General features: G+C 72.2%; 95 protein-coding genes and 2 pseudogenes (2 of these 97 cut by a window edge). 41 read left to right on the forward strand and 56 right to left on the reverse strand.

Features of this window, described 5'->3' with window-relative positions; genetic code table 11:
- Together C4J65_RS02930 and C4J65_RS02935 are read left to right on the forward strand one after the other, a co-directional pair.
- A protein-coding gene (locus C4J65_RS02930; protein ID WP_240330366.1) for an ATP-binding protein crosses the window boundary here: on the forward strand, window positions 1–1836 show its 3' portion. It extends 303 nt beyond the left edge of the window; 1836 of the gene's 2139 nt are visible here — the last part of the coding sequence; its start codon lies off the left edge, out of view; it ends in the stop codon at window positions 1834–1836.
- Window positions 1833–2489, forward strand: coding sequence for a response regulator transcription factor (locus C4J65_RS02935; protein ID WP_205350947.1), 657 nt, complete (start codon window positions 1833–1835; stop codon window positions 2487–2489). Before C4J65_RS02930 ends, C4J65_RS02935 begins: the two co-directional genes overlap by 4 nt.
- Before the next feature lie 60 nt (window positions 2490–2549).
- On the opposite strand, the gene C4J65_RS02940 is transcribed toward C4J65_RS02935, so the two are convergent.
- The 8 genes from C4J65_RS02940 to C4J65_RS02975 all read right to left on the reverse strand — a co-directional run bounded on the left by C4J65_RS02940 (window position 2550) and on the right by C4J65_RS02975 (window position 26706).
- Complete coding sequence (locus C4J65_RS02940) at window positions 2550–4214, reverse strand: amino acid adenylation domain-containing protein (RefSeq protein WP_115740953.1); 1665 nt, start codon at window positions 4212–4214, stop codon at window positions 2550–2552.
- Entirely contained in the window at window positions 4211–4804 is a 594-nt protein-coding gene (locus C4J65_RS02945; RefSeq protein WP_115740954.1) for a TIGR00730 family Rossman fold protein, read from the reverse strand. The genes C4J65_RS02940 and C4J65_RS02945 overlap by 4 nt, the downstream gene beginning before the upstream one ends.
- 10 nt (window positions 4805–4814) lie before the next feature.
- Window positions 4815–13529 (reverse strand): non-ribosomal peptide synthetase, encoded by an 8715-nt coding sequence (locus tag C4J65_RS02950; RefSeq protein ID WP_115740955.1) that lies wholly within the window; start codon window positions 13527–13529, stop codon window positions 4815–4817.
- A complete protein-coding gene (locus tag C4J65_RS02955) occupies window positions 13529–24079 on the reverse strand; it encodes a non-ribosomal peptide synthetase (protein WP_162832991.1) in 10551 nt (3516 codons plus the stop codon). The genes C4J65_RS02950 and C4J65_RS02955 overlap by 1 nt, the downstream gene beginning before the upstream one ends.
- Before the next feature lie 69 nt (window positions 24080–24148).
- Complete coding sequence (locus C4J65_RS02960; RefSeq protein ID WP_115746270.1) at window positions 24149–24358, reverse strand: MbtH family NRPS accessory protein; 210 nt, start codon at window positions 24356–24358, stop codon at window positions 24149–24151.
- A gap of 60 nt (window positions 24359–24418) precedes the next feature.
- On the reverse strand, window positions 24419–24760 hold the full coding sequence (locus C4J65_RS02965) for a phosphopantetheine-binding protein (RefSeq protein WP_115740957.1): 342 nt from the start codon (window positions 24758–24760) through the stop codon (window positions 24419–24421).
- Window positions 24761–24868: 108 nt separating this feature from the next.
- Complete coding sequence (locus C4J65_RS02970) at window positions 24869–26161, reverse strand: MFS transporter (protein ID WP_115740958.1); 1293 nt, start codon at window positions 26159–26161, stop codon at window positions 24869–24871.
- Window positions 26104–26706, reverse strand: coding sequence for a winged helix-turn-helix domain-containing protein (locus C4J65_RS02975; RefSeq protein WP_115740959.1), 603 nt, complete (start codon window positions 26704–26706; stop codon window positions 26104–26106). The genes C4J65_RS02970 and C4J65_RS02975 overlap by 58 nt, the downstream gene beginning before the upstream one ends.
- A 177-nt stretch (window positions 26707–26883) precedes the next feature.
- Here C4J65_RS02975 and C4J65_RS36490 point away from each other — a divergent pair.
- The 4 genes and pseudogenes from C4J65_RS36490 to C4J65_RS02995 all read left to right on the forward strand — a co-directional run.
- A pseudogene (locus C4J65_RS36490) lies at window positions 26884–27199 on the forward strand (IS630 family transposase); the annotation flags it as partial.
- 333 nt (window positions 27200–27532) lie between these two features.
- Entirely contained in the window at window positions 27533–29869 is a 2337-nt protein-coding gene (locus C4J65_RS02985) for an FUSC family protein (protein WP_240330617.1), read from the forward strand.
- Window positions 29870–30396: 527 nt separating this feature from the next.
- Window positions 30397–30780: a Rid family detoxifying hydrolase gene (locus C4J65_RS02990; protein WP_115740960.1), complete on the forward strand. Its 384-nt coding sequence runs from the start codon at window positions 30397–30399 to the stop codon at window positions 30778–30780.
- Between the two features lie 216 nt (window positions 30781–30996).
- Entirely contained in the window at window positions 30997–31530 is a 534-nt protein-coding gene (locus C4J65_RS02995; RefSeq protein WP_115740961.1) for a GNAT family N-acetyltransferase, read from the forward strand.
- 426 nt (window positions 31531–31956) lie between these two features.
- Here the strand turns inward: C4J65_RS02995 and C4J65_RS03000 are convergent, their stop codons facing one another.
- The 3 genes from C4J65_RS03000 to C4J65_RS03010 all read right to left on the reverse strand — a co-directional run bounded on the left by C4J65_RS03000 (window position 31957) and on the right by C4J65_RS03010 (window position 34112).
- A complete protein-coding gene (locus tag C4J65_RS03000; protein WP_115740962.1) occupies window positions 31957–32397 on the reverse strand; it encodes a hypothetical protein in 441 nt (146 codons plus the stop codon).
- A 66-nt stretch (window positions 32398–32463) separates the two neighbouring features.
- Window positions 32464–33189, reverse strand: coding sequence for an ABC transporter permease (locus C4J65_RS03005; RefSeq protein ID WP_115740963.1), 726 nt, complete (start codon window positions 33187–33189; stop codon window positions 32464–32466).
- Window positions 33186–34112: an ABC transporter ATP-binding protein gene (locus tag C4J65_RS03010; protein WP_115740964.1), complete on the reverse strand. Its 927-nt coding sequence runs from the start codon at window positions 34110–34112 to the stop codon at window positions 33186–33188. The genes C4J65_RS03005 and C4J65_RS03010 overlap by 4 nt, the downstream gene beginning before the upstream one ends.
- A 108-nt stretch (window positions 34113–34220) precedes the next feature.
- Here C4J65_RS03010 and C4J65_RS03015 point away from each other — a divergent pair, with 108 nt between their 5' ends.
- From C4J65_RS03015 to C4J65_RS03025, 3 genes are all read left to right on the forward strand, one after another.
- Window positions 34221–35375: a histidine kinase gene (locus C4J65_RS03015; RefSeq protein ID WP_115740965.1), complete on the forward strand. Its 1155-nt coding sequence runs from the start codon at window positions 34221–34223 to the stop codon at window positions 35373–35375.
- A 14-nt stretch (window positions 35376–35389) separates the two neighbouring features.
- Window positions 35390–36052, forward strand: a complete 663-nt coding sequence (locus tag C4J65_RS03020; protein WP_115740966.1) for a response regulator transcription factor — start codon at window positions 35390–35392, stop codon at window positions 36050–36052.
- A gap of 99 nt (window positions 36053–36151) precedes the next feature.
- A complete protein-coding gene (locus tag C4J65_RS03025; RefSeq protein ID WP_115740967.1) occupies window positions 36152–37306 on the forward strand; it encodes an ROK family transcriptional regulator in 1155 nt (384 codons plus the stop codon).
- A gap of 38 nt (window positions 37307–37344) precedes the next feature.
- On the opposite strand, the gene C4J65_RS03030 is transcribed toward C4J65_RS03025, so the two are convergent.
- On the reverse strand, window positions 37345–38106 hold the full coding sequence (locus tag C4J65_RS03030) for a GntR family transcriptional regulator (protein ID WP_115740968.1): 762 nt from the start codon (window positions 38104–38106) through the stop codon (window positions 37345–37347).
- A 201-nt stretch (window positions 38107–38307) separates the two neighbouring features.
- Complete coding sequence (locus C4J65_RS03035) at window positions 38308–39195, reverse strand: RNA polymerase sigma-70 factor (RefSeq protein ID WP_115740969.1); 888 nt, start codon at window positions 39193–39195, stop codon at window positions 38308–38310.
- A 153-nt stretch (window positions 39196–39348) separates the two neighbouring features.
- Between C4J65_RS03035 and C4J65_RS03040 the strand changes: the two genes are divergently transcribed.
- Entirely contained in the window at window positions 39349–40227 is an 879-nt protein-coding gene (locus C4J65_RS03040) for an alpha/beta fold hydrolase (RefSeq protein ID WP_162832992.1), read from the forward strand.
- Here C4J65_RS03040 and C4J65_RS03045 read toward each other — a convergent pair.
- The 9 genes from C4J65_RS03045 to C4J65_RS03090 form a co-directional block, all read right to left on the reverse strand.
- Window positions 40179–41048 carry an alpha/beta fold hydrolase gene (locus tag C4J65_RS03045; RefSeq protein ID WP_115740971.1) on the reverse strand — a complete coding sequence of 290 codons (870 nt, stop codon included), beginning with the start codon at window positions 41046–41048 and terminating at the stop codon, window positions 40179–40181. The genes C4J65_RS03040 and C4J65_RS03045 overlap by 49 nt on opposite strands.
- A gap of 223 nt (window positions 41049–41271) precedes the next feature.
- The gene (locus tag C4J65_RS03050; RefSeq protein WP_115740972.1) at window positions 41272–42540 is read right to left on the reverse strand and encodes a beta-ketoacyl-[acyl-carrier-protein] synthase family protein; all 1269 of its coding nucleotides are present in this window, start codon (window positions 42538–42540) and stop codon (window positions 41272–41274) included.
- Window positions 42537–42794: a phosphopantetheine-binding protein gene (locus C4J65_RS03055; protein WP_059297636.1), complete on the reverse strand. Its 258-nt coding sequence runs from the start codon at window positions 42792–42794 to the stop codon at window positions 42537–42539. The genes C4J65_RS03050 and C4J65_RS03055 overlap by 4 nt, the downstream gene beginning before the upstream one ends.
- A gap of 127 nt (window positions 42795–42921) precedes the next feature.
- Window positions 42922–44040: a 2-oxo acid dehydrogenase subunit E2 gene (locus tag C4J65_RS03065; protein ID WP_115740973.1), complete on the reverse strand. Its 1119-nt coding sequence runs from the start codon at window positions 44038–44040 to the stop codon at window positions 42922–42924.
- On the reverse strand, window positions 44037–45050 hold the full coding sequence (locus C4J65_RS03070; RefSeq protein WP_115740974.1) for a transketolase C-terminal domain-containing protein: 1014 nt from the start codon (window positions 45048–45050) through the stop codon (window positions 44037–44039). Before C4J65_RS03070 ends, C4J65_RS03065 begins: the two co-directional genes overlap by 4 nt.
- Window positions 45047–46024, reverse strand: a complete 978-nt coding sequence (locus C4J65_RS03075) for a thiamine pyrophosphate-dependent dehydrogenase E1 component subunit alpha (RefSeq protein ID WP_115740975.1) — start codon at window positions 46022–46024, stop codon at window positions 45047–45049. Before C4J65_RS03075 ends, C4J65_RS03070 begins: the two co-directional genes overlap by 4 nt.
- Window positions 46025–46034: 10 nt before the next feature.
- The gene (locus C4J65_RS03080) at window positions 46035–46997 is read right to left on the reverse strand and encodes a ketoacyl-ACP synthase III (RefSeq protein WP_115740976.1); all 963 of its coding nucleotides are present in this window, start codon (window positions 46995–46997) and stop codon (window positions 46035–46037) included.
- Window positions 46997–47269: an acyl carrier protein gene (locus C4J65_RS03085; RefSeq protein WP_115740977.1), complete on the reverse strand. Its 273-nt coding sequence runs from the start codon at window positions 47267–47269 to the stop codon at window positions 46997–46999. The genes C4J65_RS03080 and C4J65_RS03085 overlap by 1 nt, the downstream gene beginning before the upstream one ends.
- A gap of 99 nt (window positions 47270–47368) precedes the next feature.
- Window positions 47369–48550 (reverse strand): thioester reductase domain-containing protein, encoded by a 1182-nt coding sequence (locus C4J65_RS03090; protein WP_240330367.1) that lies wholly within the window; start codon window positions 48548–48550, stop codon window positions 47369–47371.
- 305 nt (window positions 48551–48855) lie between these two features.
- Here C4J65_RS03090 and C4J65_RS03095 point away from each other — a divergent pair, with 305 nt between their 5' ends.
- From C4J65_RS03095 to C4J65_RS03120, 6 genes are all read left to right on the forward strand, one after another.
- Entirely contained in the window at window positions 48856–49515 is a 660-nt protein-coding gene (locus C4J65_RS03095; protein ID WP_115740979.1) for a hypothetical protein, read from the forward strand.
- A 50-nt stretch (window positions 49516–49565) separates the two neighbouring features.
- Window positions 49566–51323, forward strand: coding sequence for a tryptophan 7-halogenase (locus C4J65_RS03100; protein WP_115740980.1), 1758 nt, complete (start codon window positions 49566–49568; stop codon window positions 51321–51323).
- 79 nt (window positions 51324–51402) lie between these two features.
- Window positions 51403–51999 carry a sigma-70 family RNA polymerase sigma factor gene (locus C4J65_RS03105; RefSeq protein ID WP_115740981.1) on the forward strand — a complete coding sequence of 199 codons (597 nt, stop codon included), beginning with the start codon at window positions 51403–51405 and terminating at the stop codon, window positions 51997–51999.
- A 104-nt stretch (window positions 52000–52103) separates the two neighbouring features.
- The gene (locus C4J65_RS03110; RefSeq protein ID WP_240330368.1) at window positions 52104–52757 is read left to right on the forward strand and encodes a hypothetical protein; all 654 of its coding nucleotides are present in this window, start codon (window positions 52104–52106) and stop codon (window positions 52755–52757) included.
- A 92-nt stretch (window positions 52758–52849) separates the two neighbouring features.
- Window positions 52850–54427: an AarF/UbiB family protein gene (locus C4J65_RS03115; protein WP_115740983.1), complete on the forward strand. Its 1578-nt coding sequence runs from the start codon at window positions 52850–52852 to the stop codon at window positions 54425–54427.
- Window positions 54428–54470: 43 nt separating this feature from the next.
- Entirely contained in the window at window positions 54471–55349 is an 879-nt protein-coding gene (locus tag C4J65_RS03120; RefSeq protein ID WP_115740984.1) for an SAM-dependent methyltransferase, read from the forward strand.
- Between the two features lie 58 nt (window positions 55350–55407).
- Here C4J65_RS03120 and C4J65_RS03125 read toward each other — a convergent pair whose 3' ends face one another.
- The 10 genes and pseudogenes from C4J65_RS03125 to C4J65_RS03165 form a co-directional block, all read right to left on the reverse strand.
- Window positions 55408–56649, reverse strand: a complete 1242-nt coding sequence (locus C4J65_RS03125) for a wax ester/triacylglycerol synthase domain-containing protein (RefSeq protein ID WP_115740985.1) — start codon at window positions 56647–56649, stop codon at window positions 55408–55410.
- Between the two features lie 196 nt (window positions 56650–56845).
- Window positions 56846–57910 (reverse strand): FAD-binding oxidoreductase, encoded by a 1065-nt coding sequence (locus C4J65_RS03130; RefSeq protein ID WP_346265857.1) that lies wholly within the window; start codon window positions 57908–57910, stop codon window positions 56846–56848.
- 95 nt (window positions 57911–58005) lie between these two features.
- Window positions 58006–58167: pseudogene (locus tag C4J65_RS36495) on the reverse strand (FAD-dependent oxidoreductase); the annotation flags it as partial.
- Window positions 58164–58763 (reverse strand): flavin reductase family protein, encoded by a 600-nt coding sequence (locus tag C4J65_RS03135; protein ID WP_205350949.1) that lies wholly within the window; start codon window positions 58761–58763, stop codon window positions 58164–58166. The pseudogene C4J65_RS36495 and the gene C4J65_RS03135, both read right to left, overlap by 4 nt.
- A complete protein-coding gene (locus C4J65_RS03140) occupies window positions 58735–59202 on the reverse strand; it encodes an aromatase/cyclase (RefSeq protein WP_115740986.1) in 468 nt (155 codons plus the stop codon). The genes C4J65_RS03135 and C4J65_RS03140 overlap by 29 nt, the downstream gene beginning before the upstream one ends.
- Before the next feature lie 81 nt (window positions 59203–59283).
- On the reverse strand, window positions 59284–60720 hold the full coding sequence (locus tag C4J65_RS03145) for an aminotransferase class III-fold pyridoxal phosphate-dependent enzyme (protein ID WP_115740987.1): 1437 nt from the start codon (window positions 60718–60720) through the stop codon (window positions 59284–59286).
- Entirely contained in the window at window positions 60717–61838 is a 1122-nt protein-coding gene (locus tag C4J65_RS03150) for an SDR family oxidoreductase (protein ID WP_115740988.1), read from the reverse strand. The genes C4J65_RS03145 and C4J65_RS03150 overlap by 4 nt, the downstream gene beginning before the upstream one ends.
- A gap of 54 nt (window positions 61839–61892) precedes the next feature.
- Window positions 61893–63026 (reverse strand): acyl-CoA dehydrogenase family protein, encoded by a 1134-nt coding sequence (locus tag C4J65_RS03155; RefSeq protein ID WP_115740989.1) that lies wholly within the window; start codon window positions 63024–63026, stop codon window positions 61893–61895.
- Between the two features lie 72 nt (window positions 63027–63098).
- Complete coding sequence (locus C4J65_RS03160) at window positions 63099–64061, reverse strand: DUF2156 domain-containing protein (RefSeq protein ID WP_115740990.1); 963 nt, start codon at window positions 64059–64061, stop codon at window positions 63099–63101.
- Complete coding sequence (locus C4J65_RS03165; protein ID WP_115740991.1) at window positions 64045–64551, reverse strand: hypothetical protein; 507 nt, start codon at window positions 64549–64551, stop codon at window positions 64045–64047. The genes C4J65_RS03160 and C4J65_RS03165 overlap by 17 nt, the downstream gene beginning before the upstream one ends.
- A 161-nt stretch (window positions 64552–64712) precedes the next feature.
- On the opposite strand from C4J65_RS03165, the gene C4J65_RS03170 reads away from it, so the two are divergent.
- The 5 genes from C4J65_RS03170 (at window position 64713) to C4J65_RS03190 (ending at window position 73681) form a co-directional block, all read left to right on the forward strand.
- On the forward strand, window positions 64713–66188 hold the full coding sequence (locus C4J65_RS03170; RefSeq protein WP_115740992.1) for a PLP-dependent aminotransferase family protein: 1476 nt from the start codon (window positions 64713–64715) through the stop codon (window positions 66186–66188).
- Window positions 66189–66334: 146 nt separating this feature from the next.
- Window positions 66335–67924 carry an alkaline phosphatase D family protein gene (locus tag C4J65_RS03175; RefSeq protein ID WP_115740993.1) on the forward strand — a complete coding sequence of 530 codons (1590 nt, stop codon included), beginning with the start codon at window positions 66335–66337 and terminating at the stop codon, window positions 67922–67924.
- Between the two features lie 153 nt (window positions 67925–68077).
- Window positions 68078–69481 carry an SWIM zinc finger family protein gene (locus C4J65_RS03180; protein ID WP_115740994.1) on the forward strand — a complete coding sequence of 468 codons (1404 nt, stop codon included), beginning with the start codon at window positions 68078–68080 and terminating at the stop codon, window positions 69479–69481.
- Window positions 69478–72207, forward strand: a complete 2730-nt coding sequence (locus C4J65_RS03185) for a DUF6493 family protein (RefSeq protein ID WP_162832993.1) — start codon at window positions 69478–69480, stop codon at window positions 72205–72207. Before C4J65_RS03180 ends, C4J65_RS03185 begins: the two co-directional genes overlap by 4 nt.
- A 115-nt stretch (window positions 72208–72322) precedes the next feature.
- On the forward strand, window positions 72323–73681 hold the full coding sequence (locus tag C4J65_RS03190; RefSeq protein WP_115740995.1) for a GNAT family N-acetyltransferase: 1359 nt from the start codon (window positions 72323–72325) through the stop codon (window positions 73679–73681).
- A 108-nt stretch (window positions 73682–73789) separates the two neighbouring features.
- Here C4J65_RS03190 and C4J65_RS03195 read toward each other — a convergent pair whose 3' ends face one another.
- Window positions 73790–75013 carry a PLP-dependent transferase gene (locus C4J65_RS03195; protein WP_115740996.1) on the reverse strand — a complete coding sequence of 408 codons (1224 nt, stop codon included), beginning with the start codon at window positions 75011–75013 and terminating at the stop codon, window positions 73790–73792.
- Window positions 75014–75072: 59 nt separating this feature from the next.
- Here C4J65_RS03195 and C4J65_RS03200 point away from each other — a divergent pair, with 59 nt between their 5' ends.
- Together C4J65_RS03200 and C4J65_RS03205 are read left to right on the forward strand one after the other, a co-directional pair.
- On the forward strand, window positions 75073–75564 hold the full coding sequence (locus C4J65_RS03200) for an Lrp/AsnC family transcriptional regulator (protein ID WP_115740997.1): 492 nt from the start codon (window positions 75073–75075) through the stop codon (window positions 75562–75564).
- Window positions 75565–75642: 78 nt separating this feature from the next.
- Window positions 75643–77331: a DUF885 domain-containing protein gene (locus C4J65_RS03205; RefSeq protein WP_115740998.1), complete on the forward strand. Its 1689-nt coding sequence runs from the start codon at window positions 75643–75645 to the stop codon at window positions 77329–77331.
- 24 nt (window positions 77332–77355) lie between these two features.
- On the opposite strand, the gene C4J65_RS03210 is transcribed toward C4J65_RS03205, so the two are convergent.
- The 3 genes from C4J65_RS03210 to C4J65_RS03220 are packed head-to-tail and all read right to left on the reverse strand — an operon-like array spanning window position 77356 to window position 79289.
- A complete protein-coding gene (locus C4J65_RS03210; protein WP_115740999.1) occupies window positions 77356–78201 on the reverse strand; it encodes an SDR family oxidoreductase in 846 nt (281 codons plus the stop codon).
- A gap of 53 nt (window positions 78202–78254) precedes the next feature.
- On the reverse strand, window positions 78255–78776 hold the full coding sequence (locus tag C4J65_RS03215) for an immunity 21 family protein (protein ID WP_115741000.1): 522 nt from the start codon (window positions 78774–78776) through the stop codon (window positions 78255–78257).
- A 21-nt stretch (window positions 78777–78797) separates the two neighbouring features.
- Complete coding sequence (locus C4J65_RS03220; RefSeq protein WP_115741001.1) at window positions 78798–79289, reverse strand: rhodanese-like domain-containing protein; 492 nt, start codon at window positions 79287–79289, stop codon at window positions 78798–78800.
- A gap of 121 nt (window positions 79290–79410) precedes the next feature.
- Between C4J65_RS03220 and C4J65_RS03225 the strand changes: the two genes are divergently transcribed.
- Entirely contained in the window at window positions 79411–79857 is a 447-nt protein-coding gene (locus C4J65_RS03225; protein WP_115741002.1) for an Lrp/AsnC family transcriptional regulator, read from the forward strand.
- A 22-nt stretch (window positions 79858–79879) separates the two neighbouring features.
- On the opposite strand, the gene C4J65_RS03230 is transcribed toward C4J65_RS03225, so the two are convergent.
- The 3 genes from C4J65_RS03230 to C4J65_RS03240 all read right to left on the reverse strand — a co-directional run bounded on the left by C4J65_RS03230 (window position 79880) and on the right by C4J65_RS03240 (window position 85011).
- A complete protein-coding gene (locus C4J65_RS03230; protein ID WP_115741003.1) occupies window positions 79880–82879 on the reverse strand; it encodes an SMC family ATPase in 3000 nt (999 codons plus the stop codon).
- Complete coding sequence (locus tag C4J65_RS03235) at window positions 82876–84039, reverse strand: exonuclease SbcCD subunit D (RefSeq protein WP_115741004.1); 1164 nt, start codon at window positions 84037–84039, stop codon at window positions 82876–82878. Before C4J65_RS03235 ends, C4J65_RS03230 begins: the two co-directional genes overlap by 4 nt.
- Before the next feature lie 138 nt (window positions 84040–84177).
- Window positions 84178–85011, reverse strand: coding sequence for an enoyl-CoA hydratase/isomerase family protein (locus C4J65_RS03240; protein ID WP_240330370.1), 834 nt, complete (start codon window positions 85009–85011; stop codon window positions 84178–84180).
- A 105-nt stretch (window positions 85012–85116) separates the two neighbouring features.
- Between C4J65_RS03240 and C4J65_RS03245 the strand changes: the two genes are divergently transcribed.
- From C4J65_RS03245 to C4J65_RS03265, 5 genes are all read left to right on the forward strand, one after another.
- On the forward strand, window positions 85117–85665 hold the full coding sequence (locus C4J65_RS03245; protein WP_115741005.1) for a TetR/AcrR family transcriptional regulator: 549 nt from the start codon (window positions 85117–85119) through the stop codon (window positions 85663–85665).
- 142 nt (window positions 85666–85807) lie between these two features.
- Window positions 85808–86644: an alpha/beta hydrolase gene (locus C4J65_RS03250; RefSeq protein WP_115741006.1), complete on the forward strand. Its 837-nt coding sequence runs from the start codon at window positions 85808–85810 to the stop codon at window positions 86642–86644.
- 71 nt (window positions 86645–86715) lie between these two features.
- Window positions 86716–87303, forward strand: a complete 588-nt coding sequence (locus tag C4J65_RS03255) for a TetR/AcrR family transcriptional regulator (RefSeq protein WP_115741007.1) — start codon at window positions 86716–86718, stop codon at window positions 87301–87303.
- A gap of 121 nt (window positions 87304–87424) precedes the next feature.
- Complete coding sequence (locus C4J65_RS03260; RefSeq protein ID WP_115741008.1) at window positions 87425–88132, forward strand: type 1 glutamine amidotransferase domain-containing protein; 708 nt, start codon at window positions 87425–87427, stop codon at window positions 88130–88132.
- An 80-nt stretch (window positions 88133–88212) separates the two neighbouring features.
- Window positions 88213–88869 (forward strand): NAD(P)-binding oxidoreductase, encoded by a 657-nt coding sequence (locus tag C4J65_RS03265; RefSeq protein ID WP_115741009.1) that lies wholly within the window; start codon window positions 88213–88215, stop codon window positions 88867–88869.
- Window positions 88870–88911: 42 nt separating this feature from the next.
- Here C4J65_RS03265 and C4J65_RS03270 read toward each other — a convergent pair whose 3' ends face one another.
- The gene (locus C4J65_RS03270; RefSeq protein WP_115741010.1) at window positions 88912–89538 is read right to left on the reverse strand and encodes a YigZ family protein; all 627 of its coding nucleotides are present in this window, start codon (window positions 89536–89538) and stop codon (window positions 88912–88914) included.
- Between the two features lie 71 nt (window positions 89539–89609).
- Complete coding sequence (locus tag C4J65_RS03275) at window positions 89610–90341, reverse strand: hypothetical protein (protein WP_162832994.1); 732 nt, start codon at window positions 90339–90341, stop codon at window positions 89610–89612.
- A 151-nt stretch (window positions 90342–90492) separates the two neighbouring features.
- On the opposite strand from C4J65_RS03275, the gene C4J65_RS03280 reads away from it, so the two are divergent.
- The gene (locus tag C4J65_RS03280) at window positions 90493–90900 is read left to right on the forward strand and encodes a CoA-binding protein (RefSeq protein ID WP_115741011.1); all 408 of its coding nucleotides are present in this window, start codon (window positions 90493–90495) and stop codon (window positions 90898–90900) included.
- Between the two features lie 12 nt (window positions 90901–90912).
- Here the strand turns inward: C4J65_RS03280 and C4J65_RS03285 are convergent, their stop codons facing one another.
- The 3 genes from C4J65_RS03285 to C4J65_RS03295 form a co-directional block, all read right to left on the reverse strand.
- On the reverse strand, window positions 90913–92190 hold the full coding sequence (locus tag C4J65_RS03285) for a VWA-like domain-containing protein (protein WP_162832995.1): 1278 nt from the start codon (window positions 92188–92190) through the stop codon (window positions 90913–90915).
- Between the two features lie 80 nt (window positions 92191–92270).
- A complete protein-coding gene (locus tag C4J65_RS03290; RefSeq protein WP_115741013.1) occupies window positions 92271–93515 on the reverse strand; it encodes a MoxR family ATPase in 1245 nt (414 codons plus the stop codon).
- Window positions 93516–93617: 102 nt separating this feature from the next.
- Window positions 93618–95024, reverse strand: coding sequence for a hypothetical protein (locus C4J65_RS03295; protein WP_115741014.1), 1407 nt, complete (start codon window positions 95022–95024; stop codon window positions 93618–93620).
- A gap of 161 nt (window positions 95025–95185) precedes the next feature.
- On the opposite strand from C4J65_RS03295, the gene C4J65_RS03300 reads away from it, so the two are divergent.
- A complete protein-coding gene (locus C4J65_RS03300; protein WP_115741015.1) occupies window positions 95186–96409 on the forward strand; it encodes a 4-hydroxybenzoate 3-monooxygenase in 1224 nt (407 codons plus the stop codon).
- A 29-nt stretch (window positions 96410–96438) separates the two neighbouring features.
- On the opposite strand, the gene C4J65_RS03305 is transcribed toward C4J65_RS03300, so the two are convergent.
- Window positions 96439–96798, reverse strand: coding sequence for a metalloregulator ArsR/SmtB family transcription factor (locus C4J65_RS03305; protein ID WP_003977520.1), 360 nt, complete (start codon window positions 96796–96798; stop codon window positions 96439–96441).
- A 105-nt stretch (window positions 96799–96903) separates the two neighbouring features.
- Between C4J65_RS03305 and C4J65_RS03310 the strand changes: the two genes are divergently transcribed.
- Window positions 96904–98031, forward strand: coding sequence for a cation diffusion facilitator family transporter (locus C4J65_RS03310; protein ID WP_115741016.1), 1128 nt, complete (start codon window positions 96904–96906; stop codon window positions 98029–98031).
- A 4-nt stretch (window positions 98032–98035) separates the two neighbouring features.
- Here C4J65_RS03310 and C4J65_RS03315 read toward each other — a convergent pair whose 3' ends face one another.
- Both C4J65_RS03315 and C4J65_RS03320 read right to left on the reverse strand, forming a co-directional pair.
- Window positions 98036–98593, reverse strand: coding sequence for a YbaK/EbsC family protein (locus C4J65_RS03315; RefSeq protein ID WP_115741017.1), 558 nt, complete (start codon window positions 98591–98593; stop codon window positions 98036–98038).
- Between the two features lie 43 nt (window positions 98594–98636).
- On the reverse strand, window positions 98637–99209 hold the full coding sequence (locus tag C4J65_RS03320; protein WP_162832996.1) for an XRE family transcriptional regulator: 573 nt from the start codon (window positions 99207–99209) through the stop codon (window positions 98637–98639).
- Window positions 99210–99338: 129 nt separating this feature from the next.
- On the opposite strand from C4J65_RS03320, the gene C4J65_RS03325 reads away from it, so the two are divergent.
- On the forward strand, window positions 99339–100196 hold the full coding sequence (locus C4J65_RS03325) for a DMT family transporter (RefSeq protein ID WP_115741019.1): 858 nt from the start codon (window positions 99339–99341) through the stop codon (window positions 100194–100196).
- A gap of 42 nt (window positions 100197–100238) precedes the next feature.
- Here the strand turns inward: C4J65_RS03325 and C4J65_RS03330 are convergent, their stop codons facing one another.
- Window positions 100239–101042: an acyltransferase gene (locus C4J65_RS03330; protein WP_115746276.1), complete on the reverse strand. Its 804-nt coding sequence runs from the start codon at window positions 101040–101042 to the stop codon at window positions 100239–100241.
- A gap of 107 nt (window positions 101043–101149) precedes the next feature.
- Between C4J65_RS03330 and C4J65_RS03335 the strand changes: the two genes are divergently transcribed.
- A complete protein-coding gene (locus C4J65_RS03335; protein WP_115741020.1) occupies window positions 101150–101677 on the forward strand; it encodes a gamma carbonic anhydrase family protein in 528 nt (175 codons plus the stop codon).
- A gap of 105 nt (window positions 101678–101782) precedes the next feature.
- On the opposite strand, the gene C4J65_RS03340 is transcribed toward C4J65_RS03335, so the two are convergent.
- On the reverse strand, window positions 101783–102418 hold the full coding sequence (locus tag C4J65_RS03340) for a DedA family protein (protein WP_115741021.1): 636 nt from the start codon (window positions 102416–102418) through the stop codon (window positions 101783–101785).
- An 88-nt stretch (window positions 102419–102506) separates the two neighbouring features.
- The gene (locus C4J65_RS03345; RefSeq protein ID WP_115741022.1) at window positions 102507–102944 is read right to left on the reverse strand and encodes a DUF4442 domain-containing protein; all 438 of its coding nucleotides are present in this window, start codon (window positions 102942–102944) and stop codon (window positions 102507–102509) included.
- Between the two features lie 84 nt (window positions 102945–103028).
- Between C4J65_RS03345 and C4J65_RS03350 the strand changes: the two genes are divergently transcribed.
- Both C4J65_RS03350 and C4J65_RS03355 read left to right on the forward strand, forming a co-directional pair.
- Complete coding sequence (locus C4J65_RS03350) at window positions 103029–103997, forward strand: hypothetical protein (protein WP_115741023.1); 969 nt, start codon at window positions 103029–103031, stop codon at window positions 103995–103997.
- Between the two features lie 77 nt (window positions 103998–104074).
- Entirely contained in the window at window positions 104075–105100 is a 1026-nt protein-coding gene (locus C4J65_RS03355) for a hypothetical protein (protein WP_115741024.1), read from the forward strand.
- Window positions 105101–105130: 30 nt separating this feature from the next.
- Here the strand turns inward: C4J65_RS03355 and C4J65_RS03360 are convergent, their stop codons facing one another.
- The 3 genes from C4J65_RS03360 to C4J65_RS03370 form a co-directional block, all read right to left on the reverse strand.
- Complete coding sequence (locus C4J65_RS03360) at window positions 105131–105976, reverse strand: fused MFS/spermidine synthase (protein WP_115741025.1); 846 nt, start codon at window positions 105974–105976, stop codon at window positions 105131–105133.
- Between the two features lie 73 nt (window positions 105977–106049).
- Complete coding sequence (gene tuf / locus C4J65_RS03365) at window positions 106050–107228, reverse strand: elongation factor Tu (RefSeq protein ID WP_115741026.1); 1179 nt, start codon at window positions 107226–107228, stop codon at window positions 106050–106052.
- A gap of 275 nt (window positions 107229–107503) precedes the next feature.
- Window positions 107504–108226 carry a DNA alkylation repair protein gene (locus C4J65_RS03370; protein ID WP_115746277.1) on the reverse strand — a complete coding sequence of 241 codons (723 nt, stop codon included), beginning with the start codon at window positions 108224–108226 and terminating at the stop codon, window positions 107504–107506.
- A gap of 49 nt (window positions 108227–108275) precedes the next feature.
- Here C4J65_RS03370 and C4J65_RS03375 point away from each other — a divergent pair, with 49 nt between their 5' ends.
- Window positions 108276–109052, forward strand: coding sequence for a TVP38/TMEM64 family protein (locus tag C4J65_RS03375; protein ID WP_115741027.1), 777 nt, complete (start codon window positions 108276–108278; stop codon window positions 109050–109052).
- 40 nt (window positions 109053–109092) lie between these two features.
- Here C4J65_RS03375 and C4J65_RS03380 read toward each other — a convergent pair whose 3' ends face one another.
- Window positions 109093–110262, reverse strand: coding sequence for a thiolase family protein (locus tag C4J65_RS03380; protein ID WP_115741028.1), 1170 nt, complete (start codon window positions 110260–110262; stop codon window positions 109093–109095).
- 135 nt (window positions 110263–110397) lie between these two features.
- On the opposite strand from C4J65_RS03380, the gene C4J65_RS03385 reads away from it, so the two are divergent.
- From C4J65_RS03385 to C4J65_RS03395, 3 genes are all read left to right on the forward strand, one after another.
- Window positions 110398–110871: a helix-turn-helix domain-containing protein gene (locus C4J65_RS03385; RefSeq protein WP_115741029.1), complete on the forward strand. Its 474-nt coding sequence runs from the start codon at window positions 110398–110400 to the stop codon at window positions 110869–110871.
- A gap of 149 nt (window positions 110872–111020) precedes the next feature.
- Entirely contained in the window at window positions 111021–111896 is an 876-nt protein-coding gene (locus tag C4J65_RS03390; RefSeq protein ID WP_115741030.1) for an undecaprenyl-diphosphate phosphatase, read from the forward strand.
- A gap of 63 nt (window positions 111897–111959) precedes the next feature.
- Entirely contained in the window at window positions 111960–112139 is a 180-nt protein-coding gene (locus C4J65_RS03395; protein WP_115746278.1) for a hypothetical protein, read from the forward strand.
- A gap of 73 nt (window positions 112140–112212) precedes the next feature.
- On the opposite strand, the gene C4J65_RS03400 is transcribed toward C4J65_RS03395, so the two are convergent.
- Window positions 112213–112953, reverse strand: coding sequence for an SDR family oxidoreductase (locus C4J65_RS03400; RefSeq protein WP_115741031.1), 741 nt, complete (start codon window positions 112951–112953; stop codon window positions 112213–112215).
- A gap of 149 nt (window positions 112954–113102) precedes the next feature.
- Here C4J65_RS03400 and lnt point away from each other — a divergent pair, with 149 nt between their 5' ends.
- Entirely contained in the window at window positions 113103–114677 is a 1575-nt protein-coding gene (lnt, locus tag C4J65_RS03405) for an apolipoprotein N-acyltransferase (protein WP_115741032.1), read from the forward strand.
- On the opposite strand, the gene C4J65_RS03410 is transcribed toward lnt, so the two are convergent.
- Window positions 114601–115343, reverse strand: partial view of a Gfo/Idh/MocA family oxidoreductase gene (locus tag C4J65_RS03410; RefSeq protein ID WP_115741033.1) — the 3' portion only. It continues 163 nt past the right edge of the window; the window shows 743 of its 906 coding nt (coding positions 164–906); the start codon falls outside the window, past its right edge — the gene reads right to left on this strand; it ends in the stop codon at window positions 114601–114603. The genes lnt and C4J65_RS03410 overlap by 77 nt on opposite strands.

Here is a 115343-nt window from a genome sequence, read left to right on the forward strand (position 1 = left end):
GACCGGGCGGCCGCCGCCAGGGCCGCGCTGCGCCGGGAGGCCGAGGTCGCGGCCGCGCGAAGGGCGACTGAGCGCGAGCACCTGGCCACCCTGCACGATACGGCGTGCGCCACGCTGCTGATGGTCTCCCAGGGCGACGGCCAGGACTGGTCATGGCTGCCGCTGCGCGCCACCCGGGATCTGGAGGCGTTGTCCGCCATGCCCGGATTCGGGACGGAGAGCATTGATCTCTCGGTTCTTCTCGGCTGTGTGCCCGAGGGCGAGGGTCAGGCCGGGGTGCACGTCAAATTGCTCGTCAACGGCCCGCTGGCGATTCCGTCCGGCCCTGGGCTCGCGATATTCAAGGGGGTCCGGGAGGCCGTCGCCAATGTGGCACGCCATGCCGGGGTGCGCGATGCGGAGCTGAGGGCGTGGACGGAGGACGGGGTCATCGTCGTCGAACTGTCCGATGCGGGACGGGGCTTCACTCCGGAGTCCGTGCCCGCACGGCGCAGGGGCATCTCCGCTTCCATCGTCGGCAGGATGAACGCGGTCGGAGGCTCCGTGTCCGTCACCTCGCAGCCCGGCGCCGGGACCCGCGTTCAGTGGCGCTGGCAGGGCCGGCCTCCGGCATCACCGGCGGGGGAAGGAGCGAGGGCCACGGGCGTACCGGGTCCACCCGGCGCACGGGCACGACGTACAGCTGTCGTTCGCTTCATCCGCGGGCAGTTGCTTCATGGGGCCCAATTGGCGGCACTGGTGATCAGTCTGGTGGCTCAGTTCTCCATCTCGCTGCGCCAACTCACGGTTCACCAGGACGTGTATGAACCCGCGTGGGCACAGACAGCGGCCTTCATCTGTCTCGCCGCTGTCGCCGCGACCGGGGGCGCCTGCCTGCTGCGTGGCAGGCGGATTCCGCCAGGGGTACGCGGCTGGAGCGTGGGCGCGGTGCTGACGGTCTCGGCCACCGGCGCGCTCACGCTCCCGCCGGAACGCCTGACAGGTCCGGAGGACTGGGTGTTCGGACTGATCGGCTGGCACGCGTTGCTCCTGCTGGCGGACCTTCGGGTCAGGGTCCTCGCGGCGTTCCTCGGGGCGCATGTCGGGTTCAACGTGCTGACCATGTTCCTCCTGGGGTCGCCGACCGCCGCGGAGTCGACTGCCATGGGTATCGCGACCATATCCATCTGCGGCTTCCAGTTCTCCGTCGGTGTGCTGCTGATGCATCTGCTCGACGATGCGGCGCCGGCAGCGGGGAGCGCGGCCGTGCGGGAGGAGGAACTGCGTACCCGGGAACGTATTCATGACGGCATGCAGCACGATCACAGAGAGCGCTACCGCGCCCTGACAGCCACGACGGTACCGCTGCTGGCGGGCCTCGGCCACGGCGTGCTGAGCCCTCATGATGACGACGTCAGGTTGCGGTGCGGTGTGGAAGCCGCCCGAATGCGCCGGTTGTTCGCGGAGAGCGATGCCGTCTCCGACCCGTTGCTGAACGAGTTGCGGGCCTGTGTCGAGGTGGCCGAGCACCAGGGAGTGACGGTGAGCCTGGCCATAAGGGGCCGGCAAAAGGAGGTGCCTGTGGAAGTGCGCAGGAAATTGATCGACCCGGTGGCAGTGGTCCTCGGCCATACCCGCTCGACCGCACGGGTGACCGTCGTATGGGCTCGCCGGGCGGTACGGGTGAGTGTCGTCGGCCAGGACTGCGCCGGCGGCTGCCGCACGGGCGAACCCGTTCGCGCGCACGGCCGTGCCACGGCCGGGAAGGTGACCTTGGCAGGAGCCGCGCGCGGCGGGAGTGTGTGGGTGGAAGCGATCTGGGAAGCGCCGGCTGCCTCCGGAGCCGACCTGCCATGACCGACAACTCCCCGGTGAGCGTGATCGCCATCGACGACCACCCCGCCATCCTTTCGGGGGTGGAGGCGTGGTGCGCCGCGTCGCGGCGTCCCATCACCGTGGTCGCGACCAGCAACTCGGTCCAGGACGCCTGGACCGCGCCCGGCAGTACGGCCGATGTCGTCATCCTGGATCTGCAACTCAACGAAGGCGGCCCCGTCTTCGGCAGCCTCCGCCGACTCGTCGATGCCGGGCGGCAGGTTGTCGTGTATTCGATGCGTGACGACGAGACGACGGCGGTCAGCTGTCTCGATCTGGGAGCCGCGACGTTCCTGACCAAGAACGAGGGCCGAGATCACCTGGTCGAGGCGACCCTGGCAGCAGCCGACGAGCGACCGTACATGCCGCCTGCGCTCGCCGGAGCGCTGGGGACGAACGCTCGTGCGGACCGCCCCCGGCTCTCCGTGCGCGAGGAGAACGTGCTGATCGAGTGGTTCCAGTCCGAGTCGAAGGAGTTGGTCGCGCAGCGGCTCAACATCTCGGTACGGACGGTCAACTCGTACCTGGACAGGGTGCGGATCAAGTACGCGAACGTCGGCCGCCCGGCGCGGACCAAGGCGAGCCTGGTGGCACGCGCCATCCAGGACGGCCTGGTCGACGTGGAGGACCTCTGAGGACGAGCAGGGGACGACGCCTGACTCACGGAGGTGGCCGAACGACCGTCCCGGCGGCACTCAGCCGACCAGCGCGGGGAGGGCGGCCCGGTCCAGCTTGCCGTTGCGGTTGACCGGAAGCCGCGGCACGAAGACGAACGAAGCAGGAATCATGTGGGCCGGCAGCTTCCGGGCCAACTCGGCGTGGAGCACGGCCGGCTCCGGTCCGGTTCCGGGTTCTGCCACGACGCAGGCCACGAGCTCCTTGTCCCCGGACGTCCGCTCGACGGCGACGACCGCGCAGCCCCGCACTCCCGCGCAAAGACCGAGCGCGACCTCGACCTCGCCCAGTTCGATCCGAAAGCCCCGGATCTTCACCTGGTCGTCGATGCGGCCCAGGTACTCCAACGCACCGTCCTGCCGCTGGCGCGCAAGGTCGCCGGTGCGGTACATCCGTGTGCCCGGGAGACCGTGCGGGTCGGGGAGGAATCGTTCGGCGGTCAGCGCGGGGCAGCCCGCGTATCCCCGTGCCAGCCCGGTGCCGGAGATGAACAGTTCCCCCGGCTCGCCGGTCGCAACCGGGTTCAGCTCCGCGTCGAGTACGTACATCCTGGTGTTCCAGATGGGACGTCCGATGGGCACCACGCTCGGGTTCCGCTCCTCCGCACAGTTCCACCACGTCACGTCGATGGCCGCTTCGGTGGGTCCGTAGAGGTTGAACAGCGGGACGTTCAGCTGCGCCTCGAATCTCTTGTGCAGTGCGGGGCTGAGCGCCTCCCCGCTGCATACGACACGCCGCAGACCCCGGGCATCACGCGAGGTGGGCTCCTCGAGGAAGAGGCCGAGCATGGACGGCACGAAATGCACGGTCGTGATCCGCTCGTCCCGGATCAGCCGCACCAGATAGCGGGGGTCCTTGTGTCCCCCGGGTACGGCGACCACCAGCGTCGCCCCGACCGACAAGGGCCAGAGCAGTTCCCACACGGAGACATCGAACCCGATCGGCGTCTTGTGCAGGACCCGGTCCTCACCGGTCAGGGCGAACACGGACTGCATCCACAACAGCCGGTTGACGAGTCCCGCATGGGAGTTCACCACCGCCTTGGGAACGCCTGTCGAGCCGGAGGTGAAGATCAGCGTCGCCGCCCCGAGCGACGTGAGGGAACCTCCTCGGTCCCCGTCGGTCAGTGCCCCTCCGGGCTGGGCCGCCACCTTCCGCACGGTGTCCGGGTCGTCGAGCAGCACCAACGGCACCGTGTCCCCCCGTGAGAGCCTGCCGGCTGCACGGCTCAGGGTCAGGACCATCGTCGGCCGGGCGCTGGTCAGCATGAGGTCCGTGCGCGGCGGGGGGTTCTCCGGTCCGAGGGGGAAGTAGACCGCGCCCGCTTTGAGAATCGCGAGGACGGACTCCACCAGGAGCACCGACCGAGGCAGCGCCACCGCGACCGCTGTCTCCGGCCCGGCTCCGTGCGCGACCAGGAAGCGGGCGAGACGGTTCGCACGCGTGTTGAGTTCGGCGTAGGTGAGAGTGACGTCCTCGTACACGACAGCCGGTGCTGTCGGCGTCCTGGTCGCCTGCTCCTCGAAGAGCAGCGAAAGACTCAGCTCGGGCAGGGGATGGACCGTGTCGTTCCAAGCGGTCGGCACCCGGCCCTCCCCCGGGGCGTCACCGGGCACACGCTTCTGCGCCGTGCGGTGTCCCGACTCCGCGTGGGCCGCGGCTTTCGGGGTGATACGCCTCGTCATGTCGTCACCTTGTCCTCAACGATGCGCATGGCTTCCTGTGCCGTGTACGCGAGCTCGAACGGGGGAGTGCCGGCCACGACGAAACCCCTCTTGTGGATGTCGCTGATGAGGTCTCGGAACTGCTCCCAGAAGCCGCCGGAGTCGAGCAGCACCAAGGGTTTGCGATGCAGTCCGAGCTGCGCCCGCGCCACGACTTCGAGGATGCCGTCCAGCGTGCCGTATCCACCGGGCAGGGCGATGAAGGCATCGGCACTGGCCATCATCCGCAGCTTGCGGTCGGTGAGGTCCCGCGTCAGCATCAGTGTCTGGACGGGAGCTCCCGCCGCATGCTCACGTTCGTGGAGGAAGACCGGCAGGACTCCCATGATCGGGCCGCCGCGCTGCGCGGCGCCTCGGGCCACGGCACCCATCAGGCCGCTGCCGCCGGCGCCGTACACCAGTACGTGGCCCCTGCCCGCGATCTGGGCACCGAGTTCACCGGCGAGCCGCTGTGTCCCGGCGTCCTGCCCGGGTTCGACGCCACAGAACACACAGATGGCCAGTCGCTTCGAGGCACGCGCCTCACTTGTGTGGGATGCGCTCGCTGACATGGGTCGGCTCTCAGCTCCGCGAATGGGAAAGGGTGGCCCCCAGGGCCGTGGGCGGCCTCTCGGCTCCGAGTACGTCACGGACTCGCCGATGCCCCTCGGGGGCCGCCGCCAGTTCCGTGAGGACTCCTTCCACCGCGGCCATCACGCTCGATGCGGCGGACGGGGAGTGGGTGCGCCGGTCGAACAGGAGCCGGAGCCGGAGGCGATCAGCGTCTTTGAGACAGAAGGTCAGGGGGTAGCCGGTGCTCTCCGTGATCTCATCGACGGAGAGCGTCGTGCCGGATCCGTCGTCCAGCCGGTCCGGGTACCCCTCGACGACGACAATGCTGTCGAACAAGGCTGTCCGTGGCGGTGCACCGCTCCAGGCATTGACGTCCGTGAGCGCGCTGTGACCGTGTTCCCTGATCTCGAGATGGCGTGCTTGCACATCCTTGAGGAGTTCGGCCACGGTACCTTCCGTCCTGATCGCCAGCCGGACGGGCAGTGTGTTGATCATCGGTCCGACGATCGTCTCCACCCCGACGATCTCCGGCGACCGCACCGCGAACGTCGATCCGACCGTGAGGTCCTGCCTGCCCGTCAGATGGCTGAGGGCGACACCCCAGGCGGCCAACGCCAGGGATCCCAGGGTTGCTTCGCAGCGCGAGACGAGGTGGCGCAGCGCCTGCGTGGCCGCGGGGCTCAGTGTGGACTCGACGTAACCCGTGCCGGTGCCGCCGGGGTCGTCCTGAGCCACGGACGGCGTGGCACGGCCGACCGGGCCGTCGAAGACTCCGCGCCAGTAGCGCTCCGCCTCCTCCGGAGGATGGGAGGCCAGCCATTCCACGTGCCTGCGGTACGAGGTGGCCGGGGGCAGGCCGGCCACCCCACCGACGAGGCGCGCCTTGTAGCACTCCATCAGTTCACGCAGTATCAGCGCCACGCTCCAGCCGTCGAGCAAGAGGTGGTGATACGTCATGAACGCAACCAGCTGGTCCGACGAGACGCGGACCAGTGCCAGCCGGATGGGGGCCGTGCTGTCGGCACCGAACGGCTCGCGCCGTTCCCGGGAGGCCAGGGTCCGCAGGTTGAGGCCCATGTCCTCGGCCGCCTGACCGCGCCAGTCGAGGACCCGCGTGGAGATCTCGTTCCCGCTGCGCACGACATGGACGGGCTGGGGCACCCCACGCCACACCACCGCGCCGCGCAGCAAGGGGTGCCTGGCGACGACGTCGCCCCATGCCCCGCGGAAGGCGCCGACGTCGATACGCCCGGTCAGACGCAGTTCCTGCTGGTCCTGGTAGTGCGCACTGGCGGGGTGCAGGAGGGAGTGGTAGAGCATCCCTTGTTGGACGGGAGTCAGTGGGAAAACGTCCTCGATGCCCGGGTGGGCGGCGACGAGCGCGTCCAGCGTCCGCTGGCTCAGGTCGGTCGGCCGGAAATCCGAGGGGGTGAATATGTCCCGGTTCCCGGCACAGTGACGGGTGACCTCTCTGATGCGACGAGTGAACGTCTCGGCCACACCTCGGATCGTCTCGGCGTGGAACCGGTCGCCGGAGAAGATCCACTCGGACTCGAATACGCCGTCCCTGACCACAGCTTCGATCTCGATGTCATGGCTGCGCCGCTGATCGGGACTTCTCTCCGCGCCCAGGATCCCCGGCAGGACGCGCAGTGGGCCCCGGCTCACGTGCGACCGGTCCACCTGTCCCTGGTAGTTGAACAGGACCGGGGGATCGGGAAGTTCGCGAAGTGCCTGGTATCGGGGCCCGGTGGCCAGATGCCGGAGGACTCCGTAGGCGAAGCCGTCACCGGGTACCGAGCGCAGCAGCTGCCGGACCGTCGTGACCGCCGCAGCCGTGTCGGGCCCCGTCTCTCCCGTCAACGCGACGGGCAGCCGCACCGGGTGAACGCTTGTGAACCAGCCGACCGTCTCACCGATGTCGGCACCCGTGACGGGGTGCTCGCGTCCGTGGCGCTCGACGTCGACCGGTACGGCCCCTCCCACCCATTCCTGCAGCGTCATGGCGAGCGCGGTCAGCAGCACTTCGTCCACCCGCATCCGGCCGGAGGCGGGAATCGCGGCGAGCGCCGCGGTGTCCTCGGAGGAAAGGCGTGCTGTCACCGAACCCGTCCGCCGAACGGTGTTCCGGCCGGCCACGGAATCATGGGGAAGCCGCGGGACGTCCGCGAGCATCCCGACCCAGTAGGCCTGGTCGAGGGCGGGGGCGGCCTCGTCCGCATACCGGCCGAGTGAGCGCGTCCAGTGACTGAAGGTCGTCGGCGGCGCCTGGCCGGACCACGGCGCGCCCCTCAGTGCCGCCTCGTAGGCTTCGGCCAGGTCCACGAGGATCGTGCGCCAGGAAAGCGTGTCCACGGCCAGGTGGTGCACGGCGATCAGCAAGCGGGAGGGACGGTCGTCGCCGAGGCAGAAGAGGGCCGCTGCGACGAGCGGCCCCCGGGCCATGTCGAGCGAGGCTTGCAGCCGGTCCGCCTCGTCCTCCAGCGAACCGCGCCGTCCGTCCTGGTCCGTGACGGTCACCACCCGGAGGCGGAAGCGGTCATCACCTGGTGCGACTGTCTGATGCCAGCCGTCCGGCGATCGCGTGAAGCGCAGCCTCAGCGCGTCGTGCCGGTCGATCACGGACCGCAGTGCGGACTCCAGAGCCGTCGGACTCGGGGAGTCCAACTCCACCTGAACGGACTGGTTGTAGTGGTGGGGCTCGGCCAAGTCCTGTTCCAGGAACCATCGCTGGATCGGAGTGAGCCGCAGCGGACCTGTGGCATCGACGGTTTCAGCGCCCGCGACCGCCTCGGGTGGGCCGTCCTTGGTCACGAGTGGAGCCAGGCTCGCGACGGTGGGGTACAGGAAGATGTCCTTCGGCGTGATCCGCAGTCCCGCCCGCCGGGCTTCGGCCGCGATCCGCATCGTGAGGATGGAGTCTCCCCCCAGTGCGAAGAAGTTGTCGTGCGCTCCCAGATCCTCGACGCCGAGGACCCGCCGCCATATGCCGGCGATCTGCTCTTCCAGCGGGCTGACGGGCCCTCGGACCGGCGCTTCCTCACGCATGTCGGCCGCGCTCAGCACCGCGAGCGCCTTGCGGTCGACCTTGCCGTTGGGGTCGAGGGGCATGGTGTCGAGAAGCACGATCACCGACGGAAGCATGTACGGGGGCAGCCGCTCGGTGAGCCAGTCGCGCAGCTCCCGGCGACCGGTGGCTGCGCCGGGGTCGACCACCGCGTGCGCGACCAGCCGCCGACGGCCACTGTCGCCGGGGGGTGCCGAGACCACCGCGTGTCGTACTGCGGGATGCGCTGCCAGGGTGGCCTCGATCTCCCCGGTCTCGATGCGGTAGCCGCGGATCTTGACCTGGTGGTCACGCCGTCCGACGAACTGGAGGTTGCCGTCAGGGTGCCAGTAGCCCAGGTCACCGGTTCGGTACAGCCGCCCGCCCGGCTGGTTCGAGAAGGGGTCGGGGACGAACTGCCGAGCGGTCTGCCCCGGGCGATTCCGGTAGCCGCGAGCGCAGCACACGCCCCCGATGTAGATCTCTCCCGGGACCCCGACCGGAAGCGGGTTCATGCCCTCGTCGAGCACATGGAGCGTCGTGTTCGAGATGGGCTTGCCGATGGGAACGAGATCGCCGGCGGGCGATCCGCCCACCACGTGGACGGAGTTCGCGACGGATGCCTCGGTCGGCCCGTACTCGTTGATCACTCGTGTATCCGGGTCGAGCACGCGCCAGCTCTCGAGAACGCTCGTCGGGAAGCCGTCGGCTCCGACGGCGAGTACCGCGGCCAGGCCGCGGGCCTGTGCCGGGGACACTCGCTGGGACAGAAGTTCGAGATGCCCAGGGGTCAACTTGACGAACCCGAAGGGCGACCGGGCCAGCAGGAGGTCGGCCAGCCGTTCAGGGTCGTCGGTCTCCGGAATCAGGTGGACCGGATGACCGAGTATCAGCGGCACATACAGATTCGGCACGATCATGTCGAAGCCGAACGAGGAGAACACCGGTGCGCCGCCGTCGGAGAGGTCCGCGTAGTGGCGCGAGCACCAGTGGACGTAGTTCACAACGCCCCGGTGGTGGCACATCACGCCCTTGGGCCGGCCGGACGACCCCGATGTGTACATCACGTAGGCGAGGCTTTCGGGCGAGGCCAGCTCGGCCGGGTCACCGGAGGGTGACAGGTCCAGCTCCTCCTCCATGGTGTCCAGCACGCAGAGCTCGGCCAAACCGAGGTCCAGTCCGCCCACGAGGTCGGCGTGGGCGATCACCAACGACAGTCCGGCGTCCTGGACCACATGGGCAAGTCGCTCGGGGGGATTGTCCGGGGCCAGCGGGACGTATGCGCCGCCGGCCTTCATGACCGCGAGCATGGCCACCACCATGTCCGGCGTCCTGGTCGTCAGGACGCCGACCAGGGTCTCCAGCCCGACTCCCCGCGCCCGCAGGCAGTGGGCGAGACGGTTGGCCCGCCGGTTGAGCTGTTCGTACGTCCATGAGGCGTCGCCGAACCGCAGGGCCACGGCGTGCGGGGTGGCTGCCGCCTGACGGGCGAACAGCCCCGGCAAGGTCATGCCCGCGGGGTAGGAGTCCCGCGTCCGGTTCCAGCCGACGACGACTTCGCTCCACTCGTGCGGCGCCAGCAGACAGAGGTCCGCCAGCCGCCGGGAAGGATTGTCCGCGTAAGCCCGCAGGACGGTATGGAGGTGACCAGCGAGCGCCGCGACCGCCGCGTGATCGAAACGGCTGCGCCGATAACGCAGACGAATGGTCGGGTTCTCCCCCGCCTCGAGCATGACGACCAGTGGGTAGCCGGTGGACTCGACGGTCCTCACCGGCTCGATGCGCAGTTCGCCGTCGGACGGGACGGTCCCGGTGGGGCCGGCGAACCCGTCGACGACCACCAGGCTGTCGAACAGTGCGGTGCCACGGGGGACCTCACTGACGGCCTGGACGTCCGCGAGCGCCGCGTAGTCGTGACGCCGCCCCTCGACCATCCGTTCCTGGAGATCGCGCAGCCAGCTGTCGAGTGCCAGATGTGGCGCGGTTCGGCAGCGCACCGGAAGGGTGTTGATACAGAGGCCGACGAGCTCGTCGGCACCGGGCAGGGCCGCCGGACGCACGGCTGCGGTCGACCCGAAGACGACGTCGTCCTCCCCGCTGTAGCGGGACAGCAGGAGTGCCCAGGCACCGTGGAAGACCGAGCCGAGGGTCAGCCCGCTCGCGCGTACCACGAGTTCCAGCCGGCGTGCCAGGTCTCCGCCGAGGGCGAGGGCCACCTCGCCGGTCGCGTCCGAGGCCGTGGAATCAGGGCGGCCCGGCAAGATCGGGGTCGGAGCGGTGAATCCGGCCAGGTGCTCGCGCCAGTACGTGAGCGCCGCCTCGTGGTCCTGGTCCCTCAGCCACTCCACGTACCGCCGGTAGGACAGGGCGGGTGCCGGCAGCGGAGGCCCGCCACCCAGGCGCGCCGCGTAGACCCGCTCCACCTCGTTCACCAGGATGGGCAGGCTCCATCCGTCCAGCAGCAGATGGTGATGGCTGAGGATCATCTCGGCCATCCGGTCCGACCAGCGCACCAGGGTCAGCCGGACGGGCGGCTCGTCCGCGATGTCGAACCCCGTGGCTCGGTCCTCGTCCAAGAACCGGGTCAGCGCCGCTTCCCGGTCGGTGACACCCGGGAGTTCCAGCACCCGGACCGGGAGGACCGCGTTCGGCAGCACTCTTTGGTGCGGAGCCGCCGGCCCCTCCCACTCGACAACGCTGCGCAGCACCGCGTGCCGGCGCGCCACCGACTCCCAGGCCGCGCGCAGCGCGTCGGTGTCGACCGGCCCGTGGACCCGGTAGACCGTCTGCTGAAAGTAGTCGGCCGTACGGTCGGAGTACTGGCTGTGGAACAGCATGCCGGACTGCATCGAGGTCAGCGGGTACGACGAGCCCTGAACACCGGCCTCCGCCGGCTCGTCGGCTGCGCGGAGAGCGACCGACGCTCCGGAAGGCTCCGGGCCCGGCGCCACGAGCTCGGCCAACTGCCTCACGGTCAGCCTCAGCACGTCGGCCACGGGCATGTCCGAGCCCGCCCGCCGGGCCAGTGACGCAACGCGGACCGCGCGCACCGAGTCACCGCCCAGGCTCAGGAACGTGTCGTCGAGCCCGATGTCGTGGTGGCCGAGCACCTCGCCCCACAAGCGCACGACCAGTCGTTGGTCCTCCGTGACCGGCGGGGCCGAGGGCCTGCGCCCCGTCGAGGACAGGGGGAGGGGCAGGCGGGCACGGTCGATCTTGCCGTTGGCGTTGAGCGGAAGCCGTTCCATGACGACGCATTCACCCGGCACCATGTACGCGGGCAGCCGGTCGGCGACGAAGGACCGCAACGCTCGATCGAGGCCTCGCAGCCGTCGCCCTCGAGCCGGATCGTTGACCATCCCGCGCAGCTCGTCCGCGGTCGGCGCGGGCGCCGGGTCGGCACAGGGCACGACCGGAGCGGGTGCCGGCCGGTGAGATGTGCCGGCACCCCGAAAGAGCAGATCCGACTCGTCCGGGCCTCCGTCACCGCGCAGGACTTCCGTCAGGTGGAAACCGAGGCGCTCGGCCAGGGCCGACGCGGATTGCCGGTCCAGGGCTGTGCGTACCCGGTCGCAGTCCCGGGCCGCCCCCAGCAAGCCGCCGAGGGTCTCGCCATGACCCGCACGGGACAGTCGCTCACCCACGGCGACGGCGAAGGCCCGTCGGGCATCGGGGACGCCCCGCAGAGCGACGTCCGCGGGAGCCGAGCGCAGCATCGCTTCGAGGGAGGACATCGTCGTGCCGCGGAAGTCGTGGCAGGTCCACCGACTGGGCGGGGCCTGTGCCGCAGCCACCGCGTCCACCGTCCTGGTGATGACCACACGGTAGCGGAACGGGACCTCCCCACCCGTGTCCGTCCCGGTGTCCGGATGAAGCTCGACCCGGTCCACGCGGTCCGAGGCGCGCTCGAGACCGGCGAAGAAGCGTGGGTCCACCGCGAGCTCGTCGGTGAGGGTGAGTACCTGGTCCGCCTGTCCGGCCAACGACACGCAACTGTCGTACGGAGAGCGCCGGGACACCTCCGCCAGCACGGCCTCGGCCGCCAGCAGGCGCAGGTCACGCAGCCCCTCGATGATCACCTGTCCGCCCGGCGCAGCTCGGTCCAGGGCGGCATCGACGGTGCTCCTGAGGTGGTCGGCGCCGCTCAGCCCGGTGGGGTCCACGTGGACAACCTGCAGAGCGTTCCCCCGGTCACCGTCCGGCCCATGCCGACCCGCCGCGTCGGGTGCCGTACCGGTCTCGTCCGCCGGCGCAGGAACGACGTAGGCCGCGAGGCCCTGATCGCGGCCCTCTGCCCGGCGGGGGACGACGACGGCCTGCCGTACCTGGGGGTGTTCCAGGATCGCGGCTTCGATCTCTCCCGGTTCGACGCGGAATCCGCGCACCTTCAGCTGGTGATCGGCCCGTCCCAGGATCTCCACGGTCCCGTCGTCGCGGCGGCGGCCGAGGTCGCCGGTCGCGTAGAGCCGCTGTCCTGGTACGGGTGAGAAGCGATCGGGCAAGAAGCGTTCGGCGGTGCGGGCCGGTTGCCCGAGGTAGCCGAGGGCGAGGCCCGCGCCGCCGATGTGTATCTCGCCCTGCCCCCCGAACGGCACGGGGAGCATGTCGGCGTCCAGCACATGCACGCTCGTGTTGGCCACGGGGCTCCAGCCGACGGTGCGCCCGCGGTCTCCGAGACGGCCGACGGCCGACCAGATGGTCGTCTCGGTCGGCCCGTAGAGGTCCCAGGCCACTCCCCCGAGGGAGGCCAGCCAGCCGGCGAGGTCGAGGGGAAGCCGGTCCCCGCCGCAGAGCACGGTGAAGCCGTCGGGCGCGCGCCAGTCGGCCTCCCTCAGCAGCTGCCAGGTCGCCGGTGTGGCCTGCAGAACGGTTCCGCCGGCCTCCTGGATCAGGTCGGCGAGCAGCGCGGGATCCATGGCCTGCGCGCGGCTCGCGACGACCACACGTCCGCCCACCACCAGGGGGAGGAAGAGTTCCAGTGCCGCGATGTCGAAGGAGACGGTGGTGACGGCCACCAGGACGTCCGACGCGTCCAGGCCCGGAGCATGCCGCATCGAGCACATGAAGTTCGCGAGTGCGGCGTGCGGGACGGCCACGCCCTTGGGCAGGCCCGTCGACCCGGAGGTGTAGATCACGTAGGCGACCGAGGAGGGGTCGGGCGCGACGAAGGCGGCGAAGTCGGGCTCGCTCGTCTGTTCCGCTTCGCCCGGGGGCGGTACCACCAGTTCGTCGACCGGCAGGCGTGCCGGACGCTCCCCGTCGGTCAGTACCGCCCTCAGGCCCGCGTGCCCGACCGTACGTGCGAGCCGGGCGTGCGGCAGGTCCGGGTCGAGGGGCACGTATCCGGCGCCGGACCGCAGAACGCCGAGCAGCGCCACCACCAGGGCGGTGCCGCGCTCCATGGCGACACCCACCAGATCGCCCGGGCCGATACTCTCGGCGCGTAGTCTTCCGGTGACCTGACCGGCCTCCTCCCACAGCTGAGCGTACGTCAACGCGCAGGCTCCGCAGGAGACGGCGGGTGCTTCGGGGGTGGCCAGGACCTGCCGGCGGATCAGCTCGGGCAGAGAACTCAGGGGCAGGTCCATGGCCGTGTCGTTCAGGGCGACGACGATCTCCTGCTGCCTGGCGGCGTCGTGCTCCGGCCCCTTTTCGGCACCGCGGTGACCGTCAGCCATCAGCCTTCACTTCCGTTCTTCAGGATGCCGGTCAGGACATCCGCCACCTGCCGTACATGGGGAACCTCCAACAGTTCGGCGTGGCGGCCCGATACGGGGTGGACTTTGACCGCACCGGTGGTCAGCGCCTGCCACTCCTCCGGTCGGACCTCGTCCATGAGCCCGCTCCCCTGCTCCTCGCTGCGCAGGAGGTGGATGTCGGCCGCCACGACACCGTCGTACCGGTAGGCGCTCGTGGCCGCGCCGTTGGCGGTGTACACCTGCACCATCCGCCGTACCGATTCGCTGTCCGCCAGGTTGGACATGCGGTTTCCCGAGCGCTCGTGGCGCAGGATCTCTTCGAGGAGCTCCTCTTCCGTACGCCCTTCGAGCCGCTGCTCGAAGAGCTTCAGCTCCGACGCCACTTCCATCAGCTGCTCCCTGAGGCCGCCGCCGGCGCCGCCGCGTCGGGTCCGCGGACGGAACACCGGCGCGTCGATGACGCCGAGCAGGTCCACGGTCTCGCCGGCCGCCTCCAGTTGCCGCGCGGCCTCGAAGGCCACCAGTCCGCCGAAGGACCAGCCCGCGAGCCGATACGGGCCGGTGGGGCGGATCTCCCGGATCGACCGCAGTCCCTCGCGAGCGATCGCCTCCACACTGGTGAGCGGACTCGCGTCGGAGTCGACCCCGATCGACTGCAGGGCGTACACCGCCTGCTCTGTACCCAGCAGCGCGGCCAGCTCCAGGTAGGAGGTCGCAAATCCGCCCTGCGCCGGGAAGAGGAAGAGGGGCGAACCGTCCTCGCCACGCCGCAGCCGAACGAGTGCCCCGTCACGTTGCCGCGTCATGAGGTCCCGCAGCGCGGCGGACATCTGGGCCACCGTCGGGTTCTGGAAGAACGCGACGAGGGGGACCGATACGTCGAAGGCCGCACGCATCTTGTCCACGGCGGCGATGGCACTGATCGAGTCCCCGCCCCATTCGAAGAAGTTGTCGTGGATACCCACCCGTTCCAGACCCAGCACGCTGGTCCAGATGTCCGCGAGGGTGTGTTCCGTGAGCGTCGTGGGAGCCTCGTGCCCGGACGCGGCCGAGGCTGTCCGGCGGGTGTCGGGGGCGGGCAGCAGCCTTCGGTCGACCTTTCCGCCCCGGCTGAGGGGGATGGCTTCCAGGACGGTGTAACTGGCCGGCAGCATGTAGGAGGGCAGGGTCTGCCGCAAGAAGTCCCGCAGCGCCGGCGCGTCCGCCGTCCGGTCCGGTTCGAGAACCACGTAGGCGGCCAGCCGCTTGTCACCGGGCTGATCCTCGCGGGCCGCGACCACGGCCTCGCGCACCGCGGAGTGCTGAAGCAATCTGGCCTCGATCTCGCCGAGTTCGATCCGGTAGCCCCGAATCTTGACCTGGTGGTCGACGCGGCCGAGGAACTCCAGTTCTCCGTCGGCCCGGAACCTGGCCAGGTCGCCGGTACGGTAGAAGCGGGCGCCGGAAGCATCGCTGTACGGGTCCGGCAGGAACCGCTCGGCGGTCAGCGCGGGACGGTTCAGGTAGCCGCGGGCCACTCCCTCACCGCCGATGTACAGCTCGCCGACGACACCGATCGGGACGGGGTTCAGCCGATCGTCGAGTACGTACATACGGGTGTTGGCGATCGGCCTGCCGATCGGGACCAGGCTCGTGTACCCGACGTCCTCGGACACCGTGTGGACGGAGCAGCCGACGACGGTCTCGGTGGGGCCGTACTCATTGATGATCCGCGCCCCCGGCGCGATGCGGCGCCAGGCCGCGGCGGTCTCCGGCCTCATCTCATCGGCGCCGACGACGAACGTACGCACCGAGTCCACCGCTCCGGGCGACAGTTCACCGCGCAGCACATCGAGGTGAGCGGGCGTGATCTTCAGCAGGCTGAAGTCACCGGGGCGCGTGAGCAGTTCCGAGAGGCCGGCGATCGCGTCGTCCGGAGGCAGCAGGGTCACGTCCTTGCCGCTCGTCAGCGGTAGGAAGAAGTTCGGCACCGACAGGTCGAAGGCGATGGATCCCAGCATCGGCGCGCCGGACGCGCCGTCGAGACCGTAGCCTTCGGTCGCCCAGGCCAGGTAGTTGACCAGGCCGCGGTGACTGATCATGACCCCTTTCGGCCTGCCCGTAGAGCCTGACGTGTACATGATGTACACCAGATTCTCGGCGGATCCCAGCACTGGCGGGTCTGCGGCCGGCCGCTGTTCGATCCGGGGCCAGTCCGCGTCGATGCGGACCACCGCGGACTCACTTCCGGCGAACCGCGCGGCCAGCGCGTCCTGAGTGACCACGACCTCTGCGCCCGCGTCGGACAGCGCGAAGACCTGGCGTTCCGCGGGATGGCGGGGGTCCAGCGGCACGTACGCCCCGCCGGATTTCACGATCCCCCACAGTGCGACGAGCATGTCCACGTCGGGCTCCACGCAGACACCGACCACGGTCTCGGAGCCGACGCCCAGATTCCTCAGGTGATGCGCGAGACGGTTCGCGCGCTCGTTCAGCTCCCGGTAGGTGAGCCGCTCCTCGCCGCACACGACCGCGACCGCTTCGGGCGCACGGCGCACCTGGTGCTCGAACAGCTCCTGGAGGCACACATCACGGGGGAAGTCCGCATCGGTGGCATTCCAGTCCCTGACGACCAACTGCCGCTCGGCCGCCGGAACCAGGTCTATCCCGGCCACCGGCCCCGCGGGGTCCTCGGCCAGCCCTTCCAGGACCCGCACCACGTGGGCGAGCATTCTCTCCGCTGTCCCGGTGTCGAACGACTCCTGTGCATGGAACAGCTGGAGGGACAGTTCGCGATCGGCGTCCACCTGGAGGACCAGCGGATATCCCGTGGCGGGGCTGCCGCCGGCCTGGGCGGGGGTGAGCGTCAGCTCTCCTGTGGCGAGGGCGTCGGTGTCGTAGGGGGTTTCCACGACGACGATGCTGTGGAAGAGCGGTGTCCCGGCCGGCGCACCCGCCCACCGCTGGATGTCCACCAACGCACTGTGCTCATGCTCCCGCACCGCCAGCAACCGCTCATGCACACCCGACAAGAACTCCACGACCGACTCCCGGCCGTCCACCCGCACCCGCACCGGCACCGTGTTCATCAACAGCCCCACCATCCGCTCCACACCGGGAACATCGGCGAACCGCCCCAACGACACCGAACCGAACACCACGTCCGACAACCCGCAATACCGATGCAGAACCAAACCCCACGCCGCCTGCACCACCGAACTCATCGTCACCCGCAACCCACGGACCACACCCTCCAGACGCTCCACCACCCCCGCACCCACCACACCACGCACCACACCCGAACCACCCACACCCGAACCCCGCTGCCCCAACACCAACGGAGTCGGCAACGACACCCCACCCAACACACCCCGCCAGAACTCCTCGTCCACCCCCACATCACGCGACCCCAACCACTCCACGAACCCCCGGTACGACACCGCCTCCCGCAACTCCGGTGCGGTGCCGCTCCCCCGGAGTCCGGCGTAGGCGGCGAGCAGATCACCGAGGACGATCGGGACGCTCCATCCGTCGAAGAGCATGTGGTGCACGGTCCACAGGAGTTGATGCGTCCGCTCGCCGGTCCGAATGAGCCTCAGCCGGTGAGCGGGTCCGCCGCCGATGTCGAAACCGTCTGCACAGTCGCCGGTGAGCAGTTCCTCGAGGGCGTGCGCGCGCTCCGCTTCGTCCAGAGGCGACCAGTCCTCCAGCACGACCACGGGCGTCGCGTCATGCCATACCAGTTGCAGGGGTTGCGGCAGGTCCTGCCAGACGACGGTTGTCCGAAGAGCGGTGTGCCGGCCGACCACCTCGCGCCAGGCGAGCTCGAAGGCGGTCCGGTCGAGGTCGCCGTCGAGGCCGTAGAGGAACTGCCGCACGTAGCTGCTCGGGGCAGGGTCGTACAGGCTGTGGAACAGCATGCCCGATTGCAGTGGTGACAGTGGATAGGCATCGGCGAGCAGCACCAGCCCGGTGTGCCGCTGGGCCCGGACGGCGAGTTCCCGGATCCCGTCACGATCAAGACCGGACAGCTGGAACGGTTCATGACGCCGGGCCGCCGGGGCACCGGCCGTGGATGCGGGTTCGGTCACCGCCGCGGCAAGTCCGGCGATGGTCGGGAAGGCGAAGAGCTGCCGCGGCTTCATCACCAACCCAGCGGCCACGGCACGAGTCGCGACCTGAATCGCGAGGGCCGAATCACCGCCCAGTTCGAAGAAGTTGTCGTGGGAGCCGATTTCGTCGAGCCCCAGGACCTCCGCCCAGACACGGACGAGTTTCTCCTCGACGGGTCCGCGGGGGGCGACTCCGTCCGGGCCCGTTCGGGGCTTTGGGGGCTCCGGGGCGGGCAGCGCCCGGCGGTCCAGCTTGCCGTTGACGGTCAACGGCAGCGCGTCGAGCACGACGAAGGAGGCCGGCACCATGTAGGAGGGGAGTCGATCCGCGAGCGCCGCACGCAGCACCCGGGCGTCGGGGACCGCGCCGTCCTCGGACACCACGTACCCGATGAGCCTTCGGTCGCCGGGCCCGTAGTCCCGGATCGCGACAGCCGCGTCCCGAATTCCCGGTGCGGCGGCCAGCACGGTCTGAACCTCGCCGAGCTCGACACGATAGCCGCGGATCTTGATCTGGTCATCGATCCGGCCGATGAAGTCCAGACTGCCGTCAGGGCGCCGGTGGGCCATGTCGCCGCTTCGGTAGAGCCGGGCTCCGGGCGACCCGAAGGGGTCCGGTACGAATCGCTCGGCCGTCAGTGCGGGACGCCCCAGGTATCCCCGCGCGACTCCGCAGCCGCCGACATACATCTCCCCCACCTCCCCCGGAGCCACGCGCCGGCCGTCCTCGTCGAGGAGGTGGATCTGCATGTCTGCCAGCGGACGGCCGATCGGGTTCCCGCCGTCCGCGGCCACGTCGTGCTCGGCGATGCGGTGGTAGGTCGTGTAGACGGCAGTTTCGGTGATGCCGTACATGTTGACCAGGACGGGCCGCTCGAGGCCCAGACGACGCACCCACGGAGTAAGGGAGGCCAGGTCGAGCCGTTCGCCGGCGAACACGACGGCGCGCAGGGCGAGCCGCCCCATCCGCGGATCACCGGCATCCGCCGCCACGACCAGCGGACGGAACGCGGAGGGCGTCTGGCACAGCACCGTGACCTGATACCGGATCAGCAGGTCGAGGAAGTCGTCGGGGGACCGGGCGGTGTCGAAGGGCACCACGACGAGTTGCCCCCCGAAGGCGAGCGCACCCCACATCTCCCATACGGACACGTCGAACGCACAGGAGTGGAACAGGGACCACACGTCATCCGGCCCAAAGCCGTAGTACCTGTGGCCTTCTGCCAGGAGTGGCCGCACCTGGGCATGCGTGACGCACACACCCTTGGGCGAACCGGTGGAACCGGAGGTGTAGATGACGTATGCCGCAGTGCCGGGCCCCACGGAGGTGGCTTCGAGGTCATCGGCGGAGTGGGCGGCGACAGCCTCGATGTCCCGGTCGAGCACCACGAGCCGGCCGTCGTACACGTCGGCAAGCCGGTCCACCGTCTCCGACGCGGAGATGACCAGAGGGCTCGCCGTGTCCTGGAGCATGTAACCCAGTCGGTCGGCAGGGTGTGCCGGGTCCAGGGGGACGTAGGCTCCTCCGGCCTTCAGCACGGCGAGCAGGGCAGGGATCAGGTCGGGGCCCCGTTCGAGGCATACGCCCACTACCGTCTCGGCGCCGACTCCCAGGCTCCTGAGGTGACGGGCGAGGCGGTTGGCCCGCTGGTTGAGCTCCCGGTAGGTGAGCCGCTCCTCGCCGCACACGACCGCAACCGCTTCGGGCGCACGATGAGCCTGGCGTTCGAACAATTCGTGCAGGCAGACGTCCCGCGGGAGCGCGGCGTCGCCGGCCGCCTGCGGAACTCCGTATGTCGCACCCACGTCGGCGACCGCCCGGTCCGGGTCCTCGGCCAGTTCCTCCAGCACGGTGACCAGATGGGTGAGGACCCTCTTCGCGGATACCTCGTCGAACGAGTCGCACTCGTGCACCAGGCGCAGGGAGAGGCCGCGTGCGGCGTCGACTTCGAGGAGCAGGGGGCATCCCATGTCCGGCACTTCGACATCGTCGTCCACCGGGGGGAACGCGTCGCCGGCGGTACCGCTGCGCTGACCGAATTTGTCGAAGGCGACGATGCTGTGGAAGAGCGGTGTCCCGGCCGGCGCACCCGCCCACCGCTGGATGTCCACCAACGCACTGTGCTCATGCTCCCGCACCGCCAGCAACCGCTCATGCACACCCGACAAGAACTCCCCGACCGACTCCCGGCCGTCCACCCGCACCCGCACCGGCACCGTGTTCATCAACAGCCCCACCATCCGCTCCACACCGGGAACATCGGCGAACCGCCCCAACGACACCGAACCGAACACCACGTCCGACAACCCGCAATACCGATGCAGAACCAAACCCCACGCCGCCTGCACCACCGAACTCATCGTCACCCGCACCCCACGGACCACACCCTCCAGACGCTCCACCACCCCCGAACCCACCACACCACGCACCACACCCGAACCACCCACACCCGAACCACCCACACCCGAACCCCGCTGCCCCGACACCAACGGAGTCGGCAACGACACCCCACCCAACACACCCCGCCAGAACTCCTCGTCCACCCCCACATCACGCGACCCCAACCACTCCACGAACCCCCGGTACGACACCGCCTCCCGGAGGAGCGGCTCCCCGCGGCGGCCGTGGGCGATCTCCGTATAGAGAGTGAAGAGTTCATCGAGGACGAGCGAGATGCTCCACCCGTCGACGAGCAGGTGATGGACCGTCCAGACCAGGCGGTGCCGGCCTTCGGGAAGCCTGATGAGGGTGAGTCGGTGCGCGGGCACGGACGCCGACAGCGCACACCGGTCCATCGCCGTCAGCAGGGCGTCTCGCAGCCGAGACGTGACATCACGCGCCTCCGTCAGGTCCACGACGTCCATGGGACGTACGAGTCGGCGATGGATGACGAGAAGTGGCTGCGGCACTCCGTCGATCACACAAGTGGTGCGCAGGGCGTCGTGTCGGCGCACGACCGTCGTCCACGCCTGTCCGAGGGCTGCCAGGTCGAGGTCGTCGGGGGTCTCGAACGTGAACTGCCGCAGATATCCCCGGGACTCCGCATCGTCGAGGGAGTGGAAGAGCATGCCCGTCTGGAGCGGGGACAACGGATGGATGTCCTCCACGTCATCGGCAGTGATCCGCGGATCGGCAGCGGACATGCGCCGCAGGAGATCTCCCGTCTGCCGGAGGTCGAGACCGGACCGGGGGAAGTCTCGCCGGACTGCCTCAGGGGCAGCGGAAACCGGCGCCGCCGGACCGTTGTGCGGATCCGCCCCTGCGGTCACGGCAGCCAGACTCGCCACGGTGCGATGACTGAACAGATCGTGCGTCGACACCTGGTATCCCGCCTCGGTCGCTCGCGCGGCGACCCGCATCGCGAGGAGGGAATCTCCGCCCAGCGCGAAGAAGTCGTCGGCGGCGTCGACACGATCGAGGCCGAGGACGTCGGCCCAGATCTCGGCGAGACCCTTCTCCGTCTCCGTACGGGGTGCGAGGTAACCGCGGTGCTCCCCGGTGGAATCCGGCGCCGGTAGCCTCTTCCGGTCGGGCTTCTGGTTCTGGTTGAGGGGAATCTCGTCGAGGACGGCGAGACTCGACGGCACCATGTACGGGGGAAGCCGGCGCGCGAGCCACCTTCGCAGTTCCGGTTCGTCGATCGTCGCGCCCTTGTCGGGCACGAGGTACGCGGCCAGACGCTTCCCGCCCGTGGGGTGGTCCCAGGAGACCACCACGGCCTGCCGCACGTCGAGGTGTTCGACGAGCGCGGCTTCGACCTCCCCGAGTTCCACCCGGTACCCACGGATCTTCACTTGGCTGTCCGCGCGTCCGATGAACTCGAGCTGCCCGTCGGCGCGCCAGCGGACCTGGTCGCCGGTGCGGTACATGCGGCCTCCCGGCTCATCCCCGAACGGGTCGGGAAGGAACTTCCCCGCCGTCAGACCGGGCTCGTCGAGGTAGCCACGGGCGAGCCGGTCGCCGCCGACGAACAGCTCGCCCACTGCGCCCAGTGGCACGGGCTCCAGCCAGTGGTCGAGCACGTAGCAGGACGTCCCGGCGACCGGGCGGCCGATGGGCACGGACGACGCGCTCAGGTCCCAGGTGGCCGAGTGTGATGCTGTGCTGATGATCGAGTTCTCAGTAGGTCCGTAGACATTGACCAGGTCAGCGCCCGGCAGTTCGGCCAGCATCCCCCGGGCCTGGCGGACGGGGAGCACATCAGCACCGACCAGCACCCTTCGCAGGCCGCGCAGGGCGTCGACATGATGGTCGACGACGACTCCGAAATGGGCGGGCGTCAGGCCGGCGACCGTGACGTCCGGTCGGGAGATTCGCTCCGCCAGATCGGCCAGCGACGTGGCCTCGGGGTCGAGGGTGACAACGCTCCCGCCGGTGAGCAACGCGCTCCAGACCATATAGACCGTCGGGTCGAACGCGATCGTCAGGTGGAGCAGTACGCCGTCGTCCGGACCGTGGCGGAGTGATCCGGGCCGCAGCACGGTGCCGAGGACTCCGCGGTGCGGGACGCCCACCGCCTTGGGTGCCCCGGTCGTCCCCGACGTGAAGATCACGTAGGCGAGGTCCCCCTCGAGCCCGGCAGGCAGCAGAACCGGCTCGGCCGCTTCGTGCCCGTCCCGCACCAGGTCACCGACGGCATGCACGTGTACTCCAGGGTCCTCGGCCGGCACACTGCCGGCGGCGGTGACCAGATGCCGCGCCCCGGTCGCCGACAGCATGTGCGCGACCCGGTCACCGGGGAACGCCGGGTCGAGCGGCACATAGTGACCGCCCGCCACAAGGATCCCCGCCATGGCGACCACGGCTTCGTAGCCGACGATGCCGAGCAGGCCGACCGCTTCCCCGGGCCGGACTCCACGGGCGCGCAGGGCCGCCGCGAGGGCCCGGGTGTCGGACCAGAGCCGCCCGTAGGTGTACTCCTCGGCCCCTTGGACCACCGCGACGCGATCCGGACCCGCCTCGGCCACACGCCGCAGGACGCGTTCGATCCGCTGCCCGACGCCCTGCTCGGCGTCGTGCTCCGTGGCTGCGGCCGACTCCGCGTTGAACTGCCTCGACACGAGAGCCCTCTGCGGCTCCGGAAGCCCCGACAGCACCTGGACGGGGGCTTCAGGTGTGCCGGCCAGCCGCTCCAGCACGGTGATCAGGTGCCTCAGCATCCGGTCCAGCGCATCCGCTTCGAAGAGGTCCTTGCGGTACTCCAGGGACAGAGCGATCCCGTCGGCCTCCTCCGTGACGAGGAGGGTGAGTTCGAACTGGGTCAGTACCTGTGGAAGGCCGAGTCTCTCGGAGCGGAGTCCGCTGAGTGACCAGAACTCACCGGACAGGTCCTCGTACTGGATCGCGACTTGGAAGACGGGAGTCCGGTGGGGTATCCGCTCCGGACGCAGGGCCTCGACGATCTCGGCGAAGGAGACGTCCTGCCGGCTCAGAGCGCCGAGCACGGCGGACCGCCCGCGACGGAGCAGGTCGACGCCGGTGGCGGCGCCCGAGATGTCGATGGGGAGGGGCACGGTGTTGGCCAGCATGCCCACGGTGTCGTCCAGCCCGGAGGTGGTGCGCCCCGCGAGCGTGGTACCGAGCGCGAATCGCTCCTCCCCGCTGTAGCGGCTGAGCACGAGCGAGAACGCGGCCAGCGCCACCGTGAAGGGAGTGACCCGCCGCTTCACCGCCATCTTCCGCATGTCAGAGACAAGTTCGGGGTCGAGGTGCGTCGACACGGAGCCGGCGGCGTATGAGGGGACGGCGGGCCAGGGCCGGTCCCGTGGCAGGTCCAGTGTCGCGGGCATACCTCGGAGCGATTCCGCCCACTCCTCAGCCACCGCAGCCCGGCCTGGAGCGGAGTCGGCCCGCGCCCGGACGTGTTCCGCGAACCGGGTGGTTGGCGCCGCGGTTCGCACCGGCCGGCCGGTGACCGCCTGCTCGTACATCGCGGCGATGTCGCGCGCCACCACTCGCACCGACAGGCCGTCGAGAACCAGGTGGTGGCCGTTCAGCACGAAGAGGTGCTCAGCGTCGGACAGCCGGAGCAGCAACACCCGGACGAGGGGCCCCGCGGCGGTGTCGAAAGGCCTTGCCAGGTCCTGCCGTGCCATCTCTGCGGCGTGTTCGCGCACGGCACCGGCCGGGAAACCGGTCAGATCGACCACACGGAAGGCCTTCTCGGAGGGCCTGGTCATGAGGAGCCCCGGTTCCGGCTCCGCCCGTACAATGGCGGAGAGAACCGGATGTCGGTGCAGGACATCGTCGAAGGCCGAGCGCAGAGCCGCGACGTCGAGCGTTCCGTAGAGCCATATCGAACGGTTGACGCTGTAGACCGCATTGGTAGGCAGCAGCTGTTCGTGCAGCCATATCCCGTGTTGGGTCGGTGTGAGGGGGAGGAACGAACCGTCGCCCGAACCCGAGCGACTCTCGGAGTCTCCCATTGTCGAATCCATGCCAGAAGTGCTCATTCCAGCCCTCTCACTCCGGGTCCGTCATCAAAGAAAGCAGGGATGCCGACGCCGTCAGGCGTCGGCCGATTCCATTCGGATCCGCAAGCTGCGCGGCCGCATGTCAGTCCAGACCGCCTCGATATGTTCGAGGCATTCCTCGCGACTGCCCGATTTCCCCTCGGCGTGCCAGCCGGCCGGCAGATCCCTGCCTTCGAGCCAGATCGAATACTGCTCTTCGTCGTTGCGCACGACGAGGTAACGGAGACCTCCGCTGTCCGTCAAGGCCTTCTCTCCTGTCCAGTCGTCGATGAGGGGAATCGCAAAGCTCACCCCCGCGCCGTCTTACCAATCGCCACCGTGCTCGTGGAACTCGCCGGCGACGGAATCCTGCGTGAGCACTCCCCCGCTTTTCGCCGCCAGCGCGTCGAGGCGGGCGGCTCCCTCCGCGACAGTCGAATATTCGTGGACGAACTGGAGCGGAAGATCCACCCCCAAGTGCTCGCTGAGCCGTGAGACGAGGCGGATGAGATGGAGGGAATTCCCTCCGAGCACGAAGAAGTCGTCCTCGATGCCGATATCCGACCTGCCGAGGACGTCCTCCCAGATAGCGAGGAGGCTTTCCTGATGACGTGTACGAGGCGTCACACGAGATGCATCCGCGACGTCCTTGGCCGATCCGGTCATTGCCTCTCCTCGCTGCGGGTTCCACCCACCTGGGCAAGAGGAAGCTAGGCGCGCACCCTATCGCCGCGCTTTCGGCGCCCTATTCAGCAGATCGGCGGCATCATCGGGTCAGCCCGGGAAGTCCGCCTGGGCCGGCGCGGGCTCGGTGGAGACGGCCGGCTGAGCGACTCTCCGCGCGAACCAGAGCGTTCCGCCGACGAAGGCCATCGCCACACCGATCGCCCCGAAGAGCAGGCGGTAATCCACGACGCCCACGAGAACGGCACCGAGGCCGATCGCCAGGGCCTGCGGCCCACTCACGAGCGCGTCCAGGGCGGTCGCGGCGCGGCCGAGAAGGTGAGCCGGGGTGCGTCGTTGCAGGAGCGTGTTCGTACCGACCATGGAAACCGGAAGACCCATTCCGATCAGCACGGAGGCCGGCAGCGCGAGCCAGAGGGCCGGCTGGACCAGCGCGAGACTCCCCAGCGCGAACAACCCGATACCGACGGCTACGGCGCCGACTTCGCCGAGCCTGCGCACGACGAGGGCCGAAGCGACACCGCCCGCCACTCCGCCGACGCCCTGCGCCGAGACCAGGATTCCGAGAAAGGCCGCGTCCCTGCCCAACCCCTGATCGACATAGGCGAAGTACAGACTCTCCCCCACGCCGAGACCGATCATGCTCAGCGCGGAACAGACGGCCACCGTCCGCAGCGCCGGCTCCCGCACCAAGTGTCTGAGCCCGGCACTGACTTCACTCGACCAGGTCGGGCGATCAGACGTCGTCGGCATCCGGACCGCCTGTCGACCACTCCGCAGCAACGTCCCCATGACACCGGCCACCAGGAAGCACACGGCACACGCCAAGGCAAGCTTCGCGCCGCCCAGGAGACTGAACAGTCCGGCCCCGATCAGGGGGCCGAGCAGACGCAGCGCCTGCTTGACGGTCTGCAGGGCGCTGTTGGCGTCGGGCAGCAGATCCGCCGGTACCAGCTCGGGCACCAAGGCGCTGACGGTCGCGCCGAGCACGATGTACGAGAGTCCGTAACCGACGGCCACCGTGTAGACGATCCACAGATCGGCTGCGTGGCGGACGGTGAGCAACGGCAGGAGCAGCCCGGCGGTGACCACGTTCAACGCGACGAAGATCGCCCGTCGTGGGATCCGGTCGACGACCCAGCCGGCCAGCGGAGCGACGAGCATGGGGGCGCTCAGCGCGAGGAAGGTCGCACCTGCCAGTCCGTCGGAGCCAGTCAGGTCCTTGACCCAGACCCCCAGAGCAAGAACAAGCACCGATTCGGCCAGCATGCTCACCGTGAGCGCTATGAAGATCGTCCGGAAGTCGCGCCGTCCTAACAGGCGCCTCACGTCTGCTCCTCCGTGGCGTTTCCCGGCATCGGTGTCGCGGCCGGGATACCCCACCCCATGAGCCGGACGGGCCGGGACCCGGCCGGACGGGCCGAGGCCTCCTCGATACGCGCCAGATAGGGCGCGAACAGCTCTGCTATGCCGGCCCCCAGCTCGTCCAACTCCTCGGGTGTGCACCAGCCTATGGCCTGATTGAAGAAGCCGGCGTCACGCCATTCGGGCGTCTCCTGCCGTCGAGTCACCAGCCATTCGCGCAGGGCGCGATATTCAAGGTCGACCAGTACCTGTGACGCGGCGTCCCCGGCCCGGGCCAGCTCGGGGCTTTCCTCGCCGACCCCCCAACGATGCGCGTCGGCGACCATACGCCAGGGCCTCTGCCGGCCGCTGCCGCCACCCGCCTCGGTGATGAAGCCGTACTTGTTCAACTGCCTCAGATGCCAGGAGCAGTTCGCGGGGCTCTCCGCGACATGATGCGCGACGTCGGTCGCCGTCAGTGGTCCATGCAGGGCCAGGGCTTCGAGGATGCGTAGACGCAGGGGATGCGCGATGGCCATCAGGGCACGCGGATCCGCGATGACACGGGACGGTTGTTCGGACATGGAGTCACCCAACCATAGAAAGCCGCCTTTCGAAAGAGTTGTTTCCGGATGGCGAGGCTGCAGCGGGTGTGGGAGTGCCGTGCCTCAGGCAGCGCCCGCCGACGGCTCCCTCGTCCGCGCACCGCTGGCCCGAGCGCCCGTCTGCTGGACGGACCGGAGTCGAAGGCCGTCTCCCGGACCTGGCCGGCGATCCGGGCCAAAGCAGGAGCGGACAAGGGCGAAGGCTCTTCGCCGACCAGGCCGGGATCCGCTCGGACCAGGTCACCGGCCGCGAGGACCGGATCGAGCTGCACTTCCCGCCGTCGTACTCACCCGAGCCGAACCCGGACGAACTGGTCGACGCCGGCCTCAAGCGCAGCCTGCCCCACACCCACCGGGCCAGGAACCAGACCGAACTCGCAGCCGAAACCCGCGGGTTCTTCCACCGCCGACAACGCCGGCCCCACATACTGCGCGCTACTTCGGCGGCCCGCACGTCCGCTACATCCTCAACGCGACCGCTGGGCGACGAGCGGAGCGCCGGCACCCAACACCGGTCCGGCGCCCTGGGACCACCCGGGAGGCCGCCGATGGCAAGGACCTGCGAGGTCTCCCGGGAGTCCCGGTCCTCCCGCTGCGCTGCGCAGCACCGCCGTCGAAACCGGAGCACGCGGGACGCGGCTCGGCGCATCGGAGAGTGCAGCAGTCACCTGACGCATACCGGACGGAACCCCCGCTCGTCGAGACTGTTGGCGCGGCAATGAGTCGGTCGGGACCTCCAGACTCCTCCCATCGCCGTCTGGCTTGTCGCGGTGATGCAGGGTCCCGCTCGGACGACCGCCACGCAGTGGCTCCGCGCCGTCAGCCGCGGGCACGACCGTCCACAGGCGGAAGGATGACGGAGAAACCCATGGTGGCGAGGACAAAAGCATTGCTGTGGGACCGCTTCGCCGCCATTGACCCGGGGCTGATGCGTCTCACCTCCGCGATGCGCGCCGTGCTGGGCGCCGCCGCGACCCTCGCCGTGCTGACAGCGCTGCAAGGGTCCGACACGGCACTGCTGGCGGGCGGTTTCACCGCCATGGTGACGTCACTGGCGATCAGTGACCTGCACCCGCGCAACCAGCTCAGCACGCTCGGGCTCGGGGCTCCACTCTCCCTCGCGGCCCTGACCGCCGGAGCCGTGCTGACTCCGTACCCGACGGCAGCCAAGGTGCTGTGCCTGCTGCTGATCCATTTGACCGTCCAGGCCCGCCGATTCGGCGCGAGAGGGCTGGGGCTGGGCATCTTCGGCTTCATGGCCTTCTTCTTGTCGCAGTTCACCCAGGCCCGAGTGGTCCAGCTTCCGCAGCTCGGGGCAGCCGTACTCGTCGCATTCGGCGCCGTCGCGACCGTGTGGTACTGCGCCGGCCCCAGGACGGCGTCCGGCGTCCTGACGCGGCTCCGGCGTGCCTTCGACGGGCGTCTGCACGAGGTCCTACGGGACACGGCCTCGATGATCGCCACTGGTCAGGACGTCCACACTCGGAGTCGATCGTTGGAGCGCCACCTGGACAGGCTGCACGCATCCGTGCTTCTGATCGAGGACTTCCTCGATGAACGCCCGGTCGACCAGGACACCGACGACCTGCTGCTGCAGCACATCTCTCGGGCCGAGGTGGCTGCGCAGCGGCTGGCCGTGCTCACCGTCCGCGCGGCCCGAACGCAACCGAACCTCAACGACCTGGCGGAACGGACAGCACGGCAGCAGCTCACGGGACGGATCCAGGTTCTCCGACACCAGCTGACCGTTGGAACGGCCCCTCCCCCCGAGGAGTACGAGGAGTACGAGGAGTACGAGGAGTACGAGGAGCAGCGTGAGGACGGCCCGGCACACCGGCCGGCCGGATCCGCACACTTGCAGGACTGCTTCCAAGCGGTCGACGAACTCACCGCAGCCTTGCGGGCTCTCGGCCCGCGCGCCGTCCCTCGACCAGAACGCGGGACACCTCCGCGCGAGCGCGCCACACCGCAGGGGCAAGCCTTCGCAGTGGAGCGGCGCGGGGAAAGGGACACCGGAAGCCTGAAGCGCGCAGCCACCCGACAGGCCTTTCAGGTGACCGCTGCCTCGGCACTCGCCGTCGTGGGCGGTCATCTCCTGTCCCCGCACCTGTGGTACTGGGCCGTCGCGGCGTCCTGGGTCGTATTCATCAAGAACGAGAGCACCGGCGAAGTCCTGTTGCAAAGTCTCCGGCGGCTGACGGGCACCGTCATCGGCGTGGTGGTCGGCTACGGTCTCGCCGCCCTGGTCGGCGGAGACGGCCCGCTGCTCCTGCTCCTGCTGCTGGTCTGCATGTTCGGGATGTTCTACACGCCGTCCGTCGCCTACTGGGCGGTGACGTTCTTCCTCACCTGCATGCTCAGTCTGCTGCTCTCCCTCCTGGGCACCTTCTCGACGCACGTGCTGCTCCTGCGCGTTGAGGAGACCGCACTGGGAGTGGCCTGCGGGATCCTCGCCGCCGTCCTGGTTCTGCCCACCACGGTCCGCCGGGCCAGTGACGAGGAGTTGGTCAACTTCCTGCTGGTCCTCCGCCAACTCCTTCGGACCACCACAGGAAACCTGGGCGCAGGAACATCGACGAGCTGGGTGCGCGCGGCACGTGACCTCGACCAAGCACTGGAGTCCTTCGGTAAAGCGTCTCTGCCGCTCACCCACCCGCTCAACCCGCAACGTGGCCGACGTGATCGCGCCCGCCACCTGGTGGAACTGCTGGGGTCTGCTGCCTACCACGCACGGAGCCTGGCCGCCACGGCCGGGCGTTTCCCGGCGGGCCAGGGCGCAGAGTGCGCCACCCGGCTCACCGCCGCGGCCGACCGCGCACAGGAGACCGTGACACAGCTGATCCGCATCACGCACCATCGACCGGGAATCGCCTCGCATACCGCACGCCCCAGGGTCACCGGGGCGCTGTCCCTGCTCTCGGACGAGCGGCGTATGCGTCGCCCGGAGCAGCGCCTGCTGCTGCACATCGATCGCCTCGACGCTACCTTGATCGTGCTCGCGCGAGCCTTGGATCCGCTCGCCTCGGATCCCGGCCACGCCCCGGGCCGTCGTCCGCACGGCACCGGGCCACGACCGGCCACGCCACTTCGCGGGACGTGCACGTTCTCGGCTGCGGCCGTCCGCTGTGCCTGCCGCGCGTAGGCGGCGACCGACCGTGCTGCCCGCCGGAGAGAGCAGCCCCGAAGCCTTGTCGGGAGCCACTTCTTCCCCGGACGGCACAGGCCTGGGCGTGGGCCGGTGGGCACGGGCTGCCGATGAGGTGCGACTCCGTCCAGCGGTCGGCGGTCCGTCGTGGCCAGGTGCAGTCACGTGACGCATACCGCGGCACGTGCCCGGTGCCGCAGCATCGTGGTGCGGGGTCGCTCACGGAGCGGTCGTACTCGCCGGGAGGCGGCCTTTGTCACCACCCGGCGGAGACGGGCATGAAGGCACCGCGGCCTCGGCCGCCTCCCACCCGGGCGAGCGTCCGCGTCCGCCCTCCGAGCCGGGCATGAACCGAATCGGTCCATCCGCCCCTGTCCCCACCGGCCTTGACAGCCCGGGCCTCCCGCCCCGTGGCCGGGCAGGCCCTCGCCAAGGTCACCCACCGAGACGCCTCGCGATCCTCCTCAGCACGGATCCGGCCGTCTCGCAGACATTCGCCTCTGAAGAGAACCGAGGAAACTCCCATGAGCAGGACCATCATCAGCACCAAGGACGCCCCCGTGCTTCCCGCTCCCCTGTCCCAGGGCGTGCGCAAGGGCGGACTCGTCCAGGTCGCCGGCCAGCTGCCCCTCGACCCGGCGACCGGGAACGTCGTGGGCAGCACGGTCGCCGAGCAGACCGCACAGGTCCTGCGCAACGTCACCGCAGTCCTCGAAGCGGCCGGTGCGGGCCTGGAGGACGTGCTCATCCTGCGCGTCTACCTCACCGACGCGGCCCATCTCGCCGAGATGAACCAGGCATACGCCGAGGCGGTGGGCGAGCCGTTCCCGGCCCGTACCACCGTCTACATGGAGCTTCCGCCCGGCATGCTGGTGGAGATCGACGCCCTCGCCGCCGTCGATGGCTGACCAGGGACCATCGCGGCGCGGCCGGTTGGTCGCGACAGCCCGTCCCGGGTTGCTGCAGCCAATCGGCCGCGTCATGACATACGGCGCCCGCAAGGGCCGTGGTGCTGCGGCAGGCTGCCACTGAATCGGTCTGGCCTCTCGACCGCGCTGGCGAAGCGGCGGCGCCGGCGAGCGCCGGATTACCGATGCGGTGCCTGCCTTCGGCAGGATGGGCGCATGACCGAGATCCGCACACCCCGTCTTCTCCTCCGTGGCTGGCACGACGACGACCTCGCGTCGATGGCGGACATCAACGCGGACCCACGGGTTATGCGCTGGACCGACGACGGTTCGGTGCGCGACCTGGACCACACAGCCGAGGACATCGAACGGTGGGAGGAGGAGTGGGATGAGGAGGGCTTCGGACTCTTCGCCGTCGAACTGCTGGCCTCGGGCGAACTGATCGGTTTCACAGGGCTGTCCGTGCCCGAGTTCCTGCCGGAGGTGATGCCCGCAGTGGCGATCAACTGGCGGCTCGGCTCACCGTTCTGGGGCCAGGGATACGCGTCCGAAGCCGCGCACGCCACACTGGAGTTCGCACTCCAGGACCGCGGCCTGGACCGTGTCATCAGCATCAGCCGGGTGGGGGACAACGCCTCCGAGAACGTCATCCGCAAGCTCGGCATGACACCCGAGCGGGAGACGACCCACCCGGTATACGGCTACCCACTGCACGTTCACGGCATCGACCTCACCGAGTTCCAGGCATGAACCCGCCCAGCCGTCGATCATCACAAGACAGCCGACCACCGCGCCTACGTCCCTGAACGCATTGAACCTTTTCCATCATCGGTCCGAGCTGGCCAGATGCGGGGTGAGGACGGCCTGAACGAGGCATGTACACAGAGAAGACGTCGTCCGTGCCGCGAGCTCCAGTGCCTCGGCGTCCACCAGAACCTCGTCGATCACCACCGGAGCGAAATTCGGCGCAGCGAACTACCCGAACACGCATGCGGCCTCGCGGGTCAGGGGATCGGCACCGCTCCGACCTGCCGCATCCCAGCCCAGCGGACTCTTCTGCGGCATCGACCCCGGCCTGATGACGGCGGCGACGGGCCACCGAGGAGTACCGGGAGGGCGGCCGGCTGCGGGAGCCGGCACACGGGACCCGGCAGCGGACGTAGTCCTGCACCGCGGTCACGGCGGTGGCTCCTGCGTGACCACCGCCAGCAACCGCACCTCGTCCGCCTGGTCTCGGTCGGCGACGGCCACCGCGACCCAGCGGCCGGTGCCCTCGGCCTCCCAGAGGCACGCCACCCGCGCGCCGGCGCTCAGCCCGGCCCACGGCTCGGGTATCTCCTCGCGCTCGGTCCGCAGCAGGACCGTCTGCAGGTTGAAGGGGTCCGTCCGCCCCCAGCGCGTGGCGAACCGCTCGTAGAGGGCGTCCCGGTCCTTCTCGTACTGCTCGACCGTCGCCGCCCGCTCGCCCGGGTCGCGTCCGCGCAGGCCGCGGCTGCTCTCCAGCACCGCCGTGAAGTGCCCGGGAGCCGCGGTGCCCCCGCCCGACGGGCCGTGCTCCGCCGGGAAGGGCCGGAAGCACAGCTCGTCGACGAGGGCGAGGTGCCGCGCGATGTTCATGCCTCCAGTAAACCCGCCGCCACTGACAATTGGCGGGGCGTCAGCCGCCCCGCCGGTCGTCCGTGGTCAGGCGTCCCGGCGGCGCAGCCGCCAGAATCCGGCGAGGAGCGCGACGGCGGCCCACAGCGCCGCCACCGCTAGCCCCGTCCAGGGCCCGAGGGTCCCGTCGTGCGTCCGGTAGAGGACGATTTGACCCGCCTGGTCGGGCAGGAAGCCGGCGGCTGTGCCCGCCGCGTCCCCGAGCACGAAGGAGACGACGAGGATGAACGGGATCAGGGTGGACAGGGTGGCCACTCCGCTGCGGAACAGGGTGGTGAGCCCGGCCGCGAACAGGGCCATGAGCATGAGGTAGATCCCGCAGCCCACGACGCCGCGGACCTGCTCACCCGCGGTGAGCCCGTCCGCCGCCGTGCCGAGGCCCGCACGAGCCGCGAGCAGGGCGGCGAGCGCGGTGACCAGCCCCACCACCAGGACCGGTACGGCGATGACCGCCAGCTTCGCCGCGAACCACCGGCCGCGCTGCGGTACTGCGGCCAGGGAGAGCCGGATCCCGTTGGTCTGGTACTCGGAGGAGATGACGACGGCCCCGAAGGCGATGGCCGCGATCTGGCCGGGCATGACACCGGACAGGGCCGTGAACAGCGGGTCGAAGTCCGGATCGGAGGCGTCGGACGACCCGGCCAGTGCGGAGAACGCCGTGGTGACCACGAACAGGGCCAGCAGGGTGCCGCACAGCGAGCGCAGGGTGAGCACCTTGAGCGCCTCGGCGCGGAGGACGGGGGTGAGGTTCATGGTCGGGCCTCCTTGGGCTGTGCGGCGAACTCGGTCTCGGCGGCGGTCAGGTCGAGGTAGGCCTGTTCCAGCGTGCCCTCGTCCGAGGCGAGTTCGTGGACGGGTACGCCCGCGCCGGACACGATCCGGCCGACGTCGTCCACGCGCGCGCGGTGCACGGTCCAGTACCCGCCGTCGTGTTCCACGGCGTCGTGTCCGTGCCGGGCGAGCGCGGCTTTGAGCGCGGTCGCGTCCGGCGTCCGGATGCGCACCCGCGGCTGCACGCGCGAGTCGATGAACTCCCGCATCGGCGTGTCGGCGAGCAGGCGGCCTCGGCCGAGGACGATGAGGTGGTCGGCGAAGGACGCCGTCTCGTTCATCAGGTGACTGGAGACCAGCACCGTGCGTCCTTGGGCCGCGAGCCGGCGCAGCAGTTCGCGCACCCAGACGATGCCCTCGGGATCCAGTCCGTTGGAGGGTTCGTCCAGCATCACCACTTCGGGATCGCCCAGCAGCGCGGCGGCGATGCCCAGTCGCTGGCGCATCCCCAGGGAGTACGTCTTCACCCGGCGGTGGGCCACGGACGCGATGCCCGTCTCCTCCATCACCTCCCCGACCCGCCGCGCGGGGACGCGGTTGCTCGCCGCCAGGACGCGGAGGTGGTCCCGCGCGGTGCGCGATCCGTGGGCCGCCTCCGAGTCGAGCAGGGCGCCGACGTGCCGCAGCGGCTCGTGGAGGGTGGTGTAGGCGCGTCCGCCGACCGTCGCGGTCCCGGAGGTCGGCCGGTCCAGGCCCAGGACGAGCCGCATGGTGGTGGACTTGCCGGCGCCGTTGGGGCCGAGGAAGCCGGTGACGCTGCCGGGACGCACGGTGAAGGTGAGGTCGTCGACAGCTCGTCGGGGGCCGTACTCCTTGGTGAGGTTGCGGACGTCGATGCTGGTCATGGCGACAGCGTGGCGGACCGCACCGCGCGGTGGCCTCCCCCGCCGGTGGATGGCGCGTCCCCCGTGCGGGGGAGCCGTGCCGTCGGTGCCGGATGACACGATGACGGGATGGTTCGCCTGCTGCGCCCGCTGGTACGCGGGAGGACGTACACCCGGCTGCTGCACCTGTGGGTGCCGGTGGCCGCGCTCAGCGTGTGGTGGTGGGTCGCACCGGAGCTGCCCTGGGTGCCGCTGCTGGTGCTGGTGCCGGTGGGTCTGATCCCGGCGGTGCGGGTGGGCGAGGTGATGCAGGCCCGGCTGCTGCTGACACCGGACGAGGCGGAGCCGGACTTCGCCCTGCTGCCCGCCGTGACCTGGCGGGACCGCTGGCGGACCGTGCTCTGGCTGGGGGTGAGGACGCTGCTGGGCGGGGTGGCCTCCTACCTCACGATCTGGCTGCCGATCGTGGCGTACACCCTGGCCGCGCGCACGGTGGGGCACGAGCCCGAGGACCTGCCCGCCCTGTCGGGCGAACCGGGGTGGCTGTACGGCCTGCTGGCGCCGCTGCCGCTCCTCGTGCTGTACGCGGTCGTGGTCGGCCTCGGCGAGGTGCTCACCGCCGCCGCCCGGCGACTGCTCGGCCCGTCGGCCGCCGAACGCCTCACGGCCCTCGAGGAGCGCACCGAGCAGCTGTTGGAGCGCACCCGCATCGCCCGCGAGCTGCACGACTCCATCGGTCACGCGCTGACCGTGGCCGTCGTCCAGGCGGGGGCCGCGCGCGCGGCGAACAGCCCGGAGTTCACCGACCGGGCCCTGACGGCGATCGAGGAGACGGGCCGGGCGGCGCTGGAGGACCTGGAGCGGGTGCTCGGGGTGCTGCGGGAGGCGGAGCGGCCGGTGAGCGCCCGGCCGACGCTCACGGACGCCGACCGGCTCCTGGAGTCCGCGCGCGCCTCCGGGGCCAAGGTCGACGCCGAGGTCACCGGCCCGCTGGACAGCCTGCCGGGCCCGGTCTCCCGGGAGGGCTACCGCATCCTCCAGGAGGCGCTGACCAACGTGCTGCGGCACGCGGGGGCGGTGCCGGCCCTGGTTCGTATCGGGGTCGCGGACGGGGCGCTCACCCTGGAGGTGCGCAATCCGCTGCCGGACGACAGGCCCGCCCCGGGCCGCGGGAGCGGTCTGCGCGGCATACGGGAGCGGGCCGCGCTGCTGGGCGGGCGGGCCCGCACGGGGCCGGACGGCGCCGGTGACTGGCAGGTGCGCGTCGAGCTGCCGCTCGGCTGATCTACGCTGGGCGGATGCCGGTCAGAGTGCTCCTCGTCGACGACGAACCCCTGGTGCGCGCCGGTCTGCGGGCCGTGCTGGAGGCGCAGCCGGACATCGAGGTGGTCGGTGAGGCGGCCGACGGGGCGGCGGTCATTCCGCTGGTGCGGCAGGTGCGGCCGGACGTGGTCGCCATGGACGTCCGGATGCCGCTGCTGGACGGGATCGAGGCCACCCGCGCGCTGCTGCGGACGGTGGCCGACCCGCCGAAGATCCTCGTGGTGACGACCTTCGAGAACGACGAGTACGTGTACGAGGCCCTGCGCGCGGGCGCCGACGGCTTCCTGCTCAAGCGGGCCCGCCCGGCCGAGATCGTGCACGCGGTGCGGCTGATCGCCGAGGGCGAGTCCCTGCTGTTCCCCGCCTCGGTGCGGCAGCTGGCCGCCGAGTACGGCGACGGGGGCGGGAACCGCGCGGCCCGCGCCGAGTTGGAGCGCGCCCGGCTGACCGAACGGGAGGGCGAGGTGCTGCGGCTGATGGCGCGGGGGCTGTCGAACGCGGAGATCGCCGCACGGCTGGTGGTCGGCACGGAGACGGTGAAGTCGCACGTGAGCGCCGTCCTGGCGAAGCTGGGGGCACGCGACCGCACCCAGGCGGTGATCACGGCGTACGAGTCGGGGTTCGTCGCGCCCGGGTGAGGAGGCTTCGGGGAGCGGGCACGGCGGACCGGAACTCGCCGGGGTTCGGCGGGCCGAGTACCATCCGGCCCACACGCGCACGAGCTGGGAGGACGGACCTTGGCAGGCCTGACCGGCGGGGACCCTTCACTGTTGCGGAGGATCAATTCCGCTGTGGTGCTGCACGCGTTGCGTGCGACGGACTCCGCGACGCTGACCGAGATCACCCGGGTGACGGGGCTGTCCAGGCCGACCGTCGAGGGTGTCGTCGAGGGGCTGATAGAGGCCGGCCTGGTCGTCGAGGCGGCCGCCGACGAGGGGACGGCCCGGCGGCAGGGGCGGCCGGCGCGGCGGTTCCGGTTCCGGGCGGAGGCCGGACACCTGCTGGGCCTGGAGATCGGCCCGCACCGCGTGGCCGCGCTCCTGTCCGACCTGGACGGCCGGGTGATCGGCGCCCAGGCCAAGGACGTGGACGAGAACGCGCCGGCCGACGAGCGGCTGGAGCGGCTGCGCACGGCCGTGGCCGAGCTGTTGCGCCGGGCCGGTGTGGCGCGCGGCTCGCTGCGGGCGGTGGGCGCGGCCACGCCCGGGATCGTCGAGGCGGACGGCACGGTCCGCCTGGGCACCGCGCTGCCCGGGTGGACGGGTCTTGGCCTGGGTGAGCGGCTGAGCCGTTCCTTCAAGTGCCCGGTGCTGGTCGAGAACGACGCGAACGCGGCGGCGGTCGCCGAGCACTGGAAGGGGTCCGCCACCGAGAGCGACGACATCGTGTTCGTGCTGGCCGGGCTCAGTCCCGGGGCCGGGGCGCTGATCGGCGGGCGGCTGCACCGGGGGTACGGCGGGGCGGCCGGGGAGATCGGCGCGCTGCACCTGCTGGGCCGGGACGTGACGCCGGAGACGCTGCTGTCCACCACGGACCAGCCGCTGCACCCGCTGGACGAGCAGGCGGTCGCCAAGGTCTTCGCCGAGGCCCGTGAGGGCGACGAGCGGGCCCGCGCGGCCGTCGAGCGGTTCATCCAGCGGCTGGTGCACGACGTGGCGGCACTGGCGTTGGCGCTCGATCCGGAGATGGTCGTCATCGGCGGCTGGGCGGCCGGCCTCGACGGCGTACTGGAGCCGTTGCGCCGGGAGCTGGCCCGCTACTGCCTGCGGCCGCCGCGGGTGGCCCTGTCGCTGCTCGGCGAGGCGGCCGTGGCGACGGGTGCGCTGCGGCTGGCCCTCGACCATGTGGAGGAGCAGTTGTTCGCGGTCGAGGGCGCGACGGCCCGCCGCTGACCCGCGGGCGGCGGGCGGCGACCCGGGGGGCGGGTCGGTCAGGAGGCCTGCGTCTCGGGGCCGTGGTGGATCTCCACGTCCCCGGAGTCGCCGAACGTCAGCCGGCAGGTGTCCGCGCGGTAGGTGGCGACGGAGAGGGCTGCGGTGCGGCCGTCGGCGAGGTAGCGGGTGGTGACCACGAGGACGGGCGCGCCCGGGAGGCGGTCCAGCTCCTTCGCGTCGTCCGCGCCGACCGAGCCCAGCTCGACGGCGCTCTCCTGCCGCTCCAGGTCCCCGCGCTGCAGTTCACGCAGCACGGCACGCGCGCGTGCGGGCCCGGAGGGCGCGTCGATGGCGGTGAGGTCGGGCACCGAGGACGCCGGGACGTACAGCAGTTCCGCGGCGACGGGCTGGCCGTGGCTCACGCGGGAGCGGCGGACGGTGTGGACGGGTTCGTCGCGGTCCGTCTCCAGGGCGGCGGCCACGGCAGCGGGAGGTGCCGCGAGGACGCAGTCGGCGGGCTGCCAGGCGTCGTCGGCCGTCCCGGGCCAGGCGTGCTCCCGGGTGCCGACGGCCACGCCGACGCGCGGCGGCGCCACGGTCGTACCGACGCCTCTGCGGCGCTGGAGCCTGCCTTCCAGCTCGAGCTGCTCCAGGGCCTGGCGCAGGGTCGCGCGAGCGACGCCGAAGCGGGCGGCGAGGTCGCGTTCGTTGGGCAGGATCTCGCCCACCTCGAACTCCGAGTCCAGCGCCTCGCTGAGTACGGTCCTGAGGTGCCAGTACTTGGGCTCCGGCACCGATTCCAACTGCGTGGTCCCCACCCTGTCCTCCGCAATCGCCGTAGTCCGGCGGCGTTTTGACGCCCTTGTTTATTAAAGGTTGTTGCAGTTCTCTGCGACCCTAAAACGCCCCACCCCCTTGGTCAAGACCAATCCCACGACGGAACGGCCCCGGCCCCCGTCGCGAGACGTCGCGGGACGGGGACCGGGGCCCTGAGATGACGCGGGGAGAACGGGGCGGGGCTAGGGAATGTCGGCCAGGGACAGCAGTTTGTCCGGGTTGCGGATGATGTACATCGACTGGATGCGACCGTCGACGACGTCCACCTGGACGACGGAGTCCGGCTTGCCGCCGGAGCGGACCAGCAGGGCCGGGCCGCCGTTGAGCTCCAGGAAGTGGAAGGTGGCGTCGGGAATGCCCTGCCGCGCGACACCCAGCAGGAAGCGGCCCACCTTGTCGGAGCTCTCCAGCACGCGCAGCGGCGCCTTGGACCGGCCGCCGCTGTCTCCCACCAGCCGGACGTCCGGCGCGAGCGTCGCCAGCAGGCCGGCCAGGTCGCCCTCGGCCGCGGCGGCGAGGAAGCGCTCGGTGAGGTCGCGGCGCTGGGCCTGGTCGACGTCGTAGCGGGGGCGCCGCTCGTCGACGTGCCTGCGGGCGCGTCCGGCGAGCTGGCGCACCGCGGCCTCGCCGCGCTCCAGCATGGCGGCGATCTCCGCGTACGGGTAGCCGAAGGCCTCCCTGAGGACGAACACCGCCCGTTCCAGCGGCGACAGCGACTCCAGGACGACGAGGACGGCGAGGGACACGGAGTCGGCGAGGACGGCCCGCTCGGCGGTGTCCGGCACGGCGTCGCCGAAGTCGGTGACGTAGGGCTCGGGGAGCCACGGGCCGACGTACGTCTCGCCGCGCGACTTGACCTGGCGCAGCCGGTCGATGGCGAGCCGGGTGGTGACGCGCACCAGGTATCCGCGGGGTTCGCGCACGGCGCTGCGGTCGGCACCGGACCAGCGCAGCCACGCCTCCTGGACCACGTCCTCCGCGTCGGCCAGGCGGCCGAGCATGCGGTAGGCGACGCCCAGGAGGACGGGCCGGTGCTCTTCGAAGACGTCGGTCGCGGTGTCGGTGCTCACCCCACCATCCCAGCGGACGCGTCCGGTGGTGTCCAGACGGAATCGCTCGCACCCGGCACCGGGGCTACCCGTCGGTAGCCATTACTGACAAGCTGTCTACCCGACGTCATCGCACGCGCGTTCCCGGAACACCCGTTCCCGACAAGGAGCCCCATGTCCGCAACGCTCTCCTTCACGGCCCCCACCGCCCACGGTCCGCGTGACATCACGCTCGCCTACGCGCGCGTGGGCGCCGGCGAGCCGCTGCTTCTGCTGCACGGCATCGGTCACCACCGGCAGGCCTGGGACCCGGTGGTCGACGTCCTCGCCACCGAACGCGACGTGATAGCCGTGGACCTGCCGGGGTTCGGGGAGTCCTCCGCACTGCCGCCGGGGCTGCCGCACGACCTGCCGACGACGAGCGCGGTGCTCGGCGCCTTCTGCGCTTCACTGGGCCTCGACCGCCCCCACGTGGCGGGCAACTCGCTGGGCGGTCTGCTGGCCCTGGAACTCGGCCGGGAGAACCTGGTGCGGTCGGTGACGGCCCTGTCCCCGGCCGGCTTCTGGACGCAGGCCGAGCGGCGCTACGCCTTCGGCGTCCTGATGGGGATGCGCCGGACCGCCCGGAGCCTGCCCCTCCCGCTGGTCGAGCGGCTGTCCCGCACCGCGGTCGGCCGCACCGCGCTGACGAGTACGATCTACGCCCGTCCCGGCCGCCGCTCCCCCGAGGCCGTGGTCGCCGAGACGCTGGCGCTCGCCCGCGCCGAGGGCTTTACCCAGACGCTCCGGGCCGGCCGGAGCGTGCTGTTCACCGACGATGTGCCCGGCGTCCACGTCACCGTGGCGTGGGGCGACCGGGACCGGCTGCTCCTGCCCCGGCAGGGCATACGCGCCAAGCGCGCCATTCCGCGTGCCCGCCTGGTGCGGCTGCCCGGCTGCGGCCACGTCCCGATGAACGACGACCCGGCGCTGGTCGCCCGCGTTCTCCTGGACGGGAGCAGGACTCAGTCGGCCAGGGCCTTGAGGACCTCGTTCAGCACGGTCGGGTTGTAGGGCATGCTCACGTGCGGGGTGTGGTCGTCCGGGTCGATGTCCTGAAGGACGATGTTGTTGACGTAGCGGCCCTCGGTCTTCGCGAGAGCGCACGACGTGTACGGAGTGACCACGTCGTCGTACTGGGTGGCGATGACGGTGTGGCGGACGCCCTCCGTCGTCTCGCCGAGATCGGCCAGCTCGCGCTGGAAGGGGTGGTCGTGCTGGAGTTGCGGCCAGGCCGGCACGACCTCCCCGACGGCGCCCTGTTCGAGGAGTTCCACCGCGCCGGGAATCTGGCGGGCGAGGTTCATCAGCCCCTGTGCCGTGACTCCGTGGTTGCTGGGCGCGATGCCGACGAAGTTGTGCACCTTGGGTCCTCCGCCCAGGGCGTTCAGGTAGTAGCGCGGCACCATGCCGCCCTGCGAGAAGCCGACCACGTCGACCTCCCGGGCGCCGGTCCGCCGCAGTACCTCGTCGACGAAGTCCGCGAGCTGCCGGGCGGAGCGCTTGATGTCGCCGAGGCCGAAGATCACGGGGTGGCCGTGCTGGCCGTAGTCGAGCCGGAAGACCCGGTGGCCGTGCTGTCGTAGCAGCGGTGTCGCCGTGTTCCAGGTGTAGCCCCGGTTGCCGAAGGTGCCGTGCGCGAGCACCACCGGACGCGGATGCTCCTCGGTGGGCGGCGCGTTCCAGTCGTCCTCTCCCGCCTGTACGTCGACGGTCGCGATGACCTGCGCTCCGCAGGCCTGGGCGACCGCACGCAGGCGGTGCGGGGCCTCGGTGACGTCCGTGACGACGTCGTCCGAGTTGGCACCGGGGACACGGGGATTGAGGAAACTCACGGTCTTCTCCCTTTCGTCGGGGCATGGCGCGGAGTTCGAACCGCCTCCTCGGCCTCGCGTCCATCGAATTCCGCAACGATCCCTCGACCGGGGGAAAGCAGCCTTCTCCACGCTGTCCCTGTCGGTTGTGCGCGGAGCCGCAGCCCACGCGCTGCTCGTAGCGGGATCGGCGGCGGCCGGCGGAGAGGTCGTTCGGATGGCCGCTGCCGCCGCCTGGAGATGCTCACGGTGAAGGAGCGGCCGGCTCCCGGGCCGGTTCGGTGGGGCAGCTTCTGAAGGCGAGTACGGCGTTGTGGCCGCCGAAGCCGAAGGAATGGCTCAGGGCGAGGTCGACGGGCTGCTCCCGGCTGGTGCCGGTGACGGCGTTGATCTCGGCGTCTCCTTCCTGTTTCTCGAGGTTGGCCACGGGCGGCACCCGGCCGTGGGCCACGGACAGGGCGGTGATCGCCGCTTCGACCGCCCCGGCCGCGCCGAGCAGGTGGCCGAGGGTGCCCTTGACCGAGGTCACGGAGGGCTGGTGAGGGAAGAGGCGGCGGATCAGACGGGCCTCGGCGGCGTCGTTGAGCGGCGTGCTGGTGCCGTGCGCGTTGATGTGCTGCACGTCCGCGGGGCGGGCGCCGGCGTCGTCGAGGGCCCGCCGCACGGCGAGGGCGGCGCCCTTGCCCTCGGGGTCGGGTGCCACGGGGTGGTGGGCGTCGGACGATGCTCCGTAGCCCGCCAGCAGGGCGTAGCCGGGGCGTCCGCGGGCCCTCGCCGCACTGGCCGGCTCCAGGACCAGGGCCGCACCGCCCTCCGCCATGACGAAGCCGTCCCGGGCGGTGTCGAAGGGCCGGGAGGCGGCCCGCGGGTCGTCGCCGCGCCGGGACAGCGCGCCCATCCGGTCGAAGCCGGTGACCCAGAAGGGCTGGACGACCGCGTCGGAGGCCCCCGCGACGGCGATGTCGCAGGCCCCGGAGCGCAGGAGTTGCAGGGCGGTGCCGATGGCGGTGGCGCCGGAGGCGCAGGCGGTGACCGTGCACAGCGCCGGGCCCCGGGCCCGCAGGTGGATGGTGAGCTGTCCGGTGGCCATGTTGGGCAGGAACATCGGCAGCAGCAGCGGTGAGACGCGTGCCGTGCCCACCTCGAGCAGTTTGCGGTGCTGTTCCAGCATGGTGCCGGTGCCGCCGGCCGAGCTGCCGAAGACCACCGCGACGCGGTCCGCGTCCCAGTCGGCCGGGTCCAGGCCGGCGTCGGAGACCGCCTCCAGGGCGGCGCAGAGGGCGAACTGGGTGAAGCGGTCGTACTGCCAGGGGCGTGAGCCGGGGACGTGATCACGGGGTGAGAAGTCCGGTACCAGGCAGGCGAAGTCGACGTCGAGACCCTTGAGTTCGGGGACGTGCCGGGCGGTGGGGCGGCCCGCGCACACGCCGTCCCAGGTGGCCTCGCGGCCGGTGCCGGCCGGAGTGACCAGGCCGATCCCGGTGACGGCGACGTCGGGACGGGCGCCGGTCACGGCTTGACGGCCTCGGCGATGAGGTCGGCCACGCCGGCCAGGGTGAGGTCCGGGTCGGCCTCGCCGTCCTGTACTTCGATGCCGAGTTCCTCGGTGAGGACGACGAAGAGCTCCACCACGGCCAGCGAGTCGAGGTCCAGCTGCTCGAAGGTCGCGGTGGGGACGATGGCCTCGGGGGGCACTTCGAACTTGTTGCTGAGAACCGAGGCGAGCAGGTCGTAGGCGCGACTGTGGGGTGTGGTGTCGGTAGTCATGTCAGGGGTGTCCTTTCCAGTCCGACGGGCGGTACCCCGGGGGTGGTGGGGTTCCGTGGGGTGGGGTTCCGTGGGGCGGGGCTCCATGGGGCGGGGCTCCATGGGGCGGGCTCCATGGGGTCTGCGGTCAGCCGAGCGCGTCCGGTGCCTCCAGCTCCGCCTTGACGTCCTTGAGCAGGGCCATCGCGTCCCTGCCGTTGACCACCCGGTGGTCGTAGACCAGGCCGAGGTGGACGAACCGGTGGGTGCGAGGAGTGCCCTGCGCGTCCAGGAGCACCTGGTCGTCGACGGCGCCGACGGAGATCACGCAGGTCTGGCCGGGGAAGACGATGGGGGTGGCCAGGACCATGCCCTCGGTGGTGTGCGGAGCGACCATGATGTTGGCCCCCGCGAGTTCGGCGGCCTGGAACGTGCCCCGGAACGCCTTGCTCCGGAAGCCGGTCAGCAGGTCGGCGATCCGGTCGCCGCTCAGCTCGGCGGCGTCGCGCACCACCGGGGTGTACAGACCTCGGCCCGCGTCCATGGTGACGCCCACATGGGCCCGTTCGCTCTCGCGCACCGCGCCGTCGTCGGTGAGCGCGGCGAACATCAGGGGATGCCCCGCGTGCCGGCGCGCCACCGCCTTGATCAGCAGGACGGGCAGGGAGACGAAACTGCCGGTGCGCTCGGACAGCCGGCGGGCCAGTTCCTCCGCCTGTCCGACGTCGACCTTGGCGTAGGCGGCCGCGGCCGGAACGGTCCGCATCGACTCGGTCACCACCGCCCCCACCGTCCGCTGCCGCTTGGACAGTTGGCGCTCGGCGGAGGCGGGCGCCGACGCGGCCCGCCGCACCAGGGCCTCGACATCGGCCGTACGGATGACCGTGCGCCCGAGACCGCGCAGCTCGGCCTCGGACACGCCGTGGCGGTCGGCGAGCTCACGGGCCGCGTTGGTGATGCTCAGCTCCGCGCCGGGGGGTGCGGTTGTCGCCGCCGGGGTGGCGGCCGACGCCCGGTAGGAGTCGCGTTCCTCGGCCGACTCGAAGAGGTAGGCGATGGTCTGCCCCGGCCTGCAGTCCTGGCCGCCGCCGACGAGGACGTGGAGGACTCCGGGGCCGGTGCTCTCGATCTCCTCACTGGCCTTCGAGGTCTCCACGACCGCCAGCGGTTCCTCGCCCTCGATGCTGCTGCCGTCGGGGACGAGCCACTCGACCAGGGTGTAGCTGGAGTCGTTCGTGTTGAGCGTGGGCAGCTCGATGCCGATCACTTCGTCGCCTCCGTGATCGCGCGGTGGATGGTGGCCGGCTGGAGCAGCACGCCGTGCTCCAGGTGCGCCGCGGTCGGTACGATGCTCGGCTCGGCGCTCAGCGGCAGTACCGGGCGGGCCAGCCGGCTCCACAGCTGCTCGTGGAGATGCTGGGCGAGCAGTTCGCCCCAGGTCCCGTCGGCCGTGGAGTCCTCCATGACACAGATGCGGTCGGCACGGGCCAGCACCGGGAGCAGCGCCTTGCTGTCGAAGGGGTAGAGCTGGGAGGGCACCAGCAGTTCACACGTGATCTCCTCCTCGAGGAGCAGGGTGCGCAGGGCGGCGACGGCCCGTTCGGTGAGTCCGCCCGGGGCCAGGACGATCCAGTCGGGGGGCCCGCAGTCCGGCGCGAACACCCGGGCGGTCTCGCTGGGATCGGCCAGCACCTCGTAGCGGAAGAGGTCGTCCACGACCCCCGCCCGGTACATGGGGCGGGTGTAGAGCACCTTGTCCTCGAAGAGCACGCCGGGCTCCTCGCGGTCGAGCATCGCGGTCAGTACGCGCTGGTTGTCGTGGAACGGGGAGACCTCCCGCAGGTGCAGCGAGGGAATGCCGAGGAAGTGCTTCTGCAGGCTCTGGCTGTGCGTCGGGCCGTACCCCCGGTTGCCTCCGGTGGGGCAGCGGACGACCATGCTCATCGGGACCCTGCGGCCGTACATCGACACGGACTTGGCGGCGAAGTTCAGCAGCGGGTCGAAGGCCAGCGCGGCGAAGTCCGAGAACATCATCTCGACCACGGACCGGTTGCCGGCCAGGGCCAGGCCCGCGCCCACGCCGGCGATACCGCCCTCGCTCAGCGGTGAGGACAGCACCCGGTCCGGGAAGCGGTCGGAGAGCCCCCGGGTCACTTTGAACGCCCCGCCGTAGGGGTCGGCGACGTCCTCGCCGATCAGATACGTGCCGGGGTGGGCGCCGAGGAGGTGGTGCAGTGCGCTGTTGAGGTTCTCGGCCACGCGTTGGCGTCTGGTCATCGGGCCTCCCATCGGGACGCCGGACGCGCGCCGACCTCTCGTACGACGGCGGCGACGGCCTCCGCCTGTGCCTGGTCGGCGGCGGCGGACTGGGCGGGATGGTCCTGCCGGTAGCGGCGGTACCAGTCGTGCCGGGCCGCTCGCTCACGGACCTCGGCCGCGCGGGTGTCGTCCCCTTTGCTGTGCGGGCCCACGCGGTGGGTGACGCACTCGACCACGTACGGCCGGTGCCGGTCGCGGACCTGCTCGACCACGGGGGTGAGGGCGGCGCGTACGTCGGTGACGTCCACGGAGTCGATCCGCAGGTGGCCGACGCCGAAGGCCGCCGCCCGGGCGGCGACGGTGCCGGACATCTGCCGCTCGGTCGGTGTCGACTGGGCGATCCCGTTGTGCTCCACCACGACGAGCACCGGGACCTGCCACAGCTGCGCCATGTTGAGCGCCTCGTACACGGCGCCCTCGCCCCAGGTGCCGTCGCCGATGTGGACCACCGCGATCCGGCCCGGCTCGGCCCGCTTCAGGTGCAGGCCGACTCCCACGGCGACGGGCAGGCTCTGGCCCTGTACGCCGGTCGACAGGTAGCGGTCGCGGTAGATGTGCTGGCTGCCGCCCACGCCGTGGCAGACGGCACCGGCCCGCCCCATGATCTCCGCGAGCAGACCGTGCGGGTCGTGGAAGCGGGCCAGGTAGTGGCCGTGCCCGCGGTGGTTGCTGAAGACGTAGTCGCCCTCGTCCAGCAGCGGGTAGAGCGCGACGGGGATGTACTCCTGGCCGAGGCAGGTGTGCGTGGTGCCGTGCAGCCGGCCCTGGGAGAACAGCTCCAGCACGGCCAGTTCGAAGTGGCGGATCATCAGCAGGGTGCCGAGATCGGCGTCGGACAGCCGGGACAGGGGACGGGCCACGACACCGGCTTCGGGTTCGGGTCCGCCGACGGGCCTGAGGTCGACCGCGGGGGACGCGGACGTGACGTTCATGAGGTGCTCCTTACGGAAGTTCGACCACCTGGGCGCACCAGGTCAGCCCGGCGCCGAAGCCCAGGAGCAGCGCCTTGTCGCCGGGCCGTACGGTGGCCGAGGCGAGCAGCGACTCCAGAGCCAGCGGGATGGACGCCGAACTGGTGTTGCCGTCGGTGACGATGCTGCGGGCGATCGCCACGTGCGCGGGCGGGCGCAGTCGGCGCACCATCGCGTCGATCAGCCGCCCGTTGCACTGGTGCGGCACGAAGGCGCTGATGTCGTCCCAGGTGAGCCCGGCCGCGTCGAGTGCGTCCCGGGCCACTTGCGGCATGTGCGAACCGAACCAGCGGACCACCCGGGTGCCGTCCATGTGCATGTACGGGCGGGCGGCACCGGGTTTGGGCGGTGCGCTGGTCATCCAGGGCTCACCGGGGCCGTGGGTTCCCCACACCGCCGGTCCGATCCCGCCGTGCTCGGCGGCGCTGACCACCGCGGCCCCGGCGGCATCGCCGAAGACCATGACGGTCGCGCAGTCGTCGGGGTCGGTGATGTCGCTCAGCCGCTCGGCGGCGACGACCAGGATCTGACGCGCCTGCCGTGCGGCGATGAGTCCGGAGGCCAGGGTCAGCCCGTAACCGAACCCGGCGCACCCGCCGTTGACGTCGAACCCGCCGGCCCGGCCGGCGCCGATGCGGTGGGTGAGACTGGCGGCCCGGCAGGAAGCCTGGCCGACGCTGCTGGCGGAGGAGAACAGGACACAGTCCAGGTCCTCGGCGAGCACGCCCGCCTGGGCCAGGGCCTTGTCCGCCGCCTGCGCGGCCATCTCGACGAAGGTGTCGTCGGGGTCGGCCTTCAGCCTGGTCCGGATTCCGGTGATCTGCTCGATCCAGCCTTCCTCATGGCCGAACCTGGTGTCGAGTTCGGCGCTGGTGAGCAGGCCACCGGGGCGGTAGACACCGATGCCGGTCAGCCGTCCCGCGCCCCGGGCCATCAGCGGGCTCCGTCCGCCGCGGCGACGGCTGCCCGGCCGTTCACGTAGTCGAGGGTCCGCCGGACGGTGCGCAGGTCGTGCACCGCCTCGTCCGGGATGGGAACGCCGTAGCGCTCCTGGATCCGCTCGGCCAGTTCGATGACGGCCATCGAGTCGAACCCCAACGATGTGAAGGGCGCGTCGGCCGGCTGCTCCGAGATCGCCCGGGCCGCTTCGGCGCCGGCGATCTCGGCCACCATCGCCGTCAGGTCTTCCAGGGTGAAAGGGGACATGCGGAAACTCCAGCTGATGAGATGCGGGGAGGGGTGACGGGAGGGACAAGAGGGACGGGAGAGGCCGGGAGAGGACGGGAGGAGAGAACCGCGCGTGGGTCACTGGGCGGGCAGCATGGCGTCGCGGTTCAGGAAGGCGAGCATCCTGCGGAAGTAGTCGGCGTCGAGCACCGGCGGGGCGCGGTGCGCGGTGGCCGCGGTGGGGCCGGCGGTGTTCTGCCCCGGGGCCGGGATCATCTGCCGGAGGGTCTCGCCGGCCAGCCTCAGGGTGCTGCGGGGGACCTCGTCGCCCAGGTCGCGAAGCCGCTCCAGCCAGGTGTCGAACGGAACGAGCGGAAGGTCGACACCCGCGTCCGCGAAGCCCTGGAAGTACGACCGGAAGGGCAGCGGTTCGGGATCGATCACGTGGAACACCTGTCCTCGGGCACGTCGGCTCAGGGACAGGTCGACGATCGCACGGCTGGTGAAGTCGACCGTGCCCACCGGCAGGAGACCGGGGTGGTCGGGGGCGCAGCCGGCGCGGATGCTCGCCGTCGTCAGGTGGACGAACCAGTCCGACCTCCCCACCAGGCCGGTGCGCGAGTCCGCCAGGATCACACCGGGCCGGTGCACCATCGTGGGCGATCCGCGGTCCGCGGCCTGCGCGACCAACTGCTCGGCGACCCATTTGGTGGCGCAGTAACCGGAGACACCGGTCCCGGCCTCCCGGGCCGCCGGGATCACTCCCATCGTCGAGATGTAATGCACGGGGATCCGGCGGGTCCGGGTCGCCAGTCTCAGGATTTCCAGGGTCCCCGACACATTGCAGCCGCGCAGGATCGGGTAACTCGCCAGAAGATTGACCCAGGCACCGCAGTGATAAATGACGTCGATGCCGCGCGAGAGGTCCGTGAACTCCTCCTCGGTCAAGCCGAACCGCGGCTTCGCCAGGCTGCCGGGCACGACGTCGACCCGGGACATGTGGTGCTCCGGCACATCCCGGGCGCGTAGCTGACCGGCGAGCCGCTCCCGGGCCTCAGCGGCCGACTCCGCTCTCACCAGGCAATGGATTCGAGCGTCGGTGGAATCCAGCAGGTCGGCGAGCAGGAAACCGCCGAGGAATCCCGTGGCCCCCGTCAGCAGAATTCTCTCGGTCGGCCCTTCGGGAACTTCCGTCAGAGCCGACGCATCGATTTCCGCCGGAAGTCGCAAGTCGTCGCTGATCGGGAAACTGGCCATACCAACACCGCATTTCAGCACAGGCGAGATTCGGTCCTGCCCTGAACACTCCCCGCGACTCACGAGGTTTACTACAGAAATCTGCCACCAGTGGGAGCGCAGGGCGCATCCTCCTGGCCGTTACCCGCGCCCGCACCCCCACAACGGGTGAGTAGGGCTCATTCATTCGAACAGGCCGCGACTCCGAAGGGACGGCCGGAACGTACGCCCGGAGCGCGTTGCCGGTATCGCGCGCCGTCGGTTGCACGCCAACGCGCTTACGCGGAAGGAGCGTTGCGAAACGGGGGGCGGGGGGCGGAGGCGGCCCGAGCGTAAAGACAGATGAGAAGGACACAGCCAATAGATCGTGAGGCAAGGGGGGTTGAGCCATGGTCGCAGGGCCCGAGATGCCGGAGGTTCCCGATCCCGGTGGGAGCGGGGCAAGTTCACACTCCGATCCGCCGAAGGCGTTGCCCGAGGCGTGGCAGCCTCTGCTCGGCCGCCCGGCTCTCGCGGAGCTGCTCGGGCACCCCCTCGCGGGCGCCGCCCTGAAGGAGATGTGCCGGCTCCTGCCACCCCGGGTCGCCGTGCACTCCCTGCGGACGTTCCTGCTGGCCGACGCCTGTGCGCGGACCCACGGGACCGCCTACGACCGGGTCGGTCTGCTGGCCGCCGCGGCGTTCCACGATGCCGGGCTGGCAGGGCGTACTCCGCTCGGGCGCGGTGGATTCCCGTGCCGCTCCGCCCAGTTGCTCGACCACTTCCTGGCCCGGCACCAGGTGGGCACGGTGCGGCGCACGACCCTCACGCGTGCGGTGCGCGAGCACATGCGGCCGTTCCCCGCTCGCGACGCCGGACCCGAGGCGCGGCTGCTGCACTTCGGCGTGTGGCTGGACGTCACCGGGCGCGGCGAGCGGCAAGTACCCGGTGATCGCCGCCTGTTGGCCCGACTGGCGCCCACCCCCTGGTTCGCCGCGTCCTTCTCCGCCCGGTTGGTGGCCTGCGGGCTGCGCCGGGTGCTGCCGGTCTCCCCGGTCACCCACCGGTGACCGGGGAGCCCCGGCGGCTCGCCCTTCCCGTCGCGAAAGGAACCGCAGACATGCAAGAAGACGAGCGTGTTTTCGATGTCGCCATCGTCGGAGGCGGCATCGGCGGGACGATGCTGGGGACCGTACTCGCACGTCACGGTGTGCGTGTGCTGCTGCTCGAAGGCAGTGGCCACCCCCGGTTCGCCATCGGAGAGTCCACCGTCCCTGAGACCACGTTCGGGCTCCGGGTCCTGGCCCGCCGCTACGACGTCCCCGAGCTCGATCACCTGGCGACCAACGCGGCACTGCGCCGCCACGTGTCGTCGAACAGCGGGGTCAAGCGAAACTTCAGCTTCATCTACCACCGGGAAGGTGAGCCCACCCGGCCCGACGAGTGCACCCAGTACCCCACCTGGGGACCTCCGCTCGGTCCCGACTCGCACTACTTCCGGCAGGACGTGGACGCGTACATGTTCCACGTCGCCGTGTCCTACGGCGTGACCGCGTACACCCACACCATGGTCGACGACGTGAAGTTCGAGGAGGACGGCGCGACTCTCGTCACCCGGGACCGGGGCACCTTCCGGGCTTCGTACGTGGTCGACGCCGGCGGCATGCGGGCGGTCCTGCCCGAGCGCCTCGGGCTGCGGCAGGAACCGCCCTACCGCACGAGGTCGCGCACGATCTTCACGCACATGGTGGACGTGCGTCCCTTCGACGCCGTGGCGCCTTCGCGTGCACAGCACGGCATGCCCAGCCCGTTCAGCCAGGGAACGCTCCACCACATGTTCCCGGGCGGATGGTTCTGGGTCATCCCGTTCGACAACCAGTCGACCAGCACGAACCAGTTGTGCAGTGTCGGCCTCAACCTCGATCTCGACCAGCACCCCCGGCCGGAGGGCATCTCGGCGGAGGAGGAGTTCTGGCAGTACGTGCGCCGGTTCCCCAGTGTGGCCCGGCAGTTCGAGCGGGCGCGGGCGGTCCGGCCGTACGTGTCCACCGACCGTACCCAGTTCGCCTCGCAGAAGGTCGTCGGCGACCGGTGGTGCCTGCTGCCGCACGCCAGTGACTTCATCGACCCGCTCTTCTCCAGCGGTCTCGCCGTCACCGTGATGGCGCTCAACGCCCTGGGCCACCGGCTGATCGACGCCGTACGCCAGGACGACTTCGACACCGCCCGGTTCGCGTACCTGGACCACTGGACCAAGCGCATGTTCCGGTTCTACGACGACCTGGTGTCCTGCAGCTACATCGCGTTCGACGACTTCGACCTGTGGAACGCCTGGAACCGCGTGTGGACCATCACCACGCTGTACGGCACGAACGCCCAGAACCAGGTCGCCGTGACGTTCGAGAAGACGCACGACCCGGCCTGTTTCGACATGCTGGAGCAGCCGCCGTACCGAGGTCTCCAGGGTATGGACAACCCCTGGGTGGAGCGGATGTTCGACCAGTCGCGGGACGCCGTACTCGCCTATCGTGCGGGCGAGTTGACGAAGGAGCAGGCGATCGCACGCATCTACGAGCTGCTGGGCGAGAGCGGACTGGTCCCGGCGGTGTGGGGCACCCTGGACCCCGACGACCGGTGCCCGTCCGGGGTGTTCACCCTCTGGCCGCTGATGAAGATCCTGCTGTGGGGCAAGTACCGCTCACCGCAGCACGTCCGGGGCTCCTACTTCACCGGCGGAGCCCGGCTGGTGGGCAAGGAAGCGGTCCAGGCGTACACCACCGAGCTGCGCGCCGGCAGCTCCCAAGTGCACCAGACCGTACGGGACATGTGGCGCAACTGGAACCGCGACTGGGCGCGGCGGCCCGCTCCTCGGAAATGAGCACGGAAAAACATTCCTGCCGACTGACGGAGGCACATATTCCGGTTTGCCGCTCCAGGGCCTCGGGTAGGAAAACCACATGGCCGAACAAATGGAAAGTCGGCCGCGGTTCTCCCTGCTCAATCCGAGAGACAACGGGCTGCAATCCACGATGGTGCGACATTCCACCTGCCAATCGCCCGCTGAATGCTCCTGGGAAGAAATCTTCCAGCATCAGGACCGCCTCATGCGGCTGGTTCGGCGAAGACTACCAAGTTTTCAGGACGCCGAGGACTGCGTTCAGGAAACCATGGCCCGGGCAGCCGCCCACGCCGCGTTGGACAGGAATCGACTCGGTGCCTTTCTGACGTCCGTGGCGCTTCGCCTCTGCATCGACTTCTACCGTGACATGGAGCGTCGCAGCAGACTCCTCCAGCGTGCGGCGCTCGCGGAAACTCCGGGTACGACTGAGGAGGACGTCTGCGACGAGGACTTCGGCAGATGGCTTCTGGGTCAGGTACAACACCTGCGGGGGCGGGAGCAGGAGGTCATACTCGCCCGCGCCAAGGGTATTTCCACTGCGGAATTCGCCCGCATACACAACATCTCCGTCAAGGCGGCCGAAGCCGCCTTCACCAGGGGCCGCGCACGATTGAAGAGCGTCTGCGCGAAAGCCTTGGAAGGCTGTGCCCGATAACACCCGAAAACCGCACCTCTCCCATCGCAGAGAAACGGAAAGGGACCCCACTCATGGGCAATAGCAAGAACGTCCAAGACATCTTCAAGGATTTGGTCGGTGATATGACCGACAGCTGGAAGGAGGCTTTCGACGACCTCCTGAACCGAGACGACGACTCGGGATCGTCGCGCGGCTCGGGATCGTCGCGCGACTCCGGCAACGCCGTCAGCACGCTGGCCGGGCTGCCCCCGAACGCCCTCGCCGCACTGGCCGGGGCCGTCAACCCGGCGACCGCGCTCGCGGGTGTCACCAATCCGCTGGCCGCCCTCGGCGGGATCGGCGCGGCCGGCAACCCGCTCGCCGGCCTCGCAGCGCAGAACCCCCTGGCCGCGCTCACCGGTGCCGCGGGCGGCGGCAACCCGCTCGCGGCCGCGCTGGGCGGGGCGGGCAACCCCCTGGCCGCACTGGGCGGGGCGGCCAATCCGCTCGCCGCGGTCGGCGGCGCGGCCGGCGCGCTCGGCGGGCTCGGTCAGCTGGCCGGAGGCCTCGGACACGCGGCGAGCGGGGCGGGCGACCTGATGGCGCTCCCGTCCCAGCTCACCCAGCTGCTCCAGGTGCTGCCCAAGCTCCTCGAGGCGGTCCAGGGCCTGCAGAACCTGACCAACCTGCCGGCCCAGGCCGGTCAGCAAGGGCTGGCGGCCCTGCAGGGCCTGACCGGTCAGCAGGGGCAGGGCGGGAAGCCGTCCCAGGGCGGACAGTCCTCGACCTCGGGCTGACCGGCCGTGCCACCGTCCCGCCCGGCCGTCTCCGTGGTGCACGCCGACCGCCGTTCCGTACCCGGGTCCCGATCTGAGGAGGATCACACACGATGACGTCTGTCGTCGGCGATCGGCTGCGTCTCGTGGTCAGGGTCCTGGGCAGCCTCGTGGCCGACGAGGTGGGACAGGCGACCCGGCTGCGAAGACGTACGAAGCGGGACACGCAGTCCCCGGCGGAGGGCCTCGTCGGCTCCGCCGGGTCCGCGGCCGAGGCCACCGCCGGGGCGGAGCAACGCCGCGCCAAGGCGGTACGGCATGCCCTGGAGAGCCTCGGTCCCTTCTATGTGAAACTCGGCCAGGTCCTCTCCACCCGGCCCGACATGGTCCCCCAGTCCATCCGGGACGAACTGCAGAACCTGCACGACGAGGTCGACGTCCAGCCGTTCTCGGAGTTCGAGCCGGTACTGGCCCGGGACCTCGGGCCGAACTGGAAGCTGCGCTTCGACGACATCGAGACCGTCGCCCCGCTGGGGGCGGCGTCCCTCGCCCAGGTCTACCGCGTGACGCTGCCCGGTGGGCGCGCGGCCGTGGTGAAGATCCAGCGACCCGGCATCCGCGAGGGCGTACTCGCGGACATGGCCCTGATGCGCCGGGCGTCGAAGATCGTGGCCCGCGTCGCTCCCCGGTTCAACGAGGTCATCGACATGGAGGCGATGCTCGGCTCGGTCTTCGACGCCATGGAGCCGGAGCTGGACTTCACCGGCGAGGCCCGCAACATGGACGAGGCCCGCGGGCAGGTCCGGTCGTTCCGTTCGCTGGAGGTGCCCCGGGTACTGCACGCCAGCCCCCGGGTCCTCGTCCAGTCGCTGGCCGACGGCAAGTCGGTGCGGCACGTCGACCGCGCCCACTTCACGGACGACGAGCGCGTGGAGATCGGCAAGGACCTGCTGCGGTTCATGTACCACGGGTACTTCGTCCATCGCTTCTTCCACGCCGACCCGCACGCCGGCAACGTCTTCGCCGCTCCCGGCGGACCCGCGACGCTGATCGACTGGGGCATGGTCGGCCGCCTGGACCGCAGGACCAGTCTTCAGCTGCTGCCGCTGTTCATGACCTTGGCGCAGAACGACGGGGCCGGGCTGGCGCGGCACTGGGCGGAGATGGGCCGGCTGACGCCGTGGGCCAACATGCCCGCGTTCGCCGCCGACATGGCCGCGTTCGTGCCCACGGTCTCCCATCTGTCACTGGAGGACATGAACTTCGGCGTCGCGCTCACCACTGTGCTGGCCAAGGCGACCAAACGCGGCATCGGTTCGCCGCCGGCCGTCTCACTGCTGGGCAAGTCCTTCGCGAACCTCGACGGTTCGGTGCGGTGTCTGGCTCCCGAGATCACGCTGCCCGAGGTGTTCCAGGCGGAGGTGCCGAAGATCCTCTTCGCACTGGGCCGCGAGTTCCTCGGCCGCAACCAGTTCGCCCGGAACTCCATGGAGCTTCTGCTGGCCGCCGTCACCAGCCCCGAACAGGTCCGGGGCGTTCTCTCCGACGTGGCCAACCGTCAGTTCGCACTGAACATCCACGAGCCGCGCACCCCCGCCGCGATGGGCGGCCAGCGGCCCACCCGCCCCTCCGGAAGCCTGCTCGCGCTGGGCGCCGCGGCCTTCCTGCTGGGCCGTCGCCGCTCCGGATGATCCGGGTCCGCACAGCCACCCCGCCCCACCTCAAGGAGATCCCATGCCGGAATCCACGCGTCCGCAGTCACCGTTCGCGCCGACCGTCACGACCCCGCACGGCATTTCCCGCGCGGCGCTCTGGACGGCCGCCGCACACGCGGCGGAGAGCCTCCGGCCCGCGCCGATCGTCCGCGACCCGTGGGCCGCCGACTTCCTCCACGCGGCCGGGTTCGACGGGGGCCCGCCCGGTGACGGACCGCTGCAGCGCCTGCTGCCCGACTATCAGGTGGTCCGCACCCGCTTCTTCGACGACTACGCTCTCACCGCGGCCCGTTCGGGCTGCCGCCAGGTGGTACTGCTCGGCGCCGGTCTTGACACCCGTGCCTTCCGGCTCGACTGGCCGACCGGGGTGCACGTCTTCGAGGTGGAGGACGCGGCCGTACTGGCCTTCAAGGAGCGCGTACTGGACGGGAGCCGGCTCGCCTGCGGACGCCGCACCGCCGTCGAAGCCGACGGCACGGCATCCTGGAGAGAGGAACTCGGGGCGGCGGGATTCGATCCCGGCAGGCCCACCGCATGGCTCTGCGAGGCACCCCTGTACTTCCTCCGGCCCCCGGAGGTGGCGGCCGTCGTCACCGCGATGACCGAGCTCTCCGCGCCCGGCAGCATGTTCGGCGCCGAGTGCGTGAACTCCGCCGCCACGTCCTCCCCGTTCGTCGCGCCCTTCATGGACGCCCTGTCGACGATCGGACTGGCCTGGAACTGGCAGATCGCCGATCCGGAGCGCTGGTGGGCCGAGCACGGCTGGGACGCGGCGGCCGCCGACCTGTACACGCTGCCGTACGCGGTCGAGCGCCTCTCCCCGTATCTGCCGCTGATCGGCACGGCCGCCGCGGAGAGCGTATTCCTCACCACCGGAACGCTGCGCGGCACTCCCTGACACGGCACCACGCGCAGGCCCCGGACGGTGCGTCCGGGGCCTGCGCGTGGTGCCGTGGCTACGGCCGCTCCAGCTCCAGCAGCGCCGCGAGCCACAGGTCGGGAAGTTCGTCCGCGGTCGCCAGGGCCTCGTCGTGAACGACGGTCAGGCACGCGGTGTCGTGCTGGCTCGTCAGCGTCGTCACACACCGGATGCCTGACGCGACGCCGGCGAAGACGGCCGCGCGACGGGCCGCGACCCCCTGGTGGACCAGGGCCGTGCCGAAGTTCACGCTGCTCACCGGGCCGGCCACGAACGCCCCGCGGACCAGGCGGGTACCGACGGTGGCGCCGAGCGGCCGCGGGGCGGCGGACAGTAGCAGACGCATGGCGTCGCGCCGCCGGCTCTCCCGCAGCCGGCCCGTGCGGGCGACGACCCGGGCCAGGGCCCGCTGGGGTGACTCCTCGTCGCAGGGCAGCAGGAGCCGGGCGGTGACCATGCGGTTGCCCGGGGCGTACTCCTCTCCCGGGGCCCGGACCGACATCGGGATCGACACGGGCAGCGGCGGATGGGCCGAGCCGGTGTCCTTCAGGTACCAGGTGCGGACGGCGTGGGACAGGGCCGCGAGGTAGACGTCCGTGACCGTGCCGCCGTGGGCGCGGGCGATGGCGCGCAGCCGGGACAGCGGCGTGTCGGCGTGGCAGACGTCGACGCGGTCCGTGGATTCTCCGTCGAACGCGGGTTTCGGGGTGGGCGCGCGGAAGGCGGCCACCACCTCGCTCAGGGCGTCCGCGAGGCCGTGTGCGGTGGGCCGGGCGGGATGCTGTGGGGCCGGTCCGCCCTCGGGGTGGTCGCCGAGGAGAGCGCGGGCGGTGTAGGCGGCGCCCATGCCGTCCTGGAAGGTGTGGTCGGTTCGGTAGACCAGGGTGTGGCGGCCCGCCGGGCCGTGGACCAGCCACACGTCCCAGGGCGGCCGGTCGTCCGTGCTCATCGGCCGGGACAGCATCAGGCGGCTGGTCGCCGACCCGTCGGTGTCCTCGGGCAGCCACGCCTCGTGCACATGCCGGTCCACCGCGATCCGGTCCACTCGCCGGAATTTCCTGCGGTCCCGTGCGATGCGGTAGCGCAACGTCGGGACGCGGTGGACGCGTTCGGCGACCCGCGCGCGTACGGAGTCCAGGGTGGGGGCCCGGCCTTCGAACCCGAACGTGAACGCGAGGGGCACCGGGTTGCCGCCCGTCGCCAGGTGGAAGGCGACATCTACGGTTCCCATGGACAGGGCCGACGGCGGGCGGCCGTCCGTACCGAAGTCGGGTCGCATGGTGGAACCTCCTGGTCGGGCTCTGAGGGTCGGTGGGGCTGCGTGGCTGGTCTGCCGCAGCTGGGGTCCGCTGCTTGTGGCCTGGGTGCGGTCCGTGGCTTGCGGTCTGCGGAGCTGTGGTCTGCGGGGCTGGAGTCCGCGGTCTGCGGAGCTGGGGTCTGCGGAGCTGGGGTACGGATGCGGGCCGCGCCCGCCGTCAGCATGCATGTCGCGCGATTCGCCCCAGTGTGTCCACGTACGCCCGCAGCAGGGGCCGAACGGGTCCGCGTGCGGGCAGGCGCGGGGCCCGGGAGCGGTGCCACGGGAGCGGTTCGCCGGGTTCCGGCTCGCCCAGCAGGGCCGCGGCCACGTGCGCGCCGTGCGCCACGGACAGGGCGAGTCCGTGTCCGCAGCAGCCGCCGATGTACCAGACGTCGTCGAAGCCCGGCACCGGCCCCACCACCGGCAGGTCGTCGCCCGTCATGCCGATGCGGCCGGACCAGCGGTGGGTGACCCGTACCCGGGCGAGGTCCGGATGCAGGGACCGCAGCCATCTCTCCAGCCAGGCCCAGGCACGCTCCCTGGCGGCCTGGAGACGGGCCGCGCCGATACCCCCGGGGACCGTGGCGGTACCGCCGCCCGCCACCAGCCCCTGGTCCGGGAGCAGCCGGAAGTACGGCGCCAGAGGGACGGCGTCGACGACGGAGTGTCCGGCGCGCCCGCCCAGGGCCTCGTAGGCCGGGGCGCTCAGCGGTTCGGTGGCGACGGCGTACACCTCGAGCGGCAGGACGGTGCCGACCGGCAGGTCCAGTGCCTGCGCGGCCGAGTTGACGGCCAGCACCGCCTGACCGGCGTAGAGCCTGCCGTGCGGGAGGACCAGCTCGGGGCCGACCAGATCGCCGGGGCGGAGGGCCAGCAGCGGGCTGCGGCCGTAGAAGCGCACGCCTTTGTCGGCGCAGGCACGGGCGAGGGCGCAGGTCAGGGCGGCCGGGTCGAGGGTCGCGGCGGGGCGGTGCAGGAGTGCCGCCCGGTAGGGCACACCGACCCGGTCGCGGATGCCGGCCGGGGTGAGGACGGGGACGTCCAGACCGAGTTCGCGGCAGGCCCGGGCCTGGCGGGCGAGTGCCGCCAGGCCCGCGGACGACCGCGTGGCCACCAGCTGCTCGCCGGGCCGCAGCCCGCAGGGCACGTCGAGCCGGGCGCACAGGGCGAGGACGTCCCGCACCGCCCGCTCACTGGCCCGGTGCATCCTGCGCGCCGTCTGCGGACCGAAGCGGCGCACCGCGCCGTCGACCGCGGGGCCGGCCCGGGGCCCAGCAGACCGGTGCCCCGGCCGCTGGCGCCGGCCGCCGGGTACTCGGCGTCCACCACCGCGATGTCGAGCCCGGGCGCCCGCTCCGCCAGGTGGTAGGCGCAGGACAGCCCGGCCAGCCCGGCCCCGACGACGGCCACGTCCGCGGTGACCACGCCGTGCAACTGGGGCTGCGTCGGCAGTTCCGCGGGGTCCCAGTACGGCGTTCCGGCCGGCGGCCTGGTCATCCCGCGGCGTCCGGCACCGGCTCGGTCAGCGCACCGAACCGGCGGTCGTGCCACAGCAGCGGGCGTCCGCCGCCCACGTGCACGGCGGCGACCCGGCCGACGACGAGGTGGTGGTCGCCGTAGCGGCGTACGTCCTCGGTCAGGCACACCGACCAGGCGAGCGCGCCGGCCAGCACGGGGACACCCAGCACCTGCCGGGTGTCGGTCCCGGCGAACCGCTCCGCCGCGGTCGTGGTGGGGGACGCGAACCGGCCCGCGAGCTCCTGCTGTTCCTCGCGCAGCAGGTGCACGGCGAAGGTCCGCCGGCCGCGGACGGCGGCGAGGGTGCGGGAGCCGTCGCGCAGACAGGCAAGGAGCAGCGGCGGGCGGGCGGAGAGCGAGGTGACGGCGGACACCGTCATGCCCAGCGGGCCCTCCTCGCCGCGGGCGGTCACGACGGTCACGCCGGCGGCCAGCTTGGCGTACAGACCGAGACAGCGGGCAGCACCGGGCCCCGGTTCCTCGTGCAGCGCTTCCCCGCGCGGCGGGTCGGCGGCCGGCGGCGGGGCGCCCGCGACGGCCGCCCGGTCAGTCACCAGCCGCAGCCGCGCGCTCATCGATCACCTCCGCGCCCGCAAGGCCCCGCAGCACGCGGGCGACGTTGGTCCGCAGGGTCGACTCGGCCACCGGGTCGAGGATCTCGGCCATGGACGGGATGCCGAGGTCGAAGGCCGCGGTGTAGACGACGAGCGTGCCGCCGTCCCTCGCTTCGCAGCGCCAGCTCCCCTCGAAGGCCTGGAAGTCGCCGCTGAGCTGTTCGAAGGCGATGGAGTACGTCTCGGGCGAGTAGGTGTCGCGTTCCCGCCACCGCATCAGGCCGCCCCGGAACTCGACGGTCCAGTCCGAGGTCGTGGAGCCGTCGGGCAGCGGAGGCTCGACGTGCACCTCGCGGAAGGTGTCGCTGTACTCGGGAAAGCGGCGGAAGTCGCTGATGCGGGCGTAGACGTCGGCGGGTGCCAGTTCGTCGGCGAGGGCGTGCAGGACCACGTGGCGCATGGGTCGTTCGGTTCCTTCCCGGAGGGTTTTCGGACGCGGGTGTCCGGAGCTGGTGGCTGGCGCCGGCGCCAGGAGCCGGTGTCAGCCGGTCATACGGTCGGCCGTGCCGCGCAGGGCCGCGCCGAGGGTGGTGAGGAACAGGTCGAGCGCGGCGTCCTCGACCACGGCCGGCGGGGTCAGCCGCAGCACCCGGGTGGAGTTGAGGGAGTTGTTGACGAGCACACCGCGGGAGATCAGTTCCAGCAGCAGTTCCCCGACCGCCTGTTCTTCGGCGAACTCGATACCGATCAGCAGACCCCGGCCGCGCACTTCGCGGACCAGTCCGCCCTCGTACGGCGCGCACACGTCCCGTACGGCGGTGAGGATGCGCGGGCCGAGCGCGGCGGCCCGGGCCACGGTGTCCTCCTCCTCCATGGCCCGTACGGTGGCGAGGGCGGCGGCGCAGGCGATCGGCGAGGCGCCGAAGGTGGAGGTGTGCAGGTAGGGGTCGCGGCTGAAGGGGGCGTAGGCCTCCGCGGTGGCGACCATCGCGGCGACCGGTACGACACCGCCGCTGAGTCCCTTGCCGACGAGCAGCACGTCCGGACGCACGCCCTCGGCGTCGACGCCCCACCAGGTCCCCAGCCGTCCCATGCCGGTCTGGATCTCGTCGACGACCAGCAGGGCGCCGTACGCCCGGCACAGCGCCCGCACCTGGCTGAGATAGCCGGGGCGGGGGATGCGTACGCCGCCCTCGCCCTGGACGGGTTCGACGATGACGCAGGCCCGGTCGCGGCGGGCGGCCAGTGCCTGTTCGAGGTCGGCCGGGTCGTCGTAGGCCACCTGGGTGACGTCCGGGAGCAGGGGCTGGAAGGGCGTCTGGTACGTGGCGTTGGCGGTGACGCTCAGCGCGCCGAGGGTCTTGCCGTGGAAGCCGCTGCGGGTGGTGATCACCGAGGTGAGTCCATGGGCGCGGGCCAGTTTCAGGGCCGCCTCGGTGGCCTCGGCGCCGGAGTTGACGAAGTGGACGTAGTCGAGGCCGGGCGGGGTGTGGGCGGCCAGGGCCTGGGCGGCCCGGGCGGCGACGGGTTCGAGGAGGACGCGGCTGGCCAGCGGGTGGGTGTCGATCTGCCGGTGCACCGCTTCGACGACGGCCGGGTGGCGGTGGCCCATGATGAAGACGCCGTAGCCGCCGAAGTCCAGGAAGCGGCGGCCGTCGTCGGTGTGGATCCAGACCCCCTCGGAGCGGACCTCGGCCATGCCGCCCATGACCCGGCCCATCACGGCACGGCCGGAGCCGATGTGCTTCAGGTAGAGGTCCACGATGTCGGGCCGGTCGGCCGACGCGGCGGTTCCGGCGCGCGGGGCGGAGGGCTCGGAGGACGGGGCGGAGGTCGGCGTGGCGGTCCCGGAGCGCGGCCCGGCGGTCCCGGTGGTCGAGGCAGAGGACCCGGCGGACGGCCCGGTGGTCCCGGTGGTCGAGACGGAGGACCCGGCGGACGGCCCGGCGGTCCCGGTGGACGGGGGTGACACGGTCATGACGCCACCTCCGTGGGGGCGGTCGCGGCGGATCGGTTCCGGGTGAGCAGGCCGGCCCTGTCCGCGGCCCAGCTCTCCGCGTTGCGTACGAGCGCGGCCCGGATGTCGGTCCGGGCCAGGCGGGTGCCGCAGTCGGGTTCGCCGAGGGAGGTGTCGAACGGCAGCTCCCGCTGGAAGACCAGCAGCAGTTCCGCGTAGTACTCCAGCCGCCGCCTCAGGGACGCGGGCAGCGAGGTGCCCTCCAGCATGGGCAGGAGCAGCCGGTGAACGGCATCGACCGGGATGAGCCGGGGCCGCTGGGGCCGGGGCAGGCCGTGGCGTACGGCGACGTCCGCGCAGACGTCGGCGAACTCCCGCAGCCCGATGGCCTCCTTGCCGGCCGTCAGCCAGTACTCCCCGTCGGCCACACCGCCCCGGACCAGGTCGCCGATGGCCCGAGAGACATAGTCCTGGGGCACCATGTCGATCCGGGTCTCGGGGGCTCCGGGCAGCACCGGGGCCTGCCCCAGGACCATCGAGCCGATCGTCCTGGTCAGCCCCTGCTCACCGGCGATCCGCCCGCTGACGGAGTCACCCATGACGACCGAGGGCCGGACGATGGCGCCGGGCACGCCCGCCTCGCGTGTCATCTGTTCGGCCCCGGCCTTGGAGTCGAGGTAGGCGGCCGCACCCGGGAACCGCCGACGGTCCTCCTCGGTGGGGGTGTTGGCCACGAACGCGGTACTCACCAGGTACAGCGGGGCGTCGGCCCGGGCCGCCAGGTCGAGCATGTTGTCGGCACCGCGCAGATTGGTGCGCGTGATGTCCTGTGGCGGGGTCCGCCAGTTGGTCTCGGCGGCGCAGTGCAGCACCACGTCCACCTCAAGGGCCAGTTCGTGCCAGGCCCGTGGGCTCAGGCCGAGCCGGGGAGCGACCAGGTCGCCCTGGAGCTCGCGCACCCGCGGATCGCGCAACGGTGTGTTGCGGCGCAGGCACAGCAGGTCGAAGTCGGGTGACAGCTCGTCGATCAGGACACGTCCGAGCACTCCGGAACCGCCGGTGAGCAGCAGGGAAGGGCGGTCGCGCCGTCCCGTACGGCCGACGGGCAGGAGGGCGAGGCGCTGGTTGTCTGACGGCATGGGGGTGTGTTCTCCCAACGGGTCTCGGCACACCGATGGACGGTGGGGGCGCGGTCAGGCGATGGCGAGTGGCCGGTCCGCCAGGTACGCGGAGAACGGGGCGGTCATCCTGGAGCGCGACGGCGGGTGCAGGGAGAGTCCGTTGGCGCAGGCGGCCAGGTGGCCCACCTCGTCGGACGTCATGAAGTTGAGGCCGCCGAGGAGTTCGACCGCGCGCGGGACGACTCGGGCGATGGCGTCCTGGACGCCGTAGCGCGCGTACAACGCCTGTGCGAGCGCCGACTCGTCGAGGTCACCGGCGTCGATACGCCGGGCGACGCCCTCGGCGGTGGCCATGGCGGCCTCGGTCTCGACGAAGAGGCGTACGCGCTCGTGCTCGGGGATCCGGTCGTTCAGCAGCACCCGCTCCACCAGCGCGCTCGCGGCGCCGAGGTAGCTGCCCGTCATCAGCGTCTGGAACCAGATCAGACCGGCTGTCTGAAGTTCGTCGAGCTGTTCGCCGGAGGTCGTCGCGGTGCGCAGCAGGAGTTCCGGCGGTACGAGGACGTCGGTGAGCGTGACCTGTTCGCTCTCGGCCCCGGCGAGGAAGGCGCTGGACCAGAAGCCGCTGACGCTCATCCCCTCGCTCTCCGCGGGCACGAGGGCTACGGCGAGTTCGTCGCCCTGCCCGTCCTCGCGCGGGATCAGCACGCTGGCGGTGAGCACGTCCATGGAGTGGGCCAGGCTGCACGGCCGTTTGACGCCGTTGATCCGGACGCCGTCCGCGGTCACCGTGGCGGTCATCGACGGGTCGAGGATGCCCGCGCCGCTGCGGCCCTCGGCGAAGCCGGAGGCGATCACGCGGTTGGACGAGGCCACGCCCTCGATCAGCATCCATTCCAAGCCGTCGCCGAGGCCGCCGATCCCGACCAGGGTGGCCATGGAGAAGTGATGCATGGTGGTGGCCACGGCCAGGGACGGCGAGCGGCTGCCGATGGCCCGCTGCACGCGCAGCGCGTCGAGCGCGGTGGCGCCCCGGCCCTGGTGGGCCTCGGGGACGAGCAGTCCTGGACCGCCGCTGTCCCGGAAGTGCCGGATGCCCGGGCTGCCCGGCCGCTCCAGTTCCATCAGCGGGGCCTCGCGCAGGGCGGGGTCCAGTTCGGGCAGCAGCTTCGCGAGGGTGGCGCGTTCACGCTCTAGGAATCTCATGGGCGTGCGGTCCTCCAGGATGGGATGAATACGGAATCGGGGCGGCACTCGCGCGGCCGTGGACGCGGTGGCTCAGAGGGCGTTGGTGGCGCGCAGCAACTGCCAGACCGCGCCGGGGCGGGGCCTGCCGCGGAAGGCGATGTACTCCGGCAGGACCACGTGCGGGGCCCACTTCTGCTTGTACTCGAGCTGGGAGGCCGCCGGGTAGATCGCGTCGCCGTGCTCGGCCAGGAGACGGGCGAACCGGGTGAACATACGGCTGGCACCGGGCAGTTCGTGCTCCGGGTCGAGCCCGGTGAACGGGGTGAAGCCGAAGTGCAGCCAGCCCGCTCCCTCGGCGGTGAGCCGTTCCACGACGGTGGCGTTGAGCGCCTCCATCACGCCGGGCGGAGCGTCGGGGCGGCGCCGGCTGAGGTCGTGCAGCCAGCCGGAGCGGCTGCCGTAGACCGGCGAGTAGTTGATGTAGCCGGCCGTCTCGCCGTCGATCCGGCCGACGAACAGACGGCGGTGCCGCTGCAGACTCCCGTTGCGCTGGCCGACGAGGAAGCGCAGCTCCTTGACGTGCCGGCCCTTGTCCCGCAGCCAGCACTGGTCGATCCGGTCCAGTTCGGCGCAGTCGTCGCCGGCCATGACCTCGGCGACTTCCAGGCCCGCCCGCCGGGCGCGCGAGATCTTGTTCCGCAGCCGGACGAACCGTGAGCCGCGCAGCGTGAAACGGCTCAGGTCGACCGCGTACGACGCCCCGAGCTGGTTGACCGTGAAGCCGTGCGCCGCGTACAGCTCGGCGTCCGCCCGCTGCAGTTGCACGGCGACCAGACGGCGGCCGGCGTGGGCGGCGAACGCGTCCAGCAGGCGTGCACGGTGTTCCGGCGCGGTGAACGGGCCGCCGAATTGCAGCACGTAGCGGCCCGAGGTGCGATAGGCGCAGGCGCCGTCGAACCCGCCGTCGTGGAAGTACGCGTTCCCGCTGTTGAGGGCGAGAAAGGAACTGGGGTTGTCGCTGTGCGCGGCGAGTGTGTCAAGCACGGACGGCATCGGCGTCCTCCACGGCGGGCCGCGCGGCGGCGCTTTCCCCGGAATCCGCCGCCGAGTGGTACCGCTGCTCGAACCTGCGGAACTCCGGGGTGGTTTCCGGCTCGAAGGCGACACCGAAGGGTTTGAGGGAGTTCCCGAAGAGGGCCCGGTCGCCCATGAGGTGGATCGGGAGGGCCAGCAGGGCCCATTCCGGCCGGACGAACAGCGCCCACGCCCCCGCCAGGACACCCCCTGTGACCAGGCTGTGCATGGTGTTGTAGGCCACGTAGCAGGCGCGCGGAACGTGTCCGTCCGGGCTGCGCCGGAAGGCGATCGCGCCGGGCAGGTATCCGACGGCGTCGATCACCGCGAACAGCAGCACGAAGACGGCCCAGCGGATTTCCGTGAGGTGCTGGAACGCGAGCACCAGCGATACGGTGAGAAAGCCCAGCCATTCGAGTCGGGAGAGAGCGAAGGTGGTCTTCGTCTCGAAACGGTTCTTGGCGTCCACGGGCGCTCCTGGATTGCGCGTACGATTCCGGGGCGCGGTCTCGGCCTGCCCCCTCGCTGTGGTCTGTCACTCCGGTTTACGCACCAGCGGGTCCAACCCCTCGTAAAGTGGGGATGATTGAGAAGGCGTGGTGCAGACGTGATGTTCGGGGGGCTTCTTTCATGACGCCGTCGACCGGTCCGGGCGACCCTCCTGGCGGCCCTCCGGGCTCCGCCGCCGGCAGCGCGGCCTGGGAGTTGCTGCTGCCCGCCGTCTCGGCACCGGCACGCGCGCGTGGCCGCGCCTTGCAGGAGGCCCTGCGCGACGCGGTCCGCTCGGGCCGGCTCACGCCGGGCACCCGCCTCCCGTCCAGCCGGGACCTGGCGGCCGACCTCAAGGTGTCGCGGGGGCTGGTGACGGAGGCATACGAGCAGCTGACGGCCGAGGGCTATCTGCGCAGCGGGCGGGGCGCGGGGACGTGGGTGGGGGACGCCGTACGGGCCGCCCGTCCGCGCGCGCGTGATCTCGCCCCGCGCTCCCCCGCCGATCGTGTCGACTTCGTGCCGGGGACACCGGATCTGTCGCTCTTCCCGCGCTCGGCGTGGGCCGCCGCGCAGCGGGGCGTGCTGACGGAGCTGCCGCACGAGAGCCTCGGCTACCCCGACCCGCGCGGCCTGCCCCGGCTGCGGACCGCGCTGGCCGAGCTGCTCGCGCGGCGCCGGGGCGTGGTGGCCGACCCGGAACGGATCATGGTGGTCTCCGGCGTGGCTCAGGCCACCTCGCTGCTGGCGGGCGTGCTCCACGCGCTCGGGACGCGCACCGCCGGTGTCGAGGACCCCGGCAGCCCTCAGCACCACGCCCTGTACGCCGCGGCGGGCCTCGGCACCGTGCCCCTCCCCCTGGACGACGAGGGCCTCGCCACGGACCCGCTGTACGCGTCGGGCGTCCGGCTCGTGGTGACGACACCGGCCCACCAGTTCCCCACCGGGATCGCCTACTCGGCGCGGCGGCGCACCGAACTGCTCGACTGGGCACGGTCCGTGGACGGCCTCGTTTTGGAGGACGACTACGACGGCGACTTCCGTTACGACCGTGCCCCCGTGGGCGCGCTCCAGGGGCTCGACCCGGAACGCGTCGCCTATACGGGCTCGGTGAGCAAGTCGCTGGCCCCGGGGCTGCGGCTGGGCTGGCTGCTGGTGCCCGACTGGCTGGCGGACGCCGTCGTCGAACGCAAGCGCACCACCGACCTGGGGCACCCGGCCCTCGACCAGGCTCTCTTCGCCCGCTTCGTCGAGCGCGGCGACTACGACCGCCAGCTCCGTGTCTGTCAGCGCGCCTACCGTGAGCGCCGCGACGCCCTGGTGGACGCGCTGGCCGAGCACTTTCCCGGCGCACGGGTCACCGGCATCGCCGCCGGCCTGCACGCCATCGCCACGCTTCCGGAGCGGTACGGGCCCGAGGACGGGTTCCTCGCGCGCGTGGGCGAGGCCGGCGTCGCGGTCCGCGGCCTGGCGGCGTACGGGCACGGCGGGGCGGCCGGGGGCCCGGGGGCAGGTGGTCCGGCGGCGGGCGAGGAGGTGCGGCTGGTGCTGGGGTACGCGCACCTGACGCCGGGACGGATCCGGGCGGGGCTGGAGAGGATGGCCCGGGCGGTGTGACGCTGGCCCTGCCACACGCGAGCGACGATCCGCCCGGGCCGTCCGGGTTGTTCACCCGCAATTTCCGTGGGCGCCTCGCCGTGCCAGTAGGTCTGGCTTCACACCGGCCCGGACACTGGCCGAATTCCGTCTCTGGAGGCGCATCCATGTCACCACGTCGTCCGTTGCCCGGCCGCCGCGGCGTCCTGCGCGGTTCGCTCGCCGCGTCGGCCGCCCTGACCCTGCCCACCGCCCTCGGGGCGGCGCCGGCGTTCGCCCGTTCCGGGCGGCCGGGGGCGGGCTGGGGCGTGCAGGCCGGAGACGTGACCTCGCACTCCGGTCTGGTGTGGGTGCGGTCCGACCGGCCGGCCCGGATGATCGTCGAGACGTCCGCGACCGAGTCGTTCCGCCACCCCCACCGCTGGCACGGTCCGCTGCTCGGGCGCGGCACCGACTTCACCGGCACCACCCGGCTGCGCGGCCTGCCGCCGGGCGAGCAGATCCACTACCGCGTGCTCCTCGCCGACCCGGACGACCCGCGCCGCACCGGCGAGCCGGTCACCGGCACCTTCCGCACCGTGCCGGTCCGCCGGCGCGACGGCGTGCGCTTCGTGTGGTCCGGCGACCTCGCGGGCCAGGGCTGGGGCATCAACCCCGACCTCGGCGGCTACCGCATCTACGACGCCATGGGCGCCCTGGACCCGGACTTCTTCCTGTGCAGCGGCGACAACATCTACGCCGACGGCCCCATCGCGGAGACGGCCGCCCTGCCCGACGGCGGCACCTGGCGGAACATCACTACCGAGGAGAAGTCCAAGGTCGCCGAGACCCTCGCCGAGTTCCGCGGCAACTTCCGCTACAACCTGCTCGACGAGAACCTGCGGCGCTTCAACGCGCGGGTTCCGTCGATCATCCAGTGGGACGACCACGAGGTGCGCAACAACTGGTACCCCGGTCAGGTGATCGCGGACACGGACGACCGGTACACCGAGAAGAGCGTCGACGTCCTGGCCGCCCGCGCCCGGCGCGCGTTCGGCGAGTACTTCCCGGTCTCCACCCTGCGCCCCGGCGCGCGCGAGGGGCGTGTGCACCGGGTGCTGCGCCAGGGCCCGTTGCTCGACGTGTTCGTGCTGGACATGCGGACCTACCGCAACGCCAACTCCCCCGGCGAACAGTCCGTTGACCCGCAGGGCATCCTGGGCCGCGAGCAGTTGGAGTGGCTCAAGCGGGAACTGGCACGGTCGCGTGCGGTCTGGAAGGTCATCGCGGCGGACATGCCGATCGGACTCGTCGTGCCGGACACCACCGAGGGCGCGCCCCACATCGAGGCGATCGCGCAGGGCGACCCCGGCGCACCCCTGGGGCGCGAGCTGCAGATCGCCGAACTGCTGCGCTTCGTCAAGCACCGCCGGATCACCGGCACCGTGTGGCTGACGGCCGACGTGCACCACACCTCGGCCCAGCACTACCAGCCCTCGCGGGCCGCGTTCGGTGACTTCGAGCCGTTCTGGGAGTTCGTGTCGGGGCCGCTCAACGCGGGCGCGTTCCCGGCCAGTGCGCTGGACGGCACCTTCGGTCCCGAACGGGTCTTCGTGAAGGCGCCGACCGCCTCGAACGTCTCGCCCGCGGGCGGCTACCAGTTCTTCGGCGAGGTCGACATCGACGGCGACAGCGCCGAGATGACGGTGCGGCTGCGCGAGCAGGACGGCACGGTGCTGTTCACGAAGGTGCTGCGGCCGGGCCGGGTGGGCCAGTAGTCCCGTAGCCTGTCGGGTGTGCCGCGCGCCGGCGTCATCCCCCGGTGCGCGGCCTCGCGCCGCCGTCGTGCGGCGGGTGCTTCAACCTCCCCTCCGCAGCGGTCGTATCCGCAGGTCAAAGCGATTGTCAGTGGTCGCCTCTACGGTTTTTCCATGACGCGATCTTTGCAGGCCGTGGCCTATCGACGACCCTCCGTGCTGGACTCCGCGGCGGGCGGACAGCACCTGGGGCTGGAAACCTCCCGGGGCGCGACGCCCGCCGGCGCCGTGGACCATCCGCGGTTCTTCGCCGGGTTCCTGACGTCTCCTCAGAAGGCGTCCGCGGCACTGCTCGCGGTGGCCGACGTGGCCGCCCGCCGGTACTACCAGCCGCAGCTGCGGGCCTCGCTCGACCCGGTGGTGACGGGCAGCGGCGACCGGCTCCGTTTCGAGTCCTTCTCCGGCTGCGGCGGGGTCTACGCCCGCCTGGACGTGCTGGAGGCGGGTCTCGACGGCGGCGAGGTCGGGCACGGCACGACGAACGTCGACGTCAACAACCCCTTGCGTGAGGCCCTGTCCCGGATCGGCGCCGACGACCCGCTGCATCTGCGGGTCGGCCCAGAGGAATTGGCCGTGACCACGGTGGACGGCCCGGTCGTGGAGAAGAAGGTGCCACTGCCCGACCGGTGGCTGCGCGGTTTCGCCGAGGCCCAGGTCATAGCGGCCGGCTTCGACCTGCGGGCCGAACTGGACGCGGCCGAGGCGGTGCGCTTCCTGCGCGCGCTGCCCCGCGGCGGCAGAAGCGGGGCGACCGGCCCCCGGTGGGTGGTGCCGTCCGGGCGTTCGCTGCGTCCGACGACGCGTGCGGTGCCCGGCGCGGTGTGCCTGCCCGGTCCGGAGCGGCTGGCCGCGCTGCAGCGCGTACTGCGGCACGCCACGGCCCTGCGGGTCTACGGACCGGCGGTCGCCTCGGGGGCCGCCGCCACCGCCTCCGCCTGGGAGGTGCTCCTGCCGGGCATGCGGCTCACCCTCACCCTGTCCCCCGACGCCTCGCGCGGGTTCTCCGGGGAGGGCGGTGTCCTCGACGCGCTCGCCACTGACGAGGCGGCCGCGGACGCCGAGCTGATCTCGGTGCTCCTCGCCTGGGAGCCGCGGATCGACATCGCCGACCTGGCCGCCGCCTCGGGCCTGACCGCCGAGCGGGTGCGTGCGGCGCTGGTCCGCCTCGGCACGTCGGGGCGGGTCGGGTACGACACCGCGGAGGCGGCCTACTTCCACCGGGAGCTGCCGTACGACGCCGAGCGGGTGGAGCGTCACAATCCGCGGCTGCGTTCGGCCCGCGCCCTGGTTGCGGCGGGCGCGGTCGCCCTGGACGGGGCGATCGGGACGGTCACGGCCGAGGACGGCCATGTCCACCGGGTGCGCGAGGAGGCGGGAGTGCTCTCCTGCAGCTGCCTGTGGTGGGCCAAGTACCGGGGCGGGCGCGGTCCGTGCAAGCACGCGCTGGCGGTACGGATGGTACGGCGGGGTTCCGGCGAGCCGCAGGGTGCGGTTCGGATCGACGGGGGTGCGCGATGACGACGACGGTGGCGAGTGCGGTGGCGACCCCGGCTGCGACCGCGACCGCGGACCCGACGGGGCTGCTGGTGGCGGCGGTGCGAGCGGGCCGGACGGCCGAGGTCGTGGCGCTGCTCGACGGCATGACGGACCCGGAGCGGCGCGCTTGCTTCCCCGAGTTGAAGACCGTCCGTCAGGAGCTGAGGGAGTCTCGCTGGTCCGCGGAGTCCCGCCGGGCCCACCCCGCCCTGCACGCGGCCGGGGCGGCGTGCCAGACCGGTGCGGCGGCCGTGGCGAACTGGCTCGCGGCCGTCGACATGCGCTGGTCGCAGGCGTCACCGGCGGTCCTGCTGCACGTGCTGGGCGACCGCGATCGCGGGTGGCTGGCCGACGTGGCGCACCGCCTCGCCCAGCGACCGGCCGCTTCCAACGTGTCGTACGAGCTGATGGCCGGCCTGGTGCGGTTGTCCGGCTGCCCGGTGCCGACGACGGAGGCGTACGTCCAGGGCTGGCTGACCCACGTCGGCGGCGGCTGGCAGCGCGGTGGCACGGTCTGCGACCGCCTGCGCCGGGACCCGCACCTCGCGGAGCTGGTCGCCGCCCTCTTCCGCACCGAAGGCGTCGGCGCGCAACTCGGATGGCTGTCCGGCGACGGACCCGAGAGCTGGACCAGCGCCCTGGCGCGGCTGAGCGGCGAGGGCGTGCTCGACCGGCGGGCCGTGGTCGACGCGTGCGTGGCACGGCTGCTGCGCGGGGGCGCACCGGCCGAGCTACGGGTGTTCCTGCGCCTGCTGAAGGACCTGGCCCTCACCCGCGAGGAGGAGCGTCTGCGGACGGCCGACTGGACGGCGCTCGCCTCGGACGCGATGCCGACGGTGGCCGCCCACGCCCAGTCGGTGCTGGGCGCCCTGGCCCTGGCCGGAGAGTTGCCCCCGCGGAGGTTCGCGGAAATGACCGAGGCGGTGCTGTTCCGCACCGAGAAGAAGCTCGTGCGGGCCCAGCTCGTGCTGCTCGGCAAGGTACTCACCAAGAACCGGTCCGCGGCCGGTGAGTTGCTGCCGGCCGCCGCACGGGCGTTCGGGCACGAGGACTCCGACGCGCAGGAGCGGGCGCTGAAGCTGGTCGAGCGGCACATCGGCAAGGTCACCGCCGCGGCAGTCCGGGAGGAGCTGGCCGGGGCGGCCGAGCAGTTGATCCCCGCCCTGCGTGCCCGGGCGGTGCGCACGCTGGGGGCGACACCGCCGGACGCTGTGCCCGTGGCCCACGAGGAGGTACTGCCTCCGCCGCCGCAGCCGGTGCGCCTGGCCCCCGCGCCCGCGGCGGCGGTCGAAGTCGCCGAGGAGATCAGTGCGTTGCTGGCCTCCGGAAGCGACGTGTCCGCGTTCGAGCGCGCCCTGGACGGGCTGGTCCGGCACGCCCACCTGGACCGGGAAGCCCTGCTGGCGGCCCTCGAACCGGTGGTCGCCCGCCGCTGGTGGGCCGAGGCGGAGCTGCGCCACGGCCACCGGTCGGACGACTTCTTCGCCCGCCGCCACGAACTGTTCGACGGCGCACGCGCCTTCGACCTCCTCCTCGCGACCCTGTGCGAGAAGGTCCGGACGGACACCTTGCACCGGGTGGTCAACAACGGCCTGACGAACTCCGGCTGTGCGCACAACTCCCTGGCCCGCCCCTTCGAGGCCCGGGTGTGGGAGGTGGCCCACCGGCTGCGCACCGATCCCCAGCCGTTCCTGCTGGCCACCCCCACCTGGAGCACGGGTCTGCTCGAACCCGGCGAGCTGGTGGACCGCCTGGACGCCTACCGCCGCGCGGGCGCCCGGATCGCGGCGGTCGACTTCGGCCAGGCACTGCTGCGGGTGCGGCGGGACGACCGCCCGGCGGCGCTCGCGGCGGCGGAACGCGCGGCGGCACTGGGGACCGATGAGGGGAAGCGGCTCGCGCGTTGGTTGCTCACCGAACGGACCGCCCCCTCCGCCACGCGGCGGACGGCGGACAGCCGGATCCTGGTGGAACTCGGCGAGGTGCCCGACCTCCGGTCGGAGGAGTTCCCCGCCGCACTGCGGCTGTTGGGGCGTCCGGTGAACCCGGACTCCGACCGCTGGTACTGCAGTCACTGGCGCGGCGAGATGCGCCCGCACTGGTTCGCCCTGCTGCCCGAGCGCCCGGAGCTGGTGGCCGCGCGGCTGCTGCGGGACGTGTCCGAGGCAGCCGTGCACGACCAGCAGGGCGCCGCCGCCGCGGTGCTGCCCCACCTGGCCGACGCGGACGGCGAGACGGGCGAGGCCGCGCGTCTGTCCGTGGCGTACGGGCTCGGCGCGCGGCACGCCGAGGACCGGCTCGCCGCGGTGGACGCCCTGCTGATACTGGCGGCGCGCGGTCGGCTGGAAGCCGACCGGCTGGGCGCGGATCTCGGCCAGCTGGTCCGGCGCGGCGCGGTGAAGCCGGCGCGGCTCGCCGACGCGGTGCGCACCGCCGCCGCGACGGGTGCGCACGCCACGGTGTGGAAGGTCCTGCGCCAGGTGCTGCCCGTGCTGCTCGCCGACCTCTCCACGGGTGCCGCGACGACTTCCTCGGCCCGTGGGCTCGGCGAACTGCTGGCCGTTGCGGCCGAGTCTGCCGAACGGACGGGCGAACGGGGCCCTCTGCCGCACCTGTCGGGGGTGGCGGACCGCCGCGGCACGTCACGGCTGGTGACACAGGCGCGGCGGCTCCGGGAGGCGCTGACGGCGGCACCCGCGACCGCCTGACGCCCATATCGACACGAAAGGCAAGAACGCCCCAGAAGTCTTCTTTACCCATCGGTCACAGAGCGTTCGTGATCACGCAACACCGTTCCTTCACAGTGGGTGCATGAGTCGAGACATGTCTGATGTGACGGATGCCGTGGTACGCCTCGTCGAACACGGCCCCACGGTGCCGGCCATGGTGCTGGTCTCGCTGGCCGCACTGATCGCCACGGCTGGTTTCCACACCCGGTGGTCACGACGCCACGGGCAGGCGCCGCCGGCGGACGATACCGGCGCCCGGCCGCCGACCGCCGAGCGGCCGGCCGGGACCGGACCCACCGGGTCCGAGCCGGGCGGATCCGAGCCGGGCGGATCCGAGCCCGTCGGTGAGAGCGCGCTGTGGCGGATGCGCACGACGGTGCGGGATGCGCCGGGGTCGCTGGCCGTACTCTGCGCGGCCCTCGCCGAGCAGCGGATCGACATCCTGAGCCTGCAGACGCACCCGTTGACCGAGGGCACGGTGGACGAGTTCCTGCTCCGTGCCCCGGATGAGCTGAGCGGGGCCGAGCTGGCCGACGTGGTGACGACGGCGGGCGGCGCCCGGACCTGGACCGAGCGGGCGGACGCCCACGATCTGGTCGACGCGCCCACCCGGGTGCTCGGCCTGGCCGTCCGCACCGCCCTGGACGCGGCGGAACTGCCCCTGGCACTGCGGCAGTTGCTGGGCCGGTGCACCATCAGGTCCCACCCGGCGCCGACGGAGGGCGGGGCGGCGGCACGAGCGGCGGAGGCGGTACCGCCGGAGGGCGCGCTCGAGGACACCGTGCTGCGGCTGCGCGCCCCCGAGGGCGGGGTGATCAGCGTGGAGCGGCCCCATCTGCCGTTCACCCCGGCCGAGTTCGCCCGGGCGCGGGCGCTGGTCGAGCTGGACGCCCGGCTCGGTCCGCGGGTCCCGCGGGAACGGGACGTGCTGACGCTGCCCGAGGGGAGCGACATCACGGTCCGCCGGGCCGACACGCGTGACGTTCCGGCCGCGAAGGCGATGCACGAGCGCTGCTCGGAGCGGACGCTGGGGATGCGGTATCACGGCCCGGTCGGGGACGCCGACCGGTACCTCAACCATCTGCTCAGCCCCCGCTTCGGCCGCACCCTCGCCGTGCAGACCGCGTCGGGGCGGATCGTCGGGCTGGGCCACCTGTTGTGGGACGGGGACGAGACGGAGGTCGCGCTGCTCGTCGAGGACGGGTGGCAGCGCCGCGGCATCGGCAGCGAACTCCTGGCCCGGCTCGTGGCGATGGCGGCCGACGCGGGCTGCGAGAGCGTGTACGCGATCACGCAGGCGTCGAACACCGGCATGGTCGCCGCGATGCGCGGCCTGGGCCTCCCCCTCGACTACCAGATCGAGGAGGGGACCCTGGTCGTCACGGCCCGCCTGGACCCCGCCACCCGCTCCGCGGCACGGCTGCCGCAGGCGGAGCGGATCGGCCGGGAGTGACGGGCGGCGGGCGCGGTGGCACGGTCACCCGGCCCACGACCGTCGTCACCCGCCGCGCAGCAGCGCTCACCCGGCCCACGACCGTGTTCACCCGCCCCGCAGCGGCGCTCACTCGGCCGGCGACAGCGCCTCCCGCAGCGGGAGGGCTCCGGCCGCCCGGTCCCCCAGGGCCTGGTCCAGGTCGGCCCAGAGGTCGTCGACGTCCTCCAGGCCGACCGACAGCCGCAGCAGCCGGTCGCCGACCCCGGCCCCTCGCCGGTCGTCCGCGTCCACGATGCGGTGGCTGATCGACGCCGGGTGCTGGATGAGCGTGTCGACGCTGCCGAGGCTCACGGCCGGGGTGATCAGCCGGACGCCGCCGATGACCTCGTGCGGGTCGCCGTGGACCTCGAAGGAGACCATCGCACCGCCGATGCGCGGATAGTGGACGCGGGCCACCCGCGGGTCGGCGGCCAGCCGCCCGGCCAGTTCGGCGGCGCCCGCGGAGGCGGCCCGTACCCGGACGGGCAGGGTGGACAGTCCCCGCAGCAGGAGGTAGCCGGCCAGCGGGTGCAGCACTCCGCCCGTGGCGAAGCGGACCTGCCGCAGCCGCCCGGCGAACTCCTCGTCGCAGGCGACCACGCCCGCCAGTACGTCCCCGTGCCCGCCCAGGTACTTGGTGGCGCTGTGCAGCACCAGCCGGGCCCCATGTTCGGCGGGCCGTTGGAGCACGGGCGTGGCGAAGGTGTTGTCCACGAGCAGCGGCACCGACCCGCAGGCGTGGGCGACGGCCCGCAGGTCGACCTCGGCGAGTGTCGGGTTGGCCGGCGACTCCACGAGCACCAGTCCGGTGTCCGGGCGCAGCGCGTCCGCGACGCCCGCCGGGTCGGTCCAGGTGACCTCGGACCCGAGCAGCCCGGCGGTCAGCAGGTGGTCGCTGCAGCCGTACAGGGGCCGTACGGCGACGACGTGCCGCAGCCCCATCGAGCCGCGGACCAGCAGGACCGCGCTCAGTGCGGCCATGCCGCTGGCGAAGGCGACGGCGGCCTCGGTCCCCTCCAGCCGGGCCAGTGCCGTCTCGAAACGGGCGACGGTCGGGTTGCCGAGGCGGCCGTAGACCGGCGGTCCGTCCGGCTCGGCGCCGGTGGCGGCGAACGCGTCGATGCGGGCGGCCTCGCCGCGGCTGTCGTACGACGGGTAGGTCGTGGACAGGTCGATGGGCGGGGCGTGCAGGCCCTGGGCGGCGAGGTCGTCGCGGCCGGCGTGCACGGCTTCGGTGGCCAGTGCCCTGCCCGTGGGTGCGGTGGAGCGTACGTCGTCGGGTGGTGACGTGTGCGTGCGCGCTGAGTCCATGGCCGAAGGGTGAACACCGACCGGGCCGGCGGGGTCGTACTCCGTGCTACGTTCGGGCCATGGCCGATTCCGTCGTACTGGATCCGGTGGATCTCCATCTGCTGCGGCTGCTGCAGAACGACGCCCGGACCACCTACCGCGATCTCGCCGCCCAGGTCGGCGTCGCCCCGTCGACGTGTCTGGACCGGGTGGCCCGGCTGCGGCGGGCCGGGGTGATCCTCGGTCACCGGCTGGAGCTGGACCCGGCGAAGCTGGGGCGTGGTCTCCAGGCGCTGCTGCTCGTGCAGGTGCGCCCGCACCGGCGGGAGCTGGTGGGACCGTTCGTGGAGCGGATCCGGGCGCTGCCCGAATCGCGCACCGTCTTCCACCTCACCGGCCCGGACGACTACCTCGTGCATGTCGCGGTGGCGGACATGACGGACCTGCAGCGGCTGGTCCTGGACGGGTTCACGTCCCGGCGGGAGGTGGCCCGCGTCGAGACCCGGCTGATCTTCCAGCAGTGGGAGTGCGGCCCCCTGCTGCCGCCGGCCGCGCCCGAGGCCACGCCCTGAGCGAAATCCGGCCGCGCGCACGGTCGGGCCCGGCCCACCGGGCTGACGCGACACCGGTATCCGTATGAGGATGTCCGCATGTCAGAGACCAAGAGCCCGCTGCCCCGCGAGGTCGCCGACGCGTATGTCGACGAGCTCATCGCCCTCGACCCGGTCACCGGTACGTATCTCGGTGTCGCGGAGAGTTCCAGCCGTCTGCCCGACTTCTCACCCGCCGGGCAGGAGGCCCTCGCGGAGCTGGCCCGCACCACCCTCGCCCGGCTGGACGAGGCGGAGCGCCGGCCGGGCGGTGACAGCGACGTGGAGCGGCGCTGCGCCCGGCTGCTGCGTGAGCGCCTCACCGCCGAGATCGCGGTGCACGAGGCCGACGAGGGCCTGCGTTCGGTCGGCAACATGGGCACCGCCGCCCACTCGGTGCGCGAGGTCTTCACCCTCACTCCGACCGGGACCGACGAGGACTGGGCCCGGATCGCGGAGCGGCTGCGGGCGGTCCCGGCGGCGTTCGCGGGTTACCGCGCGTCCCTGTCGCTGGGCCTGGAGCGCGAGCTGTACGCGGCGCCGCGGCCGACCGCCACCTTCGTCGAGCAGCTCGGCGAGTGGGCGGACACGGGCGAAGGACGCGGCTGGTTCGAGGACTTCGCCGCCGACGGCCCCGAGGCGCTGCGCGCGGAGCTGGACGAGGCCGCCCGGGGTGCGACCGAGGCCGTGGTCGAGCTGCGGGACTGGATGCGCGACGTGTACGCCCCCGCGATCGAGGGCGCCCCGAACACGGTGGGCCGGGAGCGCTACGCCCGCTGGTCGCGCTACTACAACGGCACGGACCTGGACCTGGACGAGGCGTACGCGTACGGCTGGGCCGAGTACCACCGTCTGCTGGCCGAGATGAAGGCGGAGGCCGAGAAGATCCTGCCGGGCGCCGAGACTCCGTGGGTGGCGCTGGCGCACCTGGACGAGCACGGCAGGCACATCGAGGGCGTCGACGAGGTCCGCGACTGGCTGCAGGGCCTGATGGACCAGGCGATCGAGCAGCTGGACGGCACGCACTTCGAACTCGCCGAGCGGGTACGGAGGGTGGAGTCGCGCATCGCCCCGCCCGGCAGCGCCGCCGCGCCCTACTACACGTCCCCCTCGGAGGACTTCTCCCGCCCCGGCCGCACCTGGCTGCCGACGATGGGCCAGACCCGCTTCCCGGTGTACGACCTGGTGTCGACCTGGTACCACGAGGGCGTGCCCGGTCACCACCTCCAGCTCGCCCAGTGGACGCACGTCGCGGAGGACCTCTCCCGCTACCAGGCTTCGGTGGGCATGGTCAGCGCCAACGCCGAGGGCTGGGCGCTGTACGCGGAGCGGCTGATGGACGAGCTGGGCTACCTCACGGACGCGGAGCAGCGCCTCGGTTATCTGGACGCGCAGATGATGCGGGCCGCCCGGGTCATCGTGGACATCGGCATGCACCTGGAGCTGGAGATCCCGGCGGACTCGCCGTTCCACCCGGGTGAGCGCTGGACGCCGAAGCTGGCCCAGGAGTTCTTCGGCGCGCACAGCAGCCGCCCGGCGGACTTCGTGGAGAGCGAGCTGACCCGGTACCTGACGATCCCGGGCCAGGCGATCGGCTACAAGCTCGGTGAGCGGGCGTGGCTGCTGGGCCGGGAGAAGGCCCGCGAGCGGCACGGCGACGCCTTCGACCTGAAGGCCTGGCACATGGCTGCCCTCTCCCAGGGCTCGCTGGGCCTGGACGACCTGGTGGACGAGCTGTCGCGGCTGTGACGTCCTCACCGCGCCGCGCTCACCTCACCGCCTGAAGCCGCCCTCCGAGTCGACGACCTGACCGGTGACCCACTCGGCCTCGTCCGTGGCGAGCCACGCGATGAGGCGGGCCGGGTCGTCGGGCATGCCCCACCTCCCGGCGGGGAAGAGCGCGGCGACGGCGTCGTAGTCCTCGCCGGTCAGGTAGTCGGTGTCCACGGGGCCGGGGTTGACCGCGTTCACGGTGACGGCGTGCTCGGCGAGGGTCGTCGCCAGGGAGCGCGTGACGGAGGCGAGCGCGCCCTTCTGGAGCGCGTAGGCCATCTCGCCGGGCATGCCGCCGGCGATGTCCTGGCCGGAGGTCATCATCACGACCCGTCCGCCGGGCGTGCGCGGCGGCAGCACCGCCCGGCGGCGGGCGTAGGCCTGGATCAGCAGCAGCACCGAACGGGTGTCGACCTGCCAGTGCGCGTCGAGCATGGCGGCGTCGATCGTGTCGAGCGTGCCGTCGGACCCACTGAGCGCGTGGTTGGCGACGAGGACGTCCAGCCGTCCGCCGAGCGCTTCGGCGGCGGTGGCGACGAGTTCGCCGGGGGCGCCGGGCCGGGTGAGGTCGCCGGGGCCCGCGTGCACGGCCGCGTCCGGGTCGCCGAGCGCCGCACGGACGGAGTCCACCACGTCGTCCACCCGGTCGGCGCCCCAGGGCATGGCGGCGTCGTGCGGGACGTGGTGGTGCAGGTAGACGCTCGCTCCGTACGCGGCGAGCCGCCGGGCCACGGCGTGGCCGATGCCGCCGCGCCGGCTTGCTCCGGTGACGAGGGCGGTGCGGCCGCGCAGGGGCAGCGGGTCGCGGCGCAGGTCTTCGGAGGCGGGGTGGGGAAGTCGTGGCATGGACACCCATGATGGGCGGGCCGCGGCCGCCCCGCACACCAATATCGCCGCGGCTACCGGTCGGCGAGCCGGCGCAGGTGTACGAGGCTCAGCCAGGTCTCGGGCCCGGGGCGCACCTCGGCCGCGCGCACCGCGTACCGGCCGGGTTCCAGGGCGACCCGCACCCGGTCGGGGGCGCGGTCGGATGCGCTGCCGGGCCAGGCGGCGTCGAACAGGAGCACGGGGCCGGACACCTGCCAGGACACCTCGGGCTGCCAATCGGCGGCGTCGAGGGCGGCGGGAACCCTCGCCAGCACCTCGTCCTCGGAGTCCGCGGCGCACCAGCGGACGAAGGTGCCGTGGTCGGGGAGGTAGGCGGTGGAGGCGGGTTCGTCGCCGAGCACGAGGGCGGTGGAGTCGCCGACCGGGAGCAGTCCGACGTGGCCGTCGACCTCGCAGGCCCGGTCGTAGTCGGAGTCCGTCTCCTCGCCGTCGGCGCCGGTCCAGAACGGCAGGACCGTCTCCGGAACCGCGATCAGCGGCCCTCCGCCCGACTCGACCCACTCCACCGCGCCCGGCTCCGCGTATCGCACCATGCGGCAGAACCTACACGCAGGTCAGCAACCGCAGTCGACCGCGTCCACCGGAACGGTCAGGGGGTCGGCGGCGCGTCGCTCGGCACCCTGCCACGTCTCGAACCCGAAGCCCTCACGCACCCAGTACTCGAACCCGCCGAGCATCTCCTTGACCCCGTAGCCGAGTTCGGCGAGGGCGAGGGCGGCGCGCGCCGCGCCGTTGCAGGCGGGGCCCCAGCAGTACGTCACCACCGGCACCGCGGGGTCGAGGAGTTCACCGGCCCGCTCGGGAGCGAGCGGGGTGGGCAGGTGGACGGCGCCCGGCACGTGGCCCTGGTCCCAGGACTCGGTGGAACGGCAGTCGACGAGCACGAACCCCGGGTCACCGCCGGCCGCGAGTGCTCCGGCGACGTCGGAGACGTCGGTGTGGAAGGCGAGGCTCGCCCGGAAGTACGCGGCGGCCTCGGCGGGCGGTGCGGGAGCTACGCGCAGGACGGGGTTGACGTGCCCGGTGGCGGCGGTGGTGACGCTCATGGCGGGGCCTCTCCTCGATGGATCTTCCAGCCAGAAATCTATGCACCGTGCCGCGCCGCCTGAAGAGGGTTTCCCCGGCCCGCTCCTTGTTCCACCGGGGAATCCGTGCTACTTCTCCCGGATGGCCGAACAATCCCCGGACGCCACCGACTGGCGCATCCTCGACGCCCTCCAGCGGGACGGGCGGGCCGGCTTCGCCGAACTGGCCCGTGCCGTCTCGATGTCCGCGAGCGCGGTGACGGAGCGGGTGCGACGGCTGGAGGAGGCCGGAATCATTCGGGGGTACACGGCGGTCGTCGACCCCGAGCGGCTGGGACTGCCGATCCTGGCGTTCGTGCGGCTGCGCTACCCGGTCGCCAACTACAAGCCGTTCCACGACCTGGTGGCGGTCACGCCGGAGATCCTGGAGGCACACCACGTGACGGGCGACGACTGCTTCGTCATCAAGGTCGCGGCCCGTTCGATGCGGCACCTGGAGGAGGTGTCCGGCCGGATCAGCGCCCTCGGGTCGGTCACCACGAGCGTCGTCTACTCCTCACCGCTCCCCCGCCGGCCGCTGGGCCGCTGAGAACACCACCGGGACGGCGTGCTCAGCCGGCGCCCCGCTGCCGCAGTACCGACCCCGACCGCCCCTTCACGACCTCGAGTTGGGCGTGGACGCGGCGGCGCAGGTCGGCGACGTGGCTGACGATGCCGACGCTGCGGTCCCGCTCGCGCAGGGCGTCCAGGACGTCGAGGACCTCGTCGAGGGTCTGGTCGTCGAGGCTGCCGAAGCCCTCGTCGATGAAGAGGGTGTCCAGGCGGACGCCGCCCGCCTCGTCGGTGACGACGTCGGCGAGGCCGAGCGCGAGGGCGAGCGAGGCGAAGAACGTCTCGCCGCCGGACAGCGTGGCCGTGTCGCGCTCGCGGCCGGTCCAGGCGTCGACGACGTGCAGGCCGAGGCCGCTGCGGCCGCGACCGGTGCGGCCGTCGGAGTGGACGAGGGTGTAGCGGCCGGAGGACATGCGCAGCAGCCGGGCGGTGGCCGCGGCGGCGACCTGTTCGAGGCGGGCGGCCAGTACGTACGACTCCAGGCGCATCCGGCGTTCGTTGTCCGCGGAGGTGCCCGCGGCGAGCGAGGCGAGGCGGGCGACCCGGGTGTGCTCCTCGCGCAGCGGGGCCAGCCGGCGCACGGAGGTGGCGGCGTGCGCGGACAGCCGGTCCAGTTCGGCGCAGCACCGGGCGGCGGCGTCTCGGGCCGAGGTGGCCTCGCGCAGACGCCGGCCCGCGTCGGCGGCGGCGCGCTCCGCCGCGGCGAGGTCGGCGGGCGGGCGCCGGGCCGCGTCGGCGGTGTCGGCCTCGCCGAGCACCGTACGGACGGCGGCGTCCTCGGACTGCCAGGCGTCGAGCCGTCGTTGCAGCTCGCGGTGGGCGGTGTCGTCGAGCAGGGCGGCGGCCGCGTCCGCGGGGGTGTCGAAACCGGCCCGGAAGGCGGCGTCGGCGATCCGGGCGTCGGCGTCCTTGAGCCGCTGGGCAGTGTCCTCGGCGACGCGGGCGGTCTCGGCGGCCCGGGTGAGCAGCGCCGCCTGTCGCTCCAGTTGCGCCGCCCGTGCCGTCACGCTCTCGGCACTGCCGCGTGCTCGCGTCAACTCCTCCTCCAGCACGGCCTGTTCGCGCTCCAGCCGGTCCCGGCCCGCGACCCGGGAGGCGGACCGGACGACGGCCTGCTGCTGGGCCGCGGCACGCTGCTCGCGTTCGCCTTCGGCCCGCCGCAGCTCTTCCTGCGCCGCGTGCAGGGTGGAAGCGGTCGCCCGCGCCCGCGCGTACGCCCCCTCCAGTTCCTCGGCCTCTTCGGCCAGCCGGGCGGTGGCCGCGTCACCGGCTTCCGCCGTGGCGGCGGCGAGCGCCTCCCGTACGGTGCCCAGGTGCCGTTCGGCCTTCGCGCGCCGCTCCTCGGCGGCCTGGTGGGCGGCCAGGGCGCGCTCCTCCGCGTCGCGGTCGACGTGCCCGGCGGTCTTGCGCGCGGGGGCGGGGTGTTCGGTGGCTCCGCACACCGCGCAGGGCGCGCCGTCGGTGAGGTTCGCGGCGAGTTCGGCGGCGATGCCGTGCAGCCGCTGTTCCTTGAGGTCGAGCCAGTGGTCGCGGGCCTCGACGGCGTCTTCCGCCGCGGCGAGCGCCCGCCGCCGCGCCTCTTCGGTGTCGTCGGTGAGCCGGTCGCGCTGCCGGGCGGCCTCCAGCCTGCGCCGCACCGGATCGCGCTGCAGGGCGAGCTGTCCGGCGCGGGCGGCGGCTTCCTGCGCGGAGTCGATGCGGCGCTGGTGTCCGGTGCGGGTGGTCTCCCAGCCGGCGAGCCAGGTCTCCGCCTCCTGCCGCACCTCGTCGTCGGCGCGTTCCTGGCGGTCGAGGCCGGCCCGCTCCTCGACCAGTTCGGCGAGGCGCCGTTCGGCGCGCCGGGCCGACTCGAGTCCGCCCAGTTCCTCGGCGGCCCGGCGGGCGGCGGCGGCGAGCCCGACGGCACCCGCGTGGGCGAGGGCCTGCGGCAGCAGAGCCCGCGCGCTCGCTTCCGCGGCTGCCGCCTCCCGATGCTCGCTGTCGGCGGCGTCCCGCAGCTCCAGGGCGGGAGCCACCGCCTCGGCCTTGCGGGCCCGTGCCATGCGCTCCTCGGCGGCACGGTGGGCATCCGCCCGCTCCGCCAGCCCTGCGGCCCGCTCCCGTGCCTCGGCGAACCGGCGCTGCAGCCGGCCGAGTTCGCGGGCATCGGCCAGGTGGCGTTCGGCGGCGGTCTGGGCGGACTCGGTGGCCGTGAGCCGGCAGTCGGCGACCGTCAGCAGCTCACGGGCGGTGCCGCGGGCGACGGCGGCGGCTTCGAGCACCGCCTCGGCCAGCCCCGGCTCGCCCGGCGCCAGTTCCGGCAGTGCCATGGCGTCACCGGCGGCCTGCTGCATGCGGTGCGCGTCGGCCAGCAGCGTGGCGTCGCCCTCGCGCACCCCGGCCTCGGTGGTGCGGCGTCGTTCGGCGAGGCGCTTCTCGACCTCGGCGAACCGCCGGGTGTCGAAGAGCCGGCCGAGCAGCTTGCCGCGCGCCTCCGCGTCGGCGCGCAGGAAGCGGGCGAAGTCGCCCTGCGGCAACAGCACGACCTGGCAGAACTGCTCGCGGCTCATCCCGAGCAGCTGCGTGATCTCCTCGCCGATCTCCTGGTGGGAGCGGCTGAGGTCCTTCCAGGCGCGGGTCGTGACGTCGTACTCGCGCAGCCAGGTCTGCGCCTTGTCGACGGTCGTGCCCTTGCCGCGGAGCTTCGGGCGCTCCCAGGGCGGCTGCCGGGTGATCTCCAGCCGCCGTCCCGCGACGGTCAGTTCCAGGCGCACCTCGGTGCGGGTGCCGACGGCCGCGTGGTCGCTGCGCAGCGTCATGCCCTGGCCGCTGCCGCCCTGCCGGGCGCCCGGCACCGAGCCGTACAGGGCGTAGCAGACGGCGTCGAGGACGGAGGTCTTGCCGGCGCCGGTGGGGCCGTGCAGGAGGAACAGCCCGGCGGCCGAGAGGTCGTCGAAGTCGACGCTCTGCGAGGCTCCGAAGGGCCCGAAGGCGGTGATGTCCAGCCGGTGCAGCCTCACCGGGCCACCTCCCGCACGGTCTCGTCCGCGCGCACCGCGTCGAAGGCGTCCCGCAGCACGGCCTGCTCGTGGTCGTCGGGCCCGGCGCCGCGCACGTGGGTCACGAAGTCCTCCGCGATCTGCTGGTCGCTGCGGTCGGCGAGGCGCCGGGCGTAGGACACCCCGGGCTCGTCGGGGGCGCGCTCGGGGTCGAAGACGAGGCTGAGCGTGTGCGGGAAGCGGTCGGTGAGCCGGGCCATGGGCTCGTCCGGCCGGACCGGGTCGGTGAGGGTCGCCTCGACCCACGCGTCCTCGTGCGGGGTCAGCTGCGGGTCGGCGAGCAGGTCCGCCAGCCGGCCGCGCAGCCGGACCAGCGCGCGCGGCACCGGGCAGTCGACCCGCTCGGCCGTGACCGACCCGTCGGCACCCAGGTCGACGAGCCACATGCTCTTGCGGTGCCGGTGCTCCGAGAAGGAGTACGGCAGTGGGGAGCCGGAGTAGCGGACGCGTTCGGTGAGGGTCTGACAGCCGTGCAGATGCCCCAGCGCGACATAGTCCACGCCGTCGAAGACACCGGAGGGCACGGCGGCGACCCCGCCCACGGTGATGTCCCGCTCGCTGTCGCTCTGCTCACCGCCGGTGACGAAGGCGTGCGCGAGGACGACGGAACGGGTGCCCGCCGCGCGCGTGGCGAGGTCGGCGCGCACCCGGTCCATGGCGGCGGCGAGCACGGCCTCGTGCCCCGCCTTCTCGACGCCGAACTCGGTCTTGACCAGCGCCGGTTCGAGATACGGCAGCCCGTAGAAGGCGACGTCGCCGTGGGCGTCGCCCAGCACCACCGGGGTGCCGCAGCCCGCCGGGTCGGTGCGCAGGTGGATGCCGGCCCGGTCGATGAGCCCGGCGCCGACCCCGAGACGCCGGGCCGAGTCGTGGTTGCCGGAGATCATCACGGTCGGCACGCCGAGTGCGGCGAGGCGGTGCAGGGCGTCGTCGAACAGCTCGACGGCGGCGAGCGGCGGCACCGCCCGGTCGTACACGTCTCCCGACACGACCACGGCGTCGACGGAGTGCTCGCGCACGGTCTCGACGAGGTGGCCGACGAACCCCGCCTGGGCGCCGAGCATGTTCACCCGGTGGAACGCCCGGCCGAGGTGCCAGTCGGAAGTGTGCAGCAATCTCATGAATGGGCCCTGACCAGCATATTTCTCTTGACAACACCGGAAACCGGCACAATCCGGCACGGGGGTCCCGGGCCTGCCCCCACCACGCTAGCGCCTGCCGGCACCTGCTTCACCACTGGCCCTTGTGGTCGCCGGCGGTCAGGAGCGGTGGGCCCACGGGATGGATTCGAGCAGCTGCTCCAGCCGCAGTTCGCCGTCGCGCGTCTGCCCGCCGTGCTCCATCAGCACGCGGAGCCGGTGGACGACGTCGTCCGGGGAGGGGTAGACCTTGGCGTGGGCGGCCGCCTCCTCGGCCAGGTTCGGCACGGGGCCGCTCGCCTCGGCCGCGTCCAGCGCCTCCTTCGCGGCGGCGGCCACGCCCTGGGGCAGCGCGGCGATGCGGCGGGCGAGGGCGTCGACGAACGCGTCGAGGTGTTCGTCCGGCACCGCGCGGTTGATCCACCCGTAGCGCTCGGCGGCGGAGGTGTCGAACAGCTCGGCCCCCAGCACGATCTCCAGCGCGCGGGCGCGGCCGACCAGCCGGTTCAGGTACTGGGTGCCGCCCCCGCCGGGGAAGATGCCCATCAGCGACTCCGGCTGGGACAGCCAGGTGCGGTCCGCGGCGGCGAACCGCATGTCCGCGGCCATCGCCAGCTCGGCGCCGCCCGCGCGGGCATAGCCGCGCAGCTTCGCGATCGTCACCTGCGGCAGGGTGCGCAGCCGCTCGTTGAGCTGCTGAAGCGGGTTGAGGGCGGGGTCGGCCTCGGGGTCGGCCAGGGCCATGAGGGTGCTCGGATCGAAGGACCACTCGAAGTCGGCGTGCGCGGAGAAGAACTCGGGGTTGGCGGACTGCAGGACGATCACGGCGACGCCCTCGTCGGAGGCCACCTCGTCGGCGAAGGCCTTGAGGTCACCGGCCAGTGTGGCGTCGACGGTGTTCACCGGCGGGTTGTCTATGGTCACCCGGGCGACCCGGTCCTCCACGCGGACCACCAGGGACTTTTAACCGCTGTAACTCATCGCTGCGCTCCAGGCTTGTTTAGTAGGCGTTACAGAAGGACCGTAGCACGTTCTTTAGCGTGCGCTAAACTATGACTCATGACAGGCAGACCGAGGACGTTCGACAAGGACGCGGTGCTCCGGATGGCGATGCGCGCGTTCTGGGAGCGCGGGTACGACGGGGTGAGCGTCGCGCAGGTGTGCAAGGAGGCGGGGATCGCCGCACCGAGCCTGTACGCGGCCTTCGGCGACAAGAACGCGCTGTTCGAGAAGGCGTGCGCGCTCTACACCGAGCACCTGGACGAGGACCTGGAGCGCGACCTGTCGGCGCCCACGGCACGTGAGGCGGTCGAGCGCCTGCTGCGGTCCTCCGCCGAGCACTTCTCCGCACCCGGACAGCCCCCCGGCTGCCTCGTCATGGGTGAGCCGCGGCTCGCCGAACGGCGCGGCAGGACGCGCGACATGATCCGGGCACGGCTGCGCCGGGCCGCCGCCGAGGGAGAACTCGCGTCGGCCGCCGAGGCGGACGGCGTGGCGGCGTTCGTCGACACCGTCCTGGCCGGCATGGCCGCCCTGGCCCGCGACGGCGCCGACCGGGCCCGCCTCCTGGACGCGGCCCGTCACGCGGCCCGGGCCTGGCCCGCGTAACACCCCCTCCCCCACTCGCCGGAGCCGCACTCGCGCGGCAAAGGAGGCCGGAGCAGAGGGGGTTGCGAGCCGAGTAGACCGGTCGTATAGTTCTGGGCACCGGAGCACCACAGGCACCGAACTCCCGGAAGGGGAAGGCATCATGGGACGCATCAAGGTCGGCACGGAGAACAGCACCGACATCGAACTGCACTACGAGGACAAGGGGGCCGGGCAGCCGGTCGTCCTCATCCACGGCTACCCGCTGGACGGCAATTCCTGGGAGGGCCAGGTTCCGGCCCTGCTGGCCGCCGGCCACCGGGTCATCACCTACGACCGGCGCGGCTTCGGCAAGTCCAGCCAGCCGTCCACCGGTTACGACTACGACACGTTCGCCGCCGACCTGAACACCGTCATGGAGACCCTCGACCTGCGCGACGCGGTCCTGGTCGGCTTCTCGATGGGCACCGGTGAAGTCGCCCGCTACCTGTCCGTCCACGGCTCCGGCCGGGTCGCCAAGGCCGTGTTCCTCGCATCGCTGGAACCGTACCTGGCGATCACCGACGACAATCCCGACGGCGCCGCCCCGCTCTCCTTCTTCGAAGGCGTCTCCGAGGCGGTACGGAAGGACCGCTACGCCTTCTTCACCGGCTTCTACGCCGATTTCTTCAACCTCGACGAGAACCTGGGCACCCGGGTGAGCGAGGAGGCCGTGCGCAACGCCTGGAACGTGGCGTCCGGCGCGGGCCCGATCGCCTCGGCGGCCGCACCGCTGACCTGGCCCACCGACTTCCGGGCGGACATCCCCAAGATCGACGTCCCCACCCTGATCGTGCACGGCACGGGCGACCGCACCCTGCCCGTCGACGCCACCGGACGCCGTTTCGCCAAGGCCCTGCCCACCGCCGAGTACGTCGAGATCGACGGCGCGCCGCACGGACTGCTCACCACCCACACGGCCGAGGTCAACGAGATCCTCCTGGACTTCCTCGGCCGGTGACGCGCGGGGCGGTACGGCCGACCCGCGGAGCCGAATAGACGACTGGTCTAATGGGTGGTAGGGTCAGAGGCATGCCAGCCATCCAGGGCGACACTCGCCGCAGCATTCTCGACGCCGCCCAGCGGATCATGGCCCGCAAGGGGTTCTCCGCGGTGGGCATCAACGAAGTCCTCACCGCGGCCGGGGTGCCGAAGGGGTCGTTCTACCACTTCTTCGGCTCCAAGGACGCCTTCGGCGAGGCCATGATGCGGGCCTACTTCACCGACTACCTGGCGGACATGGACCGCATCCTCGCCGAGCCGGGCCTGACCTCGGCGCAGCGGCTGATGAACTACTGGCAGAACTGGCGCGAGACGCAGAGCCTCGACGAATGCCAGGGCAAGTGCCTGGCCGTCAAGCTCGGCGCGGAGGTCTCCGACCTGTCGGAGGCGATGCGGCTCGCCCTGAAGGAAGGCACCATCGCCATCGTCGACCGGCTGGAGCGGACGATCACGGCGGGCCTGAAGGACGGCTCGATCGCCGTCGACGCCACCCCCCGCGAGACCGCGCGGGTCCTGTACGACATGTGGCTCGGAGCGAGCGTCATGACCAAGATCCACCGCGACATCGGCCCACTGGACACCACGACGACGGTCACGCGTCAACTCCTGCACCTCTAGGGCACGAAGCACAGAACTCAGCACCCGGGCGCGCCCCGACCTCGAAGATCCGGCCGAACCGGTCGTCTCCGGGCCCTGTTGGAGACGACCGGTCTACTCACTCACTCAGGAAGTGCACACCATGAAGATCCTCATCGTTCTCACCTCGCACGACGAACTCGGCACCACCGGCCGCAGGACCGGCTTCTGGCTGGAGGAACTCGCCGCCCCCTATTACCGCTTCAAGGACGCCGGCGCCGAAGTCGTACTCGCCTCCCCCAAGGGCGGCAGGCCTCCCCTGGATCCCAAGAGCAACGAACCCGCGTTCCAGACCGACGAGACCCGCCGCTTCGAGGCCGACCCGGAAGCGATGGCGGCCCTCGCCCGCACTTCCCGGCTCGACAGCGTCTCCGCCGACGACTTCGACACCGTTTTCTACCCCGGCGGCCACGGCCCCCTGTGGGATCTGGCCGAAGACCCCACGTCCGTCCGGCTCATCGAAACCACCCTGCGCGCGGGCAAGCCCCTCGCCCTGGTCTGCCACGCCCCCGGCACCCTGCGCCACGCCACCAACCCCGACGGCACCCCCCTCGTCCGCGGCCGGAAGGTCACGGGCTTCACCAACGGCGAGGAAGCCGCCGTCGGTCTCACCGACATCGTCCCCTTCCTCGTCGAGGACGAACTCGAACGACTCGGCGCCGACTACACCAAGACCGATGACTGGCAGCCCTACGTCGTCGTCGACGGCCTCCTCGTCACCGGCCAGAGCCCCGCCTCCTCCGGCCCGGCCGCCGACGCCCTGCTCACCCTTCTCACCCTGGTCAACCAGGTCGACGAGGCCCGCGCATAGCGAGCGCGCCCCGACCATCACCGTCGGACGCACACACCACGCCCGCCTCCACGGGCACCGACCAAAAGGAGAGTGACGCCATGAAGGTCTTCATCGTGGGTATCGCCGGCGGCGTCGGGAGCCGTCTGGCCCGTCTGCTGACCGCCGCCGGTGACCGGGTCGACGGGCTCTACCGCCGGCCGGAACAGGGCGAGCGCCTCGCCAACGAGGGCGTCCACGCCACCCACGGCGACCTGACCCGCCTCGACGCGCCCGCCCTCGCCGACCTGCTGCACGACACCGACGTCCTGGTCTTCGCCGCCGGAGCCGGCGGCGAAGGCGGGACCGCCGCCACCACCGCCGTCGACGGCACCGGCCTGACCACCGCCATCGCGGCAGCCCGCCGCGCCGGCGTCCCCCGCCTGCTGCTCGTCTCCGTCTTCCCCGAAGCCTGGCGCGGCCGCGACGTGTCCGACACCTTCGAGCACTACATCGACGTCAAGAAGAAGGCGGACGCCGAACTGGCCGCCACCGACCTCGACTGGACCATCCTGCGCCCCGCCGCACTCACCGACGAACCGGGCACCGGCCGGATCAGCCTCTCCCCCGCCCTGGTCCACACCGACATCACCCGTGACGACGTCGCAGCCACCCTCGCCGAACTCGTCCACACCCCACAGATCAGCCGCCGGATCCTCGAACTCGCCCGAGGTCCCGAACCCATCGCCGACGCCGTCCGCCGACAGACCCGCAACTGACCAGCCGGGACGCACGTGGGGCGAGGTCCGCTGTCCGTCTCGTCAGGCGTCGCCGTACGCCTCCCCGCCCAGTTCGAACCCGGCCGATCCGGCGGTGGCGTCCGCGAGCCAGGAGCGGAAGGTGTCCACGTCGGCCTCCGGCAGGCCGACCTCGATGGTGACGGCCTCCGCGTACCGCTCGTCGCGCACCGCGCGGCCCGCGGTGCGCAGGTCGTTCTGGAGCTTGCCGGCCCGCTGGTGGTCGACGGTGATGGTGGCCAGGCGGAACCGGCGCCGGGTGAGGGTGCCGAGGTCGTCCAGGGCCTCGCCGACCGCGCCGCCGTAGGCGCGGATGAGGCCGCCCGCGCCGAGCTTGACGCCGCCGTAGTAGCGGGTGACGACGGCGACGACGTACCGCATGTCGCGGCGCAGCAGCATCTGGAGCATCGGGACGCCCGCGGTGCCGCCCGGCTCGCCGTCGTCGCTCGCCTTCTGGACCCCGGCGTCGGCGCCGATGACGTACGCCCAGCAGTTGTGGGTGGCGTCCGCGTGCTCCTTGCGCACGCCCGCGACGAACGCCTGGGCGTCCTGTTCGGTGGCGGCCGGGGCGAGGGCGCACAGGAAGCGCGAGCGGTTGATCTCGGTTTCGTGCACACCTGCGCGGGCGACCGTGCGGTACTCGTCCTGCATCCGGCCAGCCTATGCGCTCGCCCTGCCGCGCTCCCCGGGGGCGTCGGCAAGGCACCCGGCGGCGCCCTCGGTCACGGCGGGGACCCGACGTCGCGGGTGAGGTGGAGGCCGAGGAACCGGTCGGCGTACGCGCAGATCTCGAACCGGGCTCCGTCCGGAAGGTCCGGGTCGGTCTCCACCTGGCGCAGGACGCGCAGCACACCGGGCGTGTCCAGGTCGTCCTCCCAGGCCGCCCGCAGCCGGTCGCGCATCTCGCCCGGGACGGGGCGCGAGGGGCGCCGGGCCCAGCCGGCGACCGCGCGGCGCAGCCCCGCGAGGGTGGCGCGGGCCTCGTCCAGCGCGGTCGCGTCGAGCTCCACGCGCGCGTGGTGGTGCCGTTCCAGCAGGGCCAGGCGCACGGCGTCGGGGTCGGCGAGGTCGGGAGCGGCCGGGTGCACGGGGGCGACGGCGACCGTGGCCACGTCCCGGGCGTCCCCGCCCTCGCCCGCGGCCTCCCCTTCGCCCACGACGCGGACGCCCTGCCCGGTGCCCGGTCCGGGTCCGGCGGCGCCGTCCTCGAAGGGCCGGATGCCGAGGGCGGCGGCGTCCTTGCGCGGCCCGTCCCGCTCCGCCGTGCCGGTGAGCACCGCCCACGCGGGCGTGCTGTCGAGCTCCAGGGCGCGCACCAGGAGGTCCGCGACCATCAGCACGCGCAGGGCGGTGGCGTCACGCCCCGGCACGTGCGCCTCGACACGGGTCGGCGCCCGGCGGGCTGGGGCGGCGGGGGCGGGTTCTCCGGTCCGGGCGTCGATGATGCGCAGCACGAGGCGAGCGTAGGCGCGGGGGCGCGGTGATGCACAGGGGCGCGCGCTCGCCGCCCTCTCCGGCCGTGGGGGAATCCCGGCACGTCGCCGTCCGTTGTCCCGACCGGGTGGCCCGACCCGCGGGCCACCAGGGAGCACGAGGAGGCCGCCGGTGTACGGCGACGAGGCAACCGTCCGCAAGATCCTCACCGAGCTGGGCGACACCTGGGCCGTGGTGGGCCTGTCGAACAACCGGCAGCGCGCGGCGTACGGCGTCGCCGAGGTGCTGCAGCGCTTCGGCAAGCGCGTCGTGCCCGTGCACCCCAAGGCGGAGGCGGTGCACGGGGAGCAGGGGTACGCCTCGCTCGCGGAGATCCCGTTCGACGTGGACGTCGTCGACGTCTTCGTCAACGGCGAACTGGCCGGACCGGTCGCGGACGAGGCGGTCGCGAAGGGCGCCCGGGCGGTCTGGTTCCAGCTCGGTGTGGTCGACGAGGCGGCGTACGGGCGGACCCGGGCCGCGGGCCTGGAGATGGTGATGGACCGGTGCCCGGCGATCGAGATCCCGCGACTGGGCTGATCGCGCCGGGGCTCACCGGCCGGCGCCCGGACCGGACCCGATGACCACCACGCGGGCCCAGGCGGGCGGTGCGTCGGGGACGTAGTCGGGGTCGTCCTCGTCCCAGGAGCCGCCGGTCCGTTCCCGGGGGAACAGGCCCACCACCGTCCGGCACGCCGGGCGCGTGTCCGGCCAGGGCGTCTGCCCGTCGGTCAGCACCACGACGGCGTCCGGTGCGGGGCGCGCCCCGAGCGCCTTCGCGAAGCCGGTGCGCAGGTCCGTCCCGCCGCCGCCCACCAGCTCGATCCCTTCGTCCCGGCACAGCGAGTGCGCGAGGCGGGCCGCCGCGTCGCAGGGCACCACGCTCACCAGGTCGCGCCGGCCGCCGACGGCGCGGGCGATCGCGGCGACCTCCAGGAGGGCGCTGCCCAGTTCGGCGTCGCTGACCGATCCGGAGGTGTCGATGACCACGGCGACCCGGGGCGGTCTGCGCCGCAGGCTGGGCAGCACCACCCCGGGTGTTCCCGCCGAGCGGCGCGACGGCCGGCCGTACGTGTAGTCCTCGCCCGCGCCGCCCGAGGAGGTCGCCGAACGGACCGCCGCCCCCAGCAACTCGCGCCACGGCTGCGGCGGGTGGAACACCTTCTCCGCCCATCGCCGCCAGCCCTTCGGGGCGCTCCCCGGGGCGGCGCTGATGCCCCGGGCCACCCGGAAGCGCACCGCGTCCCGTTCCTGCTCGCTGAGGCCGTCCGCACCGTCCGGGCCGAGGTCCCATTCCCGGTCGAGGCCGTCGGCACCGCTGCCGCAGTCCAGCCAGGCCAGGCTCTCGGTGAGCCGCCCGAGCCGGAACCGGCTCAGGTAGTCCTCCATGAGCTGCCCGTCGGGCAGTTGCAGGAACGCCGGATCGACCGCGCCCTCCGGACGGACCAGTCCGTCGCCGAACACGTCGTCGTTGATCTCGCAGTCCGCGGCGATGTTCATCCGCAGCCGTTCCGCCGGGCCCGTCAGCCCGCGCTCGCGCGCCACCCGGTCGCTGCGTCCGTGGTGGTCGCGCAGCAGGTGCGAGACCTCGTGCACCCAGACCCCGGCCAGTTCCTCCACGGGTGTGCGGTCCACGAAGACCGGCGAGGCGTAGCACCGCCAGTACCGGTCGACGGCCATCGTCGGCACCCTGAGCGACGGGACGACGTGCAGGGCGAACAGCGCCGTCGCCAGATAGGGCCGGGCCCGGGCGGCCTGCAGCCGGGCCGCGAAGAGCTTGTCGAGGTCGATTTGCACCCGGTCCGGCTCGGCCGTCGCCGTACTCCGCATCGGCGTACTCGACGTCGGCGTACTCGGCACAGCCCCGGGCTGACGCGCCGGGGGCGTCGGCTTCATCGGCTTCATCGGCTTCATCGGCCCGTCTTCGCGGTGCCCGCGAGCCGTGCCGCCGCACGGTCGGCGGCGCGGTCCGCCCGCCGTGAGAGGGACATGGCTCCGGCGAGCCGATCGATCGTGGCAGGGATGTCCCAGTCCTGCTGCCGCAGCGTGGCGAGCGTCGTCGCCGGGACGACCACGACGTCCGGGGCGCCGGTCTCCATCGCCCGGGCCAGCAGCGCCCACGCCGAGTCCCACCGGGACTTCTCCGGCCGTTTGCGCACCGCGGCCACCACCCCGTCCAGCACGGCCTGGCGGAGGTCTCCCCGTTCGGGCAGTACGGCACCCGCCGGGTCGGCGAGCAGCGTCTCCGGGTCCGGGAGATCCATCCGGTCCAGGCTCGCCATCAGTTCGAGGCCGGGACCGTCCCCTACCGTCCCCCGCACCAGCAGGGAGAGCACTTCCCTGGACGAGCCGGCCGCGGTCGCGAAGGCGATCAGGCACAGGGTCATCTCCCAGCTCCGGGGCGACGGCCAGGCGCCGCCCCGGCGTGTCTCGCCGCTGGGCAGCCGGTGCACGAGTCCGGGGCGGGCGGTGAGGAACTCGCACACCGCACGGCGCGCGTAACGCACCGCCTCGTCCAAGCCGGCCGGGTCCAGACTCGGCAGGGCCGCCCGGGGCCAGGTTCCGCCAAGGCCCCGTACGACGACGTCCTGGTCGTGGGTCCACTGGAGATGGACGAACCGGTTGGCCAGGGGCGGGCTCAGTTCCCAGCCGTCGGCCGCCGAGGACCGCGGGTTGGCCGCGGCCACGATCCTGACGCCGGGCGGCAGCCGGAGCGCGCCGATCCGCCGTTCCAGGACGAGCCGGAGCAGCGCCGCCTGCACGGCGGGCGGCGCGGTGGACAGCTCGTCGAGGAACAGCAGTCCCCGGCCGGCCCGCACCAGGCGCACGGCCCAGTCCGGCGGGGCCATCGGAACGCCCTGTTCCGCGGGGTCGTCGCCGACGACGGGCAGCCCGGAGAAGTCGGACGGCTCGTGCACGCTGGCGATCACGGTGGTCAGCGGGAGGTCCAGGGCGGTGGCGAGCTGGGTGAGGGCCGCGGTCTTGCCGATCCCCGGCTCTCCCCACAGCAGCACGGGGAGGTCGGCGGCCACGGCCAGGGTGAGTGCCTCCAGTTGGATGTCGGGCCGCGGTTCGGTGGTCGTGTCGCGCAGCAGCGTCAGCAGTTCACCGGCGACGTCGAGCTGGGAAGGAATGGCGGGAGAACATGTCGTCATGTGTCATCACCTGAGGTGTGGTAGCGGGAGGGGCTGGTCGCGCGAGGAGTGCGGCGCGGAGAGGTCGGTACGGAGAGGTCGGCGCGGGCGGAGCGTCCGCGGTCAGTCAGAGGTGGCGTGGCGCGGGCGGGAGCGGCCCTCGCGGGGCCGGCGCCGGTGCGGGGCGACGCGTCCCGGAGCGGGCCCGTCGAGGCCCGCGCGGAACAGCCCGTGGGTGATCCGCCGCAGCGCGGCGGCCTCCAGGTCGTCCCGCAGGTCGCCGTCGCGCAGGCGGGCGGCGGGTCCCAGCAGGGCTTCGACGGCGGCGAGGGCACCGGAGGTGTCCCCGTGGTTGAGGCGTTCACGGATGTCGGGGAGGCACTCCGGACGCCGGTGCGCCTCGTCGATGACCTGGAAGCAGGGCAGCGGCGTGCCGGTCAGCGCGGCGAGCAGTTCCTCCCGCCGGATCTCGGCCGGATCGTGGTCCAGGGCCGCCAGCGTCCCGTCGACGAGGCCGATCCGGTGCCTGGCTCCCCGGCAGTCCACCATCCGCGGGCCCGCCACCGGGTCCGGCGTCCGGAGCCGGGCGGCCGGTATCTGGCCCGGCACCAGTGCGGGGGCGACCAGCGGGTGCAGCCGGCCGGCCTCGATCGCACCGGCGCGGACCAGTTCCAGGTCCGGCAGCACCCAGGTGGCCGCGTCGGGGAGCACCGGCAGCGCGGACCGGGCGCCGCCGGTGGGCACCGCGACGATCCGCGGGGGCGTGGCCGAGGACGTTTCGTCCGGGTCCGGTTCCAGCGCGAGCCGCTGTCCGGAGCCGACCCGCACGACGACCGTCCCGGAGCTGGTGCCCTCGGCCCGGAGCAGGATCCGTGCCTCGGCTTCCCACCGGCCCAGGGCCCAGCCCTGTCCCGGCGGCACCGCTTCCCCCGGGCTCGCGGGTTCGGGCGGGGCGTCGGCGGACGGCGGCAGGTCGGCGCCCGAGCGCACGCGCAGCTCAGCGGTTCTGCGCGCGTCCCACAGGTGGCGGTGCAGGTCGAGCCGGAAGCGCCTGCTCGGCCGGGGATGGGGGTGCCGTGCGGCACCCGCGTGCGGACCCGAACCGTCCCACAGGGCCAGGCTGATGCGCTGACCGCCGTCCGCGCGGGCGGGCGGGGTACGGACGACGAGATGCACCGGAGGTACGCCGTCGCACCCCTCGGTGGCGTACCGGGCCAGGGTGAGCGTGAGGCCCGGGCGCAGCAGCCCGTCCGGGGCGATTCTCGGCATGTGCCAGCGCAGCAGGTCGGGAGCGAGGTGCCGCAGGTCGGTACGGAGCCGGGCGGCGAGAGCGCGGCCGTGGGTGCGGGCCACGGAGCGCAGGTCGAGGTCGACGTCGACGGACGCGGCGGCGCACGCGCCCGCCCAGTCCCCGGCACGACGGCGGGCGGTCGCGGTCTCGATCATGGGGGGCGGCACGGCGAACTCGCGCACGCGCTGCCACAGGGAAAGGCGGGAGTCGGAGTCCCCGTTCGCGAAGTGAGTGGCCATCAGCTCTCACCTTGCGCGGACGGGTCCCCCAATCTGCCGACAGGAGGAGTAGTCATCGCGGGGAGCATAGCTCCGGCACTCGGGACCCGCCAGGTGTTTTCCCACGGCGAGGGCCGTCGAGACCGTTCCCGCGGGGCGCGCAGCACCGACATAATGGCCGCGTGAGCGCACCCGCCCCCCGCCCCAACTCCGCGGCACCACAAGGCTTTTCCGTTGTCGTGGTGGGCGCGGGTCCGGCCGGTCTGACCGTCGGCAACATCCTGCGCGCCGCGGGTGTCGACTGTCTGGTGCTGGAGACCGGGACCCGCGAGGTCGTCGAACACCGGCCACGGGCAGGGGTCATCGAGGAGTGGGCCGTGCGCGGGCTGGAACGGCGTGGACTGGCACGGACCCTGCTGGAGCGGGCGCAGGCCCACACCGAGTGCGAGTTCCGGTTCGCCGGGGAGCGGTACCGCTTCGGGTACACCGAGCTGACGGGGCACCACCACTTCGTCTACCCGCAGCAGTTCTTGGTGACGGACCTGGTGCGGGAGTACGCGGACGTGCGCGGCGGGGAGATCCGGTTCGGCGTCCGGGACGTGCGCCTGCACGGTGCCGGGTCCGCCCGGCCGTCGGTGTCGTACGTGTGTCCCGACTCCGGCGAACGCCGGGTCGTGGAGGCGGACTTCGTGGCGGGGTGCGACGGTGCCCGCGGCGTGACGCGCGCGTCGCTGCCCGCCGGACGGGCCCGCCTCGCCCGTCACGACTACGGCGTCGGCTGGCTGGCGCTGCTGGCCGAGGCGCCGCCGTCCTCGGACTGCGTGGTGTTCGGCATGCATCCGCGCGGGTTCGCCGGGCACATGGCACGCAGCCCCGAGGTGACCCGCTTCTACCTCCAGTGTCCGCCGGGCGACGACCCGGAGAACTGGCCGCACGAGCGGGTCTGGGCCGAACTGCGGGTACGGCTCGGCGCGGCGGGCGCACCGCCGCTCGTAGAGGGGCGGCTGATCGAGAAGCGCGTGCTCGACATGCACAGTTACGTGGTCGAGCCGATGGCCTTCGGGCGGCTCTTCCTGGCCGGGGACGCGGCACACCTGACCGCGCCCATCGCCGCCAAGGGGCTGAACCTCGCCCTGCACGACGCCTTCCTGCTCGGCGACGGGCTGGTCGCGTCCCTGACGAAGGGCGACGGCTCCGGACTGGCCGGGTACTCGGACGCGTGTCTCGCCCGGGTGTGGGACTACCAGGAGTTCTCCCAGTGGCTCGCGGAGATGTACCACGGCACGGCGTCGGGGGATCCGTACCGCGCGGGTGCCGCGCTGGCCCGGCTGCGGCGCCTGTTCTCCGCACCGGCCGCGGCGGCGGAGTTCGCCGAGCGGTACCTCGGCGTACGGACCACCGGCTGAGCCCCTGGGCAGCCGGGACGGCAGGTGGCTCAGTCGTGCAGTGGCCGGTCTCCGAGCCGGTGGTCGGCCACGTTCAGCGCCTCGTCGACCAGGCGGCGCAGATGTCCGTCGCGCAGTGAGTACACCACCCGGCGTCCCTCCTTGCGGGTGCCGACCAGCCCCGCGAGGCGCAGGCGGGCGAGGTGCTGGCTGACCGCCGGGCGGGCCGCCCCGCAGGCCTCGGTGAGGGTGGTGACGTCGGCCTCGCCGCCGGTCAGGGCGTGCAGCAGGGTCAGGCGGGTGCGGTCGCCGAGCAGCGCGAGGATCTCGGCGGCGAGGGCGAACTGCTCCTCGCCCGGGGTACGCGGGTGCGCATCGTCCGCAGGTGACAGGTGCATGCGTGCGCTCATACGCACATAATGGCGGGACGGACTGCGCGCGTCCACCCGTCGCGCCGACACACCGGACACCGGAACGCACCCGGCACCGGGAACCGAGCACCGGAAGGGGCACCCATGAGCGACCCGCACCGGCACCACCACGATCACCACCACCACGATCACCACCAGGACGAACACGGCCAGGACGAACACGACCAGGACGCGCACCGTCAGCACGACCACACCCGCCACGACGGCTCCCCCGCCGTCCGCCGGCGCCGGTTCGCGCACCGCCTCGCCCACCGGCTCACACCCCATTCCCACGAGAGCGTCGACAAGCTTGACCCGGCCCTGGAGGCGTCGGCCCGCGGACTGCGCGCGCTGTGGGTGTCACTGGCGGTGCTCGGCGCCACGGCGCTGGCACAGGCGGTCGTGGTCGTGGTCTCCGGATCGGTGGCACTGCTCGGGGACACGGTGCACAACACCGCGGACGCGCTGACCGCCGTGCCCCTGGCCATCGCCTTCCTCCTCGGCCGGCGCGCGGCCACCCGGCGCTTCACCTACGGCTACGGGCGGGCGGAGGACCTGGCGGGCATCGTGATCGTGCTGACGATCACCGCGTCCGCCGTCTTCGCGGCATGGACGGCGGTCGACCGGCTGCTCGATCCGCGCCCCGTCGCGCACGTCCCGGCGGTGGCCGTGGCCGCCCTGGTCGGTTTCGCCGGCAACGAGTGGGTGGCCCGCCACCGGATCCGCGTGGGCCGGGAGATCGGCTCGGCCGCACTGGTGGCCGACGGTCTGCACGCCCGCACGGACGGCTACACGTCCCTGGCCGTACTGCTGGGCGCCGGGGGTGCGGCACTGGGGTGGCGGCTCGCCGACCCCGTCGTGGGGCTGGCGATCACGGCCGCGATCGTACTCGTCCTGCGGGACGCGGCACGCGAGGTGTTCCGGCGGCTGATGGACGCCGTCGACCCGGCGCTGGTGGACCGGGCCGAGCGCGTACTGGGCGAGGTTCCCGGCGTGCGCGGGGTGGGCGAGCTGCGGCTGCGCTGGATCGGGCACCGGCTGCGCGCCGAGGTGGCCGTGGTGGTGGACGGCGAGGCGACGGTCCGCGAGGCCCACCGCATCGCCGTGGCGGCCGAACACGCCCTGCTGCACGCGGTGCCGCGGCTTTCCGCCGCCCTGGTGCACGCCGACCCGGCGCCCTCGCCGGGCGAGGCGGATCCGCACCTGGCGCTCGCCCACCACGCCTCCGCGTGACGGGTCAGGCGACGCCCAGCCCATCCAGCACCTCGGCACCGGGCAGCTCCGCGAAGGCCTTGCCCGGCACGAGCAGCTTGCCGCGCCGGCGCCCGCTGCCGACGAGGACGTACGGCAGGTCGACGACGGCCGAGTCCACCAGCACGGGCCACTCGGCGGGCAGGCCGACCGGGGTGATGCCGCCGTACTCCATGCCGGTCTCCCCGGTGGCCGTGTCCATCGGCGCGAAGGAGGCCTTGCGCGCCCCGAGACGACGGCGCACGACACCGTTGACGTCGACCCGGGTGGTGGAGAGGACCACACAGGCGGCGAGCGTCGTGCCGCCGCCGCGCTTGCCGGTGACCACCACGCAGTTGGCGGACTGTTCGAGCAGCTCACGGCCGTAGTGCTCGACGAAGGTGGCGGTGTCGGCCCAGTCCGGTTCGGTGTCGACGTAGAGGATCTGGTCGGCGGGTACTGTGCCGCTCCAGTGGCGCACCGCGTCGGCGACCGGGCGGGTCAGTGCGTCGAGGCGGTCCGGGGCGGGCATGGCGCTGTCGAAGTTCCCGATGGGTGCGTGCATGGCGGCACGCTAACAACTGCCGGAGTCCCAAAGAACGGCCGTCTCAGCGGACGGGCGGCACCGAGACCGCCATGATCATCTCCATCGGAGCGTCGCCGTCGTTGCCGTACGTGTGCGGGGTGTCGGACTCGAAGGAGGCGCTCGCACCCGTGGGCACGCGGTGGGTGACCCCGTCGACGGTGAGGGCGAGTTCGCCGGTGGTGACGTGCACCAGTTCGACGGTGCCGGCGGGGTGCGGGTCGGAGAGGCTGCTCTCGCCGGGCATCAGCCGCCATTCCCACATCTCCAGCGGGCCGGGCGCCTCCACCCCGGCGAGCAGCCGGCTGAAGCTGCCGGCGTCGGTGTGCCAGAGGCGGACGGCCTCGTCGGCGGGGACGACGCGGACCGCGGGCCCCTGCTCCCAGTCGAGCAGGGTGGTGATGCTGACGCCCAGGGCGTCGCCGATCTTCACGACGGTACCGAGGCTGGGGTTGGTGCGGGCCTGCTCGATCTGGATGAGCATGCCGCGGCTGACACCGGCGCGCGCCGCCAGCGCCTCCAGGGTGAAGCCGCGTTCGCCGCGCCAGCGCTTGACGTTGCGCGCCAGGGACTGGGTCAGGAGGTCGAGGTCCGCCACGTTCCGTCCAGGGACTCGTACAGGTGCGTACAGGTGCGTACATTATTTTGGATGACATGGTGCAGCAGGTTGAACTATGGTCTGCTGCACCCGAAGGTCCACCGAACTGTACTGCGAGGCGACCGGATCATGACACCGCTGTTCGCCCTGGCCACCAGCGTCCTGTGGGGCCTGGCCGACTTCGGCGGCGGGGTGCTGACCCGGCGCACCCCGGCGCTCACGGTGGTCGTCGTCTCGCAGACGATCGCGGTCGCGGTCCTCGGTGTGGTCGTGGCCGCGACCGGCGCCTGGAGCGAGGCGTCGCCGCACCTGTGGTTCGCGGTCGCGGCGGGCCTGGTCGGGCCGGTGGCGATGCTCGCCTTCTACCGGGCGCTGGCCATGGGCCCGATGGGCGTCGTCTCGCCGCTCGGTTCGCTCGGCGTGGCCGTCCCGGTGACCGTGGGTCTCGTCCTGGGCGAGCGGCCCGGACCGCCACAGCTCGCCGGGATCCTGGTCGCCGTGGCCGGGATCGTGCTGGCCGGTGGACCGCAGCTGCGGGGCGCACCCGTACAGCGGCGGGCCGTCGTCCTCACGCTCGTCGCCGCGATCGGCTTCGGCGCGGTGATGGCCCTCATCGCCGAGGCGTCGGCCACGCTCACCGGTCTCTTCCTCGCCCTGTTCGTGCAACGCGTCACCAACGTCGCCGCGGGCGGACTGGCCCTGTGGGTGTCCGTCCGGCGGGGCGCCGCCGCGCTGCCCGAGCAGGGCCTCCCCCTCACCGCGCTGCCCGCCCTGGCCTTCGTCGGACTCGCCGACGTCGCGGCCAACGGCACGTACTCGATCGCCGCCCAGTACGGCCCGGTCACGGTGGCCGCCGTACTGGCTTCCCTCTACCCGGTGGTGACCGCGCTGGCCGCCCGGGGGTTCCTGAGCGAACGGCTGCGTGCCGTGCAGGCGGCCGGTGCGGGCCTGGCACTGGTGGGCACGCTGCTGCTGGCGACGGGCTGAACCCGGTGCCCGCTCGGCGCTCGTGCCGGCACTCGTGTCCGTTCAGCCCTCCGCGGCCGGTTCCGCGAGCCTGCCCGCCGCCCGCTCCGGGTCGTCCAGCCCGGCGAGACGGGCCACCGCCTCGTCGTCCAGCTTCGACAGCTCCCGCAGCTGCCCCGGCGTGATCCCGTCGGGGATCGGCACCGGAGCCGGGGTCCGCAGCGGCGGCTGCCAGCCGTCGGCGGGTGTCCAGCGCCGTACGACGCGGGCGGGGGCGCCCGCCACCACGGCGTGGTCGGGGACCGTCCCCCGGACCACCGCACCGGCGGCCACGACCACGTTCCGCCCGATCCGCGCGCCGGGCAGGATCACCGCGCCGGTGCCGATCCAGCAGCCGGGGCCGATCTCCACCGGGTCCATCCGCGGCCACTGCTTGCCGATGGGCTGGTGGGGGTCGTCGTAGGAGTGGTTGGTGGAGGTGACGTAGACGTAAGGGCCGACGTAGCAGTCGCTGCCGATGGTGACGGTGGTGTCCGCGATGACGTGACTGCCGCGGCCGAGGACGACCCCGTCGCCGATGCGCAGGATCGGTTCCGGTCCGAGGTCGAGGTCGGGCATGAGCCCGGCGGTCAGCGTGACCTGCTCGCCGATGATGCAGTGCGCGCCGACATGGATCCAGGGCTCGCCGAAGACCGTGCCGAGCGGGAAGGCGAGCCGGGTGCCCGTGCCCAGCGCGCCGAAGCGGAACCGTCCGGGGTGCGCGGCGGTGACGGAGCCGGTGCGCTGCACCCAGGCCCAGCCCGCGTGGACGGCCTTCTGCGCGAGGCGGCTCCGCCAGGACGAGAACGTGTTCTTGCGCTTCGGCACCCGCTCACGGTAGTCCGCGTGCGGTGCGGCCATGCCGTGCCAGGGCTGTGATCTTCACCCCACCGGGTGGCGTACGGTGCCGTACAACACCCGAGCAGGAGGCGAAGATGACGCAGAAGGCGCTGATCACGGGCATCGGCGGCAAGGACCCGAAGGTGGACGCGGAGGCCTTCGTGGCGCCGACCGCCTCGGTCGTCGGGGACGTGACGCTGCACGCCGGGGCGAGCGTCTGGTACGGCGCGGTGCTGCGCGGCGACGTCGAGCGGATCTCCGTCGGCGCGAGCAGCAACGTCCAGGACAACTGCACGCTCCACGCCGACCCGGGCTTCCCCGTCACCGTGGGCGAGCGCGTCTCCATCGGGCACAACGCCGTGGTGCACGGTGCCACCGTCGAGGACGACTGCCTGATCGGCATGGGCGCCACGGTGCTCAACGGCGCGGTGATCGGCGCCGGTTCACTGGTCGCGGCCCAGGCCCTGGTCCCGCAGGGCATGCGGGTGCCGCCGGGGTCACTGGTCGCGGGGGTGCCGGCGAAGGTGAAGCGGGAGCTGACGGAGGAGGAGCGTCAGGGGGTCACGCTGAACGGCACGATGTACGCGGCGCTGGCCGGGCAGCACGCTCAGCTCCGCGGGTGAACAGGGGGGCTGCGGACCGTACGCCGGCCGCGGGCCCGGTTGTGGCTGGTCGCGCCCACACGGCGGAGCCGCACATCGACACGGCCCCGCGCCCTTCGGGGCGCCTCACTCCCCGGCGGTGACGGGCTCGGGCTCCGGCTGTGCCTTGCCCGCCCTGCGCTTGACGATCAGCATGGACGCGACGCCGATCAGGACCGCCACCACCAGGCCCAGCCAGGAGAAGCGCTTGAGCCAGTCCTCCGCGACCACGCCGACGTAGTAGATGACGGCGGTGGTGCCGCCCGCCCAGACGACGCCGCCGAGGACGTTGGCGATCAGGAACTTCCAGTACGGCATCCGCAGCACACCGGCCAGCGGGCCGGCGAAGATCCGCAGCAGGGCGACGAAGCGGCCGAAGAACACGGCCCACATGCCCCACTTCTGGAAGGACCGCTCGGCGGTGGCGACGTGCCCCTCGCTGAAGTGCCTGGGGAACTTCCTGCCCAGCCAGGCCAGCAGGGGCCGGCCGCCCTTGCGGCCGATGGCGTATCCGATGGAATCGCCGATCACCGCGCCCGCGCTGGCGCAGGCGCCGAGGACCAGCGGATCGATCCCGCCGTGCTGCGACGACAGCAGGGCCGCCGACACCAGGATGATCTCGCCGGGCAACGGGATGCCCAGACTCTCCAGACCGATGACCAGCGCGACGACGGCGTAGACGGCCACCGCGGGCACCGTGTCGAGCCATTCCTGGACGTGCAACGCCCCACCCTCCGCTTCGCGAACCTGTTCCCCGTTCCCGGTGCGCCTCGATCGAGGCGCACCGGGAAGCGTACCGGGTCGGCGGGGGTCAGCTGTTGGGGCGCAGGGTCCATATGACGGTCATCTCACCGGTGACGGCTCCGTCCTCGCGCTGGATGGCGACGCTCACGGGGAACTCGGGCCGGCTGCCCGCGTCCAGTTCGGCGACGACATCCGCGGCGGGGCGGCCGAGTGTCGCGGTGGCGGTGACCGGGCCGAGGGCGATCTTCTTGAAGGCGATCTCCGCGGTGACCGGCAGCGGCACCGCCCGGGAGAGCTGGTCGCCGAAGGCGGCCAGCACGATGGCACCGCTGGCCGACTCGCCCAGCGTGAACATGGCTCCGGCGTGCGGTCCGCCGACGTGGTTGCGGTACTCGCTCTGGTCCGGAAGGGCCAGGACGGCCTTCTCCGGGGTGGTCTCCAGGTACTCGAGGTTAAGGGTCCGGACCATCGGCACCGTGGCGGCGAGCAACTCGCCGATCGACATCTGATCTGCGCTCATGGAAGCAGGTTACCCGCGAGTAGCATCCAGGGCCAGGTATCCGTGAAGATCGCCGTAGGCTGTGCGCCCATGTGGCCAGGAGAGCAGTCATCCACCGGTGGACCGGACCCGCGGCAGCCCAACCCGTACCGGCAGCCCGGTTACCAGCAGCAGCCGTACGCGGGACAGCAGCAGCCCGCGCCCTGGAACGCCCCCACCGTCGCGTGCGGCGGGCCGGCCGGCGGACCGTCCGGCCGGGGGTCGGGCAACGGCCGTACCAAGGTGGTGGCGATCCTCGCCGCCGCGGTCGTGGTGGTCGCCGCGGCGGTGACCGGGGTGGTGCTCCTGGGCGGCGGCGAGGACGACGGGGCGCGGCCCGGCCCCACCACCTCCTCCCCGTCCGCTCCTTCCGCGTCCACGTCCACGTCCGACGACCCGCGCGGCGGTGACGACAGTCCGAAACCCACCGTCGAGGGCTGGACGGTCGTGGCCAACCCCGGCCACGGCATCGCCTTCGACGTGCCGGCCTCCTGGGTGCCGCAGTCGCGCGACTGGGTGACCTACGTCGCCGAGGACGACGACCCCGACGAGAAGCCCCTGGTCGCCATGAAGGCCCCCGCCGTCCTGAAGGAGCAGTGGTGCGGGTCGGACGGCGACCGGGACGGCTCGGTCGAGTACACGCCCCTGGCCAGTGCGGGCACCCGCGGCAACAACGGCGCGCGGAGCACCGAGGAGATCGCCCGGACCGACTCCGCGACCTGGGTCTACGGGGCCTTCACCCAGCCGGACCGGGAGAAGGTCTCCACGGGGCCGGTGACGTCCTTCACCACCGCATCCGGCATCGAGGGCAGCCTGGCCACCTCCCGGTCGTCCGGGGTGACGAAGAAGGGCAAATGCGACGTGAACGGCAAGGCGACCACCTTCGCGTTCAAGTCCGCCGACGGCGACTTCGTGTCGTGGTCGTTCTTCGGAGCCGCGGGCGTCGCCGACGAGGTGGCCGACTCCACCGTGCGCAGAATTCTGGCCACCGTCCGGGAGTACACCCCTTCGGAGGCCTAGACTTTCCGGGTTTCGGTACGTCCCTGACAAGGGCCGGTGACCGAATCGTTTCCTGGGCGGCATTAGGGTGACTGCTCATGTGGCCAGGACAGCAGCCGCCCGGGGGCGAGCAGAACCCGCAGGACAACCCGTACCAGCAGCCGGGGTACCAGCAGCCGAATCCGTATCAGCAGCCCGGCTACCAGCAGCAGCCCGGCGCATACGGGCAGCAGCAGTGGAGCACGCCGCAGCCGCCCACTGTTCCGCAGCCGGCCACGGGCGGGGGTGGCGGCGGTGGCGGCAACCGGACCAAGCTGGTCGCGATCGTCGCGTCCCTCGCCGTGGTCGTGGCCGCGGGCGTCACCGGCTTCCTGGTGCTCGGCGGTGACAAGGACGACCAGGCGGACGACGGCAAGGACAAGAAGACGTCCGCGAGCCCGACCGTGGAGAAGTCCGAGTCCCCCGCCGCCGACCCGAGCGCGTCGGGCTCCGACGAGAACCCGCGCGGGGGCGAGGGCGCGAAGGCCACCGTCGACGGCTGGAAGGTCGTCGCCAACCCGCGCTTCGGCACCATGTTCGACGTGCCCGCGGACTGGGAGATCGACAGCACCGACACCAGCGTCGGCTTCGAGTGGGAGGAGGACGGGAAGACCGACCGCACCACGGTCACCGCTCCGGCCTACCTGAAGTCCGAGTGGTGCACGACCGACGAGAACAAGGACGGCCGCAAGGAGACCACCGCGCTCGCCACCACGGGCACCCGCGGCGAGAGCGGCGCCAAGACCACCGACCAGGCGGCCGAGACGCGGGTGCCGTGGTGGATCTACGGCGGCTACACCGAGCCGGACAAGAAGAGCGTGAAGTACGGCAAGCCGAAGCCGTACACCACCGCGTCGGGCATCAAGGGGAGTGTCATCACCGCGCACTCGGAGGGCGCTCCCAAGAAGGGCAAGTGCGACACCGAGGGCAAGGCGATCACCTTCGCGTTCCAGAACAGCGCGGGCGACTTCGTCACCTGGAACCTCTACGGCCCCAAGGGCGTCAAGGAGGAGATCCCGGAGGCGACGGTCCAGAAGATCCTCAGCACCGTGCGCCTCACCGAGGAACCGCCGACCGAGTCGTAGCGCACCCGTGCGGCAGGGCCGGTGCGCCGCTCAGCCGATGCCGAACGCCCCGGCCGGCGGCTCGGGCGACGGTACGGCGTCCTCGTCCCGCACCGGACGGGCGTCGCCGACGAAGTCCCGCAGGGCGGGCCCGTGCTCGACCCTGGCCGGGAAGGCGTCGGCGGCGGTGCGCCGGGCCAGCGCGGCGGTGTCCAGCGGCCGGTGCGCGGCGACGAGCACCGCGTTGCCGAAGCGGCGCCCGCGCAGCACCCCCGGTTCGGCGATCAGCGCCAGCTCCTCGAAGAACGCGGCGAATCCGGCCAGTTGACCGCGCAGGAAGCCGAACGGCGCCCCGTCGGCGAGGTTGGCCACGTAGACACCGTCGGCGCGCAGGACCCGGGCCGCCTCGCGCACGTAGCCGAGGGACGTCAGGTGCGCGGGCACGCGTGAGCCCCCGAAGACGTCGGCGACCAGCACGTCGGCCGAGTCCGCGGGGGCGGCCGCCAGCCAGGCGCGGGCATCGGCACCGTGGGCGGTGATGCCCGCGTCCGGCGGCAGCGGCAGGTGCTCGGCGACCAGGTCGAGCAGGCCCCGGTCGGCCTCCACCACGTCCTGCCGCGAGCCGGGCCGGGTCGCGGCCACGTACCGGGGCAGGGTGAACGCGCCGCCGCCCAGGTGCAGGACGTCCAGCGCGCGCCCCGGCCCGGCGACCGTGTCCAGGACGTGGCCGAGCCGGCGCGTGTACTCGAACTCCAGGTGCGCCGGCTCGTCCAGGTCGACGTACGACTGCGGCGCCCCGTCCACGGTGAGCAGCCAGGCCCGTGCCCGGTCGACGTCGGGCATGAGCTTGGCGGTGCCGTGGTCCGTGACCCGGCTGACGGGTATGGCTTCGTTCACCCGCCCATTGTGCCGGTGCCCGGCGGGGCGCCCGCTCCACCGCGCTCACTCCACCGCGCTCACTCCACGGCGGTCACTCCACCGCGGTCACGGTCCCCGCCCCCACGGTGCGGCCGCCCTCGCGGATCGCGAAGCCGAGCCCCGTCTCCAGCGGCACGTCCCGCCCCAGCTCGACCGTCATGGTGACGGTGTCCCCGGGCCGGGCGACGGCCGCCTCGCCGAGGTCCACGTCGCCGACCACGTCCGCGGTACGGATGTAGAACTGCGGCCGGTATCCGGTGGTGAGCGGCGTCGAGCGCCCGCCCTCGCGCGCCGACAGCACGTACACCCGGGCCCGGAAGCGCCGCGCCGGCACGACGCTGCCGGGTGCGGCGACCACGTGCCCGCGGCGCACCGTGTCGCGGGCGACCCCGCGCAGCAGCAGCGCCACATTGTCCCCGGCCTGCGCCTCCTGCATCGGCTTGCCGAAGGTCTCCAGGCCGGTGACGACCGTCTCGACGGACGCCCCGAGCACCTCGACCCGGTCCCCGACGCGCACGGTGCCGCGCTCGACGGCGCCGGTGACGACGGTGCCGCGGCCGGTGATGGTGAGCACGTTCTCCACCGGCAGCAGGAACGGCGCGTCCAGGTACCGCTCGGGCATGGGCACGTAGGTGTCCACGGCGTCGAGCAGCGCCTCGACGGAGGCCGTCCACCGCGGGTCGCCCTCCAGTGCCTTCAGCCCCGAGACCCGTACGACGGGCACGGCGTCCCCGCCGTAGCCGTGCGCGGTGAGCAGTTCGCGTACCTCCAGCTCGACGAGGTCGGTCAGTTCCTCGTCACCCGCGTCGGCCTTGTTGAGCGCGACCACGATGTGGTCGACGCCCACCTGCCGGGCGAGCAGCACGTGTTCGGCGGTCTGCGGCATGATCCCGTCCAGCGCGGAGACGACGAGGATCGCCCCGTCGAGCTGGGCGGCGCCGGTGACCATGTTCTTGACGTAGTCGGCGTGGCCGGGCATGTCGACGTGCGCGTAGTGCCGGGTGTCGGTCTCGTACTCGACGTGCGCGATGTTGATGGTGATGCCGCGCGCCGCCTCCTCCGGGGCGCGGTCGATGCGGTCGAACGAAACGTACTGGGTGGTGCTGCCGGCCCCGCGCTCGGCGAGGACCTTGGTGATGGCGGCGGTCAGGGTGGTCTTGCCGTGGTCGACATGGCCCATCGTGCCGATGTTCAGATGCGGTTTGGTGCGGACGTACGCCGTCTTGGACATGGCGGTACCTCGAAGCCTCGTGGCGGTGGTGGGGACCCCTGGGGCCGGCCGACCCTCCCCCTGCGGGGTCCGCCGGACGATCCGGGGAGGGTCAGCTTCGGGCGCCGTCGACTGCGGCGGTGAAGTGGGCGACGGCAGCCTTCGGGGCATCCGCGACCGCGGATGCTGCGAGGTGGAAGGCGTACCGGAACATGAGGCAGATCATTGCCGACGCTTCGTCGCACGTCGAATGGTTTTTGATGGAACGGCCGTTCGAGAGCGGTACCGGTCCGGCGCTACGGGCCGATGGTCCGCAGCGCCTCCCGCGCGGACAGCGGCGCGAGGCGCGCGCGGTGCTCGGCCACGAAGGCGCGCACGGCGTCCGGGGCGGTCTTGGCGTATTCGCGCAGGCACCAGCCGACGGCCTTGCGGACGAAGAAGTCGCCGTGGCCGGACTGGCGCAGGCAGTAGCCGAAGAGGCGGTCCGTGTCGGTGCGTTCCTTGTAGCGCAGCTGGTGGAGGAGCGCCGTCCGCACCAGCCAGAGGTCCTCGTCCTCGATCCAGGCGTCCATGTCGGCCGTGAGGTCGCGGTCGGCGGTGACCAGTCCCCCGACGACGTGCGCGGCGAGCAGGTCGACGGTGTCCCACCAGGGGACGGTGGTGAGCAGGTGCCGGACCACGGGCAGGAATCCGGACGAGCAGTGCTTCACGTACCGGCGCAGGTAGTCGACGGCGAAGTAGTGGTACTCGCGCTCGGGCAGCCGCCAGCAGCGCAGCGCGACTGCCGTGCAGTCCGGCTCGTCCGGGCGGGGCACCCCTGCCAGCACGGTGCCGGACAGGGAGCGGCGAACGGGCGAGGTCATGCCCAGGAACGGCGCCACGTCCTTCATGTACGCCCGGAGTCCGACGGCCCGCCCGGGGTCGGCCGCGGCGGGGTATTCGACGGTGAGCCGCTCGAGTACCGTGTCGGCGAGGGCGCTGTGCGGCGCGTCCGGAATCGGCCGGGCTGTGACGCTCATGAGACGCACCATACGGCGATCACACACATGTGTCGGTTAGTGTCACCGGATGCTCGATGCCACCACCCGCTCTGGGGGCACCGCCACGGTCTCTCCCCGGACCGCCGCCGCCGAACTCGCCGTCGCCGCCGCAGGACCGGTCGCGCCGACCGGCTTCGCCGCGCGTGTGACGAGAGTGCTGCTGTCTCCGTGGTCCCGGCTCTCCCTGCTCGTCGCCCTGCTGGCCTCGGCCGCGACGACGGTGGTGCTGTTCCAGCCGCAGCAGTTGCTGACGAACGGCTGGCCGCCCCAGCTCGGGGGCGCCGCGGCGGCCGTCGCGTACGCGGTGGCGTACGGGCTGTGCACGGTCGCCTTCGTGCCGCGACCGCTGCTCAACCTGGCGGCCGGCGCCCTGTTCGGCTCACAGCTGGGGCTGGCCTCCGCGCTCGCGGGGACGGTGCTCGGCGCCGGGGTCGCCTTCTGTCTCGGCCGGGTCCTCGGCCAGGAGGCGCTGCGTCCGCTGCTGCGGGGCAAGTGGCTGAAGGCCGCGGACGGCCAGCTGAGCCGGCACGGCTTCCGGACGATGCTGGCGATGCGGCTGTTCCCGGGGGTGCCCTTCGCCGCGTCCAACTACTGCGCGGCCGTGTCCCGCATGGGCCTGCTGCCCTTCCTGCTGGCGACGGGGCTCGGTTCGATCCCCAACACCGCCGCCTACGTCGTCGCGGGCGCCCGCGCCTCGACGCCGACCTCCCCCGCCTTCCTGATCGCGCTGGCCTGCATCGCCCTGCCGGGGCTCGCGGGTGCGGTGGTGGCCTGGCGCAAGCGGCACCGGCTGCGCGGGCGCTGAGCGGGAGCCGAGCGGGGGCTGAGCGGGTACTGACGAGGCGTTACACCGCTTCCAGGATCATGGCGTTGGCGAGACCGCCCGCCTCGCACATGGTCTGCAGGCCGTAGCGGGCGCCGCGTTCGTGCAGGGCGTGGACGAGGGTGGTGGTCAGGCGGGTACCGCTCGCGCCGAGGGGATGGCCGAGCGCGATGGCGCCGCCGTGCACGTTGACCTTGTCCAGGTCGGCGCCGGTCTCCTGCTGCCAGGCCAGTACGACGCTCGCGAAGGCCTCGTTGACCTCGAAGAGGTCGATGTCGCCGAGGGAGAGGGACGCCCGGCGCAGCACCTTCTCGGTGGCCGGGACGACGCCGGTGAGCATGAGCAGCGGGTCGGATCCGGTCACGGCGAAGCTGTGCAGCCGGGCGAGGGGCCGCAGGCCGAGGCGGGCGGCGGTGTCGCTCGAGGTGATCAGCACGGCCGAGGCACCATCGTTGACCGGGCTGGCGTTGCCCGCGGTGACGTTCCACTCGATCTGCGGGAACCGTTCGGCGAAGGCCGGGTCGTGGTAGGCGGGCCGCAGTCCGGCGAGGACCTCGACGCTGCTGGCCGGACGGACGCACTCGTCGCGCGACACCCCGTCCAGCGGCGCGATCTCCGCGTCGAAGCGGCCGGCGGCGTAGGCGGTGGCGGCCTTCCGGTGCGAGGAGACGGCGAACGCGTCCATCCGCTCCCGGCTCAGTGACCACTTGGCGGCGATCAGTTCGGCGCTGATGCCCTGCGGGACGAGCCCGTCCGGGTAGCGGGCGGCGACGCCGGGACCGAAGGGGTCGGCGCCGGGCGGCACGTTCGACCACATCGGGACCCGGCTCATGGACTCGACCCCGCAGGCGACGACGAGGTCGTAAGCCCCGGCCATGACACCCTGCGCGGCGAAGTGGACGGCCTGCTGGGAGGAGCCGCACTGCCGGTCCACGGTGGTCGCGGGGACGGACTCGGGGAAGCCCGCCGAGAGCAGGGCGTAGCGGGTGGTGTTCATGGCCTGTTCGCCGACCTGGTCCACGGTGCCGCCGATGACGTCGTCGATCAGCGCCGGGTCGACCCCGGACCGCTCGACGAGGGTGCGCAGGGTGTGCGCGAGGAGTTCCACGGGGTGGACGTGGGCGAGGGCGCCGTTCGGCTTTCCCTTGCCCATGGGGGTGCGTACGGCTTCCACGACGACTGCGTCACGCATGGTGCGGGCCTCCGGTGGTCGGTGGTCGGCGAACTGCCGGTGCGGAACTACCAGTGAGTAGGAAATCTGGACTCACCATAGCCCTGTGAGTTGGAAATTCAAACCCTCACCTGGTTCTCGCCTAGACTGGCCGTCATGGCCGCCGCTCCCAAGAACCCGCGCCCCTGCTCCATCGCCGACACGCTGGCGCTCGTCGGCGAGAAGTACTCGCTGCTGGTCCTGCGCGAGGTCTGCCTCGGCAACGGCCGCTTCGACCAGCTGGTGCGCAACACGGGCGCTCCCCGCGACATCCTCGCCACCCGGCTGCGGCGGCTCGTCGACGCGGGGATCCTGGACCGGCGGCCGTACAGCGAGCGGCCGCAGCGCTTCGAGTACCGGCCGACCCCGGCGGGCCTCGAGCTGGAGCCGGTCCTGATGACCCTCATGGCATGGGGGGACCGGCATCTGCACGCGGAGGGCGACCGGCCCATGGTGATCGAGCACCGCTGCGGCCGGGAGCTGGTCCCGCAGGTCACCTGCCCCGCGTGCGGCGACACCGTCCGCCACGAGGACATGACCGCCCATCCGCAGGTCCCCGGCTGGACGGTGACGGGCCCCGCGGCGGCGTAGGCCCGCTCACCCCCGTCGTCCGGGGTTCATTTCGGGGCGCTACGCTGCCCCACGGCACGCCAGGTCCCGATCACCGCACGCGACGGTTCGGCGTGTCCGCCGACCGTTTCACGCCGTTCTCCGATCGCCACTTGGACTGACTCAACTCCATGTCTTGGTTTGAATCCCTCGTCCTCGGACTCGTCCAGGGACTGACCGAGTTCCTCCCCGTGTCCTCCAGCGCGCACCTGCGGCTGACCGCGGCGTTCTCCGGCTGGCACGATCCGGGCGCGGCCTTCACGGCGATCACGCAGATCGGCACCGAGGCAGCGGTCCTCATCTACTTCCGCAAGGACATCGGGCGGATCATCTCGGCGTGGACGCGCTCGCTCACCGACAAGTCCATGCGCCACAACCCCGACGCGCGCATGGGCTGGCTGGTGATCGTCGGCTCGATCCCGATCGGCGTGCTCGGCCTGACGCTGAAGGACCAGATCGAGGGCCCCTTCCGCGACCTGAGGATCACCGCGACGATGCTGATCGTCGTCGGCGTGATCATCGGCATCGCCGACCGGATGGCCGCCCGGGACGAGAAGGGCGGCCGGCACCGCGCTCCCCAGCAGCGCAAGGAGCTGGAGAACCTGGGCGTGCGGGACGGCCTGATCTACGGCCTGTGCCAGGCGGCGGCGCTCATCCCCGGCGTCTCGCGCTCCGGCGCGACCATCAGCGGCGGCCTCTTCATGGGCTACCGGCGCGAGGCGGCCGCCCGGTACTCGTTCCTGCTCGCGATCCCCGCGGTGCTCGCCTCCGGCGTGTTCGAGCTGAAGGACGCGATGGAGAGCGACCACGTCTCCTGGGGACCGACGCTCTTCGCCACGGTCATCGCCTTCGCCACCGGGTACGTGGTCATCGCCTGGTTCATGAAGTTCATCTCCACCAAGAGCTTCATGCCGTTCGTCTGGTACCGCATCGCGCTCGGCATCGTCATCATCGCCCTGGTGGCGACGGGTGCCCTCAGCCCGCACGCCGCGGAGTCCTCCGGCTGACCGGAACCGCTTGTGTAGCCGTCCGGTAGCGCAGCGTCAGTGCTTGCCCCTAGGCTGGTCCGCATGTCCCCCGATTACGTGACGCCTGGTTCCGTGCGGTCCGCCGCGGAGCTGAACGATCAGATCCGCGCGCTGTGGCGGCGCGCGGGCGGGACCCTGTCGGCGCAGGAGCGTGTGGAGTACGAGTTGCTGGTGGTCGAGTGGGCGAACGCGATCCGCGCGAAGGTCATCGAGGCGGCCTGAGCCGCGGGGCCGCGCCGGTGCGCGGCCCGGCCCGTCCCCGGACGCCCCCCGGCCCCCGGACCCCGGACCCCGGTCAGCGTCCGCCCGCCACCCGGAGCACCGTCCCCGTCGCGTACGACGCGTCGGGCGACAGCAGCCAGGAGATCGCCGCCGCGATCTCCTCCGCCCGGCCCGCACGCCCCATCGGCACCGCCGCCCCCATCCGGGCCGCCCGGCCGGCGTCCCCGGCCGCCGCGTGCATCTCGGTGTCGATCACCCCGGGCGCGACGGCGTTGACCCGGACCCCGTCCGGGCCGAGTTCCTTGGCCAGGCCCAGGGTCAGCGCGTCGACACCCGCCTTGCTCGCCGCGTAGTGGACGTACTCCCCCGGGCTGCCGAGGGTCGCGGCACCCGACGACACGTTCACGATCGCACCGCTCCCCCGCGGCGTCATCAGTCGCGCGGCCCGCCGGGAGCACAACAGCACGCCCAGCAGGTTGACGTCGAGGACCCGGCGCAGGTCCGCGGTGTCAAGGTCGGCGAGCCGCCCCAGCGGGCCGGTCACGGCGGCGTTGTTCACCAGCCCCGTCACCGGTCCCAGCCGTTCCTCCGCCACGTCGAAGAGCCGCTCGACGTCGGCCTCGACGGACGTGTCCGCGCGCACCGCGACTCCGCGGCCGCCCGCGTCGCGCACCCCTGCCACGACCGTCTCGGCCGCCGTCGAGTCGTGCGCGTAGCCCACGACGACGTCGTGGCCGTCCGCCGCGAGGCGCAGACAGGTCGCCGCTCCGATCCCCCGGCTGCCGCCGGTGACCACCGTGATGGGCCGTGTCATGAGCTACCTCCGGTTTTTGATCGATCATCGATCATCCTAGGGGAGGCCTCACGAGCCGGGCACGCTTCGGTGTGATCAACTGAATTCGCCCTCGTCGCGGGCGCACACTGTACGGATCACCGGGTAGGGATCACCGTAGGGAGGAGTCCATGAAGACGCTCGACCGCTGGCTCGCCTCCCGGTGGCGACGCTCGTGCCTCGCCGTGCTCGCCGGCGCCCTGCCCGTGCTCGCCTTCCCGGGCCCCGCCCTGTGGTGGTGGGCCTGGTTCGCACTGGTCCCCTGGATCCTGCTGGCCCGTACCGCACCGGGCGGGAAGCGGGCGGCGTACGACGGGTGGTGCGGCGGGTTCGGGTTCGTGCTGGCCATGCACCACTGGCTGCTGCCGAACCTGCACGTGTTCACGTTCGTCATCGCCGCGCTGCTCGGCGTGCTGTGGGTCCCGTGGGGCTGGCTGGTGCACCGGACAGTGGGCGGGGCGCCGTCCTCCGGCCGGGTCGCGGCGGCGCTCGTCGTCCTGCCGTCGGGCTGGCTGCTGGCGGAACTGGTCCGCTCCTGGCAAGGACTGGGCGGCCCCTGGGGGATGCTCGGCGCCAGTCAGTGGCAGGTGGCCCCGGCGCTGCGGCTGGCCTCGGTGGGCGGCGTGTGGCTGCTCAGCTTCCTGGTGGTGGCCGTCAACGTCGCCCTCGCCGTTCTCGTCGCCGTGCGCCGGGCGAGGGTGCCCGCCCTGGCGGGGCTCGTCGCCACGGCCGCGGCCACCTCGGCCGCCTGGGTCTGGTCGCCGCGCCCCGGCACCGACGAGCGGGCCGCGATCGCCGTGGTGCAGCCCGGCGTCGTCGCCGGGGCGGACAGCGCCGACCGGCGGTTCGACCGCGAGGAACAGCTCACCCGGCGGCTCGCGGACCATGACCTCGACCTGATCGTCTGGGGCGAGAGCAGCGTCGGGTTCGACCTGGACGACCGGCCGGATCTCGCCCGGCGGCTCGCCGCGCTGTCCCGGGAGACCGGCGCGGACATCCTGGTCAACGTGGACGCGCGGCGCTCCGACAAACCCGGCATCTACAAGAGCTCGGTGCTCGTCGGCCCCCAGGGCCCGACCGGCGACCGGTACGACAAGATGCGGCTGGTCCCCTTCGGCGAGTACGTGCCGTTCCGTTCGGTGCTCGGCTGGGCCACCTCCGTCGGCAAGGCGGCTGGCGAGGACCGCAGACAGGGCACCGAGCAGGTGGTGATGGACGTCGGCGACGGCCTGCGGATCGGGCCGATGGTCTGCTTCGAGAGCGCGTTCCCCGACATGAGCCGCAGCCTCGTCGCCGACGGCGCCGAGGTACTGGTCGCCCAGTCCTCGACCTCGACCTTCCAGCACACCTGGGCACCCGAGCAGCACGCCTCGCTCGCCGCGCTGCGCGCCGCCGAGACCGGCCGGCCGATGGTGCACGCGACGCTGACCGGCGTCTCCGCCGTCTACGACGCGAACGGCGCCCGGATCGGCTCCTGGCTCGGCACCGGCGCGAGCACCTCGCGGGTGTACGAGATCCCCCTCACCCACGGCACCACGCCGTACGTCCGCTACGGCGACTGGACGGTGTACGCGGCGCTGGGGATCCTCGCGGCCTGGGGCGCCGCGGAGGGCGTACGGACGGTGCGGCTCAGGCGGAACCGTCCAGCACGGCCCGGACCACCCGCTCGCACAGCTCATGGGTCGCCAGCGCGTCCCGGGCACTGAGCACCTCGCCGGACCGCACCGCGTCCAGGAAGGCGAGCACGGCCTGCTCGATGCCGCGTTGCCGGGCCACGGGGACCCAGTCGCCGCGCCGTCGCACGGTCGGCTGACCCTTGTGGTCGATCACCTCGGCGAGGTTGACCACCTGGCGCTTGGTGTCCTGGCCGGACACCTCCAGGATCTCCTCCGCCGAGCCGCTGAGCCGGTTCATCACGCCGAGCGCGGTGAAGCCGTCCCCGGCGAGCTGGAGGACGACGTGGTGCAGCAGGCCGTCCTCGACCCGGGCGCGCACGGTCACGTCGTCGACCGGTCCGGGCACCAGGAACCTCAGCGTGTCGACGACGTGGATGAAGTCGTCGAGGATCATCGTGCGCGGGTCCTCGGGCAGTCCGGTGCGGTTCTTCTGCATGAGGATCAGCTCGCGCGGGTGCTCGGCGCACTGCGCGTACCCGGGCGCGTGGCGCCGGTTGAAGCCGACGGCGAGGCTGGTGCCGCGCTCCTCGGCGAGGGCCACCAGTCGCTCGGAGTCGGCCAGTTCGTAGGCGAGGGGCTTGTCGACGTAGGTGGGGACGCCCGCGTCCAGCAGGCGGGTCACGATCTCGGGGTGGGCGGCCGTCGGCGCGTGCACGAAGGCGGCGTCCAGGCCCTGGGCGAGGAGCGCGTCGAGGT

It is taken from the genome of Streptomyces sp. CB09001 (assembly GCF_003369795.1).
Classification (GTDB): Bacteria; Actinomycetota; Actinomycetes; order Streptomycetales; family Streptomycetaceae; genus Streptomyces.

What these genes read in the sequence shown, in the direction of transcription:
- C4J65_RS03105 (WP_115740981.1), top strand. Translation starts at nt 51,403, where the DNA reads ATGGCCGAACAAATGGAAAGTCGGCCGCGGTTCTCCCTGCTCAATCCG.
- C4J65_RS03370 (WP_115746277.1), bottom strand. Translation starts at nt 108,226, where the DNA reads ATGAGCGTCACAGCCCGGCCGATTCCGGACGCGCCGCACAGCGCCCTC.
- C4J65_RS03170 (WP_115740992.1), top strand. Translation starts at nt 64,713, where the DNA reads ATGACGCCGTCGACCGGTCCGGGCGACCCTCCTGGCGGCCCTCCGGGC.
- C4J65_RS03260 (WP_115741008.1), top strand. Translation starts at nt 87,425, where the DNA reads ATGAAGATCCTCATCGTTCTCACCTCGCACGACGAACTCGGCACCACC.
- C4J65_RS03310 (WP_115741016.1), top strand. Translation starts at nt 96,904, where the DNA reads ATGAGCGACCCGCACCGGCACCACCACGATCACCACCACCACGATCAC.
- C4J65_RS03005 (WP_115740963.1), bottom strand. Translation starts at nt 33,189, where the DNA reads ATGAACCTCACCCCCGTCCTCCGCGCCGAGGCGCTCAAGGTGCTCACC.
- C4J65_RS03145 (WP_115740987.1), bottom strand. Translation starts at nt 60,720, where the DNA reads ATGACCGTGTCACCCCCGTCCACCGGGACCGCCGGGCCGTCCGCCGGG.
- C4J65_RS02965 (WP_115740957.1), bottom strand. Translation starts at nt 24,760, where the DNA reads ATGACCGGATCGGCCAAGGACGTCGCGGATGCATCTCGTGTGACGCCT.
- C4J65_RS03055 (WP_059297636.1), bottom strand. Translation starts at nt 42,794, where the DNA reads ATGACTACCGACACCACACCCCACAGTCGCGCCTACGACCTGCTCGCC.
- C4J65_RS03095 (WP_115740979.1), top strand. Translation starts at nt 48,856, where the DNA reads ATGGTCGCAGGGCCCGAGATGCCGGAGGTTCCCGATCCCGGTGGGAGC.
- C4J65_RS03015 (WP_115740965.1), top strand. Translation starts at nt 34,221, where the DNA reads ATGGTTCGCCTGCTGCGCCCGCTGGTACGCGGGAGGACGTACACCCGG.
- C4J65_RS03070 (WP_115740974.1), bottom strand. Translation starts at nt 45,050, where the DNA reads ATGACCAGACGCCAACGCGTGGCCGAGAACCTCAACAGCGCACTGCAC.
- C4J65_RS03100 (WP_115740980.1), top strand. Translation starts at nt 49,566, where the DNA reads ATGCAAGAAGACGAGCGTGTTTTCGATGTCGCCATCGTCGGAGGCGGC.
- C4J65_RS03075 (WP_115740975.1), bottom strand. Translation starts at nt 46,024, where the DNA reads ATGAACGTCACGTCCGCGTCCCCCGCGGTCGACCTCAGGCCCGTCGGC.
- C4J65_RS02975 (WP_115740959.1), bottom strand. Translation starts at nt 26,706, where the DNA reads ATGTCCGAACAACCGTCCCGTGTCATCGCGGATCCGCGTGCCCTGATG.
- C4J65_RS03305 (WP_003977520.1), bottom strand. Translation starts at nt 96,798, where the DNA reads ATGAGCGCACGCATGCACCTGTCACCTGCGGACGATGCGCACCCGCGT.
- C4J65_RS02945 (WP_115740954.1), bottom strand. Translation starts at nt 4,804, where the DNA reads ATGTCAGCGAGCGCATCCCACACAAGTGAGGCGCGTGCCTCGAAGCGA.
- C4J65_RS03285 (WP_162832995.1), bottom strand. Translation starts at nt 92,190, where the DNA reads ATGCGGAGTACGGCGACGGCCGAGCCGGACCGGGTGCAAATCGACCTC.
- C4J65_RS03000 (WP_115740962.1), bottom strand. Translation starts at nt 32,397, where the DNA reads ATGAACATCGCGCGGCACCTCGCCCTCGTCGACGAGCTGTGCTTCCGG.
- C4J65_RS03295 (WP_115741014.1), bottom strand. Translation starts at nt 95,024, where the DNA reads ATGGCCACTCACTTCGCGAACGGGGACTCCGACTCCCGCCTTTCCCTG.
- C4J65_RS03390 (WP_115741030.1), top strand. Translation starts at nt 111,021, where the DNA reads ATGTCTTGGTTTGAATCCCTCGTCCTCGGACTCGTCCAGGGACTGACC.
- C4J65_RS03325 (WP_115741019.1), top strand. Translation starts at nt 99,339, where the DNA reads ATGACACCGCTGTTCGCCCTGGCCACCAGCGTCCTGTGGGGCCTGGCC.
- C4J65_RS03150 (WP_115740988.1), bottom strand. Translation starts at nt 61,838, where the DNA reads ATGCCGTCAGACAACCAGCGCCTCGCCCTCCTGCCCGTCGGCCGTACG.
- C4J65_RS03250 (WP_115741006.1), top strand. Translation starts at nt 85,808, where the DNA reads ATGGGACGCATCAAGGTCGGCACGGAGAACAGCACCGACATCGAACTG.
- C4J65_RS02995 (WP_115740961.1), top strand. Translation starts at nt 30,997, where the DNA reads ATGACCGAGATCCGCACACCCCGTCTTCTCCTCCGTGGCTGGCACGAC.
- C4J65_RS03155 (WP_115740989.1), bottom strand. Translation starts at nt 63,026, where the DNA reads ATGAGATTCCTAGAGCGTGAACGCGCCACCCTCGCGAAGCTGCTGCCC.
- C4J65_RS03265 (WP_115741009.1), top strand. Translation starts at nt 88,213, where the DNA reads ATGAAGGTCTTCATCGTGGGTATCGCCGGCGGCGTCGGGAGCCGTCTG.
- C4J65_RS03395 (WP_115746278.1), top strand. Translation starts at nt 111,960, where the DNA reads ATGTCCCCCGATTACGTGACGCCTGGTTCCGTGCGGTCCGCCGCGGAG.
- C4J65_RS03080 (WP_115740976.1), bottom strand. Translation starts at nt 46,997, where the DNA reads ATGGCCCGGGGCGCGGGACGGCTGACCGGCATCGGTGTCTACCGCCCC.
- C4J65_RS03085 (WP_115740977.1), bottom strand. Translation starts at nt 47,269, where the DNA reads ATGTCCCCTTTCACCCTGGAAGACCTGACGGCGATGGTGGCCGAGATC.
- C4J65_RS03020 (WP_115740966.1), top strand. Translation starts at nt 35,390, where the DNA reads ATGCCGGTCAGAGTGCTCCTCGTCGACGACGAACCCCTGGTGCGCGCC.
- C4J65_RS03345 (WP_115741022.1), bottom strand. Translation starts at nt 102,944, where the DNA reads ATGTCGATCGGCGAGTTGCTCGCCGCCACGGTGCCGATGGTCCGGACC.
- C4J65_RS03380 (WP_115741028.1), bottom strand. Translation starts at nt 110,262, where the DNA reads ATGCGTGACGCAGTCGTCGTGGAAGCCGTACGCACCCCCATGGGCAAG.
- C4J65_RS03255 (WP_115741007.1), top strand. Translation starts at nt 86,716, where the DNA reads ATGCCAGCCATCCAGGGCGACACTCGCCGCAGCATTCTCGACGCCGCC.
- C4J65_RS03140 (WP_115740986.1), bottom strand. Translation starts at nt 59,202, where the DNA reads ATGCGCCACGTGGTCCTGCACGCCCTCGCCGACGAACTGGCACCCGCC.
- C4J65_RS03185 (WP_162832993.1), top strand. Translation starts at nt 69,478, where the DNA reads ATGACGACGACGGTGGCGAGTGCGGTGGCGACCCCGGCTGCGACCGCG.
- C4J65_RS03235 (WP_115741004.1), bottom strand. Translation starts at nt 84,039, where the DNA reads ATGAGATTGCTGCACACTTCCGACTGGCACCTCGGCCGGGCGTTCCAC.
- C4J65_RS03190 (WP_115740995.1), top strand. Translation starts at nt 72,323, where the DNA reads ATGTCTGATGTGACGGATGCCGTGGTACGCCTCGTCGAACACGGCCCC.
- C4J65_RS02935 (WP_205350947.1), top strand. Translation starts at nt 1,833, where the DNA reads ATGACCGACAACTCCCCGGTGAGCGTGATCGCCATCGACGACCACCCC.
- C4J65_RS03205 (WP_115740998.1), top strand. Translation starts at nt 75,643, where the DNA reads ATGTCAGAGACCAAGAGCCCGCTGCCCCGCGAGGTCGCCGACGCGTAT.
- C4J65_RS02955 (WP_162832991.1), bottom strand. Translation starts at nt 24,079, where the DNA reads ATGGATTCGACAATGGGAGACTCCGAGAGTCGCTCGGGTTCGGGCGAC.
- C4J65_RS03110 (WP_240330368.1), top strand. Translation starts at nt 52,104, where the DNA reads ATGACCGACAGCTGGAAGGAGGCTTTCGACGACCTCCTGAACCGAGAC.
- C4J65_RS03175 (WP_115740993.1), top strand. Translation starts at nt 66,335, where the DNA reads ATGTCACCACGTCGTCCGTTGCCCGGCCGCCGCGGCGTCCTGCGCGGT.
- C4J65_RS03245 (WP_115741005.1), top strand. Translation starts at nt 85,117, where the DNA reads ATGACAGGCAGACCGAGGACGTTCGACAAGGACGCGGTGCTCCGGATG.
- C4J65_RS03210 (WP_115740999.1), bottom strand. Translation starts at nt 78,201, where the DNA reads ATGCCACGACTTCCCCACCCCGCCTCCGAAGACCTGCGCCGCGACCCG.
- C4J65_RS03215 (WP_115741000.1), bottom strand. Translation starts at nt 78,776, where the DNA reads ATGGTGCGATACGCGGAGCCGGGCGCGGTGGAGTGGGTCGAGTCGGGC.
- C4J65_RS03315 (WP_115741017.1), bottom strand. Translation starts at nt 98,593, where the DNA reads ATGCACGCACCCATCGGGAACTTCGACAGCGCCATGCCCGCCCCGGAC.
- C4J65_RS02950 (WP_115740955.1), bottom strand. Translation starts at nt 13,529, where the DNA reads ATGGCTGACGGTCACCGCGGTGCCGAAAAGGGGCCGGAGCACGACGCC.
- C4J65_RS03385 (WP_115741029.1), top strand. Translation starts at nt 110,398, where the DNA reads ATGGCCGCCGCTCCCAAGAACCCGCGCCCCTGCTCCATCGCCGACACG.
- C4J65_RS03200 (WP_115740997.1), top strand. Translation starts at nt 75,073, where the DNA reads ATGGCCGATTCCGTCGTACTGGATCCGGTGGATCTCCATCTGCTGCGG.
- C4J65_RS02990 (WP_115740960.1), top strand. Translation starts at nt 30,397, where the DNA reads ATGAGCAGGACCATCATCAGCACCAAGGACGCCCCCGTGCTTCCCGCT.
- C4J65_RS03160 (WP_115740990.1), bottom strand. Translation starts at nt 64,061, where the DNA reads ATGCCGTCCGTGCTTGACACACTCGCCGCGCACAGCGACAACCCCAGT.
- C4J65_RS03225 (WP_115741002.1), top strand. Translation starts at nt 79,411, where the DNA reads ATGGCCGAACAATCCCCGGACGCCACCGACTGGCGCATCCTCGACGCC.
- C4J65_RS03135 (WP_205350949.1), bottom strand. Translation starts at nt 58,763, where the DNA reads ATGAGCGCGCGGCTGCGGCTGGTGACTGACCGGGCGGCCGTCGCGGGC.
- C4J65_RS03120 (WP_115740984.1), top strand. Translation starts at nt 54,471, where the DNA reads ATGCCGGAATCCACGCGTCCGCAGTCACCGTTCGCGCCGACCGTCACG.
- C4J65_RS03375 (WP_115741027.1), top strand. Translation starts at nt 108,276, where the DNA reads ATGCTCGATGCCACCACCCGCTCTGGGGGCACCGCCACGGTCTCTCCC.
- C4J65_RS03195 (WP_115740996.1), bottom strand. Translation starts at nt 75,013, where the DNA reads ATGGACTCAGCGCGCACGCACACGTCACCACCCGACGACGTACGCTCC.
- C4J65_RS03290 (WP_115741013.1), bottom strand. Translation starts at nt 93,515, where the DNA reads ATGACGACATGTTCTCCCGCCATTCCTTCCCAGCTCGACGTCGCCGGT.
- C4J65_RS03400 (WP_115741031.1), bottom strand. Translation starts at nt 112,953, where the DNA reads ATGACACGGCCCATCACGGTGGTCACCGGCGGCAGCCGGGGGATCGGA.
- C4J65_RS03125 (WP_115740985.1), bottom strand. Translation starts at nt 56,649, where the DNA reads ATGCGACCCGACTTCGGTACGGACGGCCGCCCGCCGTCGGCCCTGTCC.
- C4J65_RS02940 (WP_115740953.1), bottom strand. Translation starts at nt 4,214, where the DNA reads ATGACGAGGCGTATCACCCCGAAAGCCGCGGCCCACGCGGAGTCGGGA.
- lnt (WP_115741032.1), top strand. Translation starts at nt 113,103, where the DNA reads ATGAAGACGCTCGACCGCTGGCTCGCCTCCCGGTGGCGACGCTCGTGC.
- C4J65_RS03115 (WP_115740983.1), top strand. Translation starts at nt 52,850, where the DNA reads ATGACGTCTGTCGTCGGCGATCGGCTGCGTCTCGTGGTCAGGGTCCTG.
- C4J65_RS03270 (WP_115741010.1), bottom strand. Translation starts at nt 89,538, where the DNA reads ATGCAGGACGAGTACCGCACGGTCGCCCGCGCAGGTGTGCACGAAACC.
- C4J65_RS03220 (WP_115741001.1), bottom strand. Translation starts at nt 79,289, where the DNA reads ATGAGCGTCACCACCGCCGCCACCGGGCACGTCAACCCCGTCCTGCGC.
- tuf (WP_115741026.1), bottom strand. Translation starts at nt 107,228, where the DNA reads ATGTCCAAGACGGCGTACGTCCGCACCAAACCGCATCTGAACATCGGC.
- C4J65_RS03355 (WP_115741024.1), top strand. Translation starts at nt 104,075, where the DNA reads ATGTGGCCAGGACAGCAGCCGCCCGGGGGCGAGCAGAACCCGCAGGAC.
- C4J65_RS03180 (WP_115740994.1), top strand. Translation starts at nt 68,078, where the DNA reads ATGACGCGATCTTTGCAGGCCGTGGCCTATCGACGACCCTCCGTGCTG.
- C4J65_RS03040 (WP_162832992.1), top strand. Translation starts at nt 39,349, where the DNA reads ATGTCCGCAACGCTCTCCTTCACGGCCCCCACCGCCCACGGTCCGCGT.
- C4J65_RS03350 (WP_115741023.1), top strand. Translation starts at nt 103,029, where the DNA reads ATGTGGCCAGGAGAGCAGTCATCCACCGGTGGACCGGACCCGCGGCAG.
- C4J65_RS03010 (WP_115740964.1), bottom strand. Translation starts at nt 34,112, where the DNA reads ATGACCAGCATCGACGTCCGCAACCTCACCAAGGAGTACGGCCCCCGA.
- C4J65_RS03335 (WP_115741020.1), top strand. Translation starts at nt 101,150, where the DNA reads ATGACGCAGAAGGCGCTGATCACGGGCATCGGCGGCAAGGACCCGAAG.